Raw genomic sequence first — 112,784 nt, 5'->3', positions numbered from 1 at the left:
TCGAGGATCGACTCCACATGGGGTTGCCCGACATCGCCCGGCGCCTGATCTCTGCCCTCGGGTTCGCAAAAGCCGCTGAGCTTCTTTTGACGCCAATGCGCTTTCGGCTTTGTCGAGGCTGAAGCAGCGATCAGCATGCCATGCCAATCCGTAAATGCCCATTTTGCGTGAGGCGGGAGCGCAAGCTGCTCCAGAATCTCATTGGCGAAGGAACGCCATTTCTGGCCGTCGTTTCGTGTTGTTGACTGCGTCATGGTATTCTCCCGCACTTTCGCATGCGTTTCATTGCATTGGGTTTTTCGGAGGGCTGGGCCGAGGGGCCGTCACCGCGTGGTGTCAGCAGCGACCAATCTCGCCTTGATCTGATCCATCAGTGTGGTGATTTCACGTATCAGTGCCGGGCGATAAATCTCGGAAACCACGTTGATATGGGCCGAGTAGGTGGCAATCGGCACAACGCCATCGGGAAAATCCCGGACAAGGCTGGCATTCGCCTGCTTTTCGGCGGCGCAGGCGTCATGCCCGGTTGGCATTGGCAAAAGCCTCAGGAACGTGACTTTGGCCAACTTCGAAAGCCCAAGTTGATGCCGAAACCTGCGTTTCGGATTTGCGCTGTATCCAAGCTTGACCACATCAAGATTTGCGGAAGAGAGCTGAATTCGGGCGAGATAAATCACCGAAGGCTTGGATGACCAGCTTTCACCGCATGCGGCGCAGTCGCATTGCCCGTTGCGCATGTTGACACGTGCAACCCTCTGATGATGGCCGCAACGGTGACGGTACAAGCGGTAATTCGCCTTGCCGTCCGGGTCAGGCCCAACACGTTCCCAGCCTTGCGCCAAGGCTTCGGCCTTTTCGGTTTCGATCAGGCAAACACGGCATTTGACATCGGCCTCGCCCTTCCTGACTTTTTCGACAAAGCCGAATTGACGCCGCACGTCATGCCCGCAGGGCGCACGGAAGACCCCGTATTTATGGTGTTGAGGGTCGCGTCGCAGGAATACGAGCTTTGCCCCATCGGCGGCATTCTGGCGCTTGATTGCCGCACAACCACCGCAACGAGGGCGAGAGTCCCGCAAAGCGAACAGTTTCACCGCCGTGTGTGCCCCACATGCCCTGCACTCAAGCGTCAGGTGAAAACGATCACGGATCCGCCCAACAATGCGAAAACCTTTCTCATCCGCCATGCGGTGCCAGTCCGGGGCAATGGGGCCGTCATAATCCGACCACCCACAGGAGGGGACATGACGCGAACGGTGGGAGACCCAGAGCCGCGACTGGTTCAATGTTTCGCGGAAAGCGTGAGGGGAACGATCCCGCGTGTTGGGCAGTTCGGGCATGGTCGCACCTGTAACGTTAGGGAGGATTGAGTAGCGATGGCGATGCTTTGGGGCAGCCAGAGCATCACAGGTTCGGGGCTGTTTCGTCCCGACCACGGTCCGGCGTCTCGTCAGGGCCAACGTCGATCATGCCATCGTCGAGGGCCGCGTAGTTTTCGAAAAGGGTCAATCCCTTCAAGATCAGCTGGTTCAGCCGGAAACTGACAGGATCACCCCACGGCAGCAGGAAAACCTGCGTCTGACTGGCCCGATGGCGCAAATAGGCCATCTGGTCAGGATCGCTGCTCTTCATCGCGACAAGGAACAGCCGCGCAATAGCCTTCAAGCGCACATCGACCTCGGTCAGCGCGGGCAATGACATGACAATCGCGGCTTCCCCGAGGGTTGCCGTATGCGCGTTTTCGGCGTCACGAATCCAGGCATCCACCGCGGGGTCTTGTCCGGAATAGCCAGACAGGTCCCGCTCTGCGTCGATCATCTTATTGACAAACAACAGAAAAGCATAAAACCGGACAACAACCGGGGTGCGCAAACCGGACAGGTGGTGGGGGTTCGAGGGGGACGGGTTCGTCATGATCGTATCCATTGTTGATATGGCCAGCCGGTGCTCTCGCCAGATAGCTAGCCGTGTAGGTAAAGTGGAGATAGGTGGAGTAAAGCTACACGTCAAGTATCTTTCGAATATATTTTGTGGGAGGTCGACTTTCTTGCTAACCGCTCACATCTTGAGCGAGGATAAGTAGACGTGTAGCTTTTTAAGGGGTAACGTCACCGCAGAGATTCCGCCGCATGACCAAGGCTTCAAGATGACAGATTTCCCGGACTTGCGTGTGATAGACCCGCTGAACACAGCCGCACGCGCTGTCAATCGCGCCTTGACCGAGGCGCTTCGTCCCTATGGCCTGAGCTTTGCACAATTCTGTATGATCGACCTGATCGACAGGGGTGGCCCGCATTACCCTTCAAGTCTTGCTCGCAAACTGGATATCGAGACCAGCACCATGGCCTCCACCCTCAAACGAGCCGAGGGCGCGGGGTTCATCATCCGCTCACCCGACCCAAACGACGCTAGGGGCGTTGTCGTTACCCTGACAGAGCACTCCCGGGAAATCTTGCCAGAGGCGAGGGCAGCGGTGCTGGGTATTGAAGAAAAATGTACGGGTGATCTCTCAGGGGACGAACGCAAGGGCGGGATTGAGTTTTTGCAGAGAATTGGAAACAGCTTAGGGATGTAGGTTTTGCTGGACGCAAGCTGTAGGGAATTGCAAAGTGAGATGGCTTGGCGGGAAACACAGCTCTGACATTCTGTCGGCATCCAACATATTTTACCGATCTTGACGAGGGTAGATTGCAACACCTTTGTTTCTTCAAGAAAGCGTCGTGCTTTAAATGTCCCTCAACGCTCCAGTGGATTCCCTCATGATCGGTCGAATTTCAAATCGGGTTGGGGCGTAATGGGCGATATTCAGAACTCCTTTATTTCAAAGTCGTTTCTTCGGTCCGTTTGGGCGCATGAATATGAAACCTTCAAAGATAGCCCAGAGGAGAACGAGCTTCTCGAAAGGCTGAAACGCTGGGCTGCTCGGGGCACACAGAAAGAAACAACCGCGCAATCGGCATTGCTGCAAGAGTTCTTCAGTGCAACGTGGGGCTATGTCCAAGCTGGGCAGGCGGGCGGTGAGCAGAATTACTCGCTTTACCCTGCATTTCCAGTTGCTGGAGCAGGGCAGACAGGTGGGAAAGGTGAGGCTGATGCGGCCTTGGGGCACTTCACCCCTGACGAGGCATCGCCAATTCCGCAAGTTCTGGTCGAGTTCAAGGACATCAAAAGTGCCCTTGATGCGCCGCAAAAACGCAAGGGTAATTCGCGCTCGCCTGTAAAACAGGGCCTCGATTATCTCTACGCAGCACGGAAGGGCATGTTCGGATATGAACCGATCATTCCGACCTGGGCCATAATCACCGACATGAACGAGTTCCGGCTTTACTGGTCGGATCGCGGCGAACGGCAATTCATCAGCTTTGCCATCGAAAAGAAGGAACTGTTCCAGAACGCTACGCTTCTGGACACTGACGAGGCGGGGCGGTTCGACCGTTTCCTGTTCTCGCGCTTGTTCCACCGAGACCAGCTCATCGTGCGGGGCACCAGCGGGCGGCCCGAACTGCTGTCTCTGATCCAGCGCCAGCGGTTCCAGCAGAGCGAGCTTGAGAACCGCTTCTATCAGGAATATCGCGGCTTCCGCGAACACCTCTACCGCGCCCTCCTTGCCCACAATGGGCCGGGCACAGACCGCTTCCCCGGCACCAAGGGGCGTCTGGTGCGGCTGGCCCAGAAAATCCTCGACCGGGCGATCTTTGTCTTCTTCTGCGAAGACATGGGCCGCGCCCTCAGCTTCCCGCCTCAGCTTTTGCGCGATTACCTGATCCGGCAGGCTGACGATCAGTTCTTCGATCCGAACGGCACGGAAATCTGGCAATGGCTGCGACGGCTGTTCTCGGCCATGAATGCTGGGGCGACCTCGTTCGGCGATCACCAGATCAACCAGTTCAACGGCGGGCTGTTCGCGCCTGATCCCGAACTGGAAAAACTGCACATCCCGAACAGCGTCTTCTGTGAACGCGGGCAGGGCCAGAACGAGGCCAGCCTTGCCGCCAACAAGCTGACGTTGCTCTACCTGTCGGCCAGCTACAACTATGCTTCGGGCTGGGCAGCAGGCGTCAGCGGCGAACCCGCAACCGCCGCCAAGCGCGACCCGGATCGCAACATCGGCCTCTACACCCTTGGCCGCATCTTTGAACAGTCGATCACCGAACTGGAAATCCTCGAAGCCGAGGAGGATGGCCGCAAGTCCATCAACAAGGAAAGCAAGCGCAAGCGCGACGGGGTCTATTACACGCCCGAATGGGTGGTGGAACGGATCGTGGATGAAACCGTGGGCCGTCGCCTTGCCGACCTCAAGGCGCAATGCGGCTGGCCTTCCGAGAAACAGGACAAGCTGCCGACGAAGGAGGCCATCGACGCCTACGAGACCGAATTGCGCGACATCCGCATCGTTGACCCCGCCTGCGGGTCGGGTGCGTTCCTGATCACGACGCTGGCCTACCTGCTGGACGAATGGAAAGCCGTGCGCAGCATTCGTCGCCAGATCGGCCAGACCATGGCAAACGAGGATTGGACCGATGACGCGATCCGCGACATTCTGCGCCGCAACCTCTATGGAGTGGACATCAACCCCGCCTCGGTCGAGATCACCAAGCTGGCGCTTTGGCTCCACACCGCGCGGTCCAACAAGCCGCTGTCCTCGCTCGATGACCATATCCGCGATGGCAACAGCTTGATCGGGCCAGAGTTCTTCACGGGCCTCGCCCCTTACACCGCCGAGCAGCAAGAGCGGATCAACGCCTTTGACTGGCAAGCCGCCTTCCCCGGCGTTTTCGAGCGGGGTGGCTTTGACTGCGTGGTGGGCAATCCGCCCTATGTGAAGCTCCAGAACTTCCGCAAGGTCCATGCCGATATGGCGGCCTTCCTCACCCGCGATCCGGCCCAGGGCGGGGCCTATGCCAGCACACAGACCGGTAATTTCGACCTCTATTTGCCCTTTGTCGAAAAGGGCATCCAGCTTTTGAACGACAACGGGCGGCTGGGCTACATCGCCCCCTCGGTTTGGCAGATGAACGAATACGGCGCGGGGCTACGCGGTTTTGTCGAACAGGGCCGCCATCTGTGGGGCTGGATCGACTTTGGTTCCTACCAGATTTTCGACGAGGCGACGGTTTACACCGCCCTCATGTTCTTCTCGAAACAGCCGAATACCCATGTTGCCGTGGTGCAGGCCCCGAACGGCGTGGTGGCCGAAAGCCCGTGGGAGGCGAAGGACATCCACCTTCCCTATGCCCGCCTGTCCTTCGGGGATCGCTGGCTGCTGGTCACGGGCAAGGAACGCGACCTGATCGACAAGCTGGGCAAGACCGGGCGGCGGCTGGATGACCCCGCCGTGTCACGCAACATCTTTGTCGGCATCCAGACCAGCGCCGATCACATCTACCACCTGAAACGCCTTGGGCCGAACCGATACGAGGAAAAGCCGCCCAAGGGGGCCACGCGGGGCCGGGTGGTCGAGATCGAAGACGAGATGATGAAGCCGTTGGTCTCGGGGGTTCACGCCAGCCGCTATCTGACGCCACAGACGGACACGCATCTTCTGTTCCCCTATGTCGTGGTTGATGGCCGATCACGGCTTCTTTCGGCTTCCGAGCTTGCCGACGACTACCCGCATGCGTGGGCCTATCTTAAAGGGCACGAGGAGGCGCTGCGCTCTCGTGAAAGCAGCAAGATGGATACCGATGATGGATGGTGGGCCTACAACTATCCGAAGAACCTCGACAAACAGGAGACCGCCAAAGTCATCGTGCCCCGTCTGGTAATGAGCGTCGCTTGCTCAGTTGACCCTGATGGCTTGTTCTATCTCGACAACGTTGACGTTGGGGCAGTCAGTTCTGCCAGAAACGTATCACCTTGGTATCTCGCCGCAGTCTTGAACGCACCCGCCGCTGACTTTGCCTTCCGCCGCATTTCCAAGCCTTTCCGGGGCGACTTCCGGTCTGCCAACAAGCAGTTCATCGCACCTCTGCCGATCCCCAAGGCCCCGCCCGAGGATCAAGCCGCGCTGGCGCGGGATGCCGAACGCTTGCAGGTTCTACACGATCAGCGCAGGCAGGCACTGGCCGACATCGCGGCCCGTCTGGGCGCTGTCCGCATCCGTCCGCGCCCCTTGGAATGGCTGTTCCCCGGCCTGCCCGGTCTGGACGAGTTGAAAGACCAAGCCCCCAAGCGCCTGACCGGGACCGACCGCCGCAAATGGGCCAAAGAGCGCCTCGCCAAGGAAATCGACGCCCGCCACACGACCCTGGGCGAGCATCTGAAACCCGGCGTCCCCCTTTCCGCCGAACTGGTGCGGGGCGAATTGCGCTTTCTGGTCGACGGCATCCCCGCCATCACCAGCATCTTCCCCCGACCCGCCGAGGCCCCCTTCCTGTTGGCGCAATGGTCGGTCATGGCCAGCCGAACCGAGGTAACGGGCAAGACCACTGGGGCAAAGCTGGCCGACATGCTGCGCAAGGTCAGCCCCAGCGCCGATGCCCACATCATGGCCGAAGTCATCAGCCTGCAAACCAGCATCGCCACCGACGAGGCCGAAATCGCCACGCTGGAGAACCGGATCAACCAGACGATCTATCGCCTCCACAAATTGACCCGCGAAGAAATCGCCCTGATCGAAAGCGCAGCGCGGTGATGGAATTGACGATTATGAGGTTTGCATGAAACGAGAGCCGATCCTGATCACCTACAAGCTCAGGTTTGTTGATTGCCACTGAGATTTGACCCGGTAATCGCCAAAACTGTCATTGAGAATTGACCCATGTGCAACCTTGCCCCGGCTTGAACCAGCTGGGGGCAAATGGAGTGATCGACATGGGATTTTTGAAGGTAATCAGAACATGGGCGCTGCGAGACAAGATGCCCATTCGCGAGATTGCACGGCGCACGGGCATATCGCGCAGTGAGCGGTGACTGCCATCGGTTCGAAGGAACCGCGAACAATCAAGAAATATCTGCGGGAGGGGATTGTTGAACCGGCGTTTCAGACGCCGGATCGTCCTAGCAAGCTCGCCCCATATGCCAAGCAGCTGACAGCTTGGCTTGTCTCGGATCAGCGCAAATCACGCAAAGAGCGCCGGACGGCGAAGCTGATGCACGCCGATCTGGTGAAGCTGGGATATGACGGTTCCTACGAGCGTGTTGCGGCCTTCGTTCGTGAATGGAAAGGCGAACGCCAGCGCGCGTATCACACGACCGACCGGGGTGTCTTCGTGCCGCTTGTGTTCCAGCCGGGTGAAGCCTTTCAGTTTGATTGGAGCGAAGACTGGGCCTATGTCGGCGGTGAGCGGATCAAGCTGCAGGTCGCCCACGTTAAGCTGTCGCACAGCCGGGCATTTTTGGTGCGGGCCTATCTGCTGCAAACGCATGAGATGCTGTTCGATGCCCATTGGCATGCGTTCCGTGTCTTCGAAGGCGTGCCCGGTCGCGGCATCTATGACAGTGAGGCTTGGCCGCCATGGGTCCGAGGCCAGGCCGAACGAAGACGGCGGTCGACAAGGTCGGACTTGGCAAGAAGCGCGATGTGAATGCGCGGTTCACGGCGATGACCAGCCATTACGTTTTTGATCCCGAGTTCTGTAACCCGGCAGCGGGCTGGGAGAAGGGACAGGTCGAGAAGAATGTCCGCGACGCGCGCCGTCACGCCGGAGGCGTGCTTCCAGCACGACGCATGTGGCAGCTGATGCCGGCCTTTCCGGATCTGGATGCGCTGAATGCTTGGCTGGAAGAACGCTGTAAGCTGCTATGGGCAGAGACGGCGCATGGCACCTTGCCTGGCAGCATCGCAGATGTGTGGGCAGCCGAGAAGCCTGCGCTGATGGCGCTCCCCACAATGTTCGATGGCTTTGTCGAGGAAAGAAAGCGCGTCTCGCCGACATGCCTGATCAACTTTGATCGCACCCGTTATTCTGTGCCCGCCAGCTTTGCAAACCGCCCCGTCAGCCTTCGCATTTACCCTGAGCGGCTGGTGGTCGTCGCCGAGGGGCATGTGATTTGCACGCATGAGCGCATCATCGACCGGTCGCACCGCCAGCCGGGGCGCGTGATCTATGACTGGCGCCACTATCTGGCGGTGGTTCAGCGTAAACCCGGAGCGTTGCGCAATGGTGCTCCCTTTGTGGAAATGCCCGAACCCTTCCGCATGTTACAGGCGAAGATACTGCGCCAGCCCGGCGGGGACCGCGAGATGGTCGATATCCTGTCCTTGGTGCTGCACCATGACGAACAGGCCGTCCTGTGCGCCGTGGAATTGGCTCTGGAGGCGGGCGTGCCGACCAAGACCCATGTTCTGAACCTGCTCCACAGGCTGCTGGATGGCAAACTGACCGACCAGCCGGATGTGAACCCTCCTGCGGCCTTGACGCTGAGCAAAGAGCCCGAGGCCAATGTCGCGCGCTACGATGGGTTGCGCACCACGAGAGGAACACGCCATGCGTCATGACCCCGCCGGTGCAGCTCTCATCATCATGTTGCGCAGCCTTAAAATGCCAGGCATGGCGCAGGCCGTGCAGGATCTACTCGATCAGGGAGCGCCTGCATTCGAGGCTGCCATGCCGATCCTGTCGCAACTGCTAAAGGCTGAAATGGCCGAGCGCGAGGTGCGCTCGATCGCATATCACATGAAGGCAGCCCGCTTCCCAGCATACAAGGACTTGTCCGCGTTCGACTTTGCCGCCAGTGAAATGCGTGAAGCTCTGGGTCGTGTCTCGGAGTTGGTGGAAATTCGAGGGCGGCGTAATCTCCGGGTGAACTGACACCCACCCAACCGGCGGCTGCAACCGCCAGGGAGATCACGCCATGAACCAGATTACCGACACTGCGAGCTTTGCGCTACTGGCCCATGAGGCCGGGTTTGACCCGATCGAGGATCGGTTGCGGGCGAACGTCCGTGCGACCATCGAAGCCGTGTTCGAGGAGGAGCTTGCCAGCTTCCTCGGCCGTCTTCGCTATGACCGGGGCGATGGAGTCACGAAAGGGTATCGCCACGGGCACCGAGAACGGCAACTCACCGGCACCTTCGGGACTGAGACGGTCATCGTGCCTCGCGCCCGCGTTGCAGATGAGACAGGCAAGGTAACGGAGTGGCGGTCGAAAGCGCTGCCCCGATACCAGCGGCTGACGAAGAAGGCCGAGGCCCTCATCGCAGCGGTCTATCTCGCAGGTACGAACACCCGGCGCGTCAAGCGAGCGCTGTTCGGGCTGTTCGAGGGTGCCGTCAGCAAGGACGTGGTCAGCCGTGCCTGGCGCAAGGTGAAGGTCGACTGGGACGCCTGGTCCGCGCGTAACTTGGCCGACGAGGATATCGTCCGGCTGATCCTCGATGGCACCGTGATCAAGACCCGGCTGGACCGGAAAGCCACGAACATCTCGGTGCTGGCCGCAATCGGGGTGCGCCGCGATGGTCAGAAGGTGCTGCTTTCCATCAGGAATATGGGCGGGGAGAGCAAGGCCGCATGGCGGCAGTTCCTCGATGACCTCGATGCACGGGGCTTGAAGCGGCCCGAATTCGTGATCGTCGACGGCGCCCCGGGACTGGAGGCCGCCCTCGTGGCGCTGTGGGGCGAGGACCTGCCGATCCAGCGCTGCACGGTTCACAAGCATCGCAACCTCCTGGCCCATGCCCCGAAGCACCTCCACGACGAGTTGACCGAGGACTACCGCGACATGATCTATGCCGACACCGCGGCCGAGATTGAGACGCGCCGAAAGGCCTTCCTGCGCAAATGGCGGCTAAAGTGCCGTGCGGTCGCTGACAGTCTGGAGGAAGCCGGAGATCGGCTCTTCACCTTCACCCGCCTCGACCCGTCACAATGGAAATCGGCCCGGACCACCAACGCCATCGAGCGCCTGAACGGGGAATTCCGCCGCCGCATCAAGACCCAGACCGTGCTGCCCTGCGCAGAGACCGTGCCCATGCTGCTCTGGGCGCTGCTCGCCTCCGGCCAGATCCAGATGCGCAAGGTCGATGGCTGGGAAACCTTGTCTCAGCCCCTCGAACCCATGCCTCTTGACCTCGCCGCCTGAGAAACCGAAAGATCACATGCCCGGAGATGGCCGCCAGGAAATTTCCACAGCATTCGCGACACGACCAAGCTCTGGTCCGCCAGCTCCATCGCTGCGAATTTCTGGATGGCGCAGAGAATGTGGTGCTGATCGGGGGGGCTGGCACAGGGAAATCGCATGTTGCGACGGCCCTCGGCATCCAGGCTATCGAGCATCACCGCAAGCGCGTGCGTTTCTTCTCGACGGTGGAATTGGTCAATGCCCTGGAACAAGAAAAGGCCCATGGCAAAGCCGGGAAGATCGCCGAGGCCCTGGTAAAAACCGATTTGGTGATCCTGGACGAACTGGGATACCTGCCATTCAGCGCCTCTGGCGGGGCCTTGCTCTTCCATCTTCTGAGCAAACTCTACGAGCGCACCAGCGTCATCATAACCACCAACCTGAGCTTCGCCGAGTGGGCTACGGTCTTTGGTGACGCCAAAATGACCACCGCGCTGCTCGATCGCCTCACCCACCGCTGCCACATTCTGGAGACCGGCAATGACAGCTACCGCTTCAAGGCCAGCTCAGAAACAGCGAAAAAGAAACGGAAGGAAACACCAGCATTGACGCCATCATGATACGCAGAACATAACCACTGGGTGGGTCAGTTCTCGGTGACAATGCCGGGTCAAATCTCAGTGGCAATCAACAGGTCAATAAACTCTGGTTCGGTGGCACGGGGGCGCAGGAATGGGACCCCGACCGGGTGTCCCGATTTGTCGACCGGGGCGTGGAGTTCCTGCAGACACATTTCCCCGACGGGCAGCTGCGCGAACTGACCGTTCATGTGGATGAAGAGTCCGTGCATATGCATTTCGCTGTCGCTGTGTGGAATGAAAAAATCAGTCAGAACCGGGGCGTACAGCGCTTGTTGCAACCATCGGCCAATGCGCTGCTTGCCGACTATGAACATGCGCAAGATTTGGTTGGCGAGGCATTTCTCGACTTGGGCATCCACCGTGGCGAGCGCCGGGCTGCAGCCGCCCGCGCCGCAATGGCCGCAGGGCTGGAAGGGCCAAGCCCGCGTGACCATGTGCCGCCGAGTAAGTGGCGCAGGGAGCAGCGACGTAAAGCGCTGCAGGATGCGGCAAAGATCAAAACAACGGCACGCGATGCGGCGGACGGCATGCTTGCAGACGCGGCGCTGGTGTCGAACTCCACCGTCAAGAAATCCCGCAAACGTGCCGTCGCGGAAGCGAGGCAACGACAGGCCGAGGCAGAGCAAGTGCTGGTAGATGCCAGAATCGCCCGGACGGGTGGACAGATCGTTGGTGCCTTTCGGCATATCCGCAATCAACGGCTGGCTGCTGAGTCAGAGGCCCTGAATGAGAAAATGTTGCGGCGCAAAGCCCAGTTGCGTCAGATGGAGGAACGGAGCCATGCGCTGGCAGCGGCCAATGCGCGGGCAGAGGCTGATTTGATCGCTGCGCAACAGGAAACGGAGGCACAGGCCGCCGAGGCCGCCGAAATCACGGCGAAGGCAAAGGCCGCCGAAGCCGATGCTCTCGAGGTCGTTCAGGCAACGTTTATGGAACGCCATGCCGCAAAGGCTGAAATTGCTGCAAGGCAAAAGGAAATGTCACGAGCGCAAGCCGAGGTTGCCCATAAGGATGCGGAATTGTCGGCCAAACTGTCGAAGGTGGATCGGCTTCTTCGCCACCTCGAACCTCTCCTGCGGCGCATGATTGGCTGGTTGAAACGTCCCGATTTGCCGGGTGAAATTGCCCAGGAGGGCAGCGAGATCCTGTCTGAGGCGCATGTGCTGATGTCAGATCCGCCCTCTGACCCCAATGCACCGCAAGGCTGACACCGTATGAATTTTCCGAAGGCGCACCTATCGCCCGTCGCAATTATACGGCTACTCGCGCAAAAATTGCACGATGGATCAGCGTCTTAGTAGCTTTGACTTTCTCGATCGGTTGGACCCCGAGCTTGCCAACCTTGGCAAGCTTGCGGAGAGCTATTTTCAGGATGACCCCAGTACCAGTTTGATCAAGTTGCGCCAATTTGGGGAGCGAATGACCCGTCGCCATGCAGCCTTGGTTGGGAGCGATGTACAAGACGGTGAAACGCAAGCCGATGTGGTGCGTCGCCATCAATATGAGCGGACTGTTGTGCGCCGATTGCCGCCACCGGCGGTTCATCCCCGCGTGGGCGGGGAACAGACATCAATCTCGCCACAAGTGACGATATCGACCGGTTCATCCCCGCGTGGGCGGGGAACAGATTTTCGAGCAGCGCCGCGTAGCTGCCCTGATCGGTTCATCCCCGCGTGGGCGGGGAACAGCATGCAGCGCCGCCCGAAATGCGCTGGCAGGTCGGTTCATCCCCGCGTGGGCGGGGAACAGTTTATTGAAACGATGGGCTATAAGTTAGAGGACGGTTCATCCCCGCGTGGGCGGGGAACAGCTTTTGGCCCTAGGCTCCAGACTCATTGATATTCACAGCCAGAAGAGGACGGTTGCTGCGAGCGCGACTGCGGAAAGGAACACCTTTGGGCATCTGTCGTAGCGAGTGGCGATCCTGCGCCAATCCTTTAGCCGACCGAACATGATCTCGATCCGGTTGCGCCGTTTGTAGCGTCGCTTGTCGTATTTCACAGGGGTCTTGCGCTTCTTTCGACCAGGGATGCAGGGCTTTATCTCTTTGTCTTTCAACGCATCTCTGAACCAGTCCGCATCATAGCCGCGATCTGCAAGCAGCCAATCAGCTTCTGGCAACTCCCGCAGCAAAGCCGCCGCACCGGTGTAGTCGCTGACCTGTCCGGCCGACATGAAGAAGGTAATGGGGCGACCGATAGCATCTGTGACAGCATGCAGTTTGGTATTCATGCCGCCTTTCGTGCGACCGATCAGGCGGCCAGGCCCCCCTTTTTGACCCGCAGGCTCGAAGCCGTGCGATGTGCTTTCAGATATGTGGCGTCGATCATGACCGTCTTGGTCTCAGTCCCCTCCGCCGCCAGACCCGCCATGATCCGGGCGAACACGCCCATATCGCTCCAGCGCTTCCAGCGGTTGTATAAGGTCTTGTGCGGACCATATTCCTTGGGCGCGTCGCACCACCGCAACCCATTGCGATTGATGAAGATTATCCCGCTGAGAACGCGTCTGTCGTCAACGCGAGGCTTGCCATGGCTCTTGGGGAAGAAGGGTTTTAGACGCTCCATCTGGGCGTCGGTCAGCCAGAAAAGATTGCTCATTGATCAGTCTCCTTGCGGAGCGTGAATCACGCCGCAAAGGTGAAATCAATGGGTCCTGAGCCTAGACGGTAGCGGGGCGCATCCAGACGCCCCGCAGCCAATGGCACGGGGCGCAGTGTTGTGAAGCGGCAGTCGGTCAGTCGAACATGTCTGGCTGATCTTCGACCAACTGGTTCCAGATGGTCTGGAAGTGCAACCATCCAATGTAATCGCTGCCCACATGTTCGCGTGAATAGCGTGCGCGGTCGGCAGGAATGTAGGTCGGCTGAATGCCCGATGCTGCGATGTCCAGTTGTTGCTGGCAGCAGCGTTCCAGCGCGATGAACCAGAACGCGGCGGATTCGATGCTGTGGCGGCTGGCGGTCAGCAAGCCGTGATTCTGGTGCAAGGCGGCTTTCACGCCTTTGAACGCCTTGGCCACATTGCTGCCTGCGTGGTTTTCGACCGCGACGGCACCGGCCTCGTCCCCGATGATGACATGATCCTCGAAAAACGCGCAGGCGTCTTGGGTGATGGGTTCAATGGGGCGGCCCGTGGCGCACCAGGCGGTGCCGTAAACGGTATGCGCGTGGCACATCGCGATAATGTCGGGGTGTTCTTCATGCACATTGGCATGCAGCACGAAGCCTGCGCGGTTCACGGCATATTTGCCCTCGACCACATTGCCGTCATGGTCCACCAAGATCAGGTTCGACATTTTCACCTTGGCGAAATGCACGCACATCGGGTTGGTCCAATAGAGTTCCGGATGCTCGGGGTCGCGCACCGTCAGGTGGCCTGCAAAGCCATAATCGAACCCGGCCTGCGCAAAGGCGCGGCAGCTTGCCACCAGCCGTTCCTTGCGGTGCCGGCGTTCATCCTCGACATTGGCGAATTCGGGCAATTCGGGAAAAATCAGTCCTTCCTGTTCCGGTTGGTAGATCGAAATCCGGTTTCCAAGGTCCAGCATGGTGCATCCTTTCAAGCAAGAGCAGGTGTTCCAGCATCGGGCGCGACGTGCGGGCCGGTCAATGATACACTTGCAATGACACTTATCGCGGCCACCAAGGGGCACAGATGAAAGATGACAGGTTGCTGGCCATGCGCGTCTTTGCGGCGGTTGCGGAAAGCGGCGGCTTTACGGCGGCGGCGCAGGCGCTGGGGGTAAGCCAGCCCTTTGTCAGCCAGACCATTGCGCGGCTAGAGGAACGGCTGGGCGTGGTTCTGCTGCATCGCAGTACCCGCGGCCATACGCTGACGCCCGAAGGCGCGGTGTATCTGGACGGGTGCCGCCGTGCCATAGACGGTGTTGAACAGGCCGAGGCCGCGCTTCAGACCAGCGCCGAACAGGTCGCCGGGCTGTTGCGTGTTTCTGCACCTCTGGCCTTCGGGCTGGACCGGATCACCCCGATCTTGCCGCAGTTCCTGACGCGCCACCCCAAAGTGGCGGTGGACCTTGTGCTGACCGATGACAGCGTCAACCTGATCGAGGACCGCATCGACCTTGCGATCCGGATGGGCCATCTGGCGGATTCGTCCCTGCGGGCGCGACGGCTTTGCGGCTTGCGGCGTATCGTGGTGGCGGCGCCCTCGCTTTTGGCCCGGCACGGGGTGCCCGCACATCCGCAAGACCTGTCGCGCGTTCCCTGCCTGTGCTGGGACAGCGCGCGTGCGCATCTGAACCAATGGCAGTTCACCACGCCAAGCGGCCCCTACCTGTTCGAGGCGGCGGGGCGTATGCGCTGCAATGCTGGCATGGCCATGTTCCAACTGTGCCGCGACGGTGTGGGTGTCATGCGCTGCGCCGAGCATCTGGCCAAGCCCGCCATCGCGCGCGGCGAACTGGTCGCGCTTTTGGAAGATTTCGCATTGGCGGACAACGCGGCCTTTCACGCGGTCTACCATCCGGGGCGCAATATGCAGCCAAGGCTTAGGGCATTCCTCGATTTTCTGATCGAGCATTTTGCCCAACCCGATTGGTGATCGCGCCGCTATGTTGGCAACAAACTCTGCAAATAAGCGCCATATCCCGTCTTTGCATAAAGATCGGCACGGGCTTTCAGCCCCTCAACGCTCAGCCAACCATGGTCGAACGCGATTTCTTCGGGGCAGCCGACCTGCGTGCCTTGACGGTCTTGAAGCGTGCGCACGAAATTCCCGGCATCCAGCAGGCTGGCATGTGTGCCGGTATCCAACCATGCATAGCCGCGCCCGATCAGTTCGACATTCAAGGCGCCGTCATGACGGTAAGATTCCAGCAGGTCCGCGATTTCCAGCTCGCCTCGGGCCGAAGGCTGCACCGCGCGCGCCCGTTCCGGCGCGGTTTCGTCCAGAAAATACAGGCCCGTCACGGCGTAGCTAGAGGGCGGATTGCTGGGTTTCTCAACAATCTCTTTCACGGTGCCGTCGGGGGCAAAGCTGACAACCCCGTAGCGTTCCGGGTCGCTGACCCGGTAGCCAAACACGGTGCCGCCAGCGCGCTCATCTGCGCGCGCCATGCGCTCGGGCAGCCCATGGCCGAAAAAGATGTTGTCGCCCAGCACCATCGCGGACGGGCTTCCGGCCAGAAACTGCTCTGTCAGGATATAGGCTTGCGCCAGCCCTTCGGGCTTTGGCTGCACGACCCACTCCAGCGTGATACCCCATTGGCTGCCATCGCCCAGCAGGCGTTGGAACTGCGCCTGGTCCTCTGGGGTGGTAATCATCGCGATCTCTCGAATCCCTGCCAGCATTAGCACGGACAGCGGATAATAGATCATCGGCTTGTCATAGACAGGCATAAGCTGTTTCGACACGCCCTGCGTGATGGGCCATAGCCGCGACCCGGTGCCGCCTGCCAGAATAATTCCTTTGCGCACTGTCATGATCTTGCTCCTAATTCGGTCAGGACATCTGCCAGCCCCTCGCGCCAATTTGGGCGCGTCAGGCCAAAGCGGTCCAATGTCGTGCAATCCATTCTTGAATTCAGCGGACGGCGCGCCGGGGTCGGATAATCGATGGTCGGAATGTCCTTGACCGCGCAGGGCAACCCGGCCTGCGCCATGATCTCGCGCGCGAAACCGGCCCAGCTTATGTCGGGGCTGCCCGCGAAATGATATATCCCGGCGCGCTCTGGGCTGGCGCGCAATCCGTCCAGCATGGTCAGGCAGGCGCGGGCGATGTCGCGCGCGGGCGTTGGCCCGCCGATCTGGTCGGCCACCACGGTCAGCGTATCGCGCGTCGCGCCCAGCCGCAGCATGGTTTTCACGAAATTGCCGCCATGCGCCGAGAACACCCAGGAAGTGCGCAGGATCGCGGTCGTGCCGCCAGCCGCTGTCACACCCTGCTCGCCCACCAGCTTTGACCGGCCATAGGCGCCAAGGGGCGCAGTCGGGTGGTCCGGCGGGAAAGGCTGGTCGCCCGCGCCGTCAAAGACATAGTCGGTCGAGATATGGACGAAGGGCACGGCCAGCCTTGCAGCCGCCAGTGCCATGGCGGTGGGGGCCGCGCCGTTGATGCGGGTGGCCAGCGCCTCTTCCTCCTCGGCCCGGTCGACAACCGTGTAAGCGGCGGCGTTGATGATGCCGCTTGGCGCAAGGTCAAGGATCAGGTCGTGGCACGTGTCGGGATCGGCCAGATCGGCCCGGTCGCGGCCCACGCAAAGCGCATCGGGGGCAAGGCGTGCAAGTTCCGTGGCAACCTGCCCGGTCTGGCCAAAGACAAGGATCATGCCCTGACCCCCAGCCGCTGGCCTACGCCCGCGCGGTTTTGCAAGGCACGCCACCAGTCCTCGTTCGCCAGATACCATTCCACTGTGCGCCGCAGCCCTTCTTCCACCGTCACCGACGGCCGCCAGCCCAGTTCGGTGCGAATGCGCGTGGGGTCGATGGCATAGCGCGCGTCATGGCCGGGGCGGTCGGGCACAAAGGTGATCTGGTCGGCATAGCTGCCCTGCGGCTTGGGGCGCAGATCGTCCAGAATACCGCAAAGCGTGCGCACAAGGTCCAGATTGCTGCGCTCGTTCTCGCCGCCAATGTTGTAGCTGCGTCCAACCGCGCCCTGTTGCACCACCAACAAAAGCGCATCGGCGTGATCTTCGACAAACAGCCAGTCGCGCACGTTCGACCCGTCGCCATAAATCGGCAAGGGCTTGCCTGCCAGTGCGTTCAGGATGATGACCGGGATCAGCTTTTCGGGGAAATGGTAGGGGCCGTAATTGTTGGAACAATTCGTCAGCACCACTGGCAACCCGTAAGTGTGGTGCCACGCCTGCACCAGATGGTCGCTTGCCGCCTTGCTTGCCGAATAGGGGCTGCGCGGGTCATAGGGCGTTTCCTCGGTGAATTGGCCTTCCGGGCCAAGCGATCCGAACACCTCATCCGTGCTGATGTGGTGAAAGCGGAAACTGTCGGGGCGGCCCTGCGCCAGCCAATAGGCGCGTGCGGCTTCCAAAAGCTGATATGTGCCGGTGATATTTGTTTCAATAAACGTCCCCGGCCCGTCGATGGAGCGGTCGACATGGCTTTCGGCAGCCAGATGCATGATCGCGTCGGGCTGGTGCTGCGACAGGATTCGGTCCAGCGCCGCGCGGTCGCGGATATCGGCCTGTTCAAAAGTGTAAAGCGGGCTATCCGCGACCGGGGCCACGTTTTCAAGGCAGGCAGCATAGGTCAGCGCATCCAGATTGACGACCTCATGCCCGCGCGCCACGGCCAGCCGCACCACGGCAGAGCCGATGAACCCTGCCCCACCCGTTACCAACAACTTCATAACCCTAAACTACCCTTCGTATAGAAAAGGCGTCTCGAATACGTCGAACGGGGTTGCGACAGCGTCCTTATCGGACAGAATGGGGGCATTGACGCCCCATTCAATGCCCAGACTGCTCCACAAGACCGATCCGTCGCATTCAGGCGCGTAATGATCCGTGCATTTGTAGTTAATCTCGGTATTGGGCAAAAGCGTGACGAAGCCATGCAAAAAACCGGGCGGAATCCATAGCTGACGCCCGTTTTCCTCTGTCAGTTCCTCTGCCATCCATTGCCCGTAGCGGGGTGAGCCGCGCCGCGCATCGACCGCGACATCCAGAAGCGCGCCGCGCGCGCAGCGCACCAGCTTGCCTTGGGCATGGGGTGGGCTTTGAAAATGCAAGCCCCGCAGCGTGCCCATTTGCGCCGACATGGAATGATTGTCCTGCACGAATTCCGGCAGGTCTAACCCGGCATCTGATAGGGTGTTCTTGTTCCAGCTTTCGCTGAACCAGCCCCGCGTATCGCCAAAGCGGCGCGGGGTGATAAGCTTGACCTCTGGCAAGGTGGTTGACGAAATTTCGACCATCTTCGGCTCCGGCTTGGTTGCAAATCCGGGCTAAAGCGCCTTGCGGCATATGTCGAGTGTTTGTCGTTATCCGCGCAAGCTGCCGCCGGTTGCTTTTGCGACCTTGGCCACGATCTTGGCGCCAACGGCGTCAATCTCCTCATCGGTCAGGGTTTTGTCGCCCGGTTGCAGACGCACGGCAATGGCCAGCGACTTGCGGCCCGCGCCCAGTTGCGCTGCGGCCTTGTCGCCGGTGAATTCGTCGAACACCTGCACATCGGCGATCAGCGCCTTGTCGGCCCCCATCGCGGCGTTGACGACTTGTGCAGCCTCGACACTTGCATCCAGCACGAAGGCAAAATCGCGTTCCACCGCTTGCAGGCGATTGCCGGACAGCGGCGCGCGGGCGGTCTTGCGGGCCTTGGGCTGCGGCGGGTTTTCGACCAGAACGGTCAAGGCCATAACGGCCCCTTTCAGCCCGTAATGGCGGATAATGCGCGGGTGCACTTCGCCAAAGATCGCCAGTGGCAATTTCGGCCCAAGCGACAATACGCCCGCGCGCCCCGGATGGAACCAGCCGGGCAAGTTGCGGTTAATCTGCATTTTTGCGGGTGCGCCGATGGCGGACAGTACCGCTTCGGCATCTGCCTTGGCGTCATACAGGTCCACCGCGCGGCGACTGCCATACGGGTCGCGCCCTGCATTGGCCCCCACCAGAATGGCCGTGGCCTGCACGGCTTGCTCACCGGGTTCGCCGCCGGAAAATGCTGGGCCAACTTCGAACAAAGCCATGTCCATCGCGCCGCGTGCCTGATTGCGCGCCGCGGCCTGCAACAGCCCCGGCAGCAGGTCGGGGCGCATATGCGTCATTTCCGAACTGATCGGGTTTTGCAGCCGCGTCGCATCAGAGCCGCCGCCGAACAGTGCGGCACTTTCCGCGTCGATGAAGCTGTAGGTCACGCATTCGTTGTAGCCAAGGCCCGCCAGCATCCGCCGCGCTGCCCGTTCGCGGGTTTGCAGAGGCGTCAGGATCGCGCGGGGCACACCTGCTTGCGGGCGCGGAAGGGGCTGGCCTTCCAGCTTGGTCAAAGATGCGACACGGGCGATTTCCTCGACCAGATCGGCCGCGCCCAACACGTCTGGCCGCCAGCTTGGCGGGCTGGCCTGATCGCCGGTCAAGGTGAAGCCCAAAGCTTCCAAGGTTGCGCGCTGCTCTGCTTCGGGAATGTCCATGCCAACAAGCGACGCCACGCGGCCTGCGTCGAACGTATAGCTGCGTGCGGTGTCGGGGATGGCCCCGTCAACGACGACCTCGGACGGCGCGCCGCCGCACAGGTCCATCACCATGCGCGTGGCCAGTTCCAACCCGTCCAGCGTGAAAGCCGGGTCCACACCGCGTTCGAAGCGGTACCGTGCGTCAGAGTTGATTTTCAGCGCGCGGCCCGTGGCGGCGATGGTGATCGGGTCCCAATAGGCGGATTCGATGAACACATCGACCGTGTCGTCGGAACAGCCCGAGGCCGCGCCGCCCATGATCCCGGCCAGGCTTTCAACACCCTGATCGTCGGAAATGACCATCTGGCCCGCGCCCAGCGTGTAAGTCTTGTCATCAAGCGCCAGAAATTCTTCGCCGCCCAAGGCCGGATGAATCCGCAAACCGCCGTTTACCTTGGTGGCGTCGAACACATGCAGCGGGCGGTTCAGGTTGAAGGTGAAGAAATTGGTTATGTCCACCAGTGCCGAAATCGGGCGCAGCCCAATCGCGCGCAGCCGCTTTTGCAGCCAATCGGGCGAGGGGCCATTTTTCACACCGCGCACAAGGCGCCCGGCAAAGAGCGGGCAGCCCTTATCCTTCAGCTCGGGTGCGATCTGCACGCCGATCGGGCAGGGGTAGCTGCCTGCCACCGGGTCCACGGTCAAAGGTTTCAGTTTACCGAGCCCCCGTGCCGCCAGATCGCGCGCAATGCCGCGCACGCCCAAGGCGTCGGGGCGGTTGGGGGTGATGGCAATCTCGATCACCGGGTCATTCAGCCCGGCATAGTCGATATAGCGCGCGCCCAACGGCGCATCTTCGGGCAGGTCGATGATGCCGTCATGGTCTTCGGACAGTTCCAACTCGCGTTCCGAACACAGCATACCATTGCTGGCTTGGCCGCGAATGACACCCGGTTTCAGGTCCACACCCGTGCCCGGCACATGCGTGCCCACGGGCGCAAACACACCCACCAACCCGGTGCGGGCATTGGGCGCGCCGCAGACCACCTGCACCTCTTCCGAAGGGGCATCTGGGCCATTGGGCCAGGCTTCGACCCGGCACAGGCGCAGGCGGTCGGCATCGGGGTGCTGCACCGCTTCGATCACCCGCGCAATGGTGAACGCGCCAAGCGTTGCGGCCGGGTCGGTCACGCCTTCCACTTCCAGCCCCAGATCAGTCAGGGCATCCAGCACCTCTTTCAGCGAGGCGGATGTCTCCAGATGGTCGTGCAACCATGACATGGTGCATTTCATGGGTCTGTTCCCGGCCTGTTTGTCTGTGTCCGCCCCCGCCTAGCGCGATTTGCCGGCGGGGAAAAGCCGCTCAACGCGACATGCGGTCGTCTTCGTCATCCTCGTCGTCATCAGGCAGGTTGAAGAAGCTGTCGGCATCCGAGTAATCGGCCGAAGATTTCCGCTCTTCTTCTTCCGCTTTCATGTCGCTGACAGAGAAATTCTCTAGCCCTGCGATACCGGCGCGCATTTTCGGGTCTGCATCCATCTCCAGCGATTGCTCGGTGGACACCAGCTTGCGGCGTTCTTCGTCAGACATGACGCGGCCTTCTTTGGCGGCCTTGTCAGCGGCTTTGCGCACTTCTGCATCCAGTTCCGACTGTTTGCACAAGCCCAGCGCCACCGGGTCGATGGGTTGCAAATTGGAAATGTTCCAATGCGTGCGCTCGCGGATTGCGGCAATCGTGGAATTCGTGGTGCCGACAAGGCGGCGAATCTGCGCATCGGCCAATTCCGGGTGGAACTTGACCAGCCACAAAATGGAAGCCGGGCGGTCCTGCCGTTTGGATAGCGGCGTGTAGCGCGGCCCGCGGCGCTTTTCCTCGCCTTCGGCGGCGGGGTTGTATTTCAGCTTCAGTGCGTAGCGCGGGTCTTTCTCGGCGCGTTCTATTTCGATCGGGTCAAGCTGGTTGTTCGCCACCGGGTCGAAACCCTTGACGCCGCCCGCAACATCGCCATCGGCAATGCCCTGCACTTCCAATTCGTGCAGGCCGCAGAAATCTGCGATCTGCTTGAAGCTGAGCGTGGTGTTGTCCACCAGCCACACGGCAGTGGCTTTGGCCATAAGTGGTTTCGACATGAGCGGCGCTCCTGTATCTGCTGTCGGCAGCGCGCGTGGCGCGTGCGCATGGGTTATCACGTGCCGGGAACCGGCTGCAGGGGACCCTGCCTCTCCTCGTTTTCGGGGGATGGTGGGGTTATAGCCAAGTAAGGCTGCAAGGGGAAGGGCAAATGCAAAAGCTGCTGCGCAAGGGTCTGAGCGGATTGGCGCTTCTGGCCATGGTTGTTATCTATATCCTGAACCAGCAGGCCGACGGGTCCGAACAGGGGGATTATTACCTGCTGGCACTAAGCTGGACCCCCAGTTGGTGCGATGCCGAAGGCGATGCGCGCGGTGCGCCGCAATGCGACGATGGCACCGGCTGGCAGGTGCATGGTCTTTGGCCGCAACATGCCGCGGGCGGCTGGCCGGAATATTGCGACACAGATGCCCGCGACCCCAGCCGCAGCCAAACCCGCGCCATGGCTGATATCATGGGCGATGACGGGTTGGCGTGGCATCAGTGGAAAAAGCATGGGCGGTGCAGCGGGCTGAGCGCCGATGCTTATTTTGCGCAAACGCGTGCGGCGTTCGAAGGGCTTGACTGGCCCGAAACGCTGACCCGGATTACCCGCACGACCCGTCTGTCGCCCGATGCGGTCGAAGCCGCGTTCCGCGATGCGAACCCGCAGTTTTCGGCGGATATGGTCATCACCACATGCCGTGACGGCGATTTGCGCGAGTTGCGGCTTTGCCTGACCGAAGATCTGCGCCCACGCAGCTGCGGCACCGACGTTCTGGAGCGTGCATGCCGTGCCCGTCAGATCAGCCTGCCGCCGCCGGACTGACCCGTCAGGCTTGCGCCTCTACAGCTGATCTTGCCCGGCGGTCCAAACCTGTTGCGGCTGCATGCTGTCGTTCAGAAGCACCAGATCGGCCCTAGCGCCCGGGCTGAACCGGCCCAGATGCGGTGCTCCGATCACATCGGCGGGGATGCGGCTGGCCATGGCCAGCGCGCGCTCAACCGGCACGCCCAGCCCGACCAGATGCGCCACGGATTGCGGCAAAGAGATGTCCGCGCCCGCAAGGGTGCCATCGGCCAGTGTCAGCCGCCCGTTCTGCCGGAAGACCTGCCGCCCATTCAGAGTGAAGGCGGTCGCGTCGGTTCCGGCGGCGGCCATGGCGTCGCTGACCAAAAACAGCCGATCCGGGGCCATCATCTGCAACGCAATGCGCAGCGGCTCTTCGGCCACATGGATGCCATCGGCGATAATGCCCGCGCGCACATCGCTGCACAGGGCCGCCCCCACCAGCCCCGGGGCGCGGTTGCCAAGTTGGCTCATGGCGTTGAACAGATGCGTGACACAGCCAGCCCCGGCGGCAAAGGCGGCGCGCGCCTGTTCGGCAGTGCAATCGCTGTGCCCAAGGCTGACCACGGCCCCGGCGGCGCGCAACCGGGCAATCTGCGCTGGGCTGGCCGCATTGGGCGCGAGTGTGACCATCAGCGCGGGCAGGTCGCGGGCGGCCTGCTCCATCAGCTCAAGATCGCGCGCCTCCATGGGTCGGATCAGCGCCGGGTCATGCGCGCCATGGCGGGCCGGGTCCAGATGCGGGCCTTCCAAATGCAGCCCGGCGAAGCCTGTCACCTCCTCGGCCACCGCATGGCGCGCGGTGTCCAGAACACGCGCTGTGACCTCTGGCCGGTCGGTGATAAGCGTGGGCAGGATGCTGGTCGCCCCAAGCGCACGATGCGCGGCGCAGATGCGGGCAAGCTGCGGGGCGTCGGTCTGGGGGCCGACCATCTCGCCGCCGCCGCCATTGACCTGCACATCTACAAAGCCGGGCACCAGAAGCCCCTCGCCCAAGTCGGTCACGGGTAGGCCATGGGGAAGCTTGTCCACCATTCCAACAATGCGCGCGCCCTCCAGCAGCAGCGCGCCGCCATGCCAGATGCGCCAGCCGTCGAAAATCCGCTCTGCCCGAACTGCCCGCTGCATCAGACCGTCTCTGTCACTTTACGCAAGTGGCGCGGGGTGTCGGGCTGCAAGCCGCGCCGCCGTGCCAGCGCTTCGATGAAGACATAAAAGCTGACCACGCTGAGCAAAGGATCCAGCAACGGGTGCAGCGGCGCGGTGCGGGGCAGGGCGGTGGTGTCGGGCACGCTGTCGGTGACGAACACATCAGCCCCTTGTCCGGCCAAGCGCGCGGCGGTATCGCGGAAGCCGTCGCGGGCGCGGTCGTCAAAAATCAGTCCCAGCACCGGAAAGCCACGTTCGACCAGCGCAGAGGGGCCGTGCAGCACCTCGGCCGCCGAATAGGCTTCGGCATGGATGGCGCTGGTTTCCTTGAACTTCAGCGCGATTTCCGATGCAATCGCATAGCCGGGGCCGCGCCCCAGCACATAAAGCGCAGGCGCGCGCACCAAGCGTTCGGCCAAGGGTGTCCAATCCTGTAGCAGCGCCGCGGCGCAAGCCTCTGGCAAGCGGTCCAGCGCAGCTTTCAGCGATTCATCCTCGGTCCAATGCGCCAGCATTGCCAAGGCTGCAACAACAGACGTGACGAAAGTTTTCGTCGCGGCCACGCTCTGCTCTGGGCCGCAGCCAAGCGGCAGGCAGTAATCGGCATCTGCGCCCAGCGGGGCCTCTGGGTGGTTGGTGATGGCAAGGGTTATCGCCCCGGCGGCAGCGCTTGCGCGCGTCATGGTCACGATATCGGGGCTGCGACCGGATTGCGATATCCCGACGCTGACAGTGCGCGGCAAGCGCAGCTTCGCGCCATAGACCGAGGCGACCGATGGGCCGACAGACCCGACCGGCACCCCTGTCAGGATCTCGCAGGCATATTTCAGATAGCTTGCCGCATGGTCAGATGAGCCGCGCGCGACCGTGGTCAGAAGCTGCGGATCAAGAACACGCATCGCTTGCCCGATTTCCGCAAGAGTGTCGGCATTGCGGGTCAGCAAACCATCGACCAAAACGGGGATTTCGGAGATTTCGCGCGCCATGTGGGTTTGGGTCATGCTTTCGGTCCTTTGGTTGCGGCTAGCTGGCGCGCGCGCCACAGCGCCCCGTCCAACGCGGTTCCTTTTGGGGTGGTGACGGTCAGCGCCGGGCTGGCTTTGCGGGCGATCCGTTCCAGCAACAGTGGCCCCAGCCCGCCCGTGGCCGCGACCGGCACGGCAGAATCGCCCGCCTGCAAATGCCGGATTGCACGCAGCAGGTAGTCACAGCCTTCGTCTAGGATTGCCTGCGCCAAGGGGCAACCAGAGCTATCCTGCGCCACGACCTGTGGCGCAATCGCTGCGTAATCAGAGGGGCGCGCGGTGCTTATGAAATCCAGCAATGCCGCAAGGGTTTCAAACCGCGCCCAGATGGTGCGGGCCAAGGGGGCATCGTCTACCAACCCGTCGCGCACATGCAGGGCCATTGCCAGCGCGCGCCGCCCAAGCCACGCGCCGCCAGCTTCGTCCCCCAATGCAAAGCCATACCCGCCCACGCGTTGCATCTGCCCATTGGCCTGCCGGGCCAGAACAGAGCCGGTGCCAACCGCCATCACGATCCCGTCGTCATCCTGAAAAGCACCCGATAGCGATATATCGACATCGCCCAACACGGTGACATTGCGATAAGGCAGCGCGGCGGTCAGGCGCGCGGCAGCACCCGATTCCGATGCCCCTGCCAAGCCCAGCACGATATGCAGGTCGGGGTCGGTCGGGTCGTCATGCCCTGCGGCCTTGCGCACGCGGGCCAGCAGATCGGCGATTCGCTGTGTGGCGCCCGCCGGGTCGGAATGGATATTGGCGCTGCCGCCTTCCATCACATCGCCCGCAGCGCGCCCGTTGCGCAGGGCGCGCGCGCGGCTTCCAGTGCCGCCACCATCAAGGCCGATCAATAGAGTCATCATTTCCCTCTCTGTGAGAGGTAATACCATAGTAATACCAAAATGGAAGAGGGTATGCGCCGAGGGGTTGGGTGGCCTCTTGATTGGGTGCTTGGCTTGCGGCAACGATTTTTCTGGGTTAATTCAAATAAATAATGGAAATTATGGTGAACGCCTAGCGCGCTGGCGGCTTTGTCGTGATGGCGCGGAAAAGAAAAGACTGGACAATTGGTATTAATTTGGCATTACATATCGGGCAGGGGATGCTGTCGGTTTTCCGCCAGTTTAGGCGGGCTAGGCGGTGTCCTTGTGAACAGGGAGGGTTCAATCAATGACGGCACGCAAGACAACACTCGCCGCAACGGCTTTTTTGCTCAGCAGCACCGCGCTTATGGCGCAGGATGTGACGCTGACCATCGAAAGCTGGCGTAATGACGACATTTCCATCTGGCGCAACCAGATCATCCCGGCGTTCGAGGCGGCGCATCCCGGCATCAAGCTGGATTTCCAGCCGACCGCACCGGCGCAGTATAATTCGGCGCTCAATTCCAAGCTGGATGCGGGCACGGCGGGCGATATCGTGACCTGCCGCGCGTTTGATGCCTCGCTCGCGCTGTTCCAGAAGGGCCAGCTTGCTGACCTGACCGATCTGGACGGCATGGCGAATTATTCGGATGTGGCGAAATCGGCTTGGTCCACGGATGATGGCAGCCAGCAATTCTGTGTGCCAATGGCCTCGGTCATCCATGGGTTCATCTATAACGCCGATGCGTTCGAGGAGCTTGGCCTGGAAGAGCCCACCACGGTTGACGAATTCTTCGCCGTGCTGGACGCGATTGCAGAGGATGGCAGCTATATTCCCATGGCGATGGGCGTGAACGACCAATGGGAAGCGGCGACGATGGGCTATGCCAATATCGGGCCGAATTATTGGATGGGCGAACAGGGTCGCAACGCTCTGATCGCGGGTGAGGCGAAGCTGACCGACGCCGAATTCGTCGCCCCGTTCGAGCAATTGGCGCGCTGGTCCGACTATCTGGGCCGTGGGTTTGAATCGCAAAGCTACCCGGACAGCCAGAACCTGTTCACGCTGGGGCGTGCCGCGATTTACCCGTCGGGGTCGTGGGAGATCGCGGGCTTCCGGTCGCTTGCCGATTTCGAGATGGGCGCCTTCCCGCCGCCGGTGCAGAACGCGGGCGATACCTGCTACATCTCTGACCATACCGATATGGGTATGGGTCTGAACGCAGCGTCTCCCAATGCGGAGGCCGGGCGCGTCTTTCTGAATTGGCTGGGTAGCAGCGAATTCGCCAACCTGTTTGCCAACGCGGTGCCGGGGTTCTTCCCGCTGTCGAATGCCGAGGTGTCGCTGGAAGATCCGCTGGCGCAGGAATTCATCAGCTGGCGTGGCGATTGCGAAAGCTCTATCCGGCCCTTCGACCAGATCCTGTCGCGCGGCACGCCGAACCTGTCGAATGAAAGCTGGGGCACCTCGGCCAATGTGATCCGCGGCGGCCAGTCGCCTGAGGATGCGGCGGCGCAGATGCAAGAGGGGCTGGCATCCTGGTATGCGCCGCAGCAATAAGTTGGCGTCGGGGCGGCCCTGATCGGGGCCGCCCGCTATCTCCCCCCAAACCATAGGGTGTTCCATGTCCGACCGTGCCCGCAAAAGGCCGTTTCGTTGGCATATCGTGGTGTTTCTGGCACCTGCCGTGCTGATCTACACCGCGATAATGATTATCCCGCTCTTCGGCACGCTGAACCTGTCGCTGTTTGCGCGCGCGGAGGATGGCAGCCGCGTGTTCGTGGGGTTGGCGAATTTCCAGACGCTGTTTGGCGACCCCCGCTGGTCTGACAGTTTCTGGAACGCGACGAGCAACAACCTGTGGTTCTTCGTCATCCATATGCTGGTGCAAAACCCCATCGGAATTGCGCTGGCGGCCATCTTGTCCGCGCCGAAACTGCGCTTTGCCGCGTTTTACCGCACGGCCATATTTATCCCGGCTATCCTGAGCTTCGTGATCGTGGGGTTCGTCTGGAAGCTGATCCTGTCGCCGCTATGGGGCGTGGCCCCCACTTTCATGGATGCGCTGGGCTTGGGCGACTGGTTCGCACCATGGCTGGGGCTGGAGCGGTCAGCACTGACCACGCTGGCGCTGATCTCTGTCTGGCAGTTTGTGGGCATCCCGATGATGCTGATCTACGCCGCGTTGCTGTCGATCCCGGACGAAGTGCTGGAAGCCGCCGAGATGGATGGCATCACCGGCACCAGCCAGTTCTGGAAGATCAAGCTGCCGCTGATCCTGCCCACCATCGGGATCATTTCCATCCTGACATTCGTGGGCAATTTCAACGCGTTCGACCTGATCTATGTGACCCAAGGTGCGCTGGCGGGGCCGAATTTTACAACCGACATTCTGGGGTCGTTCCTGTTCCGCACCTTCTTCGGGTTCCAGCTGCAACTGGGCGACCCGCATATGGGCGCAACCGTGGCGACGGTGATGTTCGCCATCATCCTTGTCGGCGTGTCGATCTACCTGTTCGGGGTGCAGACGCGCCTGCGGCGCTACCAGTTCTAAGGGGGCTGACATGAGCAATCCGATCATATCCGCCCGCGGCAATCTGGGCCGAACGGCTGCCGCGCATGTCATCCTGATCGCCTATACGATCCTTGCGCTGTATCCGGTCTTTCTGATCCTGATAAACTCTGTCAAGCAGCGTCGGGCGATCTTCAATGACCCGCTGGCGCTGCCCACGGCAGAGACCTTGGACCCGATCGGCTTTCAGACGGTTTTGGAGCAGGGCAATTTCCTATTATACTTCCAGAACAGTCTGATCGTGACCGTGGCATCGCTGTTTTTCGTGCTGCTGTTCGGGGCTATGGCGGCCTTCGCGCTGGCGGAATACCGCTTCCGGGGCAACCTGTTGATGGCGCTTTACCTGGCGCTGGGCATCATGATCCCCATTCGCTTGGGCACGGTCGCCATTCTGGAAATCATGGTCGCGGCGGGGCTGGTGAACACGCTGATGGCGCTGATCTTGGTCTATACCGCGCAGGGGCTGCCCTTGGCTGTGTTCATCTTGCAAGAATTCATGCGCCAAGTGTCGGATGACCTGAAGAACGCCGCGCGCATTGACGGCCTAAGCGAATACCGCATTTTCTTCACGATCGCGCTGCCACTGGTGCGCCCTGCCATGGCCACGGTTGCGGTGTTCACCATGATCCCCATCTGGAACGACCTGTGGTTTCCGCTGATCTTGGCACCGGGCGAGGCTACAAAAACCCTGACCTTGGGCAGCCAGATTTTTCTTGGCCAATATGTGACCGACTGGAATGCGGTGCTGGCGGCGCTGTCCTTGGCCATCATCCCAGTGGTGGTGCTGTATCTGATCTTTTCGCGCCAGCTGATCCGGGGCATCACGAAAGGGGCAGTCAAATGATCCGGGTGCTTGTCGTGGGCCTTGGGCAGATGGGGCAAAGCCATGCTTTGGCCTATGCTGCAAGCCCTGCCTATCAGGTGGTCGGGCTGGTCAACCGCAGTGATGTAATCCCGCCCGCTGCGCTGGCCCATCTAACCATAGAGCGCGATTTCGACGCGGCCCTTGCGCGGCTGGCCCCTGATATGGTTGCGATTGCCACCTATTCCGACAGCCACGCCGATCTGGCGATCAAGGCAATGCAGGCTGGCGCGCATGTGTTCGTGGAAAAGCCCTTGGCAAGCAATGTGGCCGATTGCGCACGCGTGGCACAGGTGGCGGCAGATACGGGCCGCAAGCTGATGGTCGGCCATATCCTGCGCCATCATCCGACATGGCAGGCGCTGATTGCCGAAGCGCGCGCGCTGCGCGGCCCCTATGTGTTCCGCCTGAACCTGAACCAACGCTCCACCGGGCCTGCTTGGGAAATTCACAAGGCGCTGATGCAATCGACGCCGCCCATCGTGGATTGCGGGGTGCATTATGTCGATGTGATGTGCCAGATCACCGATGCAGCACCCGTGGAAGTGCGCGGCATGGGCCTGCGCCTGTCGGATGAGATTGCGCCCGAGATGTATAACTACGGGCATTTTCAGGTTCTGTTCGAGGATGGTTCCTGCGGCTGGTATGAAGCGGGCTGGGGGCCCATGATGTCGGATACCGCGCATTTCGTGAAAGACGTGGTCAGCCCCGGTGGCGCGGTCAGCTTGCGCGCCCCGCACGGGGTGGCGTCGGCCGATGTCGAAGGGCACACCGCCGCCGACCAGTTGATCGTGGCACCCACCGGGCAGCGGGAAACGCGGTATAATTTCCCCGACAGCCCCGGCCACCAAGACCTATGCGCGCGGCAGGCCGCCGCAATGGCGGGCGCGATTGCGGACGATCACGATCTAAGCCGCCATATCGCCGATGCCGTTCGCGCGGTCGCAATATGCCTTGCCGCAGATGAAAGCGTGCGCAGCGGTTCCCCCGTGCGCCTGAAGCCATGAGGATGGAATGGGACAGCTAAAACTTGAAAACGCCTGCAAATCCTTCGGCACTGTCGATGTGATCCGCGATGTGAATCTGGACGTGCAGGACGGCGAATTCTGCGTCTTTGTCGGCCCGTCGGGATGCGGCAAATCCACGCTTTTGCGCATGATCGCGGGGCTGGAGGATATCAGCTCGGGCGACATTCTGATCGATGGGCAGGTGGTGAATGCCGTGCCGCCCTCGCAGCGCGAAATCGCGATGGTGTTTCAATCCTACGCGCTTTACCCGCATCTGAATGTGCGCGACAATATGGGGCTGGGGCTGAAACAGGCGGGCCACCCCAAGGCGCAGATTGCCGAAGCGGTCAAGCGCGCGGGCGACATGCTGGACCTTGCCAAATATCTGGACCGCCGCCCCGGCGAATTGTCGGGCGGCCAGCGCCAGCGTGTCGCGATTGGCCGCGCCATCGTGCGCAAACCCAAGCTGTTCTTGTTCGATGAGCCGCTGTCGAACCTGGATGCCGCTCTGCGTGTGCAAACCCGCATTGAAATTGCCAATCTGCACCGCGAATTGGGCGCAACCATGGTGTATGTCACCCACGACCAAGTCGAGGCGATGACGCTGGCCGACCGGATCGTGGTGTTGCGCGACGGGCGTATTGAACAGGTCGGGGCCCCGATGGAACTGTATAACAACCCTGCCAACGAATTTGTCGCAGGCTTTATCGGCAGCCCCAAGATGAACTTTCTGAACGCAAGCGCGCTGGGCGCGCCGGGCAAATCCGTGGGTGTTCGGCCCGAACACATATCGCTTTCCACAAATGGCGAGGGGATTGAGGGTCGCGTCAGCCATGTCGAGCATCTGGGCGGCGAGACCTTGGTCTATGTCAATGCCGACCCGCACGGGCTGGTCACGGTGCGGCTGTTTGGTGAGCATAGCTATGCCGTCAGCGATCAGGTCGTCATGCGCCCCGATATGGCGCGCGCCTTTCATTTCGACGATACTGGCCAACGCCTGCACCCGGCCCCTGCCTGAAGGACCAGACATGACCGAACTTGCCGACCCACGTTACCGCGACATTGACATATGGGATGATGCGACCGCCTTGCGCGCCATGCTGGAAGGGCAGATGGCCGCAATTGCCGCGATTGCCCCCGCTGTGCCGGCGCTGGCCAATGTGGTGGCTGCTGCGGTGCCGCGTCTGCGCGCTGGCGGGCGGCTGGCCTATGCTGGGGCTGGCACCTCTATTCGTGTCGCGGTGCAGGACGGGATAGAACTAGGGCCAACCTATGACTGGCCCGAGACCCGCACCCTTTACCTGATCGCCGGGGGCGAACGCGCCTTGATGCTGGGCATAGAAGGTGCGGAGGACAATGCAGAAGATGGCCGCGCCCAAGTGGCCGCAAGCCAGATCGGCCCCAATGATGTCGTGATCGGCTTGGCCGCGAGCGGGCGCACCCCGTTTACCGTGGCGGTGCTAGAAGCCGCGCGCGCCGCCGGGGCGCTGACCGTGGGCATCGCCTGCAACCCTGACGCGCCGCTTTGTGCAGTGGCGGATCATGGCGTTGTGGCCGAAACCGGGGCCGAAGCCATTGCCGGATCCACCCGGATGAAGGCAGGCACGGCACAAAAGGCCATCCTGAACCTGCTGTCCACGCAGATCATGCTGCGGCTGGGCCATGTGCATCGCGGCTTGATGGTCGATATGCGTCCCCAGAACATCAAGCTGCGCGCGCGTGCGACGGGTATGGTTGCCCGCTTGGCGCAGGTCGACGAGGCGGCGGCGCAAGCAGCCTTGGAGGCCGCGGGCTGGAAGATCAAACCTGCCGTATTGGTCGCACAAGGATTTGACATCGCAGCCGCAGACGCCGCTTTGCGGCAAGCCCAAGGCGTTCTGCGCAACGTGGCCGGGGCGCGGGCATGACACTGCGGCCCGAACTCTTGTCGGGCAAGGCGGATTCGACCCCGCTTTATGTGCGGTTGGCATCGCTCTTGCGCGAACAGGTCCGGCATGGCGCTTTCGCGGTCGGAGAGGCCCTGCCCTCGGAGCGCCAGTTGTCCGAGCAGTTGGACGTATCACGCGTGACGGTGCGCAAGGCGCTGGAACTGCTGATGCGCGAAGGTGTGCTGTCGCGCAAACAGGGGTCCGGCACCTATGTCGCGCCGCGGATAGAGCAGCCTTCGGCGCTGTTGGCGGGTTTTTCTGCCGATCTGGCGCGCCGCGGCATGGCGCCCGGCTCTGTCTGGTTGGAAAAGACCATCGTCCCGGCATCACCAGAGGATGTGCTTGTCTTTGGCCTGCCGGTCGCGTCGCAGGTCGCGCGCTTTTTGCGCATTCGCACCGCGAATGATGAACCGCTTGCCTTGGAACAGGCTACGGTGCCGGCGCGGTTCCTGCCCGATCTGGGCCAAGTGACCACATCGCTTTATGATGCGCTTGACCGGCTTGGCAACAAGCCTGTCACGGGTTTGCAGCGGATCACCGCTTCTTTGGCGACAGAAGCCGAGGCGGGGCATCTTTGCGTGCCGCCCGGTGCTGCAATTCTGCGGATCGAACGGCGCGGCTACCTGCGCGATGGCACGATGGTGGAATTCACCCGTTCGGCCTATCGCGGCGACCGCTATGATTTCGTGAGCGAGCTACGAGAGCTATAACGCACCCGCCGCAAGGCGCAGCGCGTGGTGCAAGCTGCCCGCCGATGACCTTGGGCCATAGATGCTGTAGCCCGCATCGCGCCGCAGCAGGTAGCAGCCCACATGTTCCATCACGGTGCGCCGCGCAAAGCGTTGGGGCAAGGTGGCAAGGTCCAGATTGGTCAGCCGCGCCAGCATGTCCGCCAGCCCGTCGCCCGACAGGTCGAACCGCGCCCAAGCGTCGGTTTGTTCGGTCACGCTGGCCATGCCTTTCAGGCGCTGGGCAAGATCTTGTGCCATGCCCTCACGCGTGGCGAAGGGGGCTTCCAGCATCCACATGTCGGGGCCAAGCCAGAAGGCGGCCATATGCGTGCCGCTATGCTCTGCGATGCCGGGCGCGGGCGCGTCTAGCCACGCGGCCAAGGCTGCGGCACAGGGCGCGGATTGGCCGCGTCGTGCGGCGACAGAGGCCAGCGCCACATCCGGATTTTCCGCAATCGTGATCGTGCCGATCGTGTCGCACCGGGGTGTTGTCGCGCCAAGCGCGGTCAGGGGGGCTAGGTCATGCACGAAGCTTCTCTCCTTCCGGGTCCACGAAATGCGGCGACACGATTTGCACAGGCACATCCACGCCTGTCAGGGGCGAGGCGGCGCGTAGTGTCTGACCCATCCGCGCGCTGCCTGCCTTTACGAAGGCCAGCGCGATATAGCCGCCCAAGGTGGGCGAATAGCAGGCCGATGTCGCATAGCCCAGATCATTCGCGGCCACCGCTGCCGCGCCGGGTTCCAATATATGCGCCCCCGCCGGGATCTGGCTTTGCGGGCTGGTCGCGCGCAGCCCGACCAGTTCCAGACCGCCCGCTTCGGTCAGCCCTTCGCGGCGTGACAGCACTGCGCCGATGCTGTCTTTCTTGGTGCTGACCATGCGGCCCAAGCCCAGATTGCGTGCGGTGGTGGTGCCGTTCAGCTCATTGCCCGCCGCGTGGCCCTTTTCAATACGCATAACGCCAAGGGCTTCGGTGCCATAGGGCGTGACGCCCAGATCGGCGCCTTTCTCCATCAATCGGCGCATCAGCGCGTCGCCATAGCGGGTGGGCACGGCCAGTTCATAGGCCAACTCGCCCGAGAAAGAGATGCGGAACAACCGCGCCCGCAAGCCCCCGCAGACCGTGATCTCGGCGCAGGCCATGAAGGGGAAGCTGTTATTCGATAGATCATGCGCCGGGTCGACAATGCGCTCTAGCAGGGCGCGCGACTGCGGCCCCGCGACCGCGACCTGCGCCCACGCCTCGGTGGTCGAGACAAGCTGCACATCCATATCCGGCCACAAGCATTGGCGCGCGAATTCCATATGGCGATAGACCGGCACGGCATTGGCCGTGGTGGTGGTGACAACGAAATGATCCTCGGCCAGCCGTGCGGCGGTGCCGTCATCCATGGCAATGCCGTCCTCGCGCAGCATAAGCCCATAGCGCACGCGCCCCACGGCCAGCTTGGCGAAACCATTGCAATAGATGCGGTTCAGGAAGGCCGCCGCATCTGCGCCCTGCACGTCAATCTTGCCCAAGGTCGTCACGTCGCAAATGCCAACGCCGTTGCGCGTGGCGGTCACTTCGCGGTCCACGGTTTGCCGCCAATGGGTTTCGCCGGGCTGCGGAAAATACTGCGCGCGCAGCCATTGCCCGACCTCGACGAATGCCGCGCCTTGCTCTGTGGCCCAGACATGGCTGGGGGTCTTGCGGGTGGGTTTGAAATCGGGGCCGGTGGCACGCCCTGCAAGCGCCCCCATTGCCACGGGTGTGTAAGGCGGGCGGAAGATGGTGGTGCCGGTGGCCTCTATGCTCTGGCCGGTCAACTCTGCCATGACCGCCAAGCCGCCAAGGTTAGAGGTCTTGCCCTGATCTGTGGCCATGCCCAACGTGGTGTAGCGCTTCAGATGCTCGACAGAGCGGAACCCTTCCTGATGCGCGAGTTTCACGTCCTTCACGGTCACATCGTTCTGGAAATCCAGCCATGCGCGCTTGGTGCCGCCGACATGCCAGAAGGGGGTAATTCTATAGGGTGCGTCCTCGGCGTGCGGCAGGTCGGGCGCGCTGGCAGAGATACCCAGATCGCCAAGCGCGGCGACCGCTTGCGCCGCGCCATCCGACAGCGCCGCATGGGTGCCAAAGCGCCCCGCCGCCGCCCCTGCGATGGACATACCCACGGGCAAACCGGGTCCGGGCACGAAGGCTGCGATGTCTTCCTGCCAGATAGGCCGCCCGCGCTGGTGGCAGGACAAGGCAACATTCGGGTTCCAGCCGCCCGACACACCCAGCGCGCCGACCTCCAGCCAATGGCTGCGCCCATTCGCGCGGGTGATCTGCACCGCGCTCAGTCCCAGCCGCCCGCGTGTGGCGGTGATCTGGCCCCCTGCGATGACCTCGGTCCCGTCCAGCTTGGGAGCATCGGCGCGGGTGTCGATCACGGCGTGCACATCGACCCCCAATGCCATCAGGTCGCGCGCAGTGCTGTGGCCGCTGTCATTATTGGTGAAAATTGCCACGCGGCTTGCCGGGCTGACGGCCCAGCGATGGGCATAAGCGGCCAGCGCGCCCGCCAGCATGATGCCGGGACGGTCATTGTCGGCAAAGGCGATGGGGCGTTCCAAAGCCCCGGCGCACAGCACCGCGCGCTTGGAATAAATGCGCCACAGGGTCTGGCGTGGCTTGCCTGCTGCCGGGTGGGGCAGGTGGTCGGACACCCGCTCCACCGCACCGTAGATGCCATGGTCGAAAGCGCCGAACACGGTGGTGCGCGGCAGAATGCGGGCATTGGGCAGGGCGCTTAATTCGGCCATGGATGCCGCGACCCAGTCGCAGGCGGGCTGCCCGTCGATCTGCTCTGCCGATGCGTTCAGGCGGCCACCGGGCGTGAAATCCTCATCCGCGAGGATCACGCGCGCCCCGGCCCGTGCAGAGGCCAAAGCGGCCATCAACCCGGACGGCCCCGCACCGATCACCAACAGATCGCAATGCAGAAAACCTTTGTCATAGCTGTCGGGGTCCGGGTCGGTGCTGATTGCCCCCAGACCCGCCGCGCGGCGGATCATCGGCTCATACAGCTTTTCCCAGAAGGCCGCTGGCCACATGAAGGTTTTGTAGTAAAACCCGGCGGTCAGGAAGGGCGACAGGCGGTCATTGACCGCCATCGCGTCAAAGCGCAGGCTGGGCCATGCGTTTTGCGAGCGCGCGTCCAGCCCGTCGAACAGTTCCGCAACCGTGGCGCGGGTGTTGGGGTCCTGCCGCCCGCCGCAGCCCAGTGTGACCAGTGCGTTGGGTTCCTCGCTGCCCGCGGCGATTGGCCCTCGCGGGCGATGATACTTGAAGGACCGCCCCATCAGCCGCACGCCATTGGCCAGCAGGGCCGAGGCCAGCGTATCGCCCGGATGACCGCTATAGCGCTGCCCGTCGAAGGTGAAACGCAGCGTCTGGCTGCGGTCGATCTGTCCGCCGTTGGCAAGTCTCATGCGCTGCGCCCCCGTGCTTGCGCAACATCGCGCGCCAATTCGACCGAGGTGATCTCATGCGTAACCGTGTCACGCGTGACGACCAGCCAAGAGCGGTCGCCTTGTTCGTGGAACCACAATTCGCGGTGCAGCCCTGCCGGGTTGTCGCGCAGGTATTGGTAGGCGTAGAAGGCCGCGTCTGCGCCTTCGGCCATGCCGTCAGGGCGGTCGATCAGCGACGCATCACCCAAGTAAGTGAATTCCTGCGCGTCGCAGGGGCCAAGCAGGGGGTGGTTGATAATCATGCGCGCTCTCCCGGACGTGGCGCCATTGGGCGCGTGTCGGATTGTGAGTATTTATGGCAAGATGAAGCTGGCATGGTTGCGCCCTCAATGCAGGTTGGGCTGCGCGCCCATGCCTTTTTCGTCGATCATCCGGCCGCGTTCGAACCGGTCGAACCGGTAGGCGGTCGCGGTTGGGTGCGGGGTATCGGTGGCCAGCAGATGGGCGAAGCACCAGCCAGAGGCTGGGGTGGCCTTGAACCCGCCATAGCACCAGCCGCCGTTGAAATAGAGCCCGTCGATATGCGTGCGGTCGATGATGGGAGAGCCGTCCATGCTCATATCCATGATCCCACCCCACATGCGCAGCAGGCGCACGCGGCCAAGGCCAGGGAACAGCGCCATGCCGCCTTCGGCCACATCTTCGACCACCGGCAGGTTGCCGCGCTGGGCGTAGGAATTGTAGCCGTCGATATCGCCGCCAAAGACCAGACCGCCCTTGTCGGATTGGCTGCAATAGAAATGCCCCGCGCCGAAAGTGATGACACCGGGCAGCACAGGTTTCAGCCCTTCGCTGACAAAGGCTTGCAGTACGTGGGATTCGATGGGCAGGCGCATGCCCGCCTTGGCCATCATGCGGCTGGAATTGCCGGCAACCGCCACGCCGACCTTGCCCGCGCCGATATAACCGCGCGAGGTTTCGACCCCCAGACAGGTGCCGTTTTCAATGCGAAAGCCTGTCACCTCGCAATTCTGGATGATGTCGACGCCGCGGCTATCGGCCCCGCGCGCATAGCCCCATGCGACGGCATCATGCCGGACGGTGCCGCCCCGGCGCTGTGCCAGGCCGCCCTTGATGGGAAAGCGCGCATTGTTGAAATTCAGAAACGGGTATTCGCGGCGCACCTGTTCGGCGCTGAGCAATTCGGCATCCGCACCGTGCAGGATCATGGCGTTGCCGCGCCGGGTGAAGGCGTCGCGCTGCGCGTCAGAGTGGATAAGGTTCAGGATACCGCGCTGGCTGACCATGGCGTTATAGTTGAAATCCTGCTCCAGCCCTTCCCATAGTTTGAGCGAGAATTCGTAGAACGGCTCGTTTCCATCCAGCATGTAGTTGGAGCGGATGATCGTGGTGTTGCGACCCACATTGCCGCCGCCGATCCAGCCCTTTTCCAGCACCGCGATATTCGCTTGCCCGAATTGGCGCGCAAGGTAATAGGCCGTGGCCAGCCCATGCCCGCCGCCGCCGATGATGACGATGTCATAATGCGGTTTCGGGTCCGGGTCGCGCCATGCGGGTTTCCAGCCTTTGTGGCCGGTCAGGGCCTGTTGCAGAACGCGAAAGCCGGAATAGCGCATCGGACCTCTCCTTGGTGGTCCTTTCGGCATAGCGCCGATGGGTCGGGCAGGTCACGAGTGAATCGGACATGGACCCGCTCAGATGCGACTCGGGGCGCATAAAACGCCAAGAATACAGGCGGCGCATATGCGACAGCCCAGCCCAAAAGCGACACGCCCGGCCCCCGTGGAAAGGGCCGGGCGCACAAGGCTGCCACGAGTCGCCGGGGGTTATTCGGCGGGCGTGGTCTCTGCCTCGTTCTGAAGGTAGCTTTCCATGCTGTCATCCAACGCGTCTTTCCACGGCGTGTGGTGCACGGGTGCCATGGTGCCGGTGATGACAGAGCGGTAGCTGTTGTTGCGGAACGCCATGATGTCTTGCGCCTTGTGCTTCTTCCACTGGTAGAAAGCTTCGCACGCGCCATCCACGTCGAAAGACGGGTAATCGGTTTCAGCGACCAATTCCTTGATGTAGTCGCCCTGATACTTGATGGCATATTTGGTGTCGTCGCTGGCCTCTTCACGGGCCTCGCGCTCGGCCACGTCGGCCAGCAAGGTTGCGGTGTCGGACGGAATATCCAGCTTGCCCATGATCGCGTCACGCACCCACCAGGCCTGCGCGTCGAACATATTGAAGGTGAACCACTGGTCCTGCATACCAAGGTAGAACAGCTTGGGGTTATGTACCCAGACCACGCCTTTATACAGGTCCGCCGTGGCCAGCCGGTTGGCGGTTTTCAGGCGCAGGTCATCGGGCAGAAAGTTGAAACTGTGCTTGTAACCGGTGCACAGGATAATGGCATCGACATGTTTGGACGTGCCATCTTTGAAATAGGCGGTATTACCGTCCACCCGTTCCAGCGCAGGCTTTTCTTCCCAGTTGTCGGGCCAGTCAAAGCCCATCGGCGCCGAACGGTAGCAAGATGTGACCGATTTTGCGCCGTATTTCCAGCATTGCGAGCCGATATCCTCTGCGGAATAGGACGACCCCATGACCAGAATGTCCTTGTCGGTGAATTCGCGCGCATCGCGGAAATCATGCGCGTGCAGCAGGCGACCATTGAAGGATTCGAACCCGGGATAATGCGGCACATTGGGCACAGAGAAATGCCCGGACGCCACGATCACATTGTCAAACTCTTCGGAATAGACGTGGTCTTGGGAATGGTCATGCACGGTGACGGTGAATTTGCCGGTGGTGTCATCATAGCTGATCCAGCGCACCACGGTGTTGAAGCGGATCATGTCGCGCACACCGGCTTTCAGCACGCGGCCCTCGATATAGTCGAACAGCACGGCGCGGGGCGGGTAGGACGCGATCTGTTTGCCGAAATGCTCTTCAAAGGAATAATCCGCAAATTCCAGACCTTCCTTTGGCCCGTTGGACCACAGGTAGCGATACATAGAGCAATGCACTGGTTCGCCATTTTCATCCAGCCCGGTGCGCCAAGTGTAGTTCCACAGCCCGCCCCAGTTGTCCTGCTTTTCGAAACAGACGATCTCGGGGATCGCTTCGCCCTTGGCTGCGGCGGATTGGAACGCGCGCAGTTGAGCCAGACCCGAGGGGCCAGCGCCGATGATTGCGACTTTCTTCTGGGGCATGGTGATGTCTCCGTCAGCGAGGGAAGGGAACCAATGTTGAAATTGGTCTGAACCAATGCTGCGCCAGTTGGGTCCAATCTGTCAATAAAATTTCACCACAGTAATAAATGTTTTCTGCCATAGGGCGATTTTCCCGTCGCGTATGGTCGCAGACCTGTTAATCTTTCGTCATGATTGACACGAGTTTCGCCCATCGCATGGCTATGCGCAGTCTTTTGCCCAGCTTTGGCGTGGGCATGACGCAAGAGGTCAAGATCGGTATGCTGGTGCCGCTGAGCGGGTCGGTGCAATCTTGGGGCTTGCCGGGGTATCAGGGCTGCCAGATCTGGGAGGATTGGCTGAACCGCGCCGGGGGGCTGCTGATCCAAGGCCGTCGCTACCCGGTGCGCGTGATCGCGCGCGATTGCGGGGACGATCCCGCGCAGGCGCTGGCCTTGGCGCGCGACCTTGTCTGGCAAGAACAGGTGTCGCTGCTGATGCTGCTGGGGGGCGATTATGTCGCGCATCTGCGCGAGTTGCTGAATGATAGCCGGGTGCTTGCTTCGACCCTGCTGCCCAGCGACTTGTCGCCCGACACCCGTTACCTGATTGCCCCGTCAGAAGTGCACCCGGTCTATAATGTGACCGGTGTGGACTGGATCGGGCGCAACTGCCCGCAGGTTCGGCGCGTGGCCTTGTGCAGCCAGCGCGACGGGTTTGGCCTGCCGTCGCTTGCAACCTATCGGGCGGCGTTCAAGGCGGCAGGTCACCAGATCTGCAAGGATGTTCAATACGCGCCCGACGCAACCGACGTGGCCAGCATTGTGCAGCCAATGCTCGACGAATCCCCTGACCTGCTGTGCTGGTGCACCAGTTACACGCCCATGGTGCACGCCATGACCGAATATGCCCATGCGCAGGGATTTCGCGGCATGATCCTGTCTTGCACGCTGGACCAATATGACCGACTGGTTGCGCGCACATCGGCCCAGTTCATGGAAGGCGCGATTTTCCAGTTTCCCGATTTCGATGATCCGGCGCTGGCGGAAAAGGCGTTCTTCTTTAACCAGCCGCACGGGTTCTATGCCGAATATCAGGAAAGATTCCCCAATAGCTGGAGCGCGGTCAGCTGGGAATATGTCGCTATTCTGGATATCTGGCATGCGGCGGTGGAAAAGGTCGGCGCGCTGAACGCGGCGGCGGTTCTGGCCGCGATGAAGCAGATGGGGCAGGTCAACCATGCCTTTGGCCCTGCCGAATGGTGGGGCGAGGATATTTTCGGGATCAGCCACGCGCTTGTGGGCGATTGGCCGGTCGTGCGGATCGAGAAGGGCAAAGCCCGCATCGTCGAATTCGGATCGGTGCGCGGCTGGCTGGACCGGCACGAAACGCTTCTGCATTCTGAAATGCGCGATCTTGGCCAGCTATGGCACCAGAAATTGGTGGCCTCTGGTGTGCCGCATAGCCTGCATCCGCGCGTGCCGGGCGGGGCCGATTGACCGCCGCTTCAGCTTTCGTGCAGCAGCAGCTTCTGTTCATCCACCAAATGCAGCTTCACAAATTCCACCGCCGCTTCCACGTCGCGCGCCGCAATGGCGTTGAACAGCGTGTTATAGCGGGTCTGGTAACTTTGAATCCGGTCCGGCGTCAGATGGCGCCGCATCAGCGCGGTGCGAAAGCTCTGGCGGCAGACTTCGATCGTCAGCTCGTAGCAGGCTTCCAGCAACGGGTTGCGGGTGCCTTGGGCGATCTTGCGGTAAAGCTCTTCCTCGCATTTGATGAACTCGCTCACATCGCTGCGCACCCGTTCAATGCGCGACACGATATCGTCCAGCTCTTCCAACTCGCGCGGGCTCATGTTGATGGTGGCAAGACGCACCATTTCCGGCTCGATAATGCTGCGCACAACCAAATGGTCCAGCGGGCTGGTGCGTTCGGCAATTGACCCGCTGCTGCTTTGCTCGACCTTGCGGGCGCGATAGGTCACGAAGCTGCCGCTCCCTGCACGCCGCCGAATGATGTCATGCGTGGCCAGCACATCCAGCGCCTCGCGCACCGTGTTGCGAGAGACACCCAGTTCTGCGGCCAAGGCGCGTTCGCTGGGCAGGCGCGAATCGGCGGGGTATTCCTCTGACTGGATCTTGGCGAACAGCGTGTCGATCACGATCTGCACGGTGCCGCCCACGGCCTGATCCAACACAAGCCCCGCTTCCAGCCGTGAATTCATCGCAAGTCCCATTTCGCCAATCCTTTGGGTCTGCCCATGGGGCGACCAGTTCAAGGCTTACATAGTGTCTGCAATGGGAAATGGCCAGAATTGTCGCGGTGCCCACGCGCGCGCCGCGGGCCAATCGCCGCAGCGCGCGCTGACGGATCATTCCGCCGGTGTCCCATTCGGTGCGGGCGCAATGTCCCAGTTCTTTTGGTCCAGACCGTCCGCTTGCTCGTCCTCTGTCACTTTCAGGCCGATGGTCTTTTCCAAGATGAACCCAAGCACCAAGGCCGTGACAACACCGGCGCCAATGCAGGCCAAAATGCCGACCACTTGCATGACGATGCCGATTTCACCGTGCTGGAACGCATAGGCCCCTTCCTCGAAGCCAAGATAGCCGCCGCGCGGGGTGCCGGCCTTGAAAATGCCCAGCATAATCAACCCGTAGCTGCCCGCGCCCAGAAACAGCGGGAACAGCTTGTGTTCGTCGATCCCGCGTTTCAGCGTGAATTCATAGACAGCATAGGCCACGAAAGGCGCGCCAAGGGCGACAAGGAACATCTGCCACGGCAAATACACGTCAAATCCCGACGCCCCCGCGACATAGCCTGCAAGCGGCCCCAGAAGCGTGTAGGCATAGTTGCGGGTTTTATAAGCGATCAGCAGGCCAGAAATGGCCCCACCGGCCCAAGCCAACCCGTAATTGTTGAAGGCGATCCCAACGCTGGTATTGGCCATGGTCACGCTGACCGCCAGTGCTTCGGGGTCGAAGAAGAACAGGCATGACAGGATCACCATGGGCAGCGATGCGAAGATGGTCACAAGCCCGGTGGCCGCCAACCCGATGCTGGGCGCGTCATAGCTGGCCACCTTGGGGTGCGGGTTGAACATGCCGGGACGGGCGCCAAGTTTCGGCACCATGACCAAGGCCATGCCCGCCGGGAACAGATAGACGAAGCCCACCCCGAAAAAGTCGTGAAAGCCGGGGTTGGTCAGCGGCCCGACAGAGCCCCATGTCGCCCAGCTCAGCGCCGAAGAGACCACCGTCGCCACGGCGCAAAAGATGAAATAGGCCGCTGCCTTCATCCGTTCGGCCACGGCGAAATGGAACAGAACGTTGATGATGCCGGCGAAGCAGGCAAGGAAGAAGATGAATATCTGGAACGTATTTAGCCCCGGAAATACACCCGGATCGACCTCATGCGCGCGGGCATTGGCCATGCCGCCCGCCAGCCACCAATCCTTGATGGAATCGGTCAGCGTGGCCCCTTCCATGATGTAATATTGCGCGGCCCAGAACCCGAAGCCGATCAGGAAATAGGTCGCAAACCCGATGAAAAATCCCAAGAGCTTTTCAAGGGTCGAGTTCAGAAGGTTGTTGCTGCGCGTGGTGCCCGCGTCGATCATCAGCAGGCCGGCAACGACCATGATCGCGCCGACAGTTCCCGACGCATAGACAAGGTTTTGCACAAGCGAGTTCAGCGTAACCTGCTCGGCAAAGACGGTTTCCAGATTTAGTGACATAGCATTCTCCATGACCGGTGGCGACGCTTTGGTCCAGGTCGGGCCTGCCTCGCGCGATGGGTCTTGATCCCTGTTGTCCGTCGACAGCGCTTTGAACCAATTTTACAACCGGTTGCTGCGACTTGAAAAGGATGACGCTAGATGTGCATTTTACAAAGGAAAAATTGCCTTAAGCGAAAAAATATTTCCTAAAGATACGAAATTGGTCCGAAACAGGCCCGAAAATTGGTCCTGAGCATCTGATGCGGTCTTATTGGTGTGGCTTCCGGTCCCAAGGCCGGTTCGCGGGCCGAGTGATTCGGCCAAGCGAATCGGCCCATGCCTAGCTGGATGGCACCGGCGCGTTTTGCTGCACCCGGAACATGTTGATGCGGTCGCGGTCCTCTTCCGGGGTCAGGCCATAGGCTTCGGCATAGCGCTTGCGCAGCGCGGCAGGGCTGGAGAAACCAGAAGAGAGCGCGATGTCACGCAGCGGGCGGTTGGAATACATCACCAGTTGCCGCGCCGCATCCAGCCGTTTCGCGCGGTAATACAGCTTCGGGCTTTTGCCCAGTTGCAGCTTGAACAGGCGTTCCAAATGGCGCGGTGAAATCCCGATCTGCTCGCAGATATCCCCCACTGCGATCGGGTCTTCCAGATGGTCGTCCATGATCCGCAGCGCGTGTGCGACCGGTTCGGGCAGCATGTCCGACGCGGCGGTCGAGCGTAGCGCGGGGATGCGCTGGCGCACCCCGTCGCCGCGCACGAAGGGATGCTGGAACCAGCAGGCGACTTCGGTTGTCACTTCGTCGCCCAGACGTTGCTGGATCAGCCGCAAGGCCAGATCGAACCCGGCGGCCGCGCCCGAAATCGTCACGCGGCGACGGTCCACCATGATGACATCGTCGGTGGTGCGATGGTCGGGGAATTCGTCGCCAAAGGCCGCCGCGTAGCACCAATGCACCGATGTCACATGCCCATCCAGCAAGCCCGCGCGCGCCAGCGGAAACACACCGCCGCTGACGCCGCCCAAAGTGGCGCCGTGGCGCGCGCGGTTGCGCAGCGCGCCGTTGCCTTTGCGCGGGTCGGTGAAGCGACCATTGGGCGGCGATAGCAGGAACAGGTAATCAAGGTGCCCCGCACCGACGAGCGTGCAGTTCGGGTGGAACGCCACCGCGGCGCTGCTTTCCACCGGCCCGCCATCTTCGGAAATCAGCGTCCATGCGAATGACCGTGTATCTGCGATCTCATTGGCGGCCCGCAAAGGTTCTATCATCGACGTCAGGCAGGCCATGGGAAAACCCGGGAAAATCAGGAAGCCAAGCTGGATATTTTCATTTTCAGTCATACTCTGTATACTGCGGTTAAACATTTCGCAGGCTCCTTGATGCCCTGATTTCCGAAGTCAATTGCCGCACTCACGCCGATAGGTGACCTATGACAACATTCGTCAAACCAACAGAGATTGCCGGGCGCGCCGCGCCATTGCGGCAAGACCCTCACAGCACCCGCGATGAACGCGAGAAAGTGCTTGAAGTGGCCATTGGGCGCGAAGTGCGCGCATACCGGCGGCAAAGGGGTATCACGGTGGCGGATTTGGCAGAGTTGACCGGACTGTCCATCGGGATGCTGTCGAAGATCGAGAATGGCAATACATCGCCATCCCTGACCACGTTGCAGGCGCTGTCGCACGCGCTGAGCGTGCCGTTGACCGCGTTTTTTCGTGGTTTCGAGGAACACCGCGAGGCGGTTCACACCCCGGCTGGCACCGGCGTAGAGATTGAGCGCGCCGGCACGCGGGCGGGGCATCAATACAATCTGCTGGGGCATATCGGGTCCAATGCCAGCGGGGTCATGGTGGAACCCTATCTTATTACCCTGACCCAAGAATCCGACATTTTCCCGACCTTTCAGCATGGCGGGATTGAAACGATCTATATGCTGGAAGGGGAATTGCAGTATCGGCACAGCGACACGCTTTACCCGCTGAAGCCGGGCGACACGCTGTTCTTCGACGCAGATGCGCCGCATGGGCCGGAAGTGCTGGAAAAGCTGCCGGCCCGATACTTGTCGATCATCTCCTACCCGCAAAGCGCCTGACATCACGTTTTCAGCGGCGGTTCGCTGTCCAGATCGGGCCAGATGCCGGGCGAGGTGGGCAAGCCATCATCAAAGCGCGACAAGTAATCCACGATAAGTGGGCGGTTGTCGATAAAGCCCTTATAGGTCGCCAGTTCCTCCGGCAGGTCGCGGATAACGCGGTGCAGGCGGCGGCCCCATTTGGGCACCGTCACAAGGTCTTGCAGCGCAATCAGGTAGCAGCGGATCGGAAACACCAGCGCGTTTGACCGGGGCAGGCGGAAGAAGGTCTGCAATTCGACACGCAAGTGTTGTTTGCGGCCGATATTCTCGGGCGTCAGCGTGGTCTTTTGAATGCCCCATTTATGGTAGTTTTCCGGGCTGGTATCTAGCAGCGGGTTGACTGTCATGGTCCAGTTCAGGCGCCGCGCTGGGCTGCCTTGCTGCACGTTCAGCAGGAATTTCAGCGCCCGTTTGAACACGCCCATTTCATGCGCCAGCGGCACCGGGGCGTGCCATTCGAAGAAATTCATCCCGATGTCGAAATCCAGCGACCAGTCGGCCTGCGTGGTGACCATGCCCGCATCCATCCACAGATTGTTCTCGCGCTGGTCCAGCACCGCGAAATCGCCTTGCGTCTGGCGGGTGATGTATTCCATGGGGCCATAGGGCAGGCTGGCTTCGTCCATAAAGGTGAATGTGTCGTCAATGCCCAAAGGCTTGTTGACCCAGCGCCATGTACTGCCGTCGCGGTGCAACTCGAACAGGTCGGGGTAATCTTCGGATTTGCTGACCATGATAAGTTCCAGCAGATCCCATCCTGCCAACGTCATATGCGGCAGCGATTGGCAGCGCAGCGGGTCATCCGCCAGCACAAGCGCGCGGTCGCGCATTTCCGAGATATAGTGCTCGTCCACGTCAAACCGCTTTGCATAGACCGACCCCTCCGGCCCGCCCCGGTGGCGTTCCATGTTGACCGAATACATGTAGCTGTCTTCGTGGAACGGGAAGGGAAAACGCCGGATCGCCCATTCCGAGTTGCGGAAGGTGTAGTCGTCGCGGAAAGTTTCGTCGTTGAACTGGATCGTCATGGTCCCGTCTCCTTTACCTGTCCAGCACCAGCCGGGTGCCTTCGAACCGGCTGACGCAGGGCATGATCTTGCTGCCGTCGCGTTCATCATCTTCCAACCAGTGATCGTGGTGCTGGAATGTGCCGTCATGCGCCAGCACGCGGGTTTCGCATTGCCCGCAAGCCCCGCCCCGGCATAGATAGGGCGCATCGACGCCCGCGCGCTCCATCGCTTCCAACAGGCTTTCATGTTCGCCCACGGTGATGGTCTTGCCCGATTGCGCCAGTTCCACCATGAAGGGTTTGCCCGATTGCGGGGCAAGGAATTCTTCGGAATGGACGGCCTCGGGCGGCCAGCCAAGGCGTTCGGCGGTGGACAGAACCCAGTCGATCATCCCGCGCGGGCCGCAAACATAGACATGCGTGCCCGGTGGCTGGCCCGACAGCAGCCGCTCCAGCGGGATTTTCTGGTTCTGATCGTCCAGATACAGGTTTATCCGCGCCGGATGGGCTGCGCGCAACTCATCGGCGTAGCTGGCCAAGGCGTGCGACCGGGCCGAATAATGCAATTCGAACGCGCCGCCGGTTGTTTGCAACTGCTTGATCTGCGCCACGAAGGGCGTGATCCCGATGCCGCCCGCGATCATCAGGTGTTTGCGCGCGGTCAGGTCCAGCGCGAACAGGTTGACCGGGTATCCCAGCACCAACCTGTCACCCACCCGCACCTTGTCATGCAGGAAGACCGACCCGCCGCGCCCGGCATCGTCGCGCCGCACGGATATGGCATATTGCGTGGGGTCCATCGGGTCGGACATCAGCGAATAGGGGTTCAAACGGGTCACGCCGCCGTCGCGCATTTCAACGACCGTATGCGCCCCACCGGAAAAGGGTGGCAACGGCTTGCCGTCGGCATGGGCGAATTCGAACCGGGTGACCAGATCATTCAGCTTGACCTTGGCGGTCACCACCACGGGCAGTTTTTCCAGACCGGCGCTCATGAATACAGCTCCACCGACGGGGGCACATTGCCGGGGTCTTCGGCATCTATGCAGACGCCCTGAAACGCGGCCAGTCGGCGCGAGTAATGGTCGCGCACGAACAGGTTCAGCCCGCAATGGCCGCATTGGAACGGGTCGGTCATCACTTCTTCCGTGATGCCTTTGCAATGCACGCATTGCACGCGCCGCGCGACCGAACCGCGATGTTCGGTCTGAATCGCAGATTTCGGGATGCCGATCTGCAAGGCCAGCGCTATGGCTTGTCCGATCAGCCCTTCGGTGCCCGCAAGGTAGAACTGCGCGCCCATGGGGGCCGCACTGAACACGCGCTGCAAACGCTGGGTGCAGGCCGCGTAGCTGGGCGCGATGTGCAAAATATCGGGTGCGGCGGCGCGAAGCTGGTCGCTAAACCCTGTGCCCGTGTCTTTCGGAATATAGATGACATGGGCGCGGCGCATCAGGTCCGGATTGGCCTTTGCCAAGGATAAAAGCGCCTCTGCCCCTTCGGCATCGGCAAGCATGATCTGCGCGGCACCCGCGCGCGGCGCGAGTTTGCCATAGGTCGGGCGGCTGGCAATGGAGGGGGGGAAGTCGAACGTGCTCATCCGGCGTGCATCTCCTGTCTGGCAGGGGCGCGCGTGGGGCCGCGCGCCCTGTTGGCGGCTTAGCCCTTGGCGGTGCGGCGCTTCTTGTCCGGGTCATAAAAGGGCATGGACTGCGCAACACACGGGATGTCGCCATCGGTGTTGCGCACCATCATCGGTGTGCCATCAACGGCGCAGTCCACTGGCATCCGGGCAATGCCCACATTGTGCTTGTTCAGGGACGAATACATGCCGATGGTCACGACGCCCACCTGCTTGCCGTCCTTCATCAGTGCCGCGCCCTCTTCGGCGGGGGTGGTGCCCTCTAGCTTGACACCGTAGATCTTGAAACGTTCCTTACCCTTCAGGCGGTAGTGTTCCTCTGCCCCGCGAAAGCCGGTCTTGCCTTTGGATACCGTGAAATCCAGCCCTAATTCCCACAGCGTATCGCCCGCTTTCTCATCCGCGAACGGATACATCTCGGAATTGTCATAGGGGTAGAATAGCAGGTAGCTTTCGGCGCGCAGCCAATCAAGCGTGGTAAAGCGCGTGGGGATAATGCCCATCGGCGCGCCGTGTTCAACCAGCGCATCCCAGATGGCCACGGCATCTTGCGCGCGGCAGAAAATCTCGTATCCGCGCTCGCCGGTATAGCCTGTGCGCGAAATCATCACCGGCTTGTCCCAGAGCATTGTTTGCGTGTGCGAGAAATAGGCCAGATCGCGGATGCCCGGAACGCCCTGCTTTTCAAGGAAATCCACCGCCAGCGGCCCCTGTAGCGATATGTCGTGCAGGTTGTCGTCAAAGCGGATATCCACGTCGCGGCCCGTCGCGGCCATGGTCAGTTGTTCATGCCCTTGGCCGGACCCATGCACGACCATGTAGGCATTCGGCCCGGTGCGGTAGATTACGCAATCGTCGATGAATTTGCCGTCATCGTTCAGCATGGTCGCGTAAGAACTGCGGCCCGGCTTGATCTTGTCGGCATTGCGCGTGGTGGCGCGGTCGATGACATGAAAGGCGTGCGGTCCGACCACATGCACCTTTTTCAGGCCCGACACATCCATGAACCCGGCCTTGGTGCGGATGGCCAGGTATTCCTCTTCCTGATCCTTGTCATAGCTCCAGGCCGTGCCCATGCCGGACCAGTCTTCAAGTGCCGACCCCATCGCGCGGTGCCGGTCTGCAAGTGCTGAAAAGCGCCAGGATTGCGTCATGTCTGTCTCTCCCATCAACAAGTGGCGCGTTTTGGTATGAATTGGTCCCTGTGGCCTGCGACCATGTGACCGATTCCACGCCTTTCTATGGAAAGCAGACCACATTGAGCCAAAAAATCAACATAAAAAGAAAATATTTTTCCCGTCAGGCAAAAATTTTGCCGTGACTGGGTATGAGGCGTGCACTCTTGGCTGCAATTGGTTCTAACTGGCCTGAGCTGGTCGGCCGATTGCCCGAATCGCGGTTTGCCCATTGCATAGGCAGTTCCTGCCCAAGATATTTCCGCTTAGGAAAAAATAATTCTTAACAGTTGATAGGCGTTTTGTTTGCTGCTAGCGTCGTGTCAACCTCAAGACCAAAAGGACACAAGCCATGTGCGGGATTGTCGGATTATTTCTGAAAGACAGGGCGCTTGAACCCCAGTTGGGGGCGCTGCTGACCGATATGCTGATTACAATGACGGATCGCGGGCCGGACAGCGCCGGGATCGCGATCTATGGTGCGGGGCAAGGTGGCCGCGCCAAGATGGCGGTGCAATCCGCGCAGCCCGACACCGATTTCGCCATGCTTGCCGATGACCTCTCGGCGGCGCTGGGCGCGCAAGTGGTGGCGCGCGTGGTCGATACGCATGCCGTAATTGACCTGCCTGCCGCCAAGGCCGACGCAGCGCGCGCGGCTTTGGCCGAATTGCGCCCCGGATTGCGGGTTATGAGCGATGGCGAGCGGATAGAGATCTTCAAGGAAGTCGGGCTTCCAAAAGACGTGGCCGCGCGCTTCAACCTGTCGGCCATGTCGGGCAGCCATGGCATTGGCCATACCCGCATGGCGACCGAATCGGCTGTCACGACGCAAGGCGCGCACCCGTTTTCAACCGGGGCAGACCAGTGCCTTGTTCATAACGGGTCGCTGTCGAACCATAACAGCCTGCGCCGCAAGCTGCGCGCGGCGGGTATGCGTATTGAAAGCGAAAACGACACCGAAGTGGGCGCGGCCTATCTAAGCTGGCGGATGCAGCAGGGCGCCAGCTTGGGCGAAGCGCTCGAATCCTCGATCGATGATCTGGACGGTTTTTTCACCTTTGTCGTTGGCACCAAGAACGGCTTTGGCGTGGTGCGTGACCCCATTGCCTGCAAGCCCGCTGTGATGGCGGAAACCGACCAATATGTCGCCTTCGGGTCCGAATACCGCGCGTTGGTCAACCTGCCGGGCATAGATACAGCCCGCGTCTGGGAACCCGAACCCGCCACCGTTTATTTCTGGAGCCACTGAGCCATGCAGACCATAGACCTTGCCACCCAGCCGCTGCGCGAGTTGAACGCAACGCTTCAGGCGCAGGCGGAACAGACCAATGCCACCCAATGGGAAGTGCTGAACCCGCGCGGCGCGCATGCCATCGCCGTAGGGCTGGACGCGCCCATTGACGTGACCGTGCGCGGCTCCACCGGCTATTATTGCGGCGGCATGAACAAGCAGGCGACGATCCATGTCACTGGCTCTGCCGGGCCGGGTGTTGCCGAAAACATGATGTCGGGCACCGTCATCATCGACGGGGACGCCAGCCAATACGCGGGCGCGACCGGGCGCGGCGGCTTGCTGGTTATCAAGGGCAACGCGTCCAGCCGCTGCGGCATTTCGATGAAGGGGATCGACATCGTGGTGCAGGGCAATATCGGCCACATGTCCGCCTTCATGGGGCAGGCGGGCAATCTGGTTGTCTGCGGCGATGCGGGCGATGCGCTGGGCGATTCGCTCTATGAAGCGCGGTTATTCGTGCGCGGGTCGGTCAAAAGCCTGGGTGCCGACTGCATAGAGAAAGAGATGCGCCCGGAACATCTGGAGATTCTGCGCGATCTTTTGGCGCGCGCAGGTGTGGACGCCAAACCGGAAGAGTTTCGGCGCTACGGCTCTGCCCGCAAGCTTTACAATTTCGACATCGACAACGCTGCGGCCTATTGAGGGGATGACCATGAAAGACGACGATCGCCGCATTCCGCGCACCTTGCCGATTCAGTCGGCGACATTCTCCAACCCGATCAATGCCGAGATCCGGCGCGCAGCCGCGACCGGGATTTACGATATCCGCGGCGGTGGCGCAAAACGCCGGGTTCCGCATTTTGACGATTTGCTGTTTCTGGGCGCATCGGTCAGCCGCTACCCGTTGGAAGGCTACCGCGAGAAATGCGACACCAGTGTCACGCTGGGCACGCGCTTTGCGAAAAAGCCGATCAAGTTGGATATTCCGATCACGATTGCGGGCATGAGCTTTGGCGCCTTGTCGGCCCAAGCCAAAGAAGCCTTGGGGCGCGGCGCGTCAGAGGCGGGCACGTCGACCACCACGGGCGATGGCGGCATGACCCCGGAAGAGCGCGGGCATTCCAAGACGCTGGTCTACCAGTATCTTCCCTCGCGCTACGGCATGAACCCGGACGATTTGCGCCGCGCCGATGCGATCGAGATTGTCGTCGGCCAAGGCGCGAAGCCCGGCGGGGGCGGCATGTTGTTGGGGCAGAAGATTTCTGACCGCGTGGCTGAAATGCGCACCTTGCCCAAGGGGATCGACCAGCGGTCCGCCTGCCGTCACCCGGATTGGACTGGCCCGGATGATCTGGAAATCAAGATACTGGAACTGCGCGAAATTACCGGCTGGCAAGTGCCGATCTATGTGAAGGTCGGCGGCACGCGACCGTATTATGACGTGGCGCTTGCGGTCAAGGCCGGGGCAGATGTCGTGGTGCTGGACGGGATGCAAGGCGGCACGGCGGCGACGCAGGATGTGTTCATTGAGCATGTGGGCCTGCCGACGCTGGCCTGTATTCGCCCCGCCGTGCGGGCGCTTCAGGATCTGGGTGTGCACCGCGAAGTGCAGCTGATCGTCTCTGGCGGTATTCGCACCGGGGCCGATGTGGCCAAGGCACTGGCGCTGGGCGCGGATGCGGTGAGCATTGGCACGGCGGCCATGATCGCGCTGGGCGACAACGACCCGAAATACGAAGCAGAGTATAATGCGCTGGGCACAACGGCGGGCGCCTATGACGACTGGCACGAGGGGCGTGACCCGGCAGGCATTACCACGCAAGACCCCGAGCTGGCCGCGCGGCTGGACCCGGTGGAAGCGGGCCGCCGCCTGCGCAATTACCTGAAGGTCATGACGCTGGAAGCCCAGACCATCGCGCGGGCGTGTGGCCACAACCACCTGCACAATCTGGAACCAGAGGATCTGTGCGCCCTGACCATGGAAGCCGCCGCCATGGCGCAAATTCCGCTAGCCGGGACGGATTGGTATCCGGGCAAGCCGGGCACAGGCTACTGATTCAGGGCGCGGGCTGGCAGATGCTGGCCCGCGTTTTTCGTTCAAGAACAAGATCAACAGGGGACACCGCATGACACTCGACCTAGCCCAATTTGCAGCCGACCGCGGCGTGAAATATTTCATGATTTCCTTTACCGACCTGTTCGGCGGTCAGCGCGCCAAACTGGTGCCCGCGCAGGCCATTGCCGATATGCAGGCCGATGGCGCGGGCTTCGCGGGCTTTGCAACATGGCTGGACATGACACCCGCCGACCCGGACATGCTGGCGGTCCCGGACCCCGATTCCGTCATCCAATTACCGTGGAAGCCAGAGGTCGCATGGGTCGCGGGCAATTGCGTGATGGAAGGGCAGGATGTGGCCCAAGCCCCGCGCAACGTGCTGCGCCGCCTGATTTCTGAGGCCGCCGACGAAGGCCTGCATGTCAAAACCGGGGTAGAGGCCGAATATTTCCTGCTGACCCCCGAAGGCGACGCCATTTCCGACCCGTTCGATACCGCAGAGAAACCCTGCTACGACCAGCAGGCCGTGATGCGCCGCTACGATGTGGTGCGCGAGGTCTGCGATTACATGCTGGATATGGGCTGGGGCCCGTATCAGAACGACCACGAGGACGCCAACGGCCAGTTCGAGATGAACTGGGAATTCGACGACATTCTGAAAACCGCCGACAAGCACAGTTTCTTCAAGTTCATGGTCAAATCGGTGGCCGAAAAGCACGGGCTGCGCGCGACCTTCATGCCCAAGCCGATCGAAGGGCTGACAGGGAATGGCTGCCATGTGCATATTTCCGTCTGGGATGCGCCGGGCAAGGATGCCAAGGCCAATGTTTTCGCCGGTGACGGCTCTGGCCAGACGGGCGAGGTCGGCCTGTCCGAGCGTGGCAAGCATTTCCTTGGCGGGATCATGAAACACGCAAGCGCCCTTGCTGCGATCACCAACCCCACGGTCAACAGCTACAAGCGGATCAACGCGCCGCGCACCATGTCGGGGGCGACATGGGCGCCCAATTCGGTAACATGGACCGGCAATAACCGTACCCATATGGTACGCGTGCCGGGGCCGGGGCGGTTCGAATTGCGCCTGCCTGATGGGGCCGCAAACCCCTATTTGTTGCAGGCGGTCATCATCGCAGCTGGCCTGAGCGGCATCCGCAGCAAGGCCGATCCCGGCCCCCGCCGCGATATCGACATGTATGCCGAAGGGCACAAGATTACCGACGCGCCCAAGCTGCCCCTGAACATGCTGGATGCCTTGCGCGCCTATGAAGACGATGCCGGCTTGATGGCGGCCATGGGCGAGGATTTCTCGCGCTCTTACCTGAAATTGAAGCACAAGGAATGGAATTCCTTCGTGTCGCATTTCAGCCGCTGGGAAAAAGACCACACGCTTGATATCTAACCCGCGACAGATCCCCGGCGGCCATCGCCGGGGGCATTTTTGAAGGACAGACCCCATGCCCAAATTCGCCCTGACCGTCACCTGCACCCGCGCGCGCGGGATTGTTGCCGCCATTGCAGGCTTTCTGGCCGAGCAGGGGTGCAACATTACCGATGCGTCGCAATTCGATGACATGCAAACCGGCAAATTCTTCATGCGTGTCAGTTTTGACAGTGAAACCGGTTCGGGTCTGGACGATCTGCAAGCCGCGTTTGGCCCGATCGCAGAGCCGTTCGGGATGGATTATGCCTTTCATGACGAAGCCGCGCGCATGAAGGTCATCATCATGGTGTCGCGTTTTGGGCATTGCCTGAATGATTTGCTCTATCGCTGGCGCATCGGCGCGCTGCCCATCGACATCGTGGCGGTCATCTCGAACCACATGGATTACCAGAAGGTCGTCGTGAACCACGACATACCCTTCCATTGCATCCCCGTGACCAAGGCCAACAAGCCGCAGGCAGAGGCCCGCATCATGGAAGTGGTCGAACAGACCGGCGCAGAGCTGATCGTGCTGGCGCGCTACATGCAGGTTCTGTCGGACGAGATGTGCCAGAAAATGTCGGGCCGGATCATTAATATCCACCACAGTTTTTTGCCCAGCTTCAAGGGCGCGAATCCTTACAAGCAGGCCTTTGAGCGCGGGGTGAAGCTGATTGGCGCGACCTCTCACTATGTGACCGCCGATCTGGACGAAGGCCCGATCATCGAACAAGACATCGTGCGCGTGACACATGCCCAGTCACCCAGCGATTATGTCAGCCTTGGGCGCGATGTCGAAAGCCAGGTTCTGGCCCGCGCCATCCATGCGCATATTCACCGCCGGGTGTTCCTGAACGGGAATAAAACGGTGGTGTTCCCGGCCTCTCCGGGGTCTTATGCGTCTGAACGTATGGGGTAGGCGGCCGTAGAGGCGCGGATGACCGGGATGACCGGCAACACCAGCCGTTCACATTCCGTGACCTGTCCGCTTAGCCGCCGCAACACCATGGCGGCGGCTTCGGCACCGATCCGGGTTGCGGGTATGTCCACCGTGGTCAGGGCCGGGGACAGATGTGCGCTGACGTCGATATTGTCGATCCCGATGAAAGACAAGGCCCTCGGCACCGCAATGCCGCGCGCCTGCGCTTCCAACATCGCGCCCATGGCCAGCAGGTCCATGGTGCCGATGATGGCAGTGGGGCGCGCGGCCTGCTCAAGAATTGCGGCGCAACCGCTGCGCCCGGCCATGACATTGGGGGGCTGTTCTGAAACCAGCGCATCCGGCAAATCCAGCCCCGCGCGTGCCAGTGCAGCACGAATGCCCGCCACCCGCGCCGCTTGCCGGTCGTTGATCGCCATGTCGCCACAAATCACGCCAAGGCGGCAATGCCCAAGGTCCAGTAGGTGCTGCGCGGCCAATTCCCCGGCGTGATGATTGTCCACTAACACGCGGTCAAAGCCCTCGCGCCCTTCCCAAAGCTGCACCAAGGGCAATTCGGCGCTGTCGATCAAAGCCCATGTGGTTTGCGGGCGCGCGCCCCCCACCACCACAAGCGCATCCACCCCGTGCGAGATAAGTTGCGACAAGGCGGCCGCCTCTGCCGCAGGGTCGTATTCATGCGAAGCGATCAGCAACTGGTAGCCATTGGCCGACAGCGTTTTCTGCATTTCTTGTAATGTCGCCGAAAAGACCGGGCTGGCAAGGGTTGGCACCGCCACACCCACCGTGTTCGACCGCCCCGACACAAGCGCGCGTGCGCGGCGGTTGGGCACATAGCCCATGCTGGCGGCAACCCTGCGCACGCGCTCCAGCGTTTCGGGCTGCACAAGGCCCGGTTTCGACAAGGCACGCGAAACAGTGGCGATGGATGTATCGCAAGCGGCGGCAATGTCGATCAGCGTGGGTTTGGTGCGTTTTGTCATGTGTTCTGTGTGGAATGTAAATTTTACATAGCACGTTCGCCTCTGCGCGTTCAATTATTTTATATAAACTATACAGAAATGATTTGACTCGCGCCGTTGCCTATGTAAGCGTTTACAAAAGCCCTGAGGCTTGCATGAAACGCATGGGGAGAGGCGTCATGTCACGATGGGAAAATCTGGCTTTGCTGGCATCCTTGGTGCTGTTTTCGGGGTATTTCGGGCATGTGATCTATGCCGCCAGCACGCGCAGCCCGATCCTGAATGTTCGCATGGAAGCAATTTTGCTAGCCATTTCGGTGCTTTGCTTTGCCGCTGGCAGCCTTGGGCGTGAAGCGCGCAAGCGCAAGAAGAACTGACCAACATCTAGGGAGGAGACAGGTCATGACGGATAAGACAACACGGACAGAACTGCAAAGCGCAGAGCGGCGCAATTTCCTGAAGCTTGCCACCACGGGCAGCTTTACCGCCGCCGTGGTTGCGGGGGCCGCGGGCACGCTGTGGTCGTCCGAGGCGGCAGCGCAAACCGCCGCTGAAGAACGCGAGCGTCAGGCTGCAGCAGAGCATGTCATGACCATTGCCACCGCCTATGTGCTTGGCGCGACCCGCAGCTATCCGATCATGCAGTTGGATCTAAAGGAAAACATCCAGAACGCCACCAACGGCAAGGTCTATGTCCGGCTGGCGCCGGGCGGTCAGCTTGGGTCGGAGGGTGAACTGGTCAGCGGCGTGCAGAATGGCGCAATTCAATGCGCGCAGCACTCGCTTGCCAACTTTGCGCCTTTTGCGCCTGTCACGGACCTGATCAACCTTCCCTATCTGTGCGGGTCGAACCAGCGTTTCGTGAACCTTGTGAATTCGGAAGCCTGGATCAATAACGTTCACCCCAAGGTCGAAGAGCGCGGCTTCAAGCCCCTGTTCTACATTGTCATCGACCCGCGTGTGGTTGCCCTGCGCAAGGGAATCGAAAACCCTGCTTTGGTGCCGTCCGACCTGCGTGGCGTGAAATTCCGCGTCCCCGGTTCGCTGATGTTGCAGCAATATTACTCGATGGCGGGTGCGAACCCGACGCCGGTTGCTTGGGGCGAAACGCCGTCGGCGATCACACAGGGTGTAGCCGATGCGCTTGACCCGTCCGTGGGCGCGTTGAACGTGTTTGGCTTCCGCGACCTCCTCAGCCATGTCACTTTCAACCAGCCGGTGCCGGACAGCCAAGTTTATTCGATGAACCTTGAATGGTTCAATTCCATGCCCTCCGATGTCCAAGACGGAATCGAGGAAGCAGGCCGCATCACCATGATGCAGAACCTTGCCAAGGTGCCTTCGGCGCGCAACTACGCCATGGCCGAAATGCGCAAGGCGGGCGTGCAATTCCACAGCCTGAGCGAAGACCAGCTGAACGAATGGCGCGAAACCGTGGGCTACCAGCGCAGCGAGTGGGACAGTTTCAAAATGGAACTCGCAGGCGACATGGACACGTTCAACGGGCTGGCCGAAGCGGCCGAGACCTATGCCGGTATTCCGGTGGATGACGCCTAAAGGCCTGTTGCCCGCCGGGCCATCTGGCCCGGCGGTGCGCCTTATCTGACCAGATACCGACCGAAAGGGACCGGCCATGCTGCGCGCATTGGACCGCAATGCTGAACGCTGGGCATTGCTTTTCTTCTACATCCTGCTTGTCACCACCATGGTGGTCGAGGTGATCCGCCGCGAAGTTCTGTCCTATTCGTCTATCTGGGGCGAAGAACTGGTGCGGTATTCCTTTATCTACCTTGTCTGGATCGGGGCTTCGGCAGCGATCAAGGACCGCGCACATATCCGCATTGACGTGATTTTTCACGCGCTGCCGCACCGCGCGCAGACGCTGCTGTATCTGTTGGGCGACCTGATCATGCTGGCGGTGGCGGTGGCCGTCGTCATCTGGTCGTGGCACGCGGTCGACACCTCTATGCGGTTTGGGTCCGTTACTGACGGGCTGCGCGTGTCGAAGGTCTATTTCCTGCTGGCGGTACCGATAGGCTTCAGCATGGTCACGGCGCGATTGCTGCAATCCATCTGGCGCGACATCGGCACGCTGCGCCGCGATGAGCCGCCATTCACCGGCGAAAAACTGTTCGACTGAGGGGGCCGCTATGCAGTGGACACTGGAACAATTTACGGTCGAACTGGGCTGGGATTTCTACCTGCCGCTGATCGTCTTTTTCGTGCTGATCGCGCTGGGCGTGCCGATCTGGGCCTGTATCGGTGTGGCGTCTATCGGCATTCTGTATATGTCGCAGGCCTTGCCCCTTGGCGTCGTGGGCGAAACGCTGTTCGGCGGTATTGACCATTTCGCGCTGACGGCGGTGCCCTTGTTCATCCTGACGGGTGACGTTTTGGTGCGCACCGGCCTGTCGCGCAAGTTTCTGGACGTGGCCGATGCGCTGACCTGCTGGGCGCGCGGTGGCTTCGGCTCTGCGACGGTGCTCGTGTGCGGCATGTTCTCTGCCATCTCGGGATCGGATGCGGCGGGTGCTGCTGCCGTGGGCCGCATGACAATCGACCGGCTGGTGGAGGCAGGCTATTCCCGCCCCTATGCCTGCGCGCTGGTCGCGTCGGGTGCCTGCACCGGCATCCTGATCCCGCCCTCGATTGCCTATATCGTTATCGGCCTTGTGCTGGGCATATCGGCCAGCACGCTGTTCAAGGCGGCGATCATTCCGGGCCTGCTGATCCTGCTGTCGATCCTTGTCACCAACATCATCGTCAGCCGCAAGATGGCCAAGGCCGAAGGGCAGTTGATGAGCTTTGGCGAATGGGCCGCGAACTTGGGCCGTGTGCTGGGCAAGGGCTGGTATGCCTTCATGATCCCCGGCATCATTTTTTACGGCATCTTCTCTGGTCGTCTTACGCCAACCGAAGCCGGTGCTGCCGCCGTCAGCGTGACCATCGCCATGGGGTTCCTGCTGGGCACGCTGAAGATTTCGGATTTCCCGTCGATGATGATCTCTTCTGCGAAGGTCAACGGTGTGATCCTGCCCATCGTGGCGTTTTCGCTGCCGTTGTCGCAGGCCATGGCCGTCATCGGTGTGCCGCAGGGCTTTGTTTACGCCATGACCACGGTGTCGGAAAACCCGGTCATCATCATCTTGCTGATGATCTCGATCCTGATCATCGCGGGCTGCGTGATGGAAACGACGCCGAATATCGTGATCCTTGCGCCGCTGATGTTCCCGCTGACGCAGGAAATCGGCATGAACGATGTGCAATTCTGCATCATGATGATCACCACGCTGGGGGTCGGGTTCATTACCCCGCCTTTGGGGCTGAACCTGTTCGTGGTGTCCGGGCTGACGGGCGAATCAATCCTGAAAATTGCCTATCGCGCCATTCCCTTCATGGTTCTGATGCTGGTGGTCGTGCTGATGATCGCCTTCATCCCTGCGATTTCAACAACCTTCTTGCCGCCGCTCTTGCGCTGAGCGCGGCTGCCCAACCCAAGACAAAGGAAAGACAGATGGCGACGACCTATCTGAAAAAAGCCGAGAAGACGCCGGAAACCAATTCTGCCGAAGCGCAGCGCGTGGTGAACGAAATGTTGGCCCGGATAGAGGCCGAGGGCGAAGCGGCGGTCAAGCATTACGCCAAAGTGCTGGACAAATGGGATGGCGCGATCCTTGTCACCCGAGAGGAGATGGACGCCCGCGCCGCCGAAGTGCCCGATCAGGTGAAAGAAGACATCGCTTTCGCGGTCGAACAGGTCCGCACCTTCGCTGTGGCGCAACGCGACTCGGTCAAGGATTTTGAAATGACCATGCCGTCAGGCCTGACTGCCGGGCAAAAATGGGTGCCCTGCAACGTGGCGGGCTGCTATGTGCCGACGGGGCGGTATGCGCATATCGCGTCGGCCTGCATGTCGGTGGCGACTGCCAAAGCTGCGGGCGTGAAAACCGTAATCGCCTGCTCTACCCCTTACCGCGGGGGGGGCATGCACCCCTATGTGCTATACGCCATGCGCGAAGCGGGTGCGGATATTGTTCTGACCTTGGGCGGCGTGCAGGCGATTGCCGCCATGGCCTATGGGCTGTTCACCGGCAAGCCCGCCGATGTGATCGTTGGGCCGGGCAACAAATTCGTGGCCGAAGCCAAACGCACCCTGTTCGGCAAAGTGGGGATTGATGTGTTTGCCGGCCCGTCCGAAATTGGGATCATCGCGGATGGGGCGGCTGACCCCGAAATCGTCGCGGTTGATCTGGTGGGGCAGGCCGAACATGGCCACGAATCCCCCGCATGGCTGTTCACCGATGACAAGGCTTTGGCTGAATCCGTCATGGCGCGCGTGCCCGAATTGATCGCCACCCTGCCCGAACCCGCCCGCGAAGCGGCAGATGCCTCATGGCGCGACTATGGCGAGGTGATCTTGTGCGATACCCGCGAGGAATTGGTCGAGGTGTCGGATGTCTACGCGTCCGAGCATCTGGAACTGCATTGCACCGATCTGGACTGGTGGATGGCGAACCTGACCAATTACGGCAGTCTGTTCGTGGGCGAGGAAACCACTGTCGCCTATGGCGACAAGTGTTCCGGCCCGAACCACATTCTGCCCACGAAATACGCCGCCAAATATTCGGCCGGTCTGTCGGTGCATAAATTCCTGAAACCCCTGACATGGCAGCAAGCCGACCGCGCGGCCAGCAAGGAATTGGGCATCCGCACCGCCCGTATTTCGCGGTTGGAGGGGATGGAGGCGCATGCCCGCACCGCCGATGTGCGCTTGGCCAAATACTACCCCGGTCATAATTTCGACCTTGGCGCGCCGGTCGAGTCTGTCTGATGCGTCTGGCGCATTTGTTCGACCTGAGTGGTCGGCGCGCGTTGGTGACGGGCGGAAATTCCGGCATCGGTCTGGCTATGGCGCGCGCATTGGGGTTGGCCGGGGCATCGGTCGTCCTTGCTGCCCGCGCGCCCGATAAGCTGGATGCGGCGGTGGCGGAACTGGCCGCTGACGGTATCGCGGCCAGCGCCCACCCAACCGATCTGGCCGACCCTGCCGCGCTGGCGGGGCTGGCCGACGCGGCGGGCGAGGTGGACATTCTGGTGAATGCCGCCGGGGTCAACCTGCGCGAACCTTACGCGCAGGTCACGGCAGAGGCGTTCGATTTGCACATGGCGCTGCACCTGCGCGCGCCGTTCTTGCTGGTGCAGCATTTGGCGCCGGGTATGGCTGCGCGCGGTTGGGGGCGGGTGCTGAACATCGCGTCCCTGCAATCGGTGCGTGCCTTCGCCAATTCCGCGCCCTATGGGGCGGCCAAAGGGGGCGTTGTGCAACTGACCCGCGCCATGGCAGAGGAATTCTCGGGCCAAGGCATCACCTGCAACGCGATCGCGCCGGGGTTTTTCCCCACACCGCTGACAGCACCTGTCTTTGGCAACCCGGATCTGGCTGCCGCAAATGCCGCGCGCACGGCGATCGGGCGCAATGGCACGCTGGAAGACCTGCACGGGGCGACTGTGTTCCTATGCTCGGACGCGTCGGGATACATTACCGGGCAGACGCTTTTCGTCGATGGCGGCTTTACTGCGAAATAAGGACAGACCATGCGCGCGTTACTCTATACCGGGCCGAACCAGATGGAATTGACCGACCTGCCCGCGCCGGTGCCTGCGGCGGGCGAGGTTCTGGTCGCGGTTCATGCCGTGGGCATTTGCGGGTCCGACATGCACGCGTATCACGGGCATGACGACCGCCGCCCCGCGCCCTTGGTGCTGGGGCATGAGGCGGCAGGGATCGTCGCAGACGGCCCCCGCAAGGGGCAGGCGGTGGCGATAAACCCGCTGGTGGTGGACCCCGATTGCCCGGCGGTGAAAGCGGGCCGCCCGCATCTGTCGCCCAGCCGCGCGATCATCTCCATGCCGCCGCGCCCCGGCGCTTTCGCGGATTATGTCACCATCCCCGAACGCAACCTGCTGCCCATTCCCGATGGCCTGTCGATGCGTGACGCTGCGCTGGCCGAACCCGTCGCCGTGTCGTGGCACGCCATGCGGATCGGGTTGGAACGGCTGGGGCAAACGGAGCCGCGCGTGCTGGTGCAAGGCGCGGGTGCAATTGGCGTGGCCGCGGCTTTGGTTGCGCGGCATATGGGTGCGGCCAGCATTCATGTGGCCGAACCCCATGCAGGCCGCCGCGCGACCCTTGCGCCGGAAGCGGGGATCAAGACGTTCGACCCCACCAGCCATGACCCCGGCGCAGATGCCTTCGATCTGGTGATTGACGCGGTGGGCGCTGCGGCCACCCGCGCCGATGCATCGCGCCTAGTACGGCCCGGCGGGGTGATCGTGCATGTGGGCCTGCTGCCGGGGCAAGAGGGCTATGACATTCGCCGCATCACGCTACAGGAGATCTGCGTGACAGGGTCTTATTGCTACACGCCGCAAGACTTTGCCGATGCCTTGGCAGCCCTTGGGGCAGGGGCCTTGGGCGCGTTGGGCTGGGTCGAAACTCGCGCGCTGGATGAGGGCGCGCAAGCCTTTGCCGATCTGGACGCAGGCCGCGTGAATGCGGCCAAGATCGTATTGCAAGTTGTCTGAGGTGGCTCAGGCACGTTTGGCCCGTTGCATGGCCCGCTCCAGACCGTCCAGAAACCGCGCGCGGTCGGCCTTGGAAAAGCTGCGCCCGCGCCCTTGGTGGAACGGGTCGGCGGCGCGCACATCAGCCATCAGGTCGCGCGTGGCCAACACGCTGCCGATATTGGCTTCTGACAATTCCGACCCGTCATGGCGCAAAACCTGCGCGCCCGCCGCCACGCATTTGGCGGCCAGCGGAATGTCGGACGTGACCACGATGTCCCCCGGCCCGGCGCGATCCGCGATCCATTTGTCGGCCTCATCGGCACCTGCGCTGACGATCACAGTGTCCACCAGCGGGTTTTGCGACGGGCGTATCCCGCCGTTCGAGACGATCACCATGCGCGCCCGGTGCCTTGTGCCGACGCGCTCGACCTCTGATTTGACCGGGCAGGCGTCTGCATCGACATAGATGATCGGATCAGACTTCGGCATGGTAATGCACAGCGCCGGTGTTGATGTAGGACACACGCAATTCCAGCGGTGCACCGTTATAATCTACCGCAACCCGGTGCACGCGCAGAATGGGGGTGCCTGCCGCCAGCCCCAATTCACGCGCGCAATCGGCATCTACCGCACAAGCCGTGACCTGTTCCAAGGCGCGAAACACGCTTGCGCCGAATTCGGTCTGGTATAGCTGATACAACGTGTTTGGCAGAGGGTCGGGCGTTGCCAGCAAGCTGCCGAAGCGCGCGGCATCCAGCACGATCTGTTCATAAATCAGCGGCACCCCGTCGCCATCGCGCACGCGGGTGATGCAGAGGATGTCGGCCCCCGTGGCCAGACCCAGAGCGGCGGCTTCCTCTGGGGTGGCCGTGCGGCGCGCGCGGTCCAGCACCCGGCTTTCGGGGTGAAAGGTGGTGCCATCGACGCGGCGCAGGTTGAAGAAGCGAAACAGCACTGCGTCGCTGTCGTGGCTGGACACAACCGTGCCTTTGCCCTGCCTGCGTTGCACCAGCCCTTCGGCAGCCATGTCCAAGAGCGCCTTGCGCAGGGTGCCAACCGCGACGCCGTATTCCTCTGCCAGCCGTGTTTCGGACGGCAGAAAAGTGCCCGGCGACCATTCGCCGGATTCGATGCGTGCCAGCATAAGATCGCGCAACTGCTGGTGAAGCGGCTGGGATACTGGGCGCAGGGACATGGACACCTCCGAATAAAACGATTTCATGTATTTACCCGTAAAAATCGGAAAACCCAACGGGAAAGCGGTAAGGGCATTGACCTTACTTTATCATATAAACTATATAGAAGTGAAGCGAGAGAATGACAGCACCAGAATCGGACCGATCCTCCATGGCAACCACCACGATCAGCCTTGTAGATGCGCGCCAGTTGGTGGTTGACGTGTTCGGCAAAGCAGGAATGCCCGCGCCTCTGGCCGAGCACGCAGCGCGCGCCCTGGTCATGGCAGAGCAAGAGGGGTTGCCCTCGCATGGGTTGGCCCGCGCGCCGTTTTATGCTGCGCAAATGGTGACGGGGAAGGTGGTGGCGGATGCGGCCCCGACCGTCACACGCGACGGCGCGGTCATCCGGGTGGATGCAGGGTTCGGGCTGGCCTTTGCCGCGATCGACGCTGCTGCCCTGGCCGCGCGCGATGTGGTGCGCGAGTTGGGCGTGGCCGTGGTCAGCGTGACGCGGTCGCACCATTTCGGGGTGGCCGGGCAGGCGGTGGAACCTTTCGCCCGCGAAGGGTTGATCGCGCTGGCCTTCGCCAATGCACCCGCTGCCATGGCCCCTTGGGGCGGCAACAAACCGCTTTATGGCACGAATCCCATCGCCTTTGCCGCGCCCCGCGCGCAGGGCGATCCGCTGCTGATTGACCTGTCGCTAAGCCATGTCGCGCGCGGCAAGGTGATGCTGGCGCAAAAGGCGGGCCAACCCATTCCCGAAGGCTGGGCGCTGGATGTGGATGGCAACCCGACCACAGATGCCGATGCCGCTATGGCGGGCACGATGGTGCCGTCGGGTGGGGCCAAGGGCGCGGCGCTCGCGCTGATGGTGGAATTGCTGACCGCAGGGCTTGCGGGTGCGCATTTCGCCTATCAGGCCAGCTCGCTCTTCGATGACAAAGGGCCAGCCCCGAATCTTGCGCATTTCATGCTGGTGCTGGACCCTGCGCGCTTTGGCCCCGGTTTCACGGACCGGGCCGAAGCCATGTTCACCGCGATAGAGGCACAGGACAGCGCGCGCCTGCCCGGTGCCCGCCGCATGGCGGACCGCGCCGCCCGCGCCGCGCAGATCGAGATTTCGCAACAGCTTTACGACACGCTCACGGGCCTCGCCCGTGGCTAGACACCTCATCTAAAAGGGAGAGAGGACATGACCGCAAACACCCACCCCCAATTGCTTGTCCATGACAAGGTCGACAATGTCGGCGTTGTCGTGGTCGAGGGGCTGACCGCCGGCACCGACATGCTATGCGTCTGCACCGAGGATAACTCTGATTTCCGCCTGACCGCCAAGGCCGATATTCCCATCGGTCACAAGGTTGCGCTGAAGGATCTGGCCGAGGGCGACACCGTTATCAAATACGGTGAAGATATTGGCCGCATGGTGGGCAGCGCCGAGATTGGCGGCCATGTCCACACCCACAACATGAAAACCAAGCGCTGGTAAGGGGGACCGACCATGGCATTCGATTTTTCTCAAGATACGGTCAAGGCATGGCGCCGTGAAAACGGCCGTGTGGGTGTGCGCAACCACGTCCTGATCCTGCCGGTGGATGACATTTCCAACGCGGCCTGTGAAGCTGTGGCCAATAACGTCAAGGGCACCATGGCCATTCCGCACGCTTATGGGCGCTTGCAGTTCGGAGAGGATCTGGACCTGCATTTCCGCACCATCATCGGCACCGGGGCCAACCCCAATGTGGCGGCTGTGGTCGTCATCGGGATTGAACCGGAATGGACCAAGATCATCGTTGATGGCATTGCCAAGACCGGCAAGCCGGTCGAAGGGTTCTGGATTGAACAGAACGGCGATTTCGAGACCATCCGCCGGGCAAGCTGGAAGGCCAAGGAATACGTTCAATGGGCGACAGAGCTTCAGAAAGAAGACTGCCCCGTGACCGATCTGTGGGTGTCCACCAAATGCGGCGAATCCGACACCACCACCGGCCTGTCCTCCTGCCCCACGGTTGGCAACATGTATGACAAGCTGCTGCCGCATGGGTTGTATGGCGTGTTCGGCGAAACCTCGGAAATCACCGGGGCGGAACATATCTGCGAGAAGCGCGCAGCGAATCCGGAAGCGGCGGCCAAGTTCATGAAAACATGGCAGGCCTATACCGATGACGTGATCGAACAGTTCAAGACCTCTGATCTGTCCGACAGCCAGCCGACCAAGGGCAATATTCTGGGCGGCCTTTCGACTATTGAGGAAAAGGCGCTGGGCAACCTTGAGAAAATTGGCCGCACCAGCACCTATATTGACGTGCTGGAACCGGCAGAGGCACCGGCCAAGGGCGCGGGGCTGTATTTCATGGACACGTCATCGGCCGCGGCGGAATGCGTGACGCTGATGGCGGCGGCGGGCTATGTCATCCACACCTTCCCCACGGGGCAGGGCAACGTGGTTGGCAACCCGATTGTGCCGGTTATCAAGATATCGGGCAACCCGCGCACCCTGCGCACCATGTCCGAACATATTGACGTGGATGTGACCGGTGTGTTGCGGCGCGACATGACCATCGACCAGGCGGGTGACAGCCTGATCGAGATGATAAAGCGCACCGCCAATGGCCGCCTGACCTGCGCCGAGGCGCTGGGCCACCGCGAATTCTCGATGACCAAGCTTTACCGCTCGGCCTGATCGGGGCAAAACCAAATGGGGGCGCGCAGATTCGTGCGCCCCTTTTTTATGCGAAAGACCACCATGCCCAAGCTGACCGACCTGACCGCCCGTGCAAAGCCGCTTCTGCCGGGGCTGATGCTAAGCGCCACCATCGCCGCGGCGGCCAGTTTCCTTGGCGCGCATTACGGTGCGCCGGTCATGCTGTTCGCGCTGCTGCTGGGGATGGCGTTCAACTTCATGCACACGGACGGCCCTTGTGGTCCGGGCGTTGATTTTGCCGCGAAATTCGTGTTGCGGCTGGGGGTGGGGTTGCTGGGGATCCGAATTGCGCTGGACGATATGGCGCAGATCGGGCTGTCCGGCGCGGCGCTTTTGGTCGGGCTGATCGCGGCCACCATTGCCACCGGGTTCATTGCGGCCCCTTTGTTCAAGCGGCAATGGCGCTTTGCGTTGCTGACGGGTGGGGCGGTGGCGATTTGCGGGGCCTCTGCCGCTTTGGCCATTGCCGCCGTCATCCCGCATAATGACAAGACCGAACGCAATACGCTGTTTACGGTCATGGCCGTGACCGCGCTGTCGACCATCGCCATGGTCCTTTACCCACTGCTGTTCGGCGGCTTGGGCTTTACCGAGGTGGAACAGGGTTTCCTGATCGGGGCCACCATCCATGACGTGGCGCAGGTCGTTGGCGCGGGCTTTACGGTGTCCGATACGGCAGGCGAAACCGCGACCATCACCAAGCTGTTTCGGGTGGCCATGCTGCCTGTGGTGCTGATCGTGATCGGGCTGGTGCTGCGCGCCAGCGGGGCAGGGCAGGGCACCGGGCGCGTGGCGCTTTTGCCATGGTTCATGGTGCTGTTTCTGGCGCTTGTTGGTTTGGGCAGCGTGGTGGAATTACCTGTGATCTTGGTCGAGCAGGTCAACACCCTGTCCCGTGTCTGCCTTGTAACCGCGATTGCGGCATTGGGCGTCAAAACCTCGCTGAAAGCACTTGCTGCGGTTGGGCCGGGGCATATGGCGATTGTCGTGGTCGAAACGCTGGTGCTGCTGGGTTTGGCCATGGCGCTGTTGCTGGCCTTCCACCCCATCCAAGGCTAGGCTTGACTATTCCGACAGAACTTGTCAGATAAGAGCTTGCCTAGCCAACCAAGATAGCCCGGCGCACATTCAGATCAGTCAGCCGTGCCACCATGACCAGCCAAACGCAAATCCCTGCCGCCCATGGTGCGGTATGGTAAACGATGAAAAATCTGCCGCAGGGACTGAAGCACCCTTGCCTGTGCATCAGGCCGAAGACCTGACCGCGAAGGGCAGCACCGCGACAATCCTGCTGGACGGGCAAATCTATACCCTGCGCATCACGCGCGGTCGCAAATTGATCCTGACCAAGTAACCCCAGCCCGCGTTATCGCAACGCCAAGCCCGGACCTGAAATGAGCAAAATCCCCTCTCCCTGTATCGGTGTGTGCAAGTTCAAGCGCGAAGGCCATTGCATTGGCTGTTCGATGACCAAGGATCAGAAATCGCTGTTCAAGAAGTTGAAGAAAGAAAAACACCAGCATGCCTTTCTGGACATGCTGGTGCATCAACAAAGCGATCTGGGCAAGTATTCGCACTGGCCTGTCGCCTATCGCAAGCGCTGCGACAAGAAGGGTGTCAAGGCGCTGGTTTGATTTAACCCAGATGCGCGCGCAGCAGCCAAGCGAATTTTTCGTGCACCTGACCGCGCGAAATGGCCAGATCCTGCGTCAGCATATCGCCGTTTTCTTCGGCAACGGCAGCGGTGCCTGCCAAGGTAGAGGCCAGGGTTTCCTGTGCGTCGGCCAAGATGCGGATCATATCCTCGGCAGAGGCGTGCCCGTCATGCTCTGCAACCTTGGAGCGCTTCAGCATTTCTGACAGGCGACCTTCGGCATGGCCACCCAGAATTTTGACCCGCTCGGCCAGATCATCTTGCGCTTCAAAGTGGTCTTCGTAGATTTTCTGGAAAAGGTCATGCAGGGGGCCGAAAGCCATACCTTTGACATTCCAGTGAAAATTCTGTGCCAACATGGTTGTTACGGCGGTTTCGGCCACGCTTTGCGTCAGCGCGTCGCAAATCGCCTCTTGGGCGGATGTGGTCAATTGAGCGGCTGTCTGGGTCATGCGCAACCCTCCTGTCATAAATTGGAATTGGGCGCGGGACTGGCTGGCGCATAGCTGGCGGCCCGCTTCCAACAAGGTAGGCGGAACCGCGCACGCATTCAAGAGGTTTTTAGAAATATTCTAAATCCGAGAGAATTTGTAGGTCTCATCCTCGTCCAAACGCGCGGCAAGCTGGGCAGCCAGCCAGCCGACAGAGCGCCGGTAATGCAAGGGTAGGCGGGCACGCAGCAGGAAAGTCGCGCTTGTGTGGTCCTCGCGGGTGATGGCGGACAGAAGCGCCAGCAACCAATCTTCATCGAAAGAGCGTTCTGCGGCGGCGACGGTGTGAATGACTGGTGGCTTGGGCAGCGCCTGCACCAGCGCACGCAGCAAGGCGTCTGCATAGACCTGCGCCGATTGCGCCGGGCTATGGTGCAACAATGCGCAGGCTTCAAGCACCGGCATACGGGCTTTGGCGCGACAGGTGCGCATCAGAACCCGCAACAATGTCAGGGCGGCATCACTGCGCTGCGGTTGTGGATTCGTGTCGAACTGGCGAAGTGTTTGCATCGGATCATCCCATTCCCGAGCGTTATACTCTGGAATATGGGCTTTGACCAGTGCAATCGCAACGGTCAGAGCGGCCCGGATTGAAATAGCCGCACCCTTAGCCCGCCATGCGGAATCGGCGGGCCGCCGTCCAGTTTTAGGCCGGTGGTATGGGCCAGCTTGGCATCCGTCGTCACCAGCCCGACGCGCCAGCCTTGAAACTGTTCCGTCAACACTTTGCCCAAGCTGGCATACAGCCCGTAAAGCTGGCCGATATTGCCGATCCGGCCACCATAGGGCGGGTTGACCATGACCAGACCGGGCGGGCCATCGGGCCGGGTCAGCGCGCTGATGGGCTGGCAAGCAAAGCTGGTCCAATCCGCCACACCTGCGCGCTCGGCATTCGCGCGGGCACCCTGAATCGCGCCTTGGTCGCGATCATACCCGTAATACCGCAGCACCGGCGGATGAGAGATGTCCGGCGCAGCAGTTAGGCTGCGCACCCCGGCGAATTGCTCAAAGGCAAAGCTACGCGCGCGACCGGGGGGCAGCCCGGCGGCGATTTCGGCGGCTTCTAGCAGAAACGTGCCCGACCCGCACATCGGGTCCAGCACCGGCTGGGTTCCGTCATAGCCCATCTGCCGCAGGAACCCGGCGGCCATGGTTTCGCGCAAGGGGGCTTTGCCGGTGAATTGCTTGAAGCCGCGTTTATGCAGCCCCTCGCCCGAGGTATCGACAGAGATGGTCGCCAGATCATCGTCGATTCGCAGCATCACGCGCAGCCCATCCGCCGCAATGGGCGCGCCCACGCTGTCGGCAATCGCGCGCTCCAAACGCTCTGCCGCCGCTTTCTGGTGGTAGATGCGCGAGCGCGTGCAGCTTGCCTCGACCCGCACAGGCACATCGGGGCGCAGCCACTCGGCCCAAGGCAGCTTGTGCAACCGTTTGTCCAATTGCGCCAGATGCATTGCGCGGAATTCACCGATGCGCAGCATAACCCGGCTGGCCAAGCGGCTTTCGCGGTTGGCGCGGGCAACTTCCGCCAGCCCGCCGGTAAATTCCACCCCGCCGGGCAGCGCCGTTGCACCGGGTAGCCCCAAGCCTTGCGCCTCTGCCAGAAGCAGCGGTTCAAACCCCGGCAGGCAGGCCATGAATATTGTGTGATCGCTCATGGCCCCCGCACTAGGGCCAAAAACCCGGATTGGCGAGGGGGAATGTTACCCCGCCAGCTTGTCCATTTTCTGCGCCAACGTCACATCCAGATCGCTCAGCCCGCCCACGTCATGCGTGGTCAGCGTAACGCGCACGGTCTTGTACACGTTGAACCATTCCGGGTGATGGTTCATCTTCTCGGCCACGATGGCCGCGCGGGTCATCCAGCTGAAGGCGTCGATGAAATTGGCGAAGGTGTAGGTTTTTTCCAACGCGTCGCGCCCGTCAACCAGCGCCCAGCCATTGGCCAAAAGCGGGTCCAGCGCGGCGCGGTCGGTCAGTTTCTGTGCCATGATATCCTCCTAGCTTCTTCGGAAGGGTGCGAAGTTTGCCAGCGCCGACATTTCGTAGTCAATCGCTGCGCGTTCTTCGCGCAGGTAGCGCGCGACGGCTTGCTGAAAGCCCGGTTCGGGGAAATGGTGCAACGAATGCACCTCGCTTGGCATATAGCCGCGCGCCAGTTTATGCGTGCCTTGCGCCCCGGCTTCGACCCGTGCCAGACCGTGTTCAATGGCAAAATCCATGGCCTGATAATAGCACAACTCGAAATGCAGGCAGGAATGATCGTCTAGGCAGCCCCAATAGCGGCCATAAAGGCAGTCGCGCCCGATAAAGTTCAGCGCGCCTGCAATCGGGGTGCCGTCGCGCTCGGCCATCACCAGCAGCACGTCGTCGCGCATCGTGTCTTGGACGGTGTCGAAAAAGGCCCGCGTCAGGTAGGGCGTGCCCCATTTGCGCGCGCCGGTGTCTTGGTAAAACTGCCAGAACGCGTCCCAATGCTCTGGGCGCAGATCGTCGCCGGTATAGGCGCGGATCACGCCGCCAAAGGCTTGGGCAGTGGCGCGTTCCTTGCGGATGGTCTTGCGCTTGCGCGAGGACAGCGCGGCAAGGAAACTGTCAAAGCTGGAATAGCCTTGGTTCTCCCAGTGGAACTGTTCCGTTACCCGGTGCAGGAACCCGTGTTCGGCCCCGCGCGCGGCTTCCTCTGCGGTGCAAAAGGTCACATGCGCCGAGGACAGCCGATTGTCGCGCGCAACCTGCGCCACGGCTTGCAAAATGGCAGCGGTGCCCGGTTCCTCATACCCCGGTTTGCACAGAAACCGTTTGCCAGTGGCAGGGGTAAATGGCACAGCCAGTTGCAGCTTGGGGTAATATTGCCCGCCTGCCCGCGTGTAGGCTTGGGCAAAGGCATGGTCAAAAATGTATTCGCCCTGAGAATGCGATTTCACATAATGGGGCGCGACCGCAATCAACGCCCCGTCCTGTTCGACGGTGATGTAACGCGGCTCCCACCCCGTGCCGGTGCCGACGGACCCGGACGCTTCCAACGCGTGCAGGAAGCGATAGGTGGTAAACGGATCGGCGGGGCGGCCTGTCGCAGCTTCCGGGCAGGCGCAGGCATCCCAATCCTGCGCTGCGATCTCGTTCAGCGACGCGACAAGCGTGACCGAAAGCGCCCCGCCATCCGCCATTACATCGCCGCCAGCAGCGCCTCGCCACCCGAGACGTCGCAGGTGCCGGGGCTTTCTTCGGCATGAAGCAGCTTGACCACCCCATCCTCGACCAGCATTGCATAGCGCTTGGAACGCCGCATCAGGCCAACGGGCGGCGCGTCGAAATTCATGCCGATTTCAGCGGTGAAGGCGCCGGTGCCATCGGACAATAGGGTAAGCCCAGCCTCTGCCGCCCCCGTTGCGTCACCCCAGGCTTTCATCACGAACGGGTCGTTGACCGACAGGCAGATAATCTCATCCACGCCCTTTGCCGCGAATTCGTCCTTGGTGCGGATAAAGCTGGGCACATGCGCCGAATGGCAGGTCGGGGTGAATGCGCCGGGCACGGCGAACAGCACCACTTTGCGGCCCTTTGTCAGATCGCCAAGTGCGACCTGTTCCGGCCCGTCCGCGCCCATGCGTGAAAACGTGGCATCTGGCAGCGTGTCGCCGGGTTTGATTGTCATGGTCCTGTCCCTTCTGTTGGTTGTCTTTCCTCTGACCCGGCATATAGGATGCAGGCGCAACATGGCCAGTGGGGGCAGGATGAAGAATATCGTCGTTGTGGGGGCTGGTCAGGCCGGCGCATCTTTGGTGGCGCGGCTGCGGGCCAAGGGGTTCGACGGCGCGATCACGCTGCTGGGCGAGGAACCCGTGCCCCCCTACCAGCGCCCGCCCTTGTCCAAGGCCTACCTGCTGGGCGAGATGGACATGGAACGCCTGTTCCTGCGCCCCGAAAGTTTCTATGCCGATCAGGGGGTTAACTTGCGAGTCGGTGCGCGCGTGGCCGGGCTGGACCGAAGCGCGCGGCTTGTCCATCTGGCGGGCGAAACACTGCCCTATGATGCGCTGGTGCTGACCACCGGGTCCATCCCGCGCCGCTTGCCTGCCGCGATAGGCGGCGACTTGCCCGGTGTTTATACCGTGCGCGGGCTGGCCGATGTCGATGCTATGGCGTCTGAATTCCGCCAAGGCGCGCGCGTGGTCATCGTGGGTGGCGGTTATATCGGGCTGGAAGCGGCGGCGGTTGCCGCCAAGCGCGGGCTGGACGTGACAGTGCTTGAAATGGCCCCGCGTATTCTGGCGCGTGTTGCTGCGGTTGAAACCGCCGAAGCCGTCCACGCGCTGCACGAACGCCATGGCGTGCGTATCTTGACGGATACCGCTTTGGCCCGGATCGACGGCGATGATCGCGCAACAGGCGTGACGCTGGCGGATGGCACGCAGTTGCCCGCCGATTTCGTGATTGTCGGCATTGGGATCGCACCTGCGACCGATCTGGCCGAAGCCGCCGGGCTGACGCTGGACAACGGCATTGCCACCGACGCGCAGGGCCGAACCAGCGATCCGGCCATTTGGGCGGCGGGCGATTGCGCGTCTTTCCCGTGGCAGGGCGGGCGGTTGCGGTTGGAAAGCGTGCAGAACGCCATCGACCAAGCCGAATGCGTGGCCGATAACATGCTGGGCGCTGGGCGCGATTATGTGCCCATGCCGTGGTTCTGGTCGGACCAATACGACATGAAGCTGCAAATCGCGGGGCTGAATGCTGGATATGACCAAGTGATCGTTCGCGATGCGGGTGCGCGCAGCCATTGGTATTTCAAAAGTGCGCGGCTGATCTCGGTCGATGCTTTGGGCGATCCGCGTGCCTACATGGTCGGCAAACGAATGATCGAGCAGGGGATCACCCCTGACCCGGCGGCGCTGGTGGATCCCGCGACCGACCTCAAGGCGCTTTTGCGCGCATGAGGATCGTTGGCGGAAGCGCGCGTGGCCTGAAACTGGCGGATGTCGGCGCGGGCGATGCGCAGGCGCATCTGCGCCCCACATCCGACCGCGTGCGCGAGGCGATGTTCAACCTGTTGATAAACGGTGCGGACGCGATCCCGCTGGACGGTATTCGCGTGCTCGACCTGTTCGCGGGCACGGGGGCGTTGGGGCTGGAAGCGCTGTCGCGCGGCGCGTCCTTCGCCTGCTTCATAGATGACGGGGCCGCCGCCCGCGCATTGTTGCGCGAGAATATCGAGAAGATGCGCGCCATGGGCCGCACCAAGGTGTTCCGCCGCAACGCCACCACCTTGGGCGCAAACCATGGCGCAGCCTTTGGCCTTGTGTTCATGGACCCGCCCTATGGCAAGGGTTTGGGCGCGCAGGCTTTGGCATCGGCCGTTACAGGCGGCTGGCTGGCCCCCGGCGCGCGCATTGTCTGGGAAGAAAGCACTCCGCAGCTTGCGCCCCAAGGCTTCGCCCTGATCGACCAGCGCCGTTACGGCGACACCCATGTCACTATGTTGGAATATACCCCATGACCCCGCAGCTTGTGATTTTCGACTGCGACGGCGTCGTGGTGGATTCAGAGATCATCACCAACAGCTTCCTACGCGATGAGATGGCGGCGCATGGGCTGGACCTGCCTTTGGACCAGATCATGGGGCTTTTCGTGGGCGGCACCATCGCCGGTGTCGCGGTGCGGGCGCGCGAATTGGGAGCGACCTTGCCAGAGGATTGGGTTGAGAATTTCTACCCGCGCATCTGCGACAAGCTGGCAGAGGGCACCCCGATGATCCCCGGTATTGTCGGTGTTCTGGAGCAGTTGGAGGCGGCCACCATCCCCTATTGCATCGGGTCGAACGGGCGGCATGTGAAAATGCGCGCGACTCTGGGCCAGCACCCGGAACTTGCGGCGCGCTTCACGTCCAACGTCTTTGCGGCAACCGATGTTGCCCGCCCCAAACCCGCGCCCGATCTGTTCCTGCACGCGGCCAAGACCATGGGCCATACGCCCGACGCTTGCGTCGTGATTGAAGACAGCCCCACCGGCGCGCGGGCCGCGAGGGCCGCCGGGATGCGCTGTTTCGGTTATGCGCCCGAGGGGGACGGCACGAAACTGGCGGCAGAGGGCGCGCAACTGTTCCGCAGGATGGATGACCTGCCCACCCTTCTGGGCGTGTGACATGAAAAAGGGGCGCACGCGGCGCCCCTTTTCCTTTCAGTGATGCGAGCGATCACGCCAGATCGTAGCGATCCGCGTTCATCACCTTGGTCCAGGCTGCCACGAAATCCTTCACGAATTTCTCGGCATTGTCGTCCTGGGCATAGACCTCTGCATAGGCGCGCAGGATAGAGCTGGAGCCGAAGACAAGGTCCGCCCGCGTTGCGGTGAATTTCGCAGCGCCCGTTGCACGGTCCTGCAATTCGTAGGAATTGCGGCCTTTCGGTTCCCATTTCCAGTTCATGTCGGTCAGGTTGACGAAGAAATCATTCGTCAGCGCGCCAACACGGTCGGTAAACACGCCATGCGCCGTTCCGGCATGGTTGGTGCCCATCACGCGCAGACCGCCGACAAGGCAGGTCATTTCATGCGCCGTCAGGCCCATGAGTTGCGCGCGGTCGAGCATCATTTCCTCTGCCGAGACAACGTAGTCCTTCTTCATCCAGTTGCGGAAACCATCGGCGACGGGTTCCAGCCACTTGAAGCTGTCGGCATCGGTCATCTCGTCCGTGGCATCGCCCCGGCCCGGTGCAAACGGCACTTCAATGTCGAACCCGGCAGCTTTCGCGGCCTGTTCCACACCGACATTGCCCGCCAGCACGATCACATCGGCAACCGATGCGCCGAACTCATCCGCGATGGGTTCCAGCATCGCCAGCACGCGGGCCAGACGCTCGGGCTCGTTGCCCTCCCAATCCTTCTGCGGGGCCAGACGGATGCGCGCACCATTGGCGCCGCCGCGATAGTCCGACTTGCGGAAGGTGCGGGCGCTGTCCCATGCGGTGGCGACCATGTCACCAAGGGGCAAACCGCTTGCGGCGATCTTGGCTTTCACAGCGGCCACGTCATAGTCTTTGTTGCCAGCCGGAACCGGGTCTTGCCATACCAGAATCTCGGTCGGGGCTTCCTTGCCGATATAACGCTCCTGCGGGCCCATGTCGCGATGGGTCAGCTTGAACCAAGCGCGGGCGAAGGCATCATCGAACGATGCCGGATCGGCCATGAACTTTTCGCAGATTGCGCGATAGACCGGGTCGACCTTCATAGCCATGTCGGCGTCGGTCATGATCGGGTTGTAGCGGATCGAGGGGTCTTCGACATCGACAGGCTTGTCTTCTTCGGCAATGTCGATGGGTTCCCACTGCCATGCGCCGGCGGGGGACTTTTTCAATTCCCACTCATAGCCGAACAGCAGCTTGAAATAGCCCATGTCCCATTTGGTCGGATGCGTCGTCCATGCACCCTCAATACCCGAGGTCACGGTGTCACGGCCAATACCACGGGTCTTGTGGTTCATCCAGCCAAGCCCGCCTTCTTCCAGCGCAGCCCCTTCGGGTGCCGGGCCAAGGTTTTCCGCGCGGCCATTGCCGTGGCACTTGCCGACGGTGTGGCCACCAGCGGTCAGGGCGACGGTTTCTTCGTCATTCATAGCCATGCGGGCGAAGGTTTCGCGCACCTGACCTGCGGTTTTCATCGGGTCGGGTTGGCCGTTCACGCCTTCGGGATTGACGTAGATCAGGCCCATCTGCACGGCGGCCAGCGGGTTTTCCATGGTCGAGGCGTCGTCGACATTCTCATACCGTTCGTCCGACGGTGCCAGCCATTCCTTTTCGGAACCCCAGTAGACATCCTTCTCCGGGCCCCAGATATCTTCACGGCCAAGCGAGAAGCCGAAGGTTTTCAGGCCCATATCCTCGTAGGCGACAGTGCCCGACAGGATAATCAGGTCGGCCCAGCTGATCTTGTTGCCGTATTTCTTTTTCAGCGGCCACAGCAGCCGGCGGGCTTTGTCCAGGTTGGCGTTGTCCGGCCAGCTGTTCAGCGGGGCGAACCGCATGTTGCCGGTGCCAGCGCCGCCACGGCCATCGGCCACGCGGTAGCTGCCTGCGGCGTGCCATGCCAAGCGAATCATCAGACCGCCATAGTGGCCCCAATCGGCCGGCCACCAGTCTTGGCTGTCCTTCAGAAGCGCCTTCATATCGGCTTTCAGCGCGTCGTAATCCAGTTCCTTGACGGCTTCACGATAGTTGAAATCGCCCAAGGGGTTCGTCTTGGTGTCGTGCTGGTGCAGAATGTCCAGGTTCAGCGCCTTGGGCCACCAATCCATCACTTGGGTGCCGGTGGTGGTCAGTGCGCCATGCATGACCGGGCATTTGCCTGCGTTGTCAGATCCGTCCATTGATCCCTCCAAAGTTTAAATCTGGAATGGGTCTAACATGTCCGAGCAATCAGGAATAGTTTTTTATACTGATATCTTTCATAAGATAAACTTATGGTGTCTGCATTTCGACATGGCGCATTTGGTTCATGACCCGCACCAATTCGCGCGCAATGGCGGGTTCGGACAGCGCATGGCCCGACAATCCGACCATTTCCAGCCGTGAGCGGCCCCAATTGCGGTGCAGTTCCCACGCGGTGGCGGGCGGGCAAATCATATCGTAACGGCCCTGAACAATTGTGCCGGGGACATTGGACATCTTCCACAGCCCGTTCATCAGCGCGCCATCTTCGCCCAGAAAGCACCCATTCGAGAAATAGTGATTCTCCAGCCGGGCAAAGGCGCGGGCATAGTCACTTGGGGCGTCGGCACCCAGCAGACCGCGTGTCTCGATAGAGGCCAGCGCGTTTTCCCACCGTGTCCAGGCCCGGGCGAAGCGGTTTTCTTCGTGGATATCGCCGCTGAACAGGCGCTTGGAATAGGCTGTAATCAGGTCGTGATGTTCGTCCTCGGGGATGACACGCGTGAATTGCGCCCATAGTTCGGGAAAGAACCGCGCAGCCCCGCCCCCATAAAACCAGTCCAGTTCCGCGCGCGTGCCCATGAACACGCCGCGCAACACCACATGGGCCACGGCTTGCGGCTGAGCTTGGGTATAGGCCAGCGCCAGCGTTGCCCCCCAAGACCCGCCGAACACCACCCAGCGGGGTATCTCAAGCGCGGTGCGGATCAATTCGATATCGGCCAGCAGATGCGCGGTTGTGTTGGCATGGGTTGAGGCAGAGGGCTTGGAGCGCCCACATCCGCGCTGGTCGAACAGGATAACCCGGTAATGCGCGGGATCGAAAAACCGCCGCATGGTCGGGCTGCACCCACCGCCGGGGCCGCCATGCAGCACCACGACAGGCATGCCTTTTGAATTGCCGCATTGCTCGACATACACACGATGGCCATCGCCCACGTCCAGCAGCCGCTGGTCGTAGGGTTCGATATAGGGGTAAAGGCCCCGTTGTGCGCTATCGTGTCCGACTGGCTTGTCCATGTTTCGGACTATATAGGTCGTAGCGCGTGCCCGCCATGGGGCAGATTGGAAAAACCGAGGGAACCATGACCACAACCACGATCGACCCGACCGAAGTGGCGAAATTCGAGGCGATGGCCGCTGAATGGTGGAACCCGAACGGCAAGTTCAAGCCATTGCATATGCTGAACCCTTGTCGGTTGGACTACATCACCCGCCAGATTGCCGCCGAATTTGACCGTGATCTGACTGCGCCGTTGCCCTTTAAGGGCTTGCGCCTGCTGGATATCGGCTGCGGGGGGGGCTTGCTGTCCGAGCCCATGGCCCGGCTTGGGGCCGATGTGGTGGGCGCAGATGCCGCACCGCGCAACATTCCCGTGGCGCAGATCCATGCCGAACAGGAAGGTCTGACCATCGATTACCGCCACACCACCGCCGAGGATCTGGCGGCGGCGGGCGAGCAGTTCGACGTGGTGCTGAACATGGAAGTGGTCGAACATGTGGCCGACCCGCTGGCCTATCTGACAGCCTGCCAGCAGCTTCTAAAACCGGGCGGGCTGATGATCTGCTCAACCCTCAACCGCAATCCGAAAAGCTATGTCATGGCGATTATCGGGGCGGAATATGTCATGCGCTGGCTGCCGAAAGGGACGCATGACTGGTCTAAATTCATCACCCCGGATGAGCTTTACGACCTGATTCGTCGCGCAGGGCTGGACCCGGTGGACCGCACCGGTTTTGTGTTCGACAAGCTGCGGTGGAGTTGGTCCCTGTCGGAACGCGACCTGTCGGTGAATTATGTGACAGCTTCAGTGAAGCGCTAAACGTTTCGCTGCGGAACATTGGCAAAGCCCAAGGGTTGCGCTACCCGCGCAATACCCCTGCCACCGCGCGCGCCACGTCGCCCGCGCGCGACGGGTCCATGCCTGCCATGTTCACCCGCCCGTCCCATAGCATGTAGATTCCGTGATCCTCGCGCAGCTTTGTGACCTGCGCTTCGGTCAGCGGCAGGATGGAAAACATCCCCTGTTGCGCGGCCACGGCCCCCATGCGGTCGGACCCGGTTGCCTCGCGCAAGGCGTTGGCCAGCGCGCGGCGGTTTTCCTGCACGCGGGCGCGCATGCCATCCAGTTCCTCTAGCCAGACGGCGCGCAACATCGGATCGCCCAGAATGGTGCTGACCACGCGGCCCCCATGGTCGGGCGGAAAGGCAAAGCTTTGCCGGTTCAGCCCGGCCAATGTCGCCGCCATCGCGTCGCGCTGCGCGTCGGGCACCACCGCCATGGCAATGCCCACCCGGTCACGATACAGGCCGAAATTCTTTGAACAACTCGCCGCGATCAACACCTCGGGCAAGCGCGCGGCCAAGTGGCGCAACCCGCCTGCATCGGCATCCAGCCCTTCGCCAAAGCCCTGATAGGCCATGTCCACAAACGGCGTGGCCCCGCTGCGCTCTAGAAGTGCTGCAACCTCTGCCCAGTCTTGCGCCGATAGGTCCACGCCTGTCGGGTTGTGGCAGCAACCATGCAGCAGCACGACTTCTCCGGCCTGTGCTTGCGCCAGATCGGTCATCATCCCGGCGCGGTCCAAGGCCCCGGCTTCGGCATCCAGATACCGATAGGGGCGTGCGGTCAGGCCAGCCGCTGCGATCAACGGCCCGTGGTTCGGCCATGTCTGCGCACTGACCCAGACGGTCGCGCCGGGGCGCACCTTGGCGATCAACTCGCAGATCTGGCGCACCGCCGAAGTGCCGCCCGGCGTGCCCACGGCGGCCACGCGGGCGCTTGGCACCGCGCCGCCCAGAAGCAGGGTTTCCATTTCAGTCAGAAAGGCCGCATCGCCTGCCAGCGATAGGTAGCTTTTGCTATCCTGCGTGTCCAATATCCGCGCCTCTGCCTGTTTGACCGCGCGCATCACCGGGGTGCGCCCCTCTGCGTCGCGGTAGACACCGACGCCAAGGTCAATCTTGTCGGTGCGGGTATCGGCAGCAAATGCCTGCATCAGACCGATAATTCCGTCCAGTTTCGGGGTGGGCAGGGTTTCGAACATGGGCTTAGTCCTGTGCTGGCGACCAATCGCGTGTCAGGGTGCGGGTGCGCTCTTCGCGGCGGACCACCGAAAATCCGTGTCGCTGATACTGGATCAACGCGCGCGGATGATCCAGCGTGCAGGTGTTGACGGTCAATTTCTGCACGCTGTCTTGCGCCCAGCCCGTCAGGATCGCGGTGCGCAGCATCCACGACCCAAGGCCACGGCCCACAACGCCCGGCACCAGCCCGAAATAGCACAAGTCGCATGTGTCGCCCGCGCGCCAGTCCAGCAAGAAGAAGCAGTGCGGCCAGCCATGGTCGATCAGCGAGTATAAAGCGACCTTGGGGCTGGTCAGCCAGTTGCCGATTTCGGCATCTTCCGAGGCGTGCAGATCGGTCCAGGCATAATCGCGCCCGACCGCGTCGTATAACGCACGAAAATACCAGACAGGCGGGGTTTCCGCCTTTAGCAGCGCGCCGGTCATGGCGGTGGGGGTATGCGGCCAGTCATAACTTGGCCGCGCGGTCATTTCCAGAAAGGTAACGGTGTAGGGAACGCTTTCCCCGGCGCGGCGCGTGGTCATCCCTGTTCCACCTTCAGGTCTGGGAACAGGCCCCATTCCGCCCAAGACCCGTCATACAGCGCATGGTCGCGGTGGCCCAGAATTTCCAGCCCCAGCGACAGGATCGCCGCCGTCACGCCGGACCCGCAGGTGGTGATAACACGGCGGTCCAGATCAACGCCCGCATCGGTGAACGCGTCGCGCAAGGCGTCGCCACGCTTCATGGTGCCATCGGCGTTCAGCAGCGCGCCAAAAGGCAGGTTCAGCGCACCCGGCATGTGGCCCGCGCGCAAGCCCTCGCGGGGTTCGGGTTCATCCCCGCGAAAGCGCGCGGGGCTGCGGGCATCCACGATCTGCCAGTCGCGCAGCTTGATCGCGGCGGCAACTTGGCTGACATCTTTTACCAAATGCGGTTGGCGCAGCGCGGTCATGTGGCGCTCGCGCAAGGGGGGAGGCATGTCTTCGACCGCACGCCCTTCGGCCTGCCATTTCGGAAAGCCGCCATCCAGCACGGCCACATCGGTCTTGCCCATCAGCCGGAACAGCCACCAGACGCGGGCCGCGGAAAACAGCCCCATCCCATCGTAGACCACCACCTGATGCCCGTCGCCCACACCCATGGCGCGCATCCGGGACATGAATTTCTCGACCGGGGGGGCCATGTGGGGCAGGGCGGATCGGTGGTCGCTGATTTCGTCAATGTCGAAAAACCGCGCGCTGGGGATATGGGCCTTGGCGTATTCCGCCTTTGCGTCGCGCGCCATAGCGGGCATGTACCAGCTTGCATCCAGTACGCGCAGGTCGGGGTCGGACAGATGGGCGGCCAGCCATTCGGTAGAAACCAGCGTTTTCGGATCGTCCATGTCTGCCCCCGTAACTTGCAACCCCATACACCTACTAAGGCCCGCACGGACTGGCAAGCAGGGCTTTTCGCGGCCTACGGCTTGGCTTATTCAGATGAGCATGGCCGACACGCTGACACAGATTTACGACCAGAAGGTGGAAACCGGTGCGCTGCGCCCCGACCCGGCACAGCGCGCGGCGCTGCCGCTGTTCCAACCGATCCTTGACCATTTGGGCCGACCCGCACCCAAAACCGGCGGTCTGCGTGGCCTGTTTGGTCGTGCGCAGCCCGCGCCCGCGCCGGGGCTGTATTTGTGGGGCGGGGTGGGGCGCGGCAAATCCATGCTGATGGATTTGTTTGTGGCCCATGCAGGCGATGTGCCCAAGCGGCGGGTGCATTTTCACGCCTTCATGCAAGAAATCCATGCCGGGATGCACAAGGCCCGCCAAGCCAACACGCAAGACGCGCTTGCGCCGGTGGCCGATGCGGTGGCCGCGCAGGTGCGCCTGCTGGCGTTTGATGAAATGCAGATCACCGACATCACCGACGCTATGGTCGTGGGCCGCCTGTTCGAGCGGCTGATGAATGCCGGTGTGGCCATCGTCACCACCTCGAACCGCCCGCCGGATGATCTGTATAAAGATGGGCTGAACCGCGCGCTGTTTTTGCCCTTTATCGACATGCTGAAAGCGCGGATGGTGGTGCATGAGCTAGAGTCGGAAACCGATTACCGCCAGCACCGTCTGGCGGGTGCGCAGGTCTATTTCACCCCCGGCGGCGCGCAGGCGCGCGAAACGCTTGGCCGGTTGTGGGATGACCTGACCGGCCACGATCCGGGGCAGGAATTGCGCCTGCGGGTCACGGGCCGCGACGTGGTCATCCCCAAGGCGCATAACGGCGTGGGTCGTGCGTCGTTCTGGGAATTGTGCGGCCAGCCCTTGGGCGCGGCGGACTATCTGGCCATTGCCGAAGCCTTGCGGGTGCTCATCCTCGACGATATTCCGCAACTGTCCTCGGGCAATTACAATCAGGCCAAACGTTTCGTCACGCTGGTCGATGCGCTGTATGAGGGGCGGGTGAGGTTGATCGCTTCGGCGGCGGCAGAGCCGGAGAAGTTGTATACCGAAGGTGCCGGTGCGTTCGAATTCGAACGCACTGCCAGCCGTTTGCGGGAGATGCAAAGCGCGGATTGGCAAGGCTAAGCCCTGTTTCACCTTGCCACAAATGCTTGCGGGGGGCCGGGGGCGGTAGCCCCCGGGGTCAGGCCAAGCGCGCCACGGCCCATCTGGCCGCGTCCGCGACCACGGGGTCAGCATCGTCGCACAAACCCTGCGCCACTGCGCGCAGCCGCGCGCTGCCGGAATTGCCGATGGCGTAAAGCACGTTGCGTACGAAGCGCCCCCGCCCGATCCGCTTGATGGGAGAGCCGGAAAACCGCGCGCGAAAGGCTGCGTCATCCAACTGCGCCAATTCGCCAAGGTCGGGCGCGATCATGCCGTCACGGGCGGCGTATTTCGCCTCTCGCGCCTCGGCCGCGAATTTGTTCCACGGGCAGACGGCAAGGCAATCGTCGCAGCCATAGATGCGGTTGCCCATATTGGCGCGAAACTCTTCGGGAACCGGCCCATGATGCTCGATTGTCAGGTAGGAAATACAGCGCCGCGCATCCAATTGGTAGGGCGCGGGGAACGCGTTGGTCGGGCAAATGTCCAGACAGGCGCGACACGACCCGCAATGCCCCACGGCTGGCGCATCGGGCGTCAGGGCGTGGGTCGTGAAAATCGCCCCGAGAAAGAACCAATTCCCTAACTCGCGCGACAACAGGTTGGTGTGTTTGCCCTGCCAGCCCAAGCCCGCCGCTTGCGCAAGGGGTTTTTCCATCACGGGTGCGGTATCTACGAACACCTTGATCTCGCCGCCGGCGCGGTCGATCAGCCAGCGGCCCAGCCGTTTCAGCCGTTTCTTGACCACATCATGGTAATCGCGGCCCTGCGCATAGGCGGAAATCACGGCGCTTTCCCGCAGGTCTAGCAGGTCCAAAGGGTTGTGGTCGGGCGTATAGGCTTCGGCCAGCATGATGATGCTGCGCGCCTCTGGCCAGAGCGCGGCGGGGTTGCCGCGCCAGCCCATGCGCTCTGCCATCCAACCCATCTGGCCGTGATAGCCAGCCTTCACAAAGGCGCCCAAGCGCTCGGGCGCTTGCGGGATCGCGCCGGGATGCGTGATCGCACAGGCGGTAAAGCCATAGACCAGCGCGGTTGCGCGCAGCTCTGATGTCAGGTTCTCGGCCATGCGCCCGGCATGACGCAAAATGCGCTAGAAATCCAGATCGGCATAATGCGCGGGCGGCTGGAAACCGGGGATCTGGTCGGCCAACAATGTGCGAAAGGCCGGGCGCGATTTGATCTTGGCATACCATTCATGCACTGTGGCAGAGCGTTTCCAGTCCACATCATTGATGTAATCCAGACAGGACAGATGCGCAGCGGCGGTAAAATCCGCCAGTGTCATCTCGTTGCCCGCCAGCCAGCGGCGCTGGCCCAGCAGCCAATCCATGTAATCCAGATGAAACTTGATCCGGGTCGAACCCATCTTGATGCGCGCCGAATCCGGGTAGCCCTGCGCGCTGATCTTCTTGTTCACGCGCTCATAGACAAGGTTGGCGGTCACTTCGGAATGGAACTTGTCATCGAACCACGTGCACAGCCGGCGCATTTCATAGCGCGCTTCGGGCGATTTGGGCACCAAGGGCGGGGATGGAACCACCTCGTCCAGATATTCGCAAATGGCCTGACTTTCGGACATATGCGTGCCGTTATAGCGCAGGATCGGCACCTTGCCCGCCGGATTGCGACGCATGAAATCTTGGCTTGGGTTCCAGTAGCGTTCTTCGACCAGTTCAACCTCTATGCGCTTTTCGCCCAATGTCAGCCGCACCTTGCGGCAAAAGGGCGACAGGGGAACGTGATACAGTCGAGCCATGGGCGATCCGATGCCTTGTGTCTTGCGGGTGGTTCCTCTTGCCCCGCGCGCGCGACAAGTTCAACCACTCAGGCAATCGGCGCGGCCATCACGAGCGATTGTCGCCGCCCCGTCCATGATGGCGACCGCGCGCCGACGTGTGAATTCGGATGGGTTGGCCGCATTGCGGGTTTTGGGCGCAGGCAGGATCGCGGCCAGACGCGCGGCTTGTTCGGCGGATAACTCTGCGGCGGTTGTGCCGAAATAGTGCTGTGCGGCAGCCTCTACCCCGAAAACGCCCTCATCGAATTCGGCAATGTTTAGATAAACTTCTATGATGCGGGCTTTGGGCCAGCTTGCTTCCACCAACAGGGTGATCCCCGATTCAAGTGCTTTGCGTGTCCAGTCGCGGCCATGCCATAGAAAGACATTCTTGACCGTCTGCTGGCTGATGGTCGATGCTCCGCGCGCGGCACCCTGTTCAATCACCTGCCGGATGGCCGACATGTCGAATCCCCAATGACGGCAGAAATTCGCGTCTTCCGCCGCCACGACCGACCGCGCCATGATCGGGGCGATCTGGTGCAGCGGCACCCATTGGCGGCTGATCTCTCCCAATCGCCGGTATTCTTGCCACATGAACAAACCGCCGGGCGGGGCGACAAAGCGATAGAGCAGAACCCACGCCAGCAACAGCACTAGAACCAGTGCAGACAGGCGTAACACCCAGCGCCGAAACCGCCGCCATGTATTGGCGATGGCCATAAACGCCCGGTGCGGGGCACCGGTGCGGTAGCGGGGCTTTTTCGGGGCGGGCTTGCTGCGCGGCATGTGGCGGTTAACACATGTCGCAGCGGACTTGGTCAAGGGGTTAGCTGTAGGCGATGCCCAAAAGCAGCACCCCAAGCGCGATTCGGTAAATCACATAAGGGGTAAAGCTGACAGAGCGCAGCAGGCGCATCATCAGCGCCAGCGCGGCGAGGGCTGCAACAAACGCGATCAACGCCGCTATACCTGCGTCGCGGGCCAGCGCCCAATCGGCTTGGCCAACCACATCCAACGACAATAGCGCGCCCGATGCCAGAATCGTCGGAATGGACATCAACATAGACAGCTTTGCCGCGTCATGGCGCGCATAGCCCAAGGCGCGCGCCCCGGTAATCACGATGCCAGAGCGCGAGGTGCCGGGAATGAGCGCCACCACCTGCCACAGCCCCAGAATAACGGCATGGCGCAGCGTCCAGCCGGGGGCGGTGCGGGTTTCTGCCCCGCGCTTGTCGGCGACATAGAGCGCGATCCCGAACACGATCATTGCCCAACCAATCACCGCAATGCTGCGCATCAGATCAATCCATCCGGTCAGCTTCAGCACCAGCCCAACGGCCATGACCGGGATTGTCGCCACGATCAGGCACAGGGCCAGAAACGCCTCTGGGCTGTTCATCTGGCCGCGTGCAAGCTGGCCTGCACCGCGCAGGGCGCGCATAACATCGGTGCGGAAATACAGACAGACCGCGCCAAGCGTGCCGACATGCACCGCCACATCCAGCGCCAAGCCCTGATCCTGTGCGCCCATCACCTTCGGCAACAGGATAAGATGGCCGGACGATGAGACCGGCAAGAACTCTGTCACGCCCTGCACGAGGGCCAAAATGGCAAGGTAAAGCAATGTCATGTCTGGCTTATATGCCCCCAAAGATCAGGTGCCAAGTTTAATAGTAACAGGCAGTATGGCAGCTATACTGACATAAAATCACGCATCTGCGACATAATTTCTGCACTTGTATCGCAAAATTATCGAAATATGGCAGCCATGCTGACTTTTCATTTGCTGCCAGTCTTTGTAGAAGGCCGTTCCGAACCTTGGAGGAATGATAATGGCCAAGCAACCGATGCTGCGTTTTGTATCTGTTAGCAAGGAAATGCCCGAGAAACGCCCGCCCAACCTGCGGACCGAGGATTTCGGAGAGATTTACCGCGAATATGCGACTGAAAAGGCCGCCGAGCAGGCAGGCCGGTGCAGCCAATGCGGCGTGCCCTATTGTCAGTCGCATTGCCCGTTGCACAACAACATCCCCGATTGGCTGCGCTTGACCGCCGAAGGGCGTTTGCAGGAAGCCTATGAAATCAGCCAAGCGACCAACACCTTCCCCGAGATTTGTGGCCGCATCTGCCCGCAGGACCGCCTGTGCGAAGGCAATTGCGTGATCGAACAGTCGGGCCACGGCACCGTCACCATCGGCGCGGTTGAAAAATACATCACCGACACGGCGTGGGAAGAAGGCTGGGTTCAGCCCATCACCCCCGCCGCTGACCGCTCCGAATCGGTCGCCATCATCGGCGCTGGTCCCGGCGGTCTGGCGGCAGCGGATGTGCTGCGCCGCGCTGGCGTGCAAGTCACGGTCTATGACCGCTACGACCGCGCGGGCGGGTTGATGACCTATGGCATCCCCGGCTTCAAGCTGGAAAAGCCCGTTGTCATGCGCCGGATCGAACAGTTGGAAGCGGCGGGCGTCGAATTCGTGCTGAATTGCAATGTCGGCGCGGATATCAGCTTCGACGCGATTCGTGGCAAGCATGATGCAGTTCTGATTGCCACAGGTGTTTACAAGGCCCGCGATCTGACCGTGCCCAACGGCACGGCATCCGGGGTGCTGCCTGCGCTGGAATTCCTGACCGCCAGCAACCGCAAAAGCTTTGGCGATGAAGTGCCGGAATTCGACAACGGCACGCTGGATGCCAAGGGCAAGCGCGTGGTCGTCATCGGCGGTGGCGACACGGCCATGGATTGCGTGCGCACGGCGGTGCGGCAGGGGGCGACCTCTGTCAAATGCCTGTATCGGCGTGACCGTGAAAACATGCCCGGTTCGCGCCGCGAAACCGCCAATGCTGAAGAAGAGGGTGTCGAATTCGTCTGGCTGACTGCCCCGCTTGGGTTTGAAGTGGACGCGTCCGGCGACCTGTCTGGCGTGCGCGTGCAGAAAATGCGCCTTGGCAAGCCCGATGCCAGCGGCCGCCGCGCGCCTGAAGTGATCGAAGGTGCTGACTATACCGAAGCGGCCGACATGGCGATCATGGCGCTGGGGTTTGAACCCGAAGACATGCCCAAACTGTTCAATCAGTCGGAACTGGCCGTCACGCGCTGGGGCACGATCAAGGCACGTTTCAACACGCATGAAACCGAGATGCCCGGCGTCTGGGCGGTGGGCGACATCGTGCGCGGGGCAAGCTTGGTGGTCTGGGCCATCCGCGACGGGCGCGAAGCCGCAGACTCGATCCTGAATTTCCTTTCGGCACCCGCACAGGTCGCTGCCGAATAACCGAATTTCCTGTCTGAAAGGGAAACGAGATGACCAAGTATGATGAAGCATGGGCCGCCCGCGAGGAAGCAAAGCGCGCCTATATGTCCGAGCACAGCCTGTATCGTGACGAGGACGAGCATTCGTCCTGCGGTGTGGGGCTTGTGGTGTCGCTGGACGGCAAACCGTCGCGCAAGGTGGTCGAGAACGGGATCGAGGCGCTGAAAGCCATTTGGCACCGTGGCGCGGTCGATGCCGATGGCAAGACCGGCGATGGCGCGGGCATTCATGTGCAAATCCCGGTGTCGTTCTTTTATGATGCGATCCGCCGCACCGGCCACGAACCCGCGCATGACCAGCTTATGGCCGTGGGGCAGGTGTTCCTGCCGCGCACGGATTTCAACGCGCAGGAACGTTCGCGGACCATTGTGGAAACCGAAGTGCTGCGCATGGGCTACACCATTTACGGCTGGCGCCATGTGCCGGTGAACGTGGCGTGTCTGGGTGAAAAGGCCAACGCGACCCGGCCAGAGATTGAGCAAATCCTGATCCGCAACACCAAGGGCACGGACGAAGAAACCTTCGAGCGCGAATTGTATGTCATTCGCCGCCGGATAGAAAAAGCCATCAGCGCCGCCGGGATCGCGGGGTTCTACATGTGCTCGCTGTCCTGCCGGTCTATTATCTACAAGGGCATGATGCTGGCCGAGCAGGTGGCTGAATTCTACCCGGATTTGGCTGATGAGCGGTTTGAATCGGCCTTCGCGATCTATCACCAGCGCTATTCGACCAACACCTTCCCGCAATGGTGGCTGGCGCAGCCTTTCCGCATGTTGGCCCATAACGGCGAAATCAACACGCTGAAAGGCAACCTGAACTGGCTTAAAAGCCATGAAATCCGCATGGCATCTGGTGCCTTTGGCGAGATGGCCGAAGACATCAAGCCCATCGTCGCCTCTGGTGCGTCCGACTCGGCTGCGCTGGATTCGGTATTCGAAGTGTTGGTGCGCGCGGGCCGCAACGCGCCCATGGCGAAAACCATGCTGGTGCCCGAAGCGTGGTCCAAGACCGCCGTTGAAATGCCCGAAGCGTGGCGCGACATGTATTCCTACTGCAATTCGGTCATGGAGCCGTGGGACGGCCCCGCCGCCCTTGCCATGACAGATGGTCGTTGGGTCTGCGCCGGTCTGGACCGCAACGGGCTGCGCCCCATGCGCTATGTCGTGACTGGCGACAACATGCTGATTGCCGGGTCGGAAATCGGCATGGTCGTGGTCGATGAATTGTCGGTGCGCGAAAAGGGCGCGCTTGGGCCGGGCCAGATGATCGCGGTCGATATGGCAGAGGGCAAACTGTATCACGATGTCGAGTTGAAGAACAAACTCGCGTCCAACCAGCCCTTTGGCGACTGGAACGAGAAGATCGTCGAGCTGAACGACAAGCTGCGCGATGTACCCGAAACCCGCGCGATGGACGGGGCGGACCTGCGCCGCCGTCAGGTCGCCGCCGGCTATTCGATTGAAGAAATCGAGCAGGTTCTGGCCCCCATGGCCGAAGACGGCAAGGAAATGATCGCGTCCATGGGCGATGACACGCCGTCGGCGGTTTTGTCCAAGGTCTACCGCCCGCTGTCGCATTTCTTCCGCCAGAACTTCAGCCAAGTGACGAACCCGGCCATTGACAGCCTGCGCGAATACCGGGTGATGAGTCTGAAAACCCGCTTCGGCAACCTGAAGAACGTGCTGGACGAAGAAAGCAGCCAGACGGAAATTCTGGTGCTGGACAGCCCCTTCGTGGCCAATGGCGAATTCGCCGAAATGGTGCACGAGTTTGGCGATCAGGTGTCGTTCATCGACTGCACATTCCCGGCGGGCGGGGGCGAAGATGCCCTGCGCGACGGGCTGGAACGCATCCGGGCAGAGGCAGAGGATGCCGTGCGCTCCGGCGCGGGCCATCTGGTGCTGACCGATGAGCATCAGAACGCCGACAAGGTTCCGATGCCGATGATCCTTGCCACCAGCGCGGTGCATAGTTGGCTGACGCGCAAAGGGCTGCGGACCTTCTGTTCCATCAACGCGCGCTCTGCCGAATGTATCGACCCGCATTATTTCGCGGTGCTGATCGGGTCTGGCGCGACGACGGTCAACGCCTATCTGGCGCAAGAAACCATTGCCGACCGTATTGACCGCGGCCTGATCGACGGCCCGCTGATAGAGGCGATGCGCCGCTACCGCGCGGCAATCGACCTTGGCCTGCTGAAGATCATGTCGAAGATGGGCATTTCGGTCATCTCGTCTTATCGCGGCGGCCTGAATTTCGAAGCCGTGGGCCTAAGCCGTGCCATGGTTGCCGAATACTTCCCCGGTATGCCCAGCCGTATCTCTGGCATCGGTCTGCATGGTATCCAGATGAAGCTGGAAGAAGTGCACGCCAAGGGCTGGCGCGGCGGTCAAGACGTGCTGCCGATTGGCGGGTTCTACAAGGCGCGCCGCTCTGGCGAAAAGCATGCTTGGGAAGCCACCAACATGCATCTGTTGCAACAAGCCTGCAACAATTCCAGCTATGCGCTGTGGAAGCAGTATTCCAAGGCCATGTCTGCGCGCGACCCGATCCATTTGCGCGACCTGCTGGATATCAAGGCGCTGGGCCGTCCGATTCCGCTGGAAGAGGTGGAGAGCATCACCTCTATCCGCAAGCGCTTCGTCACGCCGGGCATGTCGCTTGGCGCCTTGTCGCCCGAGGCGCATATGACGCTGAACATTGCCATGAACCGCATCGGCGCGAAATCCGACAGCGGCGAGGGGGGCGAAGACCCGGCACACGCGCATCCGCTGCCCAATGGTGACAACCCCTGCGCCAAGATCAAGCAGGTGGCATCGGGCCGGTTTGGCGTGACGGCGGAATACCTGAACGCCTGCGAAGAGCTGGAAATCAAGGTCGCGCAAGGCGCGAAGCCCGGCGAAGGTGGGCAGCTTCCGGGCATGAAGGTCACGAAGCTGATTGCCCGCTTGCGCCATTCGACGCCGGGTGTGACGCTGATCTCGCCGCCGCCGCACCATGACATCTACTCGATCGAAGACCTGGCTCAGTTGATCTACGATTTGAAGCAGATCAACCCGCGTGTGAAGGTCACTGTCAAGCTGGTGGCGCAATCGGGCGTTGGCACAATTGCCGCCGGCGTGGCCAAGGCTAAGGCCGATGTGATCCTGATCTCGGGCCATAATGGTGGCACCGGGGCCAGCCCCGGCACGTCCATCAAATACGCGGGCCTGCCGTGGGAGATGGGGCTGACCGAAGCGCATCAGGTTCTGGCCATGAACAAGCTGCGCGACCGGATCACGCTGCGCACCGATGGCGGGCTTCGCACGGGCCGCGACATTGTCATGGCCGCGATGATGGGGGCCGAGGAATACGGCATCGGCACCGCCGCGCTGATTGCCATGGGCTGCATCATGGTGCGGCAGTGCCAGTCGAACACCTGCCCGGTGGGCGTCTGCACGCAGGACGAATCCTTGCGCGCCAAGTTCACCGGCAATGCCGATAAGGTGGTGAACCTGATTACCTTCTACGCGCAGGAAGTGCGCGAGATTCTGGCCGAGATCGGCGCGCGGTCCTTGGACGAAGTGATCGGCCGCGCCGACCTGTTGACACAGGTCAGCCGGGGTGCTGCGCATCTGGACGATCTGGACCTGAACCCGCTGCTGCTGACCGTGGATGGCGCGGACCAGATTCGCTATGACCGCGACAAGCCGCGCAACGCCGTGCCGGACACGCTGGATGCGGAAATCATCCGCGACGCCGCGCGCTTCTTTGAAGAAGGCGAGAAGATGCAACTGTCCTACGCGGTGGAAAACACCCACCGCACGGTCGGCACGCGCGCATCCAGCCATATCGTGAAGCGCTTTGGCATGCGCAACAGCCTGCAACCCGACCACCTGACGGTCAAGCTGACCGGCAGCGCAGGGCAGTCCTTGGGGGCATTTGCCGCGCCGGGCCTGAAGATAGAGGTCTATGGCGATGCCAATGACTATGTCGGCAAGGGGCTGTCAGGCGGTATGATCGTGGTGCGCCCGCGCATGTCCTCGCCGCTGGTGACGCATGAAAACACGATCATCGGCAACACGGTTCTGTATGGCGCAACCGATGGCTACCTGTTCGCGGCAGGCCGCGCGGGCGAGCGTTTCGCGGTGCGCAACTCTGGCGCCAAGGTCGTGATCGAAGGCTGCGGGTCCAATGGCTGCGAATACATGACCGGCGGTGTCGCGGTTATCCTTGGCAGCATTGGCGCGAACTTTGGCGCGGGCATGACGGGGGGCATGGCCTACCTGTATGACCCGGCGGGCGAGACGGCGGACCTGATTAACATGGAATCGCTTGTGACCTGCCCGGTCACGGTCGAGCATTGGGAGACCGAATTGCGCGGGTTGATCGCCCGCCATGCCGAGGAAACCGGGTCATCCCGCTCTGACGACATTCTGCGCAACTGGGACCGTGAGAAAGCCCATTTCGTGCAGGTCTGCCCGAAAGAGATGCTGATCCATTTGCCGCATCCGATCAGCTACGATCAAACTGCAATCCCGGCAGAGTGACATCCGGCGCTTCACAACAAGAAAGGCCCCGCGCAGGCGGGGCCTTTTGCCATTTCGGGTAGGCCGTTCAAGTTACGGGCAGGCTGCCTCGTAATAGGTGCCGTCGCCGCGTGCATAGGCACAGGTGCCGGTTTCGGTGTTGCGCGCCAGCAAGGTGCCTGCTGCGGCACCCGCAACAGTGCCCAAGATCTTCCAATTGGTGTTGCCGCCCAAAAGGCTGGCCACGGCCAAGCCGCCGGCTGCGCCCATCACGCCACTTGCGATCTCACGCTCGTTCGAGGTCATCTGGCAGCCCGCAAGGGCCACGGAAGCGGCCAGAATGGCTATGCTTGCGAATTTTGTCATCTGCTCTCCTTCCCGGGACATGCCCGAATTCCTAGTCCTGTCAGCTTACCAGCTTTTTCGAAACTGTCATCCGGTCAGAACAGGTGTGGCGCGAAGGCAGGTTCAATCGGCGCTTATCTGCAAGTTTATGCTGTCTGGTTCCGTTCGGACTCGCAGGGTCAAATGCGCGGCTGCGACGCTTTGCGCCAGCGCCGGGAACTGGACATGGGCTGCCCGCAGACTGTCCGGCCATGGCACGGTTCCGCCAAGGGCGGACCATAGCCCATCATCCAGTTTCAACCGGTCGCTTTGCGCCACGATATGCAGCCCCTCTTGTGACAGACGAAACTGGGCTTGCCCCCCATGCGGCAGCGCGGTTTCTATACATAGCAACGCCAGCAGCCCCAGTTTGACCAGCGGTTTGGGTTGGTATGGCTGTGGCGGCCAATCCAGCTCGAACCGAAGCTGTGCGCTGTAATCCCGCAAAACCGTGCGCAGTTCTTCGGCCCCGATTGTCTGATCGGCGCCGACGTTGCCAAAGGCAATGCGGAACAGCCGTATGCGGGTTTGCGCCTGTTGCACACTGTCACGCACCAGCGCAAGCTCTGGCCCTGCGGTTGTTTCGGACAATTCCAGCAGTTCCACCCCATTGCCTATGGCCCCCAAGGGGCTGATAAGGTCATGACAGATTCGCGCTGCGATCAGCGCGGGCAGGTCGGGTGCCGAAACTGGTTGCCCTTCGTCTTGGGCGCTGGGAGACAGATTGCAATGTCGCATCATATTTTAGAGCCTGGTATGTTCGTGCGCAGTCCGGCCCATCCCGATTGGGGGCTGGGGCAGGTCCAATCACGGGTGGGTGATATGGTCACGGTCAATTTCGCAGAGACTGGCAAACAGGTCATTAACGCAGCCATAATTCCACTAGAAGTAGTTTGGAGCCTTTCGGATGAAGGATAGACAACCTTTGCGTGTTCTCAACGCCGCGATGCGAAACAAACTGTTTCCCTTGAAGCGGTTGGGCGCTTTGCAGTAAGCGCGAGCGGCTTGGTAAGATTAGGAACGGTGGCATGGGGGCAGGGGCAGATTCGCGGATACGCTCGGGCAGCTTGACGACGCGGCTGGCGACCAGCCCGGCGGATCTGCGCGCCGCGCAAGCTTTGCGCTACCGTGTTTTCGTGGATGAACTGGGCGGTGACGGGCCTTTTGTGGACCATGATGCCGCGCTGGAGAAAGACGCGTTCGACCCGTATTTCGACCATCTGCTGCTGATTGACAAAGACCGCGACGGGCAGGTCGTGGGGGTGTATCGCCTGTTACCATGGGACCGTCTTGGGCCGGATGGTCGGTTTTATTGCGACGGGGAATTTGACCTGACGGTGCTGCGCCGCTCTGGCAAGCGGATGCTGGAACTGGGGCGTTCTTGTGTGGACCCGGCTTATCGCGGCGGGCTTGCGATGATGCTGATGTGGCAGGCCGTTGCCGCCTATGCCATGGACCGCGGGGCCGAGATTCTGTTCGGGGCGGCCAGCTTTCCCGGAACGGACCTGTCTGGCTTGGCGCAACCGCTCAGTTGGCTGCACCATACGCATCTTGCTCCGGCGAATTTGCGGGTGAACTCAATACCCTGCAGGCTGGAATATCTTGTTCCGCTAGGGCAACTAAATATGCGCGCGGCGCAACGCGCAATCCCGCCGCTGATCCGGAGCTACCTGCGCCTTGGCGCTTATATCGGAGAGGGCGCTTTCGTGGACCGTGCGTTCAACACGACCGATGTGTGCATCATTCTAGATGCCGCGCGTCTTAGCGCGCAAGCGCAGACCCTGATCCGGCGCGCGCCATGAGCACTTGGGACTCGCACATCCCCCCGCCCGATATGGGGCTGACCCCGCGTCAGCGCGCACGCGCGATGCTGCGCTTCGCGCTGCTGGCGCTGGGGCTGGTGCCGGCCTTGCTGGCTTTAGGCCTTGCCCGCGCGGCAGAGACCGTCATCCATTCCGGGGCGCGCCGCTTCACGCCGCGTGTAGTGCAGGGCTATTGCCGCTTCTTGCTATGGGTCATCGGGCTGCGCAGCGATTGTCGCGGCACGGTCATGGCGGGGGATGGCGCTTTGGTCGCCAATCATGCGTCATGGCTGGATATTTTCGTGCTGAATGCGCGCGCGCCGGTGCAATTCGTGGCCAAGGCAGAGGTCGCGGGCTGGCCCGGTATCGGTTTGCTTGCCCGGCTAGCGGGGACCGTTTTCATCCGCCGCGACAGGCGCGATGCGACCGCCCAGACTCGTCTGCTGGCGGCAGAGTTCCGGCGTGGGCACCGGCTGGTGTTCTTCCCCGAAGGCACCAGCACCGACAGCACCTTGGTGCTGCCGTTCAAGGCCACGTTGTTTCAGGCTTTTCTGGCACCCGACATGCCGCGCGATATGGCCGTGCAGCCCGTATCGTTGCGCTACCACGCGCCTGACGGGGCCGACCCGCGTTTTTACGGCTGGTGGGGTGGGATGGATTTTGCACGCCATTTCCTGCGCGTGCTGGGGCAGGCCCGCCAAGGGCATGTGACGGTTCTGTGCCATGCCCCGATCTTTTGCACGCCCGGCACAACCCGCAAGGCCTTGGCCCTGCAAGCCGAGGCCGCCGTGCAGACCGGGTTCAACGCGGGCTAGGCGCGCCGCCCTTCTGCCGCCGCACGCAAGCTGGCCATCAATTCATCCAGCAGCTTTTGGTAGGTTTCGGTTATCAATGCGCCTTGTGTGTCGAAATGGTCCTTGGGGCTGGCGACCAGAACTTCCGGCCCTTGCAGGATCAGCGGACGAAACGGCACCATCATCAGGCGCAGCGCAAATTGCGTGCGCTCGCCGCCTGCGCGGCCCCCAGCGGCGGAAACAAGCGCCACCGGCTTGCCGGTCCATGGCTGACCACCCCGGCTGATCCAGTCGAGCGCGTTTTTCAGCACACCCGGTGGGGCCTTGTTGTATTCGGGGCAGGCGATCACAACGGCATCGGCGGCCTTGACCTGCTCTTTCAGGCGGGTGACAGCTTCGGGCATCCCTTGCGCTTCCACATCTTCGTTGAACAGCGGCAGGTTCAGATCGCCTTCGACAAATTGCGCAGGCCCGAACGATCTGGCTGCCGCATGCATCAGTTTGCGGTTGAAGCTGTCGGCCCGCAACGATCCGCACAGGCCCATCAGGGTCAATTCACTCATGGTTTTCCTTTCCTTGTTACGGCTTAGCTAAGAGACGACTTGCCAAAAGCAACCCGCTTGCACCTTTGCAGGCTTTGCCGCAGGTTTGGGCCAAACCAGACCGGAGCAGAACATGACCCTACGCCATGGCGGACAGATTCTTGTGGACCAGTTGAAAGCGCAAGGCGTGCGGCGGGTGTTTTCCGTGCCAGGCGAAAGTTTTCTGGCGGCGCTGGACGGGCTGCACGAGTCGGGCATCGAGAACATCGTCTGCCGCCACGAAGGTGGGGCCGTGATGATGGCCGAAGCCCATGCCAAGCTGACCGGGCAGCCGGGCGTTGCCTTTGTCACGCGCGGGCCGGGGGCCACGAACGGGTCAAGCGGCATTCATGTGGCCAAGCAGGATTCGACGCCGCTTATCTTGTTCGTGGGGCAGATCGACACGCGCCACCGCGACCGCGAGGCATTCCAAGAGGTCGATTACCGCGCTGTATTCGGGCCGCTTGCCAAATGGGCGGCAGAAGTGGACCAGACCGACCGATTGCCCGAATATATCAGCCGTGCCTTTCATGTTGCGCAATCGGGCCGCCCCGGCCCGGTGGTGCTGGCGCTGCCCGAAAACATGCTATCGGCGCGCGCCGATGTGCCCGATTTGCCGCCCGTCGCCCCCATGCCGCCCTCTGTTTGCGGCGAGCAGATCGACGCGGTTCTGGACATGCTGTGCCGGGCCGAACGCCCCTTGGTTATCGCGGGCGGGTCGGTCTGGTCGTCGCAGGCGGCACAAGACTTGGCGCGCTTTGCCGAAGGGTTCGGCCTGCCGGTGTGTGCCACCTTCCGGCGGATGGACCGGATCGACAACCGCCACCCGAATTACGCGGGCGATTTGTCGGTTGGCATGAACCCAAAGCTTGGTCAGCGCCTGCGAGACGCTGATTGCCTGTTGGTCATTGGCGCGCGGCTGGGCGATATTGCGACAGGCAGTTACCAGCATGTTGACCCGGCAGCCCCCGGCAAGGCGATCATCCACATTCACCCCGACCCGGATGAGCTTGGCCGCGTGTTCCGCCCCGATCTGGGGCTGGTGGCACCCGCGGTCGATGTGCTGGCGCGGCTGGCCCGCCGCGACGCGCCCGCGCGGCCTGATTGGTCGGCATGGACCAAATCCGCGCGCGCCGACTATCTGGACTGGATCACCCCGCGCGAAACACCGGGCGATGTGAAGCTGGAACAGGTGCTCAGCCGTCTGTCCGACCTGCTGCCGGATGACGCGATCGTGACCAATGGCGCGGGCAATTTCGCGGCGTTTCTGCACCGCTATTTCCGCGCCCGGGCCTTTCCCGGCAATTTGGCGCCCACATCGGGGTCCATGGGGTATGGCTTTCCGGCCTCGATTGCGGCCAAGCTGGAACACCCCGACCGCGCCGTGGTCTGCGTGGCAGGCGATGGCGATTTCCAGATGACGTTGAACGAGCTGTCCACCGCGCGCCAATACGGGGCGAATGTGGTGGTGATCGTTTGCAACAATGGCCAATATGGCACGATCCGGATGCATCAGGAAAAGACTTATCCGGGGCGGGTGAGCGGCACGCAACTTTTTAACCCGGATTATGCGGCGCTGGTGCAGGCATACGGTGGGCATGGCGAATGCGTGCGTGCGACCGAGGAATTCGCGCCCGCATTGGACCGCGCGCTAAACGCCGGTGTGCCTGCGGTCATCGAATTGGTGCTGGACCCGGACGCGCTCTCGCCGGGGTTGACCATAGAAGGCGCGCGGGCCTTGGCGAAAGCCTAGGCCACGCGCTGACCCCAAAGGAAAATCCGGCGCGGCCCAAGGCGCGCCGGCGCCGTTGTCTTTGGCACGATTAGTGGATCAACCGCCCCATCGCGGCGGCGACATCGGCCATGCGGCACGAAAAGCCCCATTCATTGTCATACCATGCCAGCACGCGCACGGTGCGACCGCCAACAACCTTGGTCTGGTCGGGCGCGAAGATGGAGGAATGCGGGGTGTGGTTGAAGTCGATCGAGACTTTCGGTTCCGGGTCATAGGCCAGAACCGCGCCCATGGACCCTTCGGCGGCTTTGCGCACGATGTCGTTCACTTCTGCCACGGTCACATCGCGACCGGCCTGAAAGGTCAGGTCCACGGCGCTGACATTGGGGGTCGGCACGCGCAAAGCGGTGCCGTCTAGCTTGCCCGCCAGTTCCGGCAGCACCTCGCCAAGCGCTTTCGCCGCACCGGTCGAGGTGGGGATCATCGCCATGGCGGCGGCACGGGCGCGATACAGATCCTTGTGGCGGCGGTCCAGCGTTGGCTGATCGCCCGTGTAGCTGTGCACCGTGGTCATGATGCCCGCCTCTATCCCGATGGCGTCATTCAAAACCTTTGCCAGCGGTGCCAGACAGTTCGTGGTGCAAGAACCGTTGGACACAACCAGATGCTCGCTCAGCAAGCTGCGGTGGTTCACCCCGTAAACGATGGTCGCATCCGCGTTCTTGGCCGGGGCAGACACCAGAACCCGGCTGGCCCCACGGTCCAGATGCACGGCAGCCTTGTCGCGCGCGTTGAACTGGCCGGTGCATTCCAGCACCACGTCCACGCCTTCCCAGTCCAGTTCCTGCGGGTCGTAGGTGGACATAACCTTGATCGGGCCACGACCCAGATCCAGCGTGTCTCCCTCGACCCGGATACTGCCGGGGAAGCGGCCATGCACGCTGTCGTATTTCAGCAGATGCGCGTTGGTTTCGATCGGGCCGGTGGCGTTGATCTTCACCACCTCGACATCGTTGCGCGCGCTTTCGGCGATATGTGCAAGCGTGCAGCGCCCGATGCGCCCAAAGCCATTGATCCCGATGGTGATGGTCATGATCGTCTCTCCGCAAGCTGGTTGCCAGCGGTATACCGATGGGGTAAGGGCAAAAAAAGGGCGAAAACTGTGTGTTTGTCGGGCGTTAGCGCAATCTTGCTTTGGTAGCGCAACCATTGGGCAGACTGCGCAGCGGCGTGGCGCCGCGTAGTCGCAACCGGGGCGGGATTGCAAAACACCCGGACAGTCGCTAACCGGAATTGCGGAAAGCTGTGAAAGTGTCGCGCCTTGGTCATTCTGGAGAACATATTCGAACTGATCGACATGCGGTCGTTCTCGTCGGTCTGGTTCTGGATCATTCTGGCGCTGGCGTGGTCCTCTGTGTCGCAGAATGTGATGGGCGCGCCTTTTGACCTGATCGTCAAAGCGCGTCGCACCGGCGGACAAGCGGCGGAAGACCTGAACACCTTGGTTGGCATTTTCGTGCGCCGCCGCTTGGTCGTCGTGCGGCGGGCAGGCCATTGGGTGCTGGGCTTTCAGGTCATGGTGCTGACAACAGTTTGCATTATGGCGTTCGGCTATGCGATGGAATTCGCGCAGGCGGTGTTCCTGCTGTTCCTGCCCCTGACGCTGACACAGTTGCTGACCTTGCGGCTTGCCTTTCGGATCGAACATGACAGGATGCGTGACGCCCGTTTGCAGCGCGCCTTGCTGCGCCACAGGCTTTGGATACAGCTTGTGGGTCTGGTCGCTATTTTCGTCACGGCGGTCTGGGGTATGTTGCATGTCATGACGGCCTCTGTTCTGGGGCTGTGACACCGCATCTTCCCCATGTTCTGGTCGCAGCGCGTTTTGTGACCATCTGCCAAGGATTTGTGCCAGACCTATGACCAATGCCCCTTCCCGGATAATCATGGGCGGCGCGCCCGAAGGCTATGATGCCACCTTGCTGAAACGCGAACTGGCCCGCGGCGGCGATGCCCTGATCCATGTCGCGCGCGATGACAAGCGGGCAGAGGCGATGGCTCAGGCGCTGGCCTTTGCCGCGCCCGAATTGACGGTGTTGCGCTTTCCGGCATGGGACTGCCTGCCATTTGACCGGGTCTCGCCCAATCCCGACATATCGGCGGCGCGTATGGCCACGCTGGCGGCATTGGCGCATGGCGTTCCGGGGCAGTTCATCGTGCTCACGACATTGTCGGCGGCCATGCAATGTGTTCCCGCAACAGCGGTCGTGGCGGGGGCGTCGTTTCAGGCAACTGTCGGCCACCGGCTGGATGAAAGCGCCTTGCGCGACTGGCTGGTGCGGATGGGGTTTTCGCAAGCGCCCACGGTGTCCGAACCCGGCGACTATGCCATACGCGGCGGGATTTTCGACATCTACCCGCCGGGCGAATCCGGCCCGGTGCGACTAGACCTGTTCGGCGATGTGCTGGATGGCGCGCGCCGCTTCGACCCGGCCACGCAGCGCAGCCTTGAAAAACTGCAAAGGGTGGAATTCGCGCCGGTGTCAGAGATCATCCTCGACCCGCCCGCGATCACCCGCTTCCGGCAGAATTACCGGGTGGAATTCGGCGCGGTGGGCAATGACGACCCGCTTTATGAAGCTGTCAGCGCGGGCCGCAAGCATCAGGGCATGGAACATTGGCTGCCTTTCTTCCACGCAAAAATGGCAACCTTGTTCGACTATCTGCCCAGCGCCGCGTTGATGCTGGACGAGGGGCTGGATGCGCTGCGCGCCGCGCGTTGGGACAGCATTGCAGACCAATATGATGCCCGCCGCGAGGCGATGGGCGCAAAAGGCCGGATGGATACGGTCTACAAGCCCTGTCCTCCGGAATTGCTGTATCTGGATGGGGCGGCATGGGATGCGGCCCTGTCCCCGCGCCGCGTGATCCGCCTGCAAGCGGCACCCGCCGCGCCGGGGCCGGGCGTGCTGGATGCAGGCGGGCGCATGGGGCGCAGTTTTGCCCCGGAACGCCAGTCGGGCGCCAATGTGTTCGATGCTTTGGCCGCCCATATCGCCGCGCGGCGCAAGGCGGGGGCGGTGGTTTTGGCCAGCCACTCGGAAGGGGCGCGCGAACGGTTGCGCGGCCTGCTGGAAGACCATGGCGCGGGCGCAGCCGAAGATATCGCTACCTTGCGCGATATGCAGGCCAAGCCAAACGGGCTGTATCTGACCATCTGGCCGCTGGAAGCCGGGTTTGAAGCGCCCGAACTGACTGTGATTTCTGAACAGGACGTTTTGGGTGACCGGCTTGTCAGCCGCAAGTCACGCCGCAAACGGGCCGAGAATTTCCTGACCGAAGCGCAGACCCTTAGCCCCGGCGACCTGATCGTGCATGTTGACCATGGCGTGGGCCGCTACACGGGGTTGGAAACCATCACCGCCATGGGGGCGCCGCATGAATGTATCGCGCTGGAATATGCCGGTGGCGACCGGTTGTTCCTGCCTGTGGAAAACATCGAACTTCTGTCGCGCTATGGGCATGAAGAAGGCTTGCTTGACAAGCTGGGCGGCGGCGCGTGGCAGGCCAAGAAAGCCAAGCTGAAGCAGCGCATCCGCGAGATTGCCGACAAGCTGATCCGCATTGCCGCCGAACGCCAGTTGCGCCGCGCGCCCGAATTCACCGCGCCCGACGGGCTGTGGGACGAATTTCTTGCGCGGTTCCCCTATGCCGAAACCGATGACCAGTTGAACGCCATTGCCGATGTGGTGTCGGATTTCGAATCTGGCCGCCCGATGGACCGGCTGGTGGTGGGCGATGTGGGCTTTGGCAAAACCGAAGTCGCCATGCGCGCGGCGTTCATTGCCGCCATGTCGGGGGTGCAGGTGGCGGTTATCGCGCCCACCACGCTGCTCGCGCGGCAACATTACAAAACCTTCGCCGACCGGTTCCGGGGCTTTCCGGTCAATGTGCGGCCCTTGTCGCGCTTTGTCTCTGCCAAAGAGGCCAGCGCCACGCGCGAGGGGATCAACAAGGGCACGGTCGATATTGTCATCGGCACCCATGCGTTGCTGGCGAAATCGGTGAAATTCGCCAATCTGGGTTTGCTGGTCATTGATGAGGAACAGCATTTCGGTGTCAGCCACAAAGAACGGTTGAAGGAATTGCGCAGCGACATTCATGTGCTGACGCTGACCGCCACGCCCATCCCGCGCACGCTGCAACTGTCGCTGACGGGGGTGCGCGATCTGTCCATCATCCAGACCCCGCCGGTCGACCGCTTGGCGATCCGCACCTATGTATCGGAATTCGACACGCTGACCCTGCGCGAAGCGATCCTGCGCGAACATTACCGCGGCGGGCAGACATTCTTCGTGACCCCGCGCATTGCCGATTTGCCGGAATTGGAAGAGTTCCTGCGCACCCATGTGCCCGAAGTCAGCTTCGTCACCGCAAATGGCCAGATGGCGGCGGGCGATCTGGATGAGCGGATGAACGCCTTTTACGATGGCAAATATGACGTGCTTCTGGCCACCAGCATCGTCGAGTCGGGGCTGGATATTCCGCGCGCCAACACCATGATCGTGCACCGCGCCGACATGTTCGGGCTGGCGCAGCTATACCAGATACGCGGGCGCGTGGGCCGCTCCAAGACCCGCGCCTATTGCTTTTTGACAACCAAGCCGCGCCTGCCGCTGACACCGCAGGCCGAGCGGCGGCTGAAGCTGCTGGCCAGCCTTGACAGCCTTGGCGCCGGGTTCAACCTTGCCAGCCATGACATGGACCAGCGCGGCGCCGGGAATATTCTGGGCGAGGAACAATCAGGCCATATCAAGGAAGTCGGCTACGAGCTGTATCAGCAGATGCTGGAGGAAACGATTTCCAAGATCCGCTCGGGTGAGATTGCCTCGGTCGATGATCTGGATGGGCAATGGGCGCCGCAGATCAACCTTGGCGTGCCGGTGCTGATCCCCGAACCCTATGTGCCCGATCTAGATGTGCGCCTTGGGCTTTACCGTCGCCTGTCAGCCCTGACCAGCAAGGTCGAGCTGGAAGGCTTTGCCGCCGAATTGATCGACCGTTTCGGCAAATTGCCGCGCGAAGTGAACACGCTGCTTGCGGTCATGCGCATCAAGGCCGAATGCAAGCGCGCCTGCATTGCCAAGTTCGAATGCGGTCCGAAGGGTGCGACGATCCAGTTCCATAACGACAAGTTTCCCAACCCCGCAGGTCTGGTCGCCTTCGTGCAGGACCAGAAGGGTCTGGCCAAGATTCGCGACAACAAGATCGTGGTCAAGCGCGACTGGTCCACCGAGAAAGAGCGCGTGCGCGGGGCGTTCGCCATTGCCCGCGATTTGGCGCTTAAGGCGGGCGGCTAGCAGGCTGGCCCGGAAAATGCAGGAATAGCAAGGATTTGGCGCTCTGCTAGTCAATAGCAGGCGGCTGAAATGGGATGGCCGCGCGCTGATATTGCCCGTCGGGCTTGTCTGCCCCCAGCTTGGGTTTGCGACCAGATCGCGGCCCAGCCTCGGGCCAGTTCAGACCCAACCAGACGGAGCATCCGCCATGACCATCCTGAAGTTTTCCACCGCCGCTTGTGCCCTTGTTGTCGCGCTGTCCAGCCTGCCCGCAAGCGCCGGGTCCAACCGCGTTCAGATCGACCAATGGGGGCGCGACAATTCCGGGGCCATTGCGCAGACCGGTCGGCACCAGCGTGTCAGCATCACCCAGAGCGGGCGTGGCAACCTGTCGCTGAACACGCAAGATGGCGCGCGCAACCGGGTCGTGGTGGGGCAGTCGGGGCGCCACAACGTGGCCGACACGCTGCAAAGCGGTCGCCGCAGTATCGTGGGCATCGCGCAGATGGGCCGCGACAACGACGCAACCGTCACCCAGTCGGGCCATCGCAACGCCGTGGGCGTCATTCAGGCAGGGCGTGGCAACACGTCGAGCACGACACAACATGGCAGCGGCAATGTCGTGGTTGTTATTCAGGACTAGAGCGCGTCGCGTTTATTCGCATCAACGCGCCCCACTCTAACCTTTTATGATCGCACGTCTTTTTGCGCAAAACCGGGAACCACTTTTGCGCGACGTGCTCTTAGCCGGGCCGCGCCGGGGGATGGCCTTCGGCGCGCCACAGCCCTTGTCAAGGAGACCTGTCATGTCTGCCATTCCCTACACCGTCGCGGCACTGGTCATCACGGCCACGGCTTGCGCGGCAAGCCTGGCTGCGCCGCAAGCGCACCCCAAGCCCGATGCGCTAAGCTGCGCGCTGCACATTTCCTCGCAAGGTCGCACCGTGACCCTGACGGCCGAGGCGCAAGCAGCCGTTGCCATGCGCGGCACCTATACCCTGACAGTGGAACATCGCGGCCGCGCGGGCCGATCCACCCTGCGCCAAGCCGATGCGTTCGACCTGAAAGCTGGCCAGCGCAGCGTTCTGGCCACGGCCAGTTTCACCGGGCGCGCCCGCGATTTGACCGTTGACCTGACACTAGAGGCCAACGGCCAGCGCAAGACCTGTTCAGCACTGACCCTGTAATACACCAAACGAAAGGACGGATTCGATGACCCACCATTCCCACAAGATCGCGCTTGCCTTCGTGCTTGGCCTGACCGCATTGGCCCCCATATCGGCGCAAGCCGGCAGCCTGTCGCTGTCGCTAAACGCCCGTACCGGGCAAGAGGCACGTGCGCTCAACACCGCGATTGCGCTTTACGCGCTGCACCGCGATCTCAAATCCGGTGCCGATATCCGCCAGATCGGGCGTAACCATGCTGCGGGGCTGTCTCAGTCCGGCGGGGGCAACCGCGCGATCATCCATCAGCGCGGGCGCAACCACAGTGCCAATCTGACCCAGACGGGCGGCGATAACGGGCAGGTCATTTTGCAATTTGGCGATGGTGCCCATGCCGATATCGTGCAGCGTGGCGGGCAGGCGGGTATCTTGCTGCAATTCAGCCGGTGACAAGCGGGCTTGTTTCCAAGGGCGAAAACCCGATAAGGCTACGCGCATCACAGCCCAAGCCGAGCGCAACTTGACCTATATCCCCGCCCCCAACCGCAAAGCACAGTCGCGTATGGACCGCGTTGTTGCACGCTGGCTATGGGACCGGTTTATCCAAAAGCGGGTGCCATGGATTGGCCTTGCCGTGGTGTTCATGGTGCTGGAAGCCGGGATGCTGGGGGCCTTCAGCTACCTTGTGCAACCGATGTTTGACGACGTGTTGGTTGCGGGCGACCGGGGGCGTGTTGTGTTCGTGGCGTTGGCCATGGCCTGTGTGTTCTTCGGGCGTGGCGTGGCGCGGCTGGCGCATAGATCGATCATGGCAAAACTGTCAGAGCAGGCCACGGCGGAACTGCAAGCCGTGCTGCTGGGGCATCTGGCAACACTGGATCAGGCGTTTTTCAAGCTCAACGCGCCCGGTGTGCTGATCGAACGCGTCCGCGGCGATTCCGAAGGTATGCGCCGCGTGTTTAACGGGTTCATCACTGGGCTGGGCCGCGATGGGGCCGCTGTGGTGGTGTTGCTTGGCGTGGCGCTATGGACCGCTTGGCAATGGACGCTGGCGGCTGTCGTGGCGATTCCGCTTATCGTGGTGCCGATTTTGGCCATCCAGCGGTTGATCCGCCGCCGCTCGCGCGAGGCGCGGATGGCGGCCGCCGACAGTTCCAACCGGCTGGACGAGGCGTTTCACGGTATTTCTACCATACAATTGACCGGCACCGAAGCGCAGGAACTTGGCCGCTTTCGCCAGATCATGGACCGCTTCGCGCGCAAGGCCACGCGTGCGGCCGTTGGGCAGGCCTCTGTCAGCACGGTGATGGATTTCGGCGCGGCCATCGGTTTCGCGCTGGTGCTGGTCGTGGGTGGGTTCCAGATCATCGACGGCACGCGCACGGTGGGGGAATTCATGTCTTTCTTCACCGCGCTGGGCTTGCTGTTTGATCCGATGCGGCGGCTGTCGGCGCTATCGGCGGAATGGCAGAACATTCTGGCGTCGTTGGAACGCACCCATGCGTTGTTGCAGGTTGTGCCGAAAGTTGTCAGCCCCGCCCTGCCGCGCGCCACGCCACCGGCCCGCGATGCCGCGCGCGTGGAATTGCGCGATGTCACCTTCGGCTATGACGAAACCTTGGTCCTGCGCGGTCTGTCGCTTGTGGCCGAAGCCGGGCAGACCACCGCTATTGTCGGACCTTCAGGCGCAGGCAAAACCACCATCTTCACGCTGCTGACGCGATTGGCCGATGTGCAGGCAGGGCAGGTTTTGATCGGCGGGCAGGATGTGCGCGACTACGACCTTACGGCCTTGCGGGGCCTGTTTTCTGTGGTCAGCCAGGATTCAGCCCTGTTTGATGAAACCATCCGCGACAACGTGACCTTGGGCGCGGGCAAGGTGTCCGACACGGCGCTGCACGCCGCCTTGTCCGATGCGCATGTCGCCGATTTTCTGCCGAACCTGCCGCAGGGTCTGGACACGTTGGCAGGCCCGCGCGGGTCGTCGCTGTCGGGGGGGCAGCGTCAGCGCGTGGCGATTGCCCGCGCGCTTTTGCGCAACGCGCCGATCCTGCTGCTGGACGAAGCGACAAGCGCGCTTGATGCGAAATCCGAAGCGCTGGTGCAATCCGCGCTCGACCGGCTGGCGCAGGGGCGCACAACGCTGGTGATCGCGCACCGGCTATCGACGGTGCGCCGCGCCGACAAGATCGTGGTCATGGACCGCGGGCGCGTGGTGGAACAGGGCACGCATGACACTCTTCTGGCGCAAGACGGGGCCTATGCGCGGCTCTATGCCATCCAGTTCGGGGAAGAGGATCAGGCGAATTCGCCCTGAACGCACCAGCCGTCGCGTTGCGGCGTGTGAAACAGCCATAGCCGCGCGCCCCGGTCGGTCTGCACCCGCCAATAGTCGCGCATCCCCGACCGCCAATTGGGGTCATCCAGCCACCATTCGGGGGTAATGCGTTCTGGCCCGCTGGCCGCCATGACCTGCCACCATTGGCCCCGCCACTTGAAGCGCCGTGGCACTGTGCGCCCATGGCCCACGATAGGTTCGGGCGCAAACAGCACCAACGGACGCGGGGGCAGGCCGCGCGGCCAGTCCTGCGCCGGATCGCTATAGGCCGCCGCCGCCACGGTAAACGCCTTTTCGGGAATATGGCTGTCGGCGGGTAGCAGGCGTTGAACATGCTCAAACCCCAACCGGTTGCCAAGGCGCGACAGCAGGTCGGCCAGATCGTCTTGCGCCTGTGCGCCGCCGGTCGTAACCTGTTGCAAGGGCATGGGGTCTGTGTCGGGGGCGCTTAGCCGCATACCATCTATGCCAAAGCCCGCATCCACCCCATCCAGCGCGCGGTCGAATAGCGGCGCGATTGTGCCCGCGTCGCGCATGGCGCGCGCCAGCCGGATTTCCAGCCGCACCGCATGGCCATCAACGCGCGACAGGTCCAGCACCAGTCGCCGCGCCCCCAGTTCGGCCCGGTGCAGATGCTGGCACAACCGCTCCAGCAACCGCGCCAGCCCCGCTTGCAGATCGCCCAGCAGGCCGACGGGCTCGGGCAGCGACAGGCGCACCGCCATGACCGGGGGCGCGGGCGGGGGGGCTATGGGTTCGGGCAGATCGCCCATGGCCTGATCCAGCCGTTGCAAAAGCCCCGCGCCAAAGCGCCGGGCCAGCGGCGCGCGGGGCATCTGCGCCAGATCGCGCACATGGCGCAGGCCCAGCCGTTCCAGTGCTGTCAGCGTTTTGGCATCCAACCGCAGCGCCGCCAAGGGCAGCCGCCCAAGCGCGGTAGGGGTGCCCCCCGGCGGTATAATCCCCCCCGGCCCGACATGCGCCACAGCCCAAGCCGCGCCGCGCGTATCGGCAAGGCCTGCGCAGGTGCTGAACCCCATGCGCGCCAGTCGCGCCAGCAGGTCGTCCATGAGCGCGTCCTCGCCGCCCATCAGATGTGCCGCGCCGGTAATATCCAGCGCCAGCCCATCGGTGCCGTCGCACGCAGCCCATGGGCAGTAGCGCAGCGCCCAGCGGCGCAGGGATTCAAGCGCCTGTGCGCTGCGGTAGGGGTCGGCGGGCCGGGTCAGCAGGTCGGGGCAGAGTGCCCGCGCATCGGCCAGCCCCATGCCGCGCGCCAGCCCCAAGCCTTCGGCCCGGGCGTTCAGGCAGACCAGCCGTTCCGCCCCGCGCTGGCGGTCGACCACGGCAAAGGGCGCGTCCAGCCCCAGCCGGCGCAAGGCCAGGTCCGATTGCAGGCGGGGCAGCCAGATCACGATGATACGGCGTTGGGCAGGCATGACGATTCCAGATGTTCTTTATTTGTTCTATCCGATTCCCTTGGGCCGGTCGAGCGTCTGGTGCATTGCAAATCGCGCCCCGATGCCGCATATCCCCTCAAACTGCGTTGGAGTGGGTCGATGAACTATCTGGAATTCGAAAAGCCCTTGGCCGAGATCGAAGGCAAGGCCACAGAGCTGCGCGCCATGGCCGCTGCCAACCCCGATGTGCAGATCGAAAAAGAGGCCGCCGCCCTTGATGCAAAAGCGCAGAAAATGCTGGTGGATATGTACAAGGCCCTGTCGCCTTGGCGCAAATGCCAAGTTGCGCGCCACCCGGACCGGCCGCATTGCAAACGCTATATCGAAACGCTGTTCGACGAATTCACGCCACTTGCAGGCGACCGGGGCTTTGCAGAGGATGAGGCCATCATCGGCGGGTTGGCCCGCCTGAACGACCGCCCGGTGATGGTGATCGGGCAGGAAAAGGGGCATGACACGCAAAGCCGGTTGCGCCGCAATTTCGGCATGGCCCGGCCCGAAGGCTACCGCAAGGCAATCCGGCTGATGGACATGGCCGACCGGTTCCGCCTGCCGGTGGTGGCGCTGGTCGACACGCCCGGCGCGTATCCCGGCAAGGGGGCAGAAGAACGCGGACAGGCCGAGGCCATTGCGCGCTGCACGCAGAAATGCCTGTCGCTGGGGGTGCCGATGGTGTCGGTCATCATCGGCGAAGGCGGTTCCGGCGGCGCTGTGGCATTGGCCACGGCTAACCGCATCGCCATGCTGGAGCATTCGGTCTATTCGGTCATCAGCCCCGAGGGGTGCGCGTCGATCCTGTGGAAAGACGCCGAGAAAATGCGCGAGGCCGCCGAGGCCCTGCGCCTGACCGCGCAAGACCTGCTGAAGCTGGCCGTCATCGACCGGGTCATCCCCGAACCGATGGGCGGCGCGCAGCGCGACCCGGACGCCACCATCCGCGCCGTGGGCAGCGCGATTTCCGCCATGTTGGCAGAAATGGACGGCAAAAGCCCCGATAAGCTGCGCCGCGACCGCCGCCGCAAGTTTCTGGACATGGGCAGCAAGGGGCTGGCCGCCTAAGCGCGTTTTCCCCGATGGCCACCAGAATCGGCTTGTGGCCTTTGCGCGAATAGTGCTATTTGCGGCGCTAGAGCGGGTATGGTGTAGTGGTAGCGCGCCGGCTTCCCAAGCCTGAAGTGCGGGTTCGATTCCCGCTACCCGCTCCAGCCTTATATCCATGCTTTCCGTTGCCACCGCCTTAGGGCATTCTGTGTCGTGCAATCTGGGCAACAGGCACATTATGACGCGGCTTTCCGACAGTGAAATCACGGTTTTGGACCAGCTAGTGCAAGGGTCTGTGGCGCGTGTTGGGCCGTTCGGGCAAGGCGGGTTCGAGAGCTGCTCGCTCATGTTCCTGAGCGCGGATTTCCGCACCGGCACCACGCTGGACCGTAACGGCGCGCCCGGCCCTTTTCGGCGCAACTGGGGGCGCTGGGCAGAGACGGGCACAGCGCATAAACCCCTGCGCAATCTTGGTGCGCTGCGCGCCTTGCAAGTCATCGGCGCGCGCGGGGCGGTGCATATGGATTTGCAGGATGCGCGCAATCTGGGCATGCCCGCGCGCCCGCTGCCTGCGCCGGTTTTGTGCTATTGCCGCAGGCCAGAGGCCCGCAATGTCGTGCTCTGGCCTTTGCCGCGCTACCATGACCTTGGCACGCAACGCTTTCTGGGCAAAACCCCGCCCGACCCACTGGCGTTTGAAGAAAAGCGCGATGCCGTGGTCTGGCGTGGCGCGCTGTCGGGGCGGACGCGCCCACTGGCGCCGGGTGGCAAGAATTGCATGCATCTGATCGCCGCGCTGGAAACAGCGCCCAGCGCGCAGGACGGCGCGCCGATTGTTGCAGAGTTGCGGCGCAACCTGCGTTTCGGGACCGTGTTCGACCGGGCGGGCAACCCAGATTTTGATCTGGGCCTGACCTGTGACGCGCGGATCACGAGTATTCTGGCGCGGCACGGGGTTGGGCATGTTGTAAAGCCGTCGCGACCAATGTCGTGGCAGCGCCAGTTCCGCTATATCCTAAGTATGCGTGGCAATGACACCGGGTCGAATTTCATCCCCGCGCTGGACAGCAATTCGGTGGTGCTGCGCGAAGAGGACGGGTGGGAGCTGTTCTATTCCGCCGCCATCCGAGCTTGGGAACATTACATCCCGCTGGCCCCCTTGCTGAGCGATCTGGACGAAAAGCTGGATTGGGCGCGGGCCAACCCCGCCGAATGCAAGGCGATTGCCGCACGGGCGCGGGCGCTATGCGGGTTTTTGGGCGATGCGCGGCTACGCGATTTGCATTTGCGTGCTGTCTATGACCATTACCGCGCGATTTACCCCTAGCGCGAAATCGCTTGAATCCCGCCGGCGTTCTGACCCAGATTGCGCAAAATGACCAAGAAAGCAGCAGATATGACGCAACCCTGTATCATCGCCGTGGCGATCACCGGTTCTGTGCCAAGCAAGGCAGATAATCCCGCCGTGCCGATCACCGTGGCCGAGCAGGTTGAAAGCACCCATGCCGCGTTCGAGGCGGGGGCAGCCATTGCCCATTGCCACGTTCGCAAGGATGACGGCACGCCGACATCCGACCCGGATCGTTTTGCCGCGCTGATGGAGGGGATCGCGCAGCACTGCCCCGGCATGATCGTGCAGCTGTCCACCGGTGGGCGGTCTGGCGCGGGCGCAGAGCGGGGCGGGATGTTGCCGCTGCGGCCCGATATGGCGTCATTGGCGGTGGGGTCGAACAACTTTCCCACGCGCGTCTATGAAAACCCGCCCGATCTGGTCGATTGGCTGGCATCGGAAATGCGCGCCCATGCCGTGGTGCCGGAAATAGAGGCTTTCGACCTGTCGCATGTCATTCAGGCCGCGCGCATGGCCGATGACGGGCGCTTGCCGCGCCCGCTTTATGTGCAATTCGTGATGGGCGTGAAGAACGCCATGCCGGTCGATGAGCGTGTGCTCGATTTCTATATCGAAACCCTGAACCGTTACGCTCCCGATGCGCTGTGGTGTGCCGCAGGCATTGGCGCGGGGCAGATTGTGGTCAATGAATGGGCCATCGCGCGCGGTGGGCATACCCGCACAGGGCTGGAGGACAATGTTCGGTTGGATCGCCATACGCTTGCCCCGTCCAACGCGGCACTTGTTGCCCGCACGGTCGATCTATGTGCGAAATATAACCGGCCCGTGGCGACATGGCAGCAGGCACGCCAGATGCTTGGGCTGCGCCCGTCGCTATGAACTGCATGACGCCGGGGAAACGGGCTTTTGGTTGCAAAAGCGACAATGCCCTCTCGACTTGGCGGGAATGTGCTGGCAACTTGTGGCAATTCCGCGCGGTTTGGCATAGCCACCGCGCCGGGACCAACAACAAGAACGACATGGGAGAATGAACATGACTGCCATTTCCTTTCGCTCGGGCCTAGGCGGCGCGCTGCGCATGGCCTCTGTCTCGGCGCTTGCGCTGGGGCTGTCACTGGCCGCCGCCAGTGCCGAAACCATTCGCTGGGCGCGCGTTGGTGACGCGCTGACGCTGGACCCGCACAGCCAGAACGAAGGCCCGACGCATACGCTGGCGCATCACATTTATGAAACGCTGGTGGGTCGCGCGACCGATGGCTCGCTGACCCCGCGACTGGCGACGGAATGGGGTATCCACCCCGATGACAGCACCGTTTGGGTGTTCAAGCTGCGCGAGGGTGTGACATTCCATGACGGCAGCGCGCTGACCGCCGATGACGTCGTGTTCTCGCTGAACCGCGCACGGGGCGAAACGTCGGACATGAAAGGCCTGCACGCTGGTGTGGTCGAAGTGACGGCGCCAGATTCCATGACCGTGCATATCAAGACCGAAGGGCCAGCGCCGCTTTATGTGCAGAACCTGACCAACACGTTCATCATGTCCAAGGCTTGGGCCGAAGCGAATGACGCAGCAGAAGCGCAGGATTTCGCCGCCGGGGAAGAAAACTTCGCCGTGCGCAATGCCAACGGCACCGGCCCCTACACGCTGGTCGAGCGTGACCCCGAAGTGCGCACCGTGTTGCAGGCCTATGAGGGCCATTGGGATGACGCGCCGGAAGTGACCGAAATCATCTACACCCCGATCGCCGAGGCCGCGACCCGTGTCGCCGCCCTGCTATCGGGCGAGGTGGATATTGTGCAGGACGTGCCGGTGCAGGATATCGCACGGCTGGAGCAGACCGACGCCATCAAGGTCGAATTCGGCCCGGAAAACCGCACCATCTTCTTTGCTTATGACATGGGCTCGGAAAAGCTGCAAAGCGCCAATGTTGACGACAACCCCTTCGCCAACCCGCTGGTGCGCGAAGCGATGCATCTGGCTGTTGACCGCGATGCGATCCGTCAGGTCGTGATGCGCGGCCAGTCGCTGCCCACGGGCGTTACCATGCCGCCCTTCGTGAATGGCTGGACAGAAGAACTGGACGCCTATAGCGCCCCGGATGTCGAGCGCGCGGTGGAACTGATGGCCGAAGCCGGGTATGCCGATGGTTTCTCGGTTGATCTGCACACGCCCAATGACCGTTATCTGAATGACGAAGCGATCTCTCAGGCGCTGGTGGGTATGCTGTCGCGGATCGGGATCAAGGTGAACCTTGTATCGCAGACCCGGTCCATGCACTTCCCCGAAATCCAGAACCGCACAACGGATTTCTACCTGCTGGGCTGGGGTGTGCCGACCTTTGACAGCCAGTATGTGTTCGATTTCCTCGTGCACTCTACCGAAGGGGCGCGCGGCGGTTGGAACGGCTCGCGCTATTCCAACCCGGAAGTGGATGCGCTGATTCAGGCCATGGCCACCGAAACCGATCTGGATGCGCGCAACGAAATGATCGCGCAGGTTTGGGCGCAATTGCAAGAAGACCGCGTGTTCCTGCCGATCCACAACCAAACGCTGGCTTACGCGATGCGCGACGGGATCAATCTGCCCGTGCACCCGGAAAACCAGCCATCTATGGCCGATGTCACCTTCGACTAAGCTTTGAACCTGTCTTGCGCGCGCGAAGCCTGACAGCTTCGCGCGCGCTTTCCATTTACCGGGGAGCCGCTGATGCTGGCCTTCATCCTGCGCCGTGTGCTGCAA

At 61.9% G+C, this 112,784-nt stretch carries 104 protein-coding genes, 1 tRNA gene, 3 pseudogenes and 1 CRISPR repeat array (2 of these 109 running past the window's edge); of the genes and pseudogenes, 59 read left to right on the top strand and 49 right to left on the bottom strand.

Annotated elements, in window-relative coordinates; translation table 11 throughout:
* The 3 genes from AWT76_RS14295 to AWT76_RS14280 all read right to left on the bottom strand — a co-directional run.
* Nucleotides 1–254: the beginning of an AAA family ATPase gene (locus AWT76_RS14295; protein ID WP_082700220.1), read on the bottom strand. 2,017 nt of this gene lie to the left of the window's left edge; the window shows 254 of its 2,271 coding nt (coding positions 1–254); it begins with the start codon at nt 252–254; its stop codon lies off the left edge, out of view.
* A 69-nt stretch (nt 255–323) separates the two neighbouring features.
* The gene (locus AWT76_RS17025; protein WP_176699409.1) at nt 324–1,340 is read right to left on the bottom strand and encodes a hypothetical protein; all 1,017 of its coding nucleotides are present in this window, start codon (nt 1,338–1,340) and stop codon (nt 324–326) included.
* A gap of 64 nt (nt 1,341–1,404) precedes the next feature.
* Nucleotides 1,405–1,914 carry a hypothetical protein gene (locus tag AWT76_RS14280; RefSeq protein ID WP_141655970.1) on the bottom strand — a complete coding sequence of 170 codons (510 nt, stop codon included), beginning with the start codon at nt 1,912–1,914 and terminating at the stop codon, nt 1,405–1,407.
* A 232-nt stretch (nt 1,915–2,146) separates the two neighbouring features.
* Here AWT76_RS14280 and AWT76_RS14275 point away from each other — a divergent pair, with 232 nt between their 5' ends.
* From AWT76_RS14275 to AWT76_RS14240, 7 genes and pseudogenes are all read left to right on the top strand, one after another.
* Nucleotides 2,147–2,575, top strand: a complete 429-nt coding sequence (locus AWT76_RS14275) for a MarR family winged helix-turn-helix transcriptional regulator (RefSeq protein WP_072246935.1) — start codon at nt 2,147–2,149, stop codon at nt 2,573–2,575.
* A 219-nt stretch (nt 2,576–2,794) separates the two neighbouring features.
* Complete coding sequence (locus AWT76_RS14270) at nt 2,795–6,634, top strand: Eco57I restriction-modification methylase domain-containing protein (protein WP_072246934.1); 3,840 nt, start codon at nt 2,795–2,797, stop codon at nt 6,632–6,634.
* A 179-nt stretch (nt 6,635–6,813) separates the two neighbouring features.
* A pseudogene (gene istA, locus AWT76_RS14265) lies at nt 6,814–8,440 on the top strand (IS21 family transposase).
* Nucleotides 8,430–8,702: pseudogene (locus AWT76_RS14260) on the top strand (ATP-binding protein); the annotation flags it as partial. The pseudogenes istA and AWT76_RS14260, both read left to right, overlap by 11 nt.
* 94 nt (nt 8,703–8,796) lie before the next feature.
* Complete coding sequence (locus AWT76_RS14255; RefSeq protein WP_072245038.1) at nt 8,797–10,023, top strand: IS256 family transposase; 1,227 nt, start codon at nt 8,797–8,799, stop codon at nt 10,021–10,023.
* Between the two features lie 26 nt (nt 10,024–10,049).
* Nucleotides 10,050–10,622 (top strand): annotated as a pseudogene (gene istB, locus AWT76_RS14250) (IS21-like element helper ATPase IstB); the annotation flags it as partial.
* Between the two features lie 128 nt (nt 10,623–10,750).
* Nucleotides 10,751–11,851, top strand: coding sequence for a coiled-coil domain-containing protein (locus AWT76_RS14240; RefSeq protein WP_176699408.1), 1,101 nt, complete (start codon nt 10,751–10,753; stop codon nt 11,849–11,851).
* A gap of 329 nt (nt 11,852–12,180) precedes the next feature.
* Nucleotides 12,181–12,453: a CRISPR direct-repeat array (repeat unit 29 nt; unit sequence CGGTTCATCCCCGCGTGGGCGGGGAACAG).
* Nucleotides 12,454–12,485: 32 nt separating this feature from the next.
* Here the strand turns inward: AWT76_RS14240 and AWT76_RS16525 are convergent.
* Together AWT76_RS16525 and AWT76_RS14220 are read right to left on the bottom strand one after the other, a co-directional pair.
* Nucleotides 12,486–13,243, bottom strand: a protein-coding gene (locus AWT76_RS16525) for an IS5 family transposase (protein ID WP_141655833.1) whose coding sequence is annotated in 2 segments (ribosomal slippage) — nt 12,486–12,907 and nt 12,907–13,243 — 759 coding nt in all. Because the reading frame shifts where the segments join, the coding sequence is not laid out codon by codon here.
* A 136-nt stretch (nt 13,244–13,379) separates the two neighbouring features.
* Nucleotides 13,380–14,192 (bottom strand): class II aldolase/adducin family protein, encoded by an 813-nt coding sequence (locus tag AWT76_RS14220; protein WP_072246930.1) that lies wholly within the window; start codon nt 14,190–14,192, stop codon nt 13,380–13,382.
* A gap of 107 nt (nt 14,193–14,299) precedes the next feature.
* On the opposite strand from AWT76_RS14220, the gene AWT76_RS14215 reads away from it, so the two are divergent.
* The gene (locus AWT76_RS14215; RefSeq protein WP_072246929.1) at nt 14,300–15,205 is read left to right on the top strand and encodes a LysR family transcriptional regulator; all 906 of its coding nucleotides are present in this window, start codon (nt 14,300–14,302) and stop codon (nt 15,203–15,205) included.
* Between the two features lie 8 nt (nt 15,206–15,213).
* Here AWT76_RS14215 and rfbA read toward each other — a convergent pair whose 3' ends face one another.
* The 6 genes from rfbA to AWT76_RS14185 all read right to left on the bottom strand — a co-directional run bounded on the left by rfbA (nt 15,214) and on the right by AWT76_RS14185 (nt 21,863).
* Nucleotides 15,214–16,086 (bottom strand): glucose-1-phosphate thymidylyltransferase RfbA, encoded by an 873-nt coding sequence (rfbA, locus tag AWT76_RS14210; RefSeq protein WP_072246928.1) that lies wholly within the window; start codon nt 16,084–16,086, stop codon nt 15,214–15,216.
* The gene (gene rfbD / locus AWT76_RS14205; RefSeq protein WP_072246927.1) at nt 16,083–16,931 is read right to left on the bottom strand and encodes a dTDP-4-dehydrorhamnose reductase; all 849 of its coding nucleotides are present in this window, start codon (nt 16,929–16,931) and stop codon (nt 16,083–16,085) included. Before rfbD ends, rfbA begins: the two co-directional genes overlap by 4 nt.
* The gene (gene rfbB, locus AWT76_RS14200) at nt 16,928–17,971 is read right to left on the bottom strand and encodes a dTDP-glucose 4,6-dehydratase (RefSeq protein WP_072246926.1); all 1,044 of its coding nucleotides are present in this window, start codon (nt 17,969–17,971) and stop codon (nt 16,928–16,930) included. Before rfbB ends, rfbD begins: the two co-directional genes overlap by 4 nt.
* A 9-nt stretch (nt 17,972–17,980) precedes the next feature.
* A complete protein-coding gene (rfbC, locus tag AWT76_RS14195) occupies nt 17,981–18,538 on the bottom strand; it encodes a dTDP-4-dehydrorhamnose 3,5-epimerase (RefSeq protein ID WP_072246925.1) in 558 nt (185 codons plus the stop codon).
* Nucleotides 18,539–18,604: 66 nt separating this feature from the next.
* Complete coding sequence (gene pheT / locus AWT76_RS14190; protein ID WP_072246924.1) at nt 18,605–21,025, bottom strand: phenylalanine--tRNA ligase subunit beta; 2,421 nt, start codon at nt 21,023–21,025, stop codon at nt 18,605–18,607.
* Between the two features lie 70 nt (nt 21,026–21,095).
* Nucleotides 21,096–21,863, bottom strand: coding sequence for a DUF1013 domain-containing protein (locus tag AWT76_RS14185; RefSeq protein WP_072246923.1), 768 nt, complete (start codon nt 21,861–21,863; stop codon nt 21,096–21,098).
* A gap of 152 nt (nt 21,864–22,015) precedes the next feature.
* Between AWT76_RS14185 and AWT76_RS14180 the strand changes: the two genes are divergently transcribed.
* Nucleotides 22,016–22,672, top strand: a complete 657-nt coding sequence (locus AWT76_RS14180) for a ribonuclease T2 family protein (protein WP_082700219.1) — start codon at nt 22,016–22,018, stop codon at nt 22,670–22,672.
* An 18-nt stretch (nt 22,673–22,690) separates the two neighbouring features.
* Here AWT76_RS14180 and nagA read toward each other — a convergent pair whose 3' ends face one another.
* The 3 genes from nagA to AWT76_RS14165 are packed head-to-tail and all read right to left on the bottom strand — an operon-like array spanning nt 22,691 to nt 25,727.
* The gene (gene nagA, locus AWT76_RS14175) at nt 22,691–23,821 is read right to left on the bottom strand and encodes an N-acetylglucosamine-6-phosphate deacetylase (RefSeq protein WP_072246922.1); all 1,131 of its coding nucleotides are present in this window, start codon (nt 23,819–23,821) and stop codon (nt 22,691–22,693) included.
* Nucleotides 23,821–24,843 (bottom strand): SIS domain-containing protein, encoded by a 1,023-nt coding sequence (locus AWT76_RS14170; RefSeq protein ID WP_072246921.1) that lies wholly within the window; start codon nt 24,841–24,843, stop codon nt 23,821–23,823. Before AWT76_RS14170 ends, nagA begins: the two co-directional genes overlap by 1 nt.
* On the bottom strand, nt 24,840–25,727 hold the full coding sequence (locus tag AWT76_RS14165) for a glucosamine kinase nucleotide-binding domain-containing protein (RefSeq protein WP_176699407.1): 888 nt from the start codon (nt 25,725–25,727) through the stop codon (nt 24,840–24,842). Before AWT76_RS14165 ends, AWT76_RS14170 begins: the two co-directional genes overlap by 4 nt.
* A gap of 307 nt (nt 25,728–26,034) precedes the next feature.
* Here AWT76_RS14165 and AWT76_RS14160 point away from each other — a divergent pair, with 307 nt between their 5' ends.
* The 7 genes from AWT76_RS14160 (at nt 26,035) to AWT76_RS14130 (ending at nt 32,807) form a co-directional block, all read left to right on the top strand.
* Nucleotides 26,035–27,288, top strand: a complete 1,254-nt coding sequence (locus AWT76_RS14160) for an ABC transporter substrate-binding protein (RefSeq protein WP_072246920.1) — start codon at nt 26,035–26,037, stop codon at nt 27,286–27,288.
* Between the two features lie 64 nt (nt 27,289–27,352).
* Nucleotides 27,353–28,282 carry a carbohydrate ABC transporter permease gene (locus AWT76_RS14155; RefSeq protein WP_072246919.1) on the top strand — a complete coding sequence of 310 codons (930 nt, stop codon included), beginning with the start codon at nt 27,353–27,355 and terminating at the stop codon, nt 28,280–28,282.
* Nucleotides 28,283–28,292: 10 nt separating this feature from the next.
* Entirely contained in the window at nt 28,293–29,144 is an 852-nt protein-coding gene (locus AWT76_RS14150; RefSeq protein ID WP_072246918.1) for a carbohydrate ABC transporter permease, read from the top strand.
* Nucleotides 29,141–30,169, top strand: a complete 1,029-nt coding sequence (locus AWT76_RS14145) for a Gfo/Idh/MocA family protein (RefSeq protein ID WP_176699406.1) — start codon at nt 29,141–29,143, stop codon at nt 30,167–30,169. The genes AWT76_RS14150 and AWT76_RS14145 overlap by 4 nt, the downstream gene beginning before the upstream one ends.
* A gap of 7 nt (nt 30,170–30,176) precedes the next feature.
* Nucleotides 30,177–31,187, top strand: a complete 1,011-nt coding sequence (locus AWT76_RS14140; protein WP_072246917.1) for an ABC transporter ATP-binding protein — start codon at nt 30,177–30,179, stop codon at nt 31,185–31,187.
* Nucleotides 31,188–31,197: 10 nt separating this feature from the next.
* A complete protein-coding gene (locus AWT76_RS14135; RefSeq protein WP_072246916.1) occupies nt 31,198–32,076 on the top strand; it encodes an N-acetylmuramic acid 6-phosphate etherase in 879 nt (292 codons plus the stop codon).
* Entirely contained in the window at nt 32,073–32,807 is a 735-nt protein-coding gene (locus AWT76_RS14130) for a GntR family transcriptional regulator (protein WP_072246915.1), read from the top strand. The genes AWT76_RS14135 and AWT76_RS14130 overlap by 4 nt, the downstream gene beginning before the upstream one ends.
* Here AWT76_RS14130 and AWT76_RS14125 read toward each other — a convergent pair.
* The 5 genes from AWT76_RS14125 to AWT76_RS14105 form a co-directional block, all read right to left on the bottom strand.
* Nucleotides 32,802–33,356 carry a sarcosine oxidase subunit gamma gene (locus AWT76_RS14125; RefSeq protein WP_072246914.1) on the bottom strand — a complete coding sequence of 185 codons (555 nt, stop codon included), beginning with the start codon at nt 33,354–33,356 and terminating at the stop codon, nt 32,802–32,804. The two genes, AWT76_RS14130 and AWT76_RS14125, sit on opposite strands and share 6 nt — an antisense overlap.
* Complete coding sequence (locus tag AWT76_RS14120; protein ID WP_072246913.1) at nt 33,349–36,294, bottom strand: sarcosine oxidase subunit alpha family protein; 2,946 nt, start codon at nt 36,292–36,294, stop codon at nt 33,349–33,351. Before AWT76_RS14120 ends, AWT76_RS14125 begins: the two co-directional genes overlap by 8 nt.
* Nucleotides 36,291–36,578, bottom strand: a complete 288-nt coding sequence (locus AWT76_RS14115) for a sarcosine oxidase subunit delta (RefSeq protein ID WP_072246912.1) — start codon at nt 36,576–36,578, stop codon at nt 36,291–36,293. Before AWT76_RS14115 ends, AWT76_RS14120 begins: the two co-directional genes overlap by 4 nt.
* An 84-nt stretch (nt 36,579–36,662) precedes the next feature.
* The gene (locus tag AWT76_RS14110) at nt 36,663–37,913 is read right to left on the bottom strand and encodes a sarcosine oxidase subunit beta family protein (protein WP_072246911.1); all 1,251 of its coding nucleotides are present in this window, start codon (nt 37,911–37,913) and stop codon (nt 36,663–36,665) included.
* Nucleotides 37,914–38,123: 210 nt separating this feature from the next.
* On the bottom strand, nt 38,124–39,494 hold the full coding sequence (locus AWT76_RS14105) for an NAD(P)-binding domain-containing protein (RefSeq protein ID WP_072246910.1): 1,371 nt from the start codon (nt 39,492–39,494) through the stop codon (nt 38,124–38,126).
* A 170-nt stretch (nt 39,495–39,664) separates the two neighbouring features.
* Here AWT76_RS14105 and AWT76_RS14100 point away from each other — a divergent pair, with 170 nt between their 5' ends.
* Nucleotides 39,665–40,972 carry an ABC transporter substrate-binding protein gene (locus tag AWT76_RS14100; protein WP_072246909.1) on the top strand — a complete coding sequence of 436 codons (1,308 nt, stop codon included), beginning with the start codon at nt 39,665–39,667 and terminating at the stop codon, nt 40,970–40,972.
* Nucleotides 40,973–40,980: 8 nt separating this feature from the next.
* On the opposite strand, the gene AWT76_RS14095 is transcribed toward AWT76_RS14100, so the two are convergent.
* From AWT76_RS14095 to AWT76_RS14085, 3 genes are all read right to left on the bottom strand, one after another.
* A complete protein-coding gene (locus tag AWT76_RS14095) occupies nt 40,981–41,712 on the bottom strand; it encodes a FadR/GntR family transcriptional regulator (RefSeq protein WP_245638823.1) in 732 nt (243 codons plus the stop codon).
* A 135-nt stretch (nt 41,713–41,847) separates the two neighbouring features.
* On the bottom strand, nt 41,848–43,209 hold the full coding sequence (locus AWT76_RS14090) for an ammonium transporter (protein ID WP_072246907.1): 1,362 nt from the start codon (nt 43,207–43,209) through the stop codon (nt 41,848–41,850).
* A gap of 322 nt (nt 43,210–43,531) precedes the next feature.
* The gene (locus AWT76_RS14085) at nt 43,532–44,536 is read right to left on the bottom strand and encodes a GlxA family transcriptional regulator (RefSeq protein ID WP_072246906.1); all 1,005 of its coding nucleotides are present in this window, start codon (nt 44,534–44,536) and stop codon (nt 43,532–43,534) included.
* Between the two features lie 89 nt (nt 44,537–44,625).
* Between AWT76_RS14085 and AWT76_RS14080 the strand changes: the two genes are divergently transcribed.
* Nucleotides 44,626–45,288: a helix-turn-helix domain-containing protein gene (locus AWT76_RS14080; protein ID WP_072246905.1), complete on the top strand. Its 663-nt coding sequence runs from the start codon at nt 44,626–44,628 to the stop codon at nt 45,286–45,288.
* Between the two features lie 2 nt (nt 45,289–45,290).
* On the opposite strand, the gene AWT76_RS14075 is transcribed toward AWT76_RS14080, so the two are convergent.
* From AWT76_RS14075 to AWT76_RS14060, 4 genes are read right to left on the bottom strand one after another with little or no spacing between them, the layout of a single operon-like run.
* Nucleotides 45,291–46,358 (bottom strand): heme-dependent oxidative N-demethylase family protein, encoded by a 1,068-nt coding sequence (locus AWT76_RS14075; RefSeq protein WP_072246904.1) that lies wholly within the window; start codon nt 46,356–46,358, stop codon nt 45,291–45,293.
* Nucleotides 46,359–46,371: 13 nt separating this feature from the next.
* Nucleotides 46,372–47,334 carry a PDR/VanB family oxidoreductase gene (locus tag AWT76_RS14070; protein ID WP_072246903.1) on the bottom strand — a complete coding sequence of 321 codons (963 nt, stop codon included), beginning with the start codon at nt 47,332–47,334 and terminating at the stop codon, nt 46,372–46,374.
* Nucleotides 47,331–47,939 (bottom strand): dimethylamine monooxygenase subunit DmmA family protein, encoded by a 609-nt coding sequence (locus tag AWT76_RS14065; RefSeq protein WP_072246902.1) that lies wholly within the window; start codon nt 47,937–47,939, stop codon nt 47,331–47,333. The genes AWT76_RS14070 and AWT76_RS14065 overlap by 4 nt, the downstream gene beginning before the upstream one ends.
* Nucleotides 47,940–47,998: 59 nt before the next feature.
* Nucleotides 47,999–49,135, bottom strand: a complete 1,137-nt coding sequence (locus AWT76_RS14060; RefSeq protein WP_072246901.1) for an aminomethyl transferase family protein — start codon at nt 49,133–49,135, stop codon at nt 47,999–48,001.
* Nucleotides 49,136–49,508: 373 nt separating this feature from the next.
* Between AWT76_RS14060 and AWT76_RS14055 the strand changes: the two genes are divergently transcribed.
* From AWT76_RS14055 to purU, 5 genes are all read left to right on the top strand, one after another.
* Nucleotides 49,509–50,405 (top strand): class II glutamine amidotransferase, encoded by an 897-nt coding sequence (locus AWT76_RS14055; protein WP_072246900.1) that lies wholly within the window; start codon nt 49,509–49,511, stop codon nt 50,403–50,405.
* 3 nt (nt 50,406–50,408) lie between these two features.
* Nucleotides 50,409–51,092, top strand: coding sequence for a GltB/FmdC/FwdC-like GXGXG domain-containing protein (locus tag AWT76_RS14050; RefSeq protein WP_072246899.1), 684 nt, complete (start codon nt 50,409–50,411; stop codon nt 51,090–51,092).
* 10 nt (nt 51,093–51,102) lie between these two features.
* Entirely contained in the window at nt 51,103–52,446 is a 1,344-nt protein-coding gene (locus AWT76_RS14045) for an FMN-binding glutamate synthase family protein (RefSeq protein WP_072247733.1), read from the top strand.
* Nucleotides 52,447–52,516: 70 nt separating this feature from the next.
* On the top strand, nt 52,517–53,845 hold the full coding sequence (gene glnT, locus AWT76_RS14040; RefSeq protein ID WP_072246898.1) for a type III glutamate--ammonia ligase: 1,329 nt from the start codon (nt 52,517–52,519) through the stop codon (nt 53,843–53,845).
* Nucleotides 53,846–53,900: 55 nt separating this feature from the next.
* A complete protein-coding gene (purU, locus tag AWT76_RS14035) occupies nt 53,901–54,785 on the top strand; it encodes a formyltetrahydrofolate deformylase (protein WP_072246897.1) in 885 nt (294 codons plus the stop codon).
* Here purU and AWT76_RS14030 read toward each other — a convergent pair.
* Nucleotides 54,761–55,789, bottom strand: coding sequence for a LacI family DNA-binding transcriptional regulator (locus tag AWT76_RS14030; RefSeq protein WP_072246896.1), 1,029 nt, complete (start codon nt 55,787–55,789; stop codon nt 54,761–54,763). The two genes, purU and AWT76_RS14030, sit on opposite strands and share 25 nt — an antisense overlap.
* A 158-nt stretch (nt 55,790–55,947) precedes the next feature.
* Between AWT76_RS14030 and AWT76_RS14025 the strand changes: the two genes are divergently transcribed.
* The 7 genes from AWT76_RS14025 (at nt 55,948) to AWT76_RS13995 (ending at nt 62,353) form a co-directional block, all read left to right on the top strand.
* Nucleotides 55,948–56,145, top strand: coding sequence for a hypothetical protein (locus AWT76_RS14025; RefSeq protein WP_072246895.1), 198 nt, complete (start codon nt 55,948–55,950; stop codon nt 56,143–56,145).
* Nucleotides 56,146–56,170: 25 nt separating this feature from the next.
* Nucleotides 56,171–57,325, top strand: a complete 1,155-nt coding sequence (locus AWT76_RS14020; RefSeq protein WP_072246894.1) for a TRAP transporter substrate-binding protein — start codon at nt 56,171–56,173, stop codon at nt 57,323–57,325.
* Nucleotides 57,326–57,401: 76 nt separating this feature from the next.
* Nucleotides 57,402–57,908, top strand: a complete 507-nt coding sequence (locus AWT76_RS14015; protein WP_072246893.1) for a TRAP transporter small permease — start codon at nt 57,402–57,404, stop codon at nt 57,906–57,908.
* Between the two features lie 10 nt (nt 57,909–57,918).
* Nucleotides 57,919–59,247, top strand: a complete 1,329-nt coding sequence (locus AWT76_RS14010) for a TRAP transporter large permease (RefSeq protein WP_072246892.1) — start codon at nt 57,919–57,921, stop codon at nt 59,245–59,247.
* Between the two features lie 35 nt (nt 59,248–59,282).
* Entirely contained in the window at nt 59,283–60,599 is a 1,317-nt protein-coding gene (hisD, locus tag AWT76_RS14005) for a histidinol dehydrogenase (protein ID WP_072246891.1), read from the top strand.
* Nucleotides 60,599–61,354 carry an SDR family NAD(P)-dependent oxidoreductase gene (locus AWT76_RS14000; protein WP_072246890.1) on the top strand — a complete coding sequence of 252 codons (756 nt, stop codon included), beginning with the start codon at nt 60,599–60,601 and terminating at the stop codon, nt 61,352–61,354. The genes hisD and AWT76_RS14000 overlap by 1 nt, the downstream gene beginning before the upstream one ends.
* Nucleotides 61,355–61,363: 9 nt before the next feature.
* Nucleotides 61,364–62,353 (top strand): zinc-dependent alcohol dehydrogenase, encoded by a 990-nt coding sequence (locus tag AWT76_RS13995; protein WP_072246889.1) that lies wholly within the window; start codon nt 61,364–61,366, stop codon nt 62,351–62,353.
* 6 nt (nt 62,354–62,359) lie between these two features.
* Here AWT76_RS13995 and AWT76_RS13990 read toward each other — a convergent pair whose 3' ends face one another.
* Both AWT76_RS13990 and AWT76_RS13985 read right to left on the bottom strand, forming a co-directional pair.
* Entirely contained in the window at nt 62,360–62,824 is a 465-nt protein-coding gene (locus AWT76_RS13990; RefSeq protein ID WP_072246888.1) for a YaiI/YqxD family protein, read from the bottom strand.
* Nucleotides 62,811–63,530: a GntR family transcriptional regulator gene (locus AWT76_RS13985; protein WP_072247732.1), complete on the bottom strand. Its 720-nt coding sequence runs from the start codon at nt 63,528–63,530 to the stop codon at nt 62,811–62,813. Before AWT76_RS13985 ends, AWT76_RS13990 begins: the two co-directional genes overlap by 14 nt.
* 122 nt (nt 63,531–63,652) lie before the next feature.
* Here AWT76_RS13985 and AWT76_RS13980 point away from each other — a divergent pair, with 122 nt between their 5' ends.
* From AWT76_RS13980 to AWT76_RS13955, 6 genes are all read left to right on the top strand, one after another.
* Nucleotides 63,653–64,681: an Ldh family oxidoreductase gene (locus tag AWT76_RS13980; RefSeq protein ID WP_218055482.1), complete on the top strand. Its 1,029-nt coding sequence runs from the start codon at nt 63,653–63,655 to the stop codon at nt 64,679–64,681.
* Between the two features lie 27 nt (nt 64,682–64,708).
* Nucleotides 64,709–65,005 (top strand): UxaA family hydrolase, encoded by a 297-nt coding sequence (locus AWT76_RS13975; protein ID WP_072246886.1) that lies wholly within the window; start codon nt 64,709–64,711, stop codon nt 65,003–65,005.
* A 12-nt stretch (nt 65,006–65,017) separates the two neighbouring features.
* Entirely contained in the window at nt 65,018–66,199 is a 1,182-nt protein-coding gene (locus AWT76_RS13970) for a UxaA family hydrolase (protein WP_072246885.1), read from the top strand.
* A gap of 63 nt (nt 66,200–66,262) precedes the next feature.
* On the top strand, nt 66,263–67,279 hold the full coding sequence (locus tag AWT76_RS13965) for a YeiH family protein (RefSeq protein WP_072247731.1): 1,017 nt from the start codon (nt 66,263–66,265) through the stop codon (nt 67,277–67,279).
* A 133-nt stretch (nt 67,280–67,412) separates the two neighbouring features.
* Nucleotides 67,413–67,574: a hemin uptake protein HemP gene (hemP, locus tag AWT76_RS13960; protein ID WP_072246884.1), complete on the top strand. Its 162-nt coding sequence runs from the start codon at nt 67,413–67,415 to the stop codon at nt 67,572–67,574.
* Between the two features lie 40 nt (nt 67,575–67,614).
* Nucleotides 67,615–67,854: a DUF1289 domain-containing protein gene (locus tag AWT76_RS13955; protein WP_072246883.1), complete on the top strand. Its 240-nt coding sequence runs from the start codon at nt 67,615–67,617 to the stop codon at nt 67,852–67,854.
* A 1-nt stretch (nt 67,855) separates the two neighbouring features.
* On the opposite strand, the gene AWT76_RS13950 is transcribed toward AWT76_RS13955, so the two are convergent.
* From AWT76_RS13950 to AWT76_RS13925, 6 genes are all read right to left on the bottom strand, one after another.
* Nucleotides 67,856–68,326, bottom strand: coding sequence for a Dps family protein (locus AWT76_RS13950; RefSeq protein WP_072246882.1), 471 nt, complete (start codon nt 68,324–68,326; stop codon nt 67,856–67,858).
* A gap of 120 nt (nt 68,327–68,446) precedes the next feature.
* Entirely contained in the window at nt 68,447–68,875 is a 429-nt protein-coding gene (locus AWT76_RS13945; RefSeq protein WP_072246881.1) for a hypothetical protein, read from the bottom strand.
* Nucleotides 68,876–68,940: 65 nt separating this feature from the next.
* Nucleotides 68,941–70,026, bottom strand: a complete 1,086-nt coding sequence (locus AWT76_RS13940; RefSeq protein ID WP_072246880.1) for a THUMP domain-containing class I SAM-dependent RNA methyltransferase — start codon at nt 70,024–70,026, stop codon at nt 68,941–68,943.
* A gap of 45 nt (nt 70,027–70,071) precedes the next feature.
* Nucleotides 70,072–70,359 carry a 4a-hydroxytetrahydrobiopterin dehydratase gene (locus AWT76_RS13935; RefSeq protein ID WP_072246879.1) on the bottom strand — a complete coding sequence of 96 codons (288 nt, stop codon included), beginning with the start codon at nt 70,357–70,359 and terminating at the stop codon, nt 70,072–70,074.
* Nucleotides 70,360–70,368: 9 nt separating this feature from the next.
* Nucleotides 70,369–71,538, bottom strand: a complete 1,170-nt coding sequence (locus AWT76_RS13930; protein WP_072246878.1) for a GNAT family N-acetyltransferase — start codon at nt 71,536–71,538, stop codon at nt 70,369–70,371.
* On the bottom strand, nt 71,538–72,026 hold the full coding sequence (locus AWT76_RS13925; RefSeq protein WP_072246877.1) for a peroxiredoxin: 489 nt from the start codon (nt 72,024–72,026) through the stop codon (nt 71,538–71,540). Before AWT76_RS13925 ends, AWT76_RS13930 begins: the two co-directional genes overlap by 1 nt.
* A 79-nt stretch (nt 72,027–72,105) precedes the next feature.
* On the opposite strand from AWT76_RS13925, the gene AWT76_RS13920 reads away from it, so the two are divergent.
* The 3 genes from AWT76_RS13920 to AWT76_RS13910 are packed head-to-tail and all read left to right on the top strand — an operon-like array spanning nt 72,106 to nt 74,512.
* Complete coding sequence (locus AWT76_RS13920; RefSeq protein WP_072246876.1) at nt 72,106–73,308, top strand: NAD(P)/FAD-dependent oxidoreductase; 1,203 nt, start codon at nt 72,106–72,108, stop codon at nt 73,306–73,308.
* On the top strand, nt 73,305–73,868 hold the full coding sequence (rsmD, locus tag AWT76_RS13915; RefSeq protein ID WP_072246875.1) for a 16S rRNA (guanine(966)-N(2))-methyltransferase RsmD: 564 nt from the start codon (nt 73,305–73,307) through the stop codon (nt 73,866–73,868). The genes AWT76_RS13920 and rsmD overlap by 4 nt, the downstream gene beginning before the upstream one ends.
* Complete coding sequence (locus tag AWT76_RS13910) at nt 73,865–74,512, top strand: HAD-IA family hydrolase (RefSeq protein ID WP_072246874.1); 648 nt, start codon at nt 73,865–73,867, stop codon at nt 74,510–74,512. Before rsmD ends, AWT76_RS13910 begins: the two co-directional genes overlap by 4 nt.
* A gap of 52 nt (nt 74,513–74,564) precedes the next feature.
* Here AWT76_RS13910 and katG read toward each other — a convergent pair whose 3' ends face one another.
* Complete coding sequence (katG, locus tag AWT76_RS13905; RefSeq protein ID WP_072246873.1) at nt 74,565–76,730, bottom strand: catalase/peroxidase HPI; 2,166 nt, start codon at nt 76,728–76,730, stop codon at nt 74,565–74,567.
* 91 nt (nt 76,731–76,821) lie between these two features.
* Complete coding sequence (gene pip, locus AWT76_RS13900; RefSeq protein ID WP_072246872.1) at nt 76,822–77,811, bottom strand: prolyl aminopeptidase; 990 nt, start codon at nt 77,809–77,811, stop codon at nt 76,822–76,824.
* A 65-nt stretch (nt 77,812–77,876) separates the two neighbouring features.
* On the opposite strand from pip, the gene ubiG reads away from it, so the two are divergent.
* Complete coding sequence (gene ubiG, locus AWT76_RS13895; protein ID WP_072246871.1) at nt 77,877–78,614, top strand: bifunctional 2-polyprenyl-6-hydroxyphenol methylase/3-demethylubiquinol 3-O-methyltransferase UbiG; 738 nt, start codon at nt 77,877–77,879, stop codon at nt 78,612–78,614.
* A 40-nt stretch (nt 78,615–78,654) separates the two neighbouring features.
* Here ubiG and AWT76_RS13890 read toward each other — a convergent pair whose 3' ends face one another.
* From AWT76_RS13890 to sseA, 3 genes are read right to left on the bottom strand one after another with little or no spacing between them, the layout of a single operon-like run.
* The gene (locus tag AWT76_RS13890) at nt 78,655–79,839 is read right to left on the bottom strand and encodes an amino acid aminotransferase (RefSeq protein ID WP_072246870.1); all 1,185 of its coding nucleotides are present in this window, start codon (nt 79,837–79,839) and stop codon (nt 78,655–78,657) included.
* 4 nt (nt 79,840–79,843) lie between these two features.
* On the bottom strand, nt 79,844–80,404 hold the full coding sequence (locus AWT76_RS13885) for a hypothetical protein (RefSeq protein WP_072246869.1): 561 nt from the start codon (nt 80,402–80,404) through the stop codon (nt 79,844–79,846).
* On the bottom strand, nt 80,401–81,246 hold the full coding sequence (gene sseA / locus AWT76_RS13880; RefSeq protein WP_072246868.1) for a 3-mercaptopyruvate sulfurtransferase: 846 nt from the start codon (nt 81,244–81,246) through the stop codon (nt 80,401–80,403). The genes AWT76_RS13885 and sseA overlap by 4 nt, the downstream gene beginning before the upstream one ends.
* A 100-nt stretch (nt 81,247–81,346) precedes the next feature.
* On the opposite strand from sseA, the gene zapE reads away from it, so the two are divergent.
* A complete protein-coding gene (gene zapE, locus AWT76_RS13875) occupies nt 81,347–82,429 on the top strand; it encodes a cell division protein ZapE (protein ID WP_072247730.1) in 1,083 nt (360 codons plus the stop codon).
* A 58-nt stretch (nt 82,430–82,487) separates the two neighbouring features.
* Here the strand turns inward: zapE and queG are convergent, their stop codons facing one another.
* The 4 genes from queG to AWT76_RS13855 are packed head-to-tail and all read right to left on the bottom strand — an operon-like array spanning nt 82,488 to nt 85,863.
* A complete protein-coding gene (gene queG / locus AWT76_RS13870) occupies nt 82,488–83,519 on the bottom strand; it encodes a tRNA epoxyqueuosine(34) reductase QueG (RefSeq protein ID WP_072246867.1) in 1,032 nt (343 codons plus the stop codon).
* Between the two features lie 24 nt (nt 83,520–83,543).
* Nucleotides 83,544–84,209: an FtsZ-binding protein FzlA gene (fzlA, locus tag AWT76_RS13865; RefSeq protein WP_072246866.1), complete on the bottom strand. Its 666-nt coding sequence runs from the start codon at nt 84,207–84,209 to the stop codon at nt 83,544–83,546.
* A gap of 60 nt (nt 84,210–84,269) precedes the next feature.
* Nucleotides 84,270–85,019, bottom strand: a complete 750-nt coding sequence (mtgA, locus tag AWT76_RS13860) for a monofunctional biosynthetic peptidoglycan transglycosylase (protein ID WP_072246865.1) — start codon at nt 85,017–85,019, stop codon at nt 84,270–84,272.
* 40 nt (nt 85,020–85,059) lie between these two features.
* On the bottom strand, nt 85,060–85,863 hold the full coding sequence (locus tag AWT76_RS13855; protein ID WP_072246864.1) for an undecaprenyl-diphosphate phosphatase: 804 nt from the start codon (nt 85,861–85,863) through the stop codon (nt 85,060–85,062).
* Between the two features lie 202 nt (nt 85,864–86,065).
* Between AWT76_RS13855 and AWT76_RS13850 the strand changes: the two genes are divergently transcribed.
* Together AWT76_RS13850 and gltB are read left to right on the top strand one after the other, a co-directional pair.
* On the top strand, nt 86,066–87,508 hold the full coding sequence (locus AWT76_RS13850; RefSeq protein ID WP_072246863.1) for an NAD(P)-dependent oxidoreductase: 1,443 nt from the start codon (nt 86,066–86,068) through the stop codon (nt 87,506–87,508).
* 29 nt (nt 87,509–87,537) lie between these two features.
* Entirely contained in the window at nt 87,538–92,076 is a 4,539-nt protein-coding gene (gene gltB, locus AWT76_RS13845; protein WP_072246862.1) for a glutamate synthase large subunit, read from the top strand.
* A gap of 72 nt (nt 92,077–92,148) precedes the next feature.
* On the opposite strand, the gene AWT76_RS13840 is transcribed toward gltB, so the two are convergent.
* Both AWT76_RS13840 and AWT76_RS13835 read right to left on the bottom strand, forming a co-directional pair.
* The gene (locus AWT76_RS13840; protein ID WP_072246861.1) at nt 92,149–92,421 is read right to left on the bottom strand and encodes a glycine zipper 2TM domain-containing protein; all 273 of its coding nucleotides are present in this window, start codon (nt 92,419–92,421) and stop codon (nt 92,149–92,151) included.
* A gap of 102 nt (nt 92,422–92,523) precedes the next feature.
* Nucleotides 92,524–93,180: a histidine phosphotransferase family protein gene (locus AWT76_RS13835; protein ID WP_082700216.1), complete on the bottom strand. Its 657-nt coding sequence runs from the start codon at nt 93,178–93,180 to the stop codon at nt 92,524–92,526.
* Between AWT76_RS13835 and AWT76_RS13830 the strand changes: the two genes are divergently transcribed.
* From AWT76_RS13830 to olsA, 3 genes are all read left to right on the top strand, one after another.
* Nucleotides 93,169–93,357 carry a DUF3553 domain-containing protein gene (locus AWT76_RS13830; RefSeq protein WP_072246860.1) on the top strand — a complete coding sequence of 63 codons (189 nt, stop codon included), beginning with the start codon at nt 93,169–93,171 and terminating at the stop codon, nt 93,355–93,357. The two genes, AWT76_RS13835 and AWT76_RS13830, sit on opposite strands and share 12 nt — an antisense overlap.
* Nucleotides 93,358–93,467: 110 nt before the next feature.
* Nucleotides 93,468–94,241 carry a GNAT family N-acetyltransferase gene (locus AWT76_RS13825; protein ID WP_072246859.1) on the top strand — a complete coding sequence of 258 codons (774 nt, stop codon included), beginning with the start codon at nt 93,468–93,470 and terminating at the stop codon, nt 94,239–94,241.
* On the top strand, nt 94,238–95,056 hold the full coding sequence (gene olsA / locus AWT76_RS13820) for a lyso-ornithine lipid O-acyltransferase (protein WP_072246858.1): 819 nt from the start codon (nt 94,238–94,240) through the stop codon (nt 95,054–95,056). Before AWT76_RS13825 ends, olsA begins: the two co-directional genes overlap by 4 nt.
* On the opposite strand, the gene AWT76_RS13815 is transcribed toward olsA, so the two are convergent.
* Nucleotides 95,053–95,598, bottom strand: a complete 546-nt coding sequence (locus tag AWT76_RS13815) for an NADPH-dependent FMN reductase (protein WP_072246857.1) — start codon at nt 95,596–95,598, stop codon at nt 95,053–95,055. The two genes, olsA and AWT76_RS13815, sit on opposite strands and share 4 nt — an antisense overlap.
* 112 nt (nt 95,599–95,710) lie before the next feature.
* On the opposite strand from AWT76_RS13815, the gene AWT76_RS13810 reads away from it, so the two are divergent.
* Entirely contained in the window at nt 95,711–97,369 is a 1,659-nt protein-coding gene (locus tag AWT76_RS13810) for a thiamine pyrophosphate-binding protein (protein ID WP_072246856.1), read from the top strand.
* A 70-nt stretch (nt 97,370–97,439) separates the two neighbouring features.
* On the opposite strand, the gene gap is transcribed toward AWT76_RS13810, so the two are convergent.
* A complete protein-coding gene (gene gap, locus AWT76_RS13805; protein WP_072246855.1) occupies nt 97,440–98,444 on the bottom strand; it encodes a type I glyceraldehyde-3-phosphate dehydrogenase in 1,005 nt (334 codons plus the stop codon).
* 228 nt (nt 98,445–98,672) lie between these two features.
* Between gap and AWT76_RS13800 the strand changes: the two genes are divergently transcribed.
* The 6 genes from AWT76_RS13800 (at nt 98,673) to AWT76_RS13775 (ending at nt 106,171) form a co-directional block, all read left to right on the top strand.
* Nucleotides 98,673–99,200: a hypothetical protein gene (locus tag AWT76_RS13800; protein ID WP_082700215.1), complete on the top strand. Its 528-nt coding sequence runs from the start codon at nt 98,673–98,675 to the stop codon at nt 99,198–99,200.
* A 70-nt stretch (nt 99,201–99,270) separates the two neighbouring features.
* Nucleotides 99,271–102,711: a transcription-repair coupling factor gene (mfd, locus tag AWT76_RS13795; RefSeq protein WP_072246854.1), complete on the top strand. Its 3,441-nt coding sequence runs from the start codon at nt 99,271–99,273 to the stop codon at nt 102,709–102,711.
* A gap of 187 nt (nt 102,712–102,898) precedes the next feature.
* Nucleotides 102,899–103,333, top strand: coding sequence for a hypothetical protein (locus AWT76_RS13790; RefSeq protein ID WP_072246853.1), 435 nt, complete (start codon nt 102,899–102,901; stop codon nt 103,331–103,333).
* Between the two features lie 163 nt (nt 103,334–103,496).
* Nucleotides 103,497–103,877 (top strand): curli-like amyloid fiber formation chaperone CsgH, encoded by a 381-nt coding sequence (gene csgH / locus AWT76_RS13785; RefSeq protein ID WP_072246852.1) that lies wholly within the window; start codon nt 103,497–103,499, stop codon nt 103,875–103,877.
* Nucleotides 103,878–103,902: 25 nt separating this feature from the next.
* Nucleotides 103,903–104,304: a hypothetical protein gene (locus AWT76_RS13780; RefSeq protein WP_072246851.1), complete on the top strand. Its 402-nt coding sequence runs from the start codon at nt 103,903–103,905 to the stop codon at nt 104,302–104,304.
* A 112-nt stretch (nt 104,305–104,416) separates the two neighbouring features.
* Nucleotides 104,417–106,171, top strand: coding sequence for an ABC transporter ATP-binding protein (locus AWT76_RS13775; protein ID WP_072246850.1), 1,755 nt, complete (start codon nt 104,417–104,419; stop codon nt 106,169–106,171).
* Here AWT76_RS13775 and AWT76_RS13770 read toward each other — a convergent pair.
* Nucleotides 106,153–107,631, bottom strand: a complete 1,479-nt coding sequence (locus AWT76_RS13770) for a Y-family DNA polymerase (RefSeq protein ID WP_072246849.1) — start codon at nt 107,629–107,631, stop codon at nt 106,153–106,155. The two genes, AWT76_RS13775 and AWT76_RS13770, sit on opposite strands and share 19 nt — an antisense overlap.
* A 120-nt stretch (nt 107,632–107,751) precedes the next feature.
* On the opposite strand from AWT76_RS13770, the gene AWT76_RS13765 reads away from it, so the two are divergent.
* The 6 genes from AWT76_RS13765 to AWT76_RS13740 form a co-directional block, all read left to right on the top strand.
* Entirely contained in the window at nt 107,752–108,711 is a 960-nt protein-coding gene (locus tag AWT76_RS13765; protein WP_072246848.1) for an acetyl-CoA carboxylase carboxyltransferase subunit alpha, read from the top strand.
* A gap of 72 nt (nt 108,712–108,783) precedes the next feature.
* A tRNA-Gly gene (locus AWT76_RS13760) sits at nt 108,784–108,857 on the top strand.
* 74 nt (nt 108,858–108,931) lie between these two features.
* A complete protein-coding gene (locus AWT76_RS13755) occupies nt 108,932–110,020 on the top strand; it encodes a glycosyl transferase family 90 (protein ID WP_072246847.1) in 1,089 nt (362 codons plus the stop codon).
* 69 nt (nt 110,021–110,089) lie between these two features.
* Nucleotides 110,090–110,923, top strand: coding sequence for a 3-oxoadipate:acetyl-CoA acetyltransferase (locus AWT76_RS13750; RefSeq protein ID WP_072247727.1), 834 nt, complete (start codon nt 110,090–110,092; stop codon nt 110,921–110,923).
* 154 nt (nt 110,924–111,077) lie between these two features.
* Entirely contained in the window at nt 111,078–112,679 is a 1,602-nt protein-coding gene (locus tag AWT76_RS13745; protein ID WP_407071413.1) for an ABC transporter substrate-binding protein, read from the top strand.
* A gap of 72 nt (nt 112,680–112,751) precedes the next feature.
* Nucleotides 112,752–112,784, top strand: the 5' end (the start) of a protein-coding gene (locus AWT76_RS13740; protein WP_072246846.1) for an ABC transporter permease. It continues 954 nt past the right edge of the window; 33 of the gene's 987 nt are visible here — the first part of the coding sequence; it begins with the start codon at nt 112,752–112,754; the stop codon falls past the right edge of the window.

It is taken from the genome of Roseibaca calidilacus (assembly GCF_001517585.1).
Lineage (GTDB): Bacteria > Pseudomonadota > Alphaproteobacteria > Rhodobacterales > Rhodobacteraceae > Roseinatronobacter > Roseinatronobacter calidilacus.
Note: the sequence above shows the minus strand (reverse complement) of the source record. Positions and strands in the feature narration are given on the sequence as shown.

Bases quoted from the DNA above. Each gene is read 5' to 3' on its own strand.
- AWT76_RS17025 (WP_176699409.1), bottom strand. From the start codon at position 1,340: ATGCCCGAACTGCCCAACACGCGGGATCGTTCCCCTCACGCTTTCCGC.
- AWT76_RS14280 (WP_141655970.1), bottom strand. From the start codon at position 1,914: ATGACGAACCCGTCCCCCTCGAACCCCCACCACCTGTCCGGTTTGCGC.
- AWT76_RS14275 (WP_072246935.1), top strand. From the start codon at position 2,147: ATGACAGATTTCCCGGACTTGCGTGTGATAGACCCGCTGAACACAGCC.
- AWT76_RS14270 (WP_072246934.1), top strand. From the start codon at position 2,795: ATGGGCGATATTCAGAACTCCTTTATTTCAAAGTCGTTTCTTCGGTCC.
- AWT76_RS14255 (WP_072245038.1), top strand. From the start codon at position 8,797: ATGAACCAGATTACCGACACTGCGAGCTTTGCGCTACTGGCCCATGAG.
- AWT76_RS14220 (WP_072246930.1), bottom strand. From the start codon at position 14,192: ATGCTGGACCTTGGAAACCGGATTTCGATCTACCAACCGGAACAGGAA.
- AWT76_RS14215 (WP_072246929.1), top strand. From the start codon at position 14,300: ATGAAAGATGACAGGTTGCTGGCCATGCGCGTCTTTGCGGCGGTTGCG.
- rfbA (WP_072246928.1), bottom strand. From the start codon at position 16,086: ATGACAGTGCGCAAAGGAATTATTCTGGCAGGCGGCACCGGGTCGCGG.
- rfbD (WP_072246927.1), bottom strand. From the start codon at position 16,931: ATGATCCTTGTCTTTGGCCAGACCGGGCAGGTTGCCACGGAACTTGCA.
- rfbB (WP_072246926.1), bottom strand. From the start codon at position 17,971: ATGAAGTTGTTGGTAACGGGTGGGGCAGGGTTCATCGGCTCTGCCGTG.
- rfbC (WP_072246925.1), bottom strand. From the start codon at position 18,538: ATGGTCGAAATTTCGTCAACCACCTTGCCAGAGGTCAAGCTTATCACC.
- pheT (WP_072246924.1), bottom strand. From the start codon at position 21,025: ATGAAATGCACCATGTCATGGTTGCACGACCATCTGGAGACATCCGCC.
- AWT76_RS14185 (WP_072246923.1), bottom strand. From the start codon at position 21,863: ATGTCGAAACCACTTATGGCCAAAGCCACTGCCGTGTGGCTGGTGGAC.
- AWT76_RS14180 (WP_082700219.1), top strand. From the start codon at position 22,016: ATGCAAAAGCTGCTGCGCAAGGGTCTGAGCGGATTGGCGCTTCTGGCC.
- nagA (WP_072246922.1), bottom strand. From the start codon at position 23,821: ATGCAGCGGGCAGTTCGGGCAGAGCGGATTTTCGACGGCTGGCGCATC.
- AWT76_RS14170 (WP_072246921.1), bottom strand. From the start codon at position 24,843: ATGACCCAAACCCACATGGCGCGCGAAATCTCCGAAATCCCCGTTTTG.
- AWT76_RS14165 (WP_176699407.1), bottom strand. From the start codon at position 25,727: ATGATGACTCTATTGATCGGCCTTGATGGTGGCGGCACTGGAAGCCGC.
- AWT76_RS14160 (WP_072246920.1), top strand. From the start codon at position 26,035: ATGACGGCACGCAAGACAACACTCGCCGCAACGGCTTTTTTGCTCAGC.
- AWT76_RS14155 (WP_072246919.1), top strand. From the start codon at position 27,353: ATGTCCGACCGTGCCCGCAAAAGGCCGTTTCGTTGGCATATCGTGGTG.
- AWT76_RS14150 (WP_072246918.1), top strand. From the start codon at position 28,293: ATGAGCAATCCGATCATATCCGCCCGCGGCAATCTGGGCCGAACGGCT.
- AWT76_RS14145 (WP_176699406.1), top strand. From the start codon at position 29,141: ATGATCCGGGTGCTTGTCGTGGGCCTTGGGCAGATGGGGCAAAGCCAT.
- AWT76_RS14140 (WP_072246917.1), top strand. From the start codon at position 30,177: ATGGGACAGCTAAAACTTGAAAACGCCTGCAAATCCTTCGGCACTGTC.
- AWT76_RS14135 (WP_072246916.1), top strand. From the start codon at position 31,198: ATGACCGAACTTGCCGACCCACGTTACCGCGACATTGACATATGGGAT.
- AWT76_RS14130 (WP_072246915.1), top strand. From the start codon at position 32,073: ATGACACTGCGGCCCGAACTCTTGTCGGGCAAGGCGGATTCGACCCCG.
- AWT76_RS14120 (WP_072246913.1), bottom strand. From the start codon at position 36,294: ATGAGACTTGCCAACGGCGGACAGATCGACCGCAGCCAGACGCTGCGT.
- AWT76_RS14115 (WP_072246912.1), bottom strand. From the start codon at position 36,578: ATGATTATCAACCACCCCCTGCTTGGCCCCTGCGACGCGCAGGAATTC.
- AWT76_RS14110 (WP_072246911.1), bottom strand. From the start codon at position 37,913: ATGCGCTATTCCGGCTTTCGCGTTCTGCAACAGGCCCTGACCGGCCAC.
- AWT76_RS14105 (WP_072246910.1), bottom strand. From the start codon at position 39,494: ATGCCCCAGAAGAAAGTCGCAATCATCGGCGCTGGCCCCTCGGGTCTG.
- AWT76_RS14100 (WP_072246909.1), top strand. From the start codon at position 39,665: ATGATTGACACGAGTTTCGCCCATCGCATGGCTATGCGCAGTCTTTTG.
- AWT76_RS14095 (WP_245638823.1), bottom strand. From the start codon at position 41,712: ATGGGACTTGCGATGAATTCACGGCTGGAAGCGGGGCTTGTGTTGGAT.
- AWT76_RS14090 (WP_072246907.1), bottom strand. From the start codon at position 43,209: ATGTCACTAAATCTGGAAACCGTCTTTGCCGAGCAGGTTACGCTGAAC.
- AWT76_RS14085 (WP_072246906.1), bottom strand. From the start codon at position 44,536: ATGACTGAAAATGAAAATATCCAGCTTGGCTTCCTGATTTTCCCGGGT.
- AWT76_RS14080 (WP_072246905.1), top strand. From the start codon at position 44,626: ATGACAACATTCGTCAAACCAACAGAGATTGCCGGGCGCGCCGCGCCA.
- AWT76_RS14075 (WP_072246904.1), bottom strand. From the start codon at position 46,358: ATGACGATCCAGTTCAACGACGAAACTTTCCGCGACGACTACACCTTC.
- AWT76_RS14070 (WP_072246903.1), bottom strand. From the start codon at position 47,334: ATGAGCGCCGGTCTGGAAAAACTGCCCGTGGTGGTGACCGCCAAGGTC.
- AWT76_RS14065 (WP_072246902.1), bottom strand. From the start codon at position 47,939: ATGAGCACGTTCGACTTCCCCCCCTCCATTGCCAGCCGCCCGACCTAT.
- AWT76_RS14060 (WP_072246901.1), bottom strand. From the start codon at position 49,135: ATGACGCAATCCTGGCGCTTTTCAGCACTTGCAGACCGGCACCGCGCG.
- AWT76_RS14055 (WP_072246900.1), top strand. From the start codon at position 49,509: ATGTGCGGGATTGTCGGATTATTTCTGAAAGACAGGGCGCTTGAACCC.
- AWT76_RS14050 (WP_072246899.1), top strand. From the start codon at position 50,409: ATGCAGACCATAGACCTTGCCACCCAGCCGCTGCGCGAGTTGAACGCA.
- AWT76_RS14045 (WP_072247733.1), top strand. From the start codon at position 51,103: ATGAAAGACGACGATCGCCGCATTCCGCGCACCTTGCCGATTCAGTCG.
- glnT (WP_072246898.1), top strand. From the start codon at position 52,517: ATGACACTCGACCTAGCCCAATTTGCAGCCGACCGCGGCGTGAAATAT.
- purU (WP_072246897.1), top strand. From the start codon at position 53,901: ATGCCCAAATTCGCCCTGACCGTCACCTGCACCCGCGCGCGCGGGATT.
- AWT76_RS14030 (WP_072246896.1), bottom strand. From the start codon at position 55,789: ATGACAAAACGCACCAAACCCACGCTGATCGACATTGCCGCCGCTTGC.
- AWT76_RS14025 (WP_072246895.1), top strand. From the start codon at position 55,948: ATGTCACGATGGGAAAATCTGGCTTTGCTGGCATCCTTGGTGCTGTTT.
- AWT76_RS14020 (WP_072246894.1), top strand. From the start codon at position 56,171: ATGACGGATAAGACAACACGGACAGAACTGCAAAGCGCAGAGCGGCGC.
- AWT76_RS14015 (WP_072246893.1), top strand. From the start codon at position 57,402: ATGCTGCGCGCATTGGACCGCAATGCTGAACGCTGGGCATTGCTTTTC.
- AWT76_RS14010 (WP_072246892.1), top strand. From the start codon at position 57,919: ATGCAGTGGACACTGGAACAATTTACGGTCGAACTGGGCTGGGATTTC.
- hisD (WP_072246891.1), top strand. From the start codon at position 59,283: ATGGCGACGACCTATCTGAAAAAAGCCGAGAAGACGCCGGAAACCAAT.
- AWT76_RS14000 (WP_072246890.1), top strand. From the start codon at position 60,599: ATGCGTCTGGCGCATTTGTTCGACCTGAGTGGTCGGCGCGCGTTGGTG.
- AWT76_RS13995 (WP_072246889.1), top strand. From the start codon at position 61,364: ATGCGCGCGTTACTCTATACCGGGCCGAACCAGATGGAATTGACCGAC.
- AWT76_RS13990 (WP_072246888.1), bottom strand. From the start codon at position 62,824: ATGCCGAAGTCTGATCCGATCATCTATGTCGATGCAGACGCCTGCCCG.
- AWT76_RS13985 (WP_072247732.1), bottom strand. From the start codon at position 63,530: ATGTCCCTGCGCCCAGTATCCCAGCCGCTTCACCAGCAGTTGCGCGAT.
- AWT76_RS13980 (WP_218055482.1), top strand. From the start codon at position 63,653: ATGACAGCACCAGAATCGGACCGATCCTCCATGGCAACCACCACGATC.
- AWT76_RS13975 (WP_072246886.1), top strand. From the start codon at position 64,709: ATGACCGCAAACACCCACCCCCAATTGCTTGTCCATGACAAGGTCGAC.
- AWT76_RS13970 (WP_072246885.1), top strand. From the start codon at position 65,018: ATGGCATTCGATTTTTCTCAAGATACGGTCAAGGCATGGCGCCGTGAA.
- AWT76_RS13965 (WP_072247731.1), top strand. From the start codon at position 66,263: ATGCCCAAGCTGACCGACCTGACCGCCCGTGCAAAGCCGCTTCTGCCG.
- hemP (WP_072246884.1), top strand. From the start codon at position 67,413: ATGGTAAACGATGAAAAATCTGCCGCAGGGACTGAAGCACCCTTGCCT.
- AWT76_RS13955 (WP_072246883.1), top strand. From the start codon at position 67,615: ATGAGCAAAATCCCCTCTCCCTGTATCGGTGTGTGCAAGTTCAAGCGC.
- AWT76_RS13950 (WP_072246882.1), bottom strand. From the start codon at position 68,326: ATGACCCAGACAGCCGCTCAATTGACCACATCCGCCCAAGAGGCGATT.
- AWT76_RS13945 (WP_072246881.1), bottom strand. From the start codon at position 68,875: ATGCAAACACTTCGCCAGTTCGACACGAATCCACAACCGCAGCGCAGT.
- AWT76_RS13940 (WP_072246880.1), bottom strand. From the start codon at position 70,026: ATGAGCGATCACACAATATTCATGGCCTGCCTGCCGGGGTTTGAACCG.
- AWT76_RS13935 (WP_072246879.1), bottom strand. From the start codon at position 70,359: ATGGCACAGAAACTGACCGACCGCGCCGCGCTGGACCCGCTTTTGGCC.
- AWT76_RS13930 (WP_072246878.1), bottom strand. From the start codon at position 71,538: ATGGCGGATGGCGGGGCGCTTTCGGTCACGCTTGTCGCGTCGCTGAAC.
- AWT76_RS13925 (WP_072246877.1), bottom strand. From the start codon at position 72,026: ATGACAATCAAACCCGGCGACACGCTGCCAGATGCCACGTTTTCACGC.
- AWT76_RS13920 (WP_072246876.1), top strand. From the start codon at position 72,106: ATGAAGAATATCGTCGTTGTGGGGGCTGGTCAGGCCGGCGCATCTTTG.
- rsmD (WP_072246875.1), top strand. From the start codon at position 73,305: ATGAGGATCGTTGGCGGAAGCGCGCGTGGCCTGAAACTGGCGGATGTC.
- AWT76_RS13910 (WP_072246874.1), top strand. From the start codon at position 73,865: ATGACCCCGCAGCTTGTGATTTTCGACTGCGACGGCGTCGTGGTGGAT.
- katG (WP_072246873.1), bottom strand. From the start codon at position 76,730: ATGGACGGATCTGACAACGCAGGCAAATGCCCGGTCATGCATGGCGCA.
- pip (WP_072246872.1), bottom strand. From the start codon at position 77,811: ATGGACAAGCCAGTCGGACACGATAGCGCACAACGGGGCCTTTACCCC.
- ubiG (WP_072246871.1), top strand. From the start codon at position 77,877: ATGACCACAACCACGATCGACCCGACCGAAGTGGCGAAATTCGAGGCG.
- AWT76_RS13890 (WP_072246870.1), bottom strand. From the start codon at position 79,839: ATGTTCGAAACCCTGCCCACCCCGAAACTGGACGGAATTATCGGTCTG.
- AWT76_RS13885 (WP_072246869.1), bottom strand. From the start codon at position 80,404: ATGACCACGCGCCGCGCCGGGGAAAGCGTTCCCTACACCGTTACCTTT.
- sseA (WP_072246868.1), bottom strand. From the start codon at position 81,246: ATGGACGATCCGAAAACGCTGGTTTCTACCGAATGGCTGGCCGCCCAT.
- zapE (WP_072247730.1), top strand. From the start codon at position 81,347: ATGGCCGACACGCTGACACAGATTTACGACCAGAAGGTGGAAACCGGT.
- queG (WP_072246867.1), bottom strand. From the start codon at position 83,519: ATGGCCGAGAACCTGACATCAGAGCTGCGCGCAACCGCGCTGGTCTAT.
- fzlA (WP_072246866.1), bottom strand. From the start codon at position 84,209: ATGGCTCGACTGTATCACGTTCCCCTGTCGCCCTTTTGCCGCAAGGTG.
- mtgA (WP_072246865.1), bottom strand. From the start codon at position 85,019: ATGCCGCGCAGCAAGCCCGCCCCGAAAAAGCCCCGCTACCGCACCGGT.
- AWT76_RS13855 (WP_072246864.1), bottom strand. From the start codon at position 85,863: ATGACATTGCTTTACCTTGCCATTTTGGCCCTCGTGCAGGGCGTGACA.
- AWT76_RS13850 (WP_072246863.1), top strand. From the start codon at position 86,066: ATGGCCAAGCAACCGATGCTGCGTTTTGTATCTGTTAGCAAGGAAATG.
- gltB (WP_072246862.1), top strand. From the start codon at position 87,538: ATGACCAAGTATGATGAAGCATGGGCCGCCCGCGAGGAAGCAAAGCGC.
- AWT76_RS13840 (WP_072246861.1), bottom strand. From the start codon at position 92,421: ATGACAAAATTCGCAAGCATAGCCATTCTGGCCGCTTCCGTGGCCCTT.
- AWT76_RS13830 (WP_072246860.1), top strand. From the start codon at position 93,169: ATGTCGCATCATATTTTAGAGCCTGGTATGTTCGTGCGCAGTCCGGCC.
- AWT76_RS13835 (WP_082700216.1), bottom strand. From the start codon at position 93,180: ATGATGCGACATTGCAATCTGTCTCCCAGCGCCCAAGACGAAGGGCAA.
- AWT76_RS13825 (WP_072246859.1), top strand. From the start codon at position 93,468: ATGGGGGCAGGGGCAGATTCGCGGATACGCTCGGGCAGCTTGACGACG.
- olsA (WP_072246858.1), top strand. From the start codon at position 94,238: ATGAGCACTTGGGACTCGCACATCCCCCCGCCCGATATGGGGCTGACC.
- AWT76_RS13815 (WP_072246857.1), bottom strand. From the start codon at position 95,598: ATGAGTGAATTGACCCTGATGGGCCTGTGCGGATCGTTGCGGGCCGAC.
- AWT76_RS13810 (WP_072246856.1), top strand. From the start codon at position 95,711: ATGACCCTACGCCATGGCGGACAGATTCTTGTGGACCAGTTGAAAGCG.
- gap (WP_072246855.1), bottom strand. From the start codon at position 98,444: ATGACCATCACCATCGGGATCAATGGCTTTGGGCGCATCGGGCGCTGC.
- mfd (WP_072246854.1), top strand. From the start codon at position 99,271: ATGACCAATGCCCCTTCCCGGATAATCATGGGCGGCGCGCCCGAAGGC.
- AWT76_RS13790 (WP_072246853.1), top strand. From the start codon at position 102,899: ATGACCATCCTGAAGTTTTCCACCGCCGCTTGTGCCCTTGTTGTCGCG.
- csgH (WP_072246852.1), top strand. From the start codon at position 103,497: ATGTCTGCCATTCCCTACACCGTCGCGGCACTGGTCATCACGGCCACG.
- AWT76_RS13780 (WP_072246851.1), top strand. From the start codon at position 103,903: ATGACCCACCATTCCCACAAGATCGCGCTTGCCTTCGTGCTTGGCCTG.
- AWT76_RS13775 (WP_072246850.1), top strand. From the start codon at position 104,417: ATGGACCGCGTTGTTGCACGCTGGCTATGGGACCGGTTTATCCAAAAG.
- AWT76_RS13770 (WP_072246849.1), bottom strand. From the start codon at position 107,631: ATGCCTGCCCAACGCCGTATCATCGTGATCTGGCTGCCCCGCCTGCAA.
- AWT76_RS13765 (WP_072246848.1), top strand. From the start codon at position 107,752: ATGAACTATCTGGAATTCGAAAAGCCCTTGGCCGAGATCGAAGGCAAG.
- AWT76_RS13755 (WP_072246847.1), top strand. From the start codon at position 108,932: ATGACGCGGCTTTCCGACAGTGAAATCACGGTTTTGGACCAGCTAGTG.
- AWT76_RS13750 (WP_072247727.1), top strand. From the start codon at position 110,090: ATGACGCAACCCTGTATCATCGCCGTGGCGATCACCGGTTCTGTGCCA.
- AWT76_RS13745 (WP_407071413.1), top strand. From the start codon at position 111,078: ATGACTGCCATTTCCTTTCGCTCGGGCCTAGGCGGCGCGCTGCGCATG.